The 115,343-nt window shown below is 42.1% G+C and carries 106 protein-coding genes, 1 pseudogene and 1 riboswitch (1 of these 108 running past the window's edge); of the genes and pseudogenes, 53 read left to right on the plus strand and 54 right to left on the minus strand.

All coding sequences use genetic code 11. The features are described from left to right. Positions 1 to 117: 117 nt before the first annotated feature. The 7 genes from BCU94_RS06665 (at position 118) to envZ (ending at position 8,070) form a co-directional block, all read left to right on the plus strand. Complete coding sequence (locus BCU94_RS06665) at positions 118 to 2,517, plus strand: DMSO/selenate family reductase complex A subunit (RefSeq protein WP_102475945.1); 2,400 nt, start codon at positions 118 to 120, stop codon at positions 2,515 to 2,517. 22 nt (positions 2,518 to 2,539) lie between these two features. Then, on the plus strand, positions 2,540 to 3,166 hold the full coding sequence (locus BCU94_RS06670; protein ID WP_102475946.1) for a DMSO/selenate family reductase complex B subunit: 627 nt from the start codon (positions 2,540 to 2,542) through the stop codon (positions 3,164 to 3,166). A 73-nt stretch (positions 3,167 to 3,239) separates the two neighbouring features. Beyond that, positions 3,240 to 3,830: a molecular chaperone TorD family protein gene (locus tag BCU94_RS06675; RefSeq protein WP_102475947.1), complete on the plus strand. Its 591-nt coding sequence runs from the start codon at positions 3,240 to 3,242 to the stop codon at positions 3,828 to 3,830. A 418-nt stretch (positions 3,831 to 4,248) separates the two neighbouring features. Further along, positions 4,249 to 4,725 (plus strand): transcription elongation factor GreB, encoded by a 477-nt coding sequence (gene greB / locus BCU94_RS06680; RefSeq protein WP_102475948.1) that lies wholly within the window; start codon positions 4,249 to 4,251, stop codon positions 4,723 to 4,725. A 301-nt stretch (positions 4,726 to 5,026) separates the two neighbouring features. After that, positions 5,027 to 5,803, plus strand: a complete 777-nt coding sequence (locus BCU94_RS06685) for a hypothetical protein (protein WP_102439413.1) — start codon at positions 5,027 to 5,029, stop codon at positions 5,801 to 5,803. A gap of 195 nt (positions 5,804 to 5,998) precedes the next feature. Continuing rightward, a complete protein-coding gene (ompR, locus tag BCU94_RS06690) occupies positions 5,999 to 6,724 on the plus strand; it encodes a two-component system response regulator OmpR (protein ID WP_102475949.1) in 726 nt (241 codons plus the stop codon). Between the two features lie 23 nt (positions 6,725 to 6,747). Beyond that, positions 6,748 to 8,070, plus strand: coding sequence for a two-component system sensor histidine kinase EnvZ (envZ, locus tag BCU94_RS06695; protein ID WP_102439411.1), 1,323 nt, complete (start codon positions 6,748 to 6,750; stop codon positions 8,068 to 8,070). A gap of 64 nt (positions 8,071 to 8,134) precedes the next feature. Here envZ and hmpA read toward each other — a convergent pair whose 3' ends face one another. From hmpA to BCU94_RS06710, 3 genes are all read right to left on the minus strand, one after another. After that, on the minus strand, positions 8,135 to 9,325 hold the full coding sequence (hmpA, locus tag BCU94_RS06700) for an NO-inducible flavohemoprotein (protein WP_102475950.1): 1,191 nt from the start codon (positions 9,323 to 9,325) through the stop codon (positions 8,135 to 8,137). Between the two features lie 236 nt (positions 9,326 to 9,561). Then, positions 9,562 to 10,035, minus strand: a complete 474-nt coding sequence (locus BCU94_RS06705) for a peroxiredoxin (protein WP_102439409.1) — start codon at positions 10,033 to 10,035, stop codon at positions 9,562 to 9,564. A gap of 104 nt (positions 10,036 to 10,139) precedes the next feature. Further along, positions 10,140 to 10,679, minus strand: coding sequence for a DUF2937 family protein (locus tag BCU94_RS06710; RefSeq protein ID WP_102439408.1), 540 nt, complete (start codon positions 10,677 to 10,679; stop codon positions 10,140 to 10,142). 501 nt (positions 10,680 to 11,180) lie between these two features. Here BCU94_RS06710 and BCU94_RS06715 point away from each other — a divergent pair. Continuing rightward, positions 11,181 to 11,705: a lactoylglutathione lyase family protein gene (locus BCU94_RS06715; protein WP_102476007.1), complete on the plus strand. Its 525-nt coding sequence runs from the start codon at positions 11,181 to 11,183 to the stop codon at positions 11,703 to 11,705. Positions 11,706 to 11,859: 154 nt separating this feature from the next. Here BCU94_RS06715 and BCU94_RS06720 read toward each other — a convergent pair whose 3' ends face one another. Continuing rightward, positions 11,860 to 12,786, minus strand: coding sequence for a permease (locus tag BCU94_RS06720; RefSeq protein ID WP_198590859.1), 927 nt, complete (start codon positions 12,784 to 12,786; stop codon positions 11,860 to 11,862). 109 nt (positions 12,787 to 12,895) lie between these two features. Here BCU94_RS06720 and BCU94_RS06725 point away from each other — a divergent pair, with 109 nt between their 5' ends. Continuing rightward, the gene (locus BCU94_RS06725; RefSeq protein WP_102475951.1) at positions 12,896 to 13,198 is read left to right on the plus strand and encodes a metalloregulator ArsR/SmtB family transcription factor; all 303 of its coding nucleotides are present in this window, start codon (positions 12,896 to 12,898) and stop codon (positions 13,196 to 13,198) included. 35 nt (positions 13,199 to 13,233) lie between these two features. On the opposite strand, the gene BCU94_RS06730 is transcribed toward BCU94_RS06725, so the two are convergent. Further along, positions 13,234 to 14,139, minus strand: a complete 906-nt coding sequence (locus BCU94_RS06730) for a LysR family transcriptional regulator (RefSeq protein WP_102475952.1) — start codon at positions 14,137 to 14,139, stop codon at positions 13,234 to 13,236. A gap of 245 nt (positions 14,140 to 14,384) precedes the next feature. Between BCU94_RS06730 and BCU94_RS06735 the strand changes: the two genes are divergently transcribed. After that, a complete protein-coding gene (locus tag BCU94_RS06735) occupies positions 14,385 to 14,924 on the plus strand; it encodes an NAD(P)H-dependent oxidoreductase (RefSeq protein ID WP_102475953.1) in 540 nt (179 codons plus the stop codon). Positions 14,925 to 14,931: 7 nt separating this feature from the next. Here the strand turns inward: BCU94_RS06735 and BCU94_RS06740 are convergent, their stop codons facing one another. From BCU94_RS06740 to BCU94_RS06750, 3 genes are all read right to left on the minus strand, one after another. Then, complete coding sequence (locus BCU94_RS06740; protein WP_198590860.1) at positions 14,932 to 15,399, minus strand: GNAT family N-acetyltransferase; 468 nt, start codon at positions 15,397 to 15,399, stop codon at positions 14,932 to 14,934. Positions 15,400 to 15,539: 140 nt separating this feature from the next. Next, a complete protein-coding gene (locus BCU94_RS06745; RefSeq protein ID WP_102439403.1) occupies positions 15,540 to 16,202 on the minus strand; it encodes a Bax inhibitor-1 family protein in 663 nt (220 codons plus the stop codon). 60 nt (positions 16,203 to 16,262) lie between these two features. Then, on the minus strand, positions 16,263 to 16,613 hold the full coding sequence (locus tag BCU94_RS06750) for a DUF4870 domain-containing protein (RefSeq protein ID WP_102439402.1): 351 nt from the start codon (positions 16,611 to 16,613) through the stop codon (positions 16,263 to 16,265). 624 nt (positions 16,614 to 17,237) lie between these two features. Here BCU94_RS06750 and BCU94_RS06755 point away from each other — a divergent pair. Both BCU94_RS06755 and BCU94_RS06760 read left to right on the plus strand, forming a co-directional pair. Continuing rightward, on the plus strand, positions 17,238 to 18,518 hold the full coding sequence (locus BCU94_RS06755) for an ATP-binding protein (RefSeq protein ID WP_347230803.1): 1,281 nt from the start codon (positions 17,238 to 17,240) through the stop codon (positions 18,516 to 18,518). Between the two features lie 11 nt (positions 18,519 to 18,529). Continuing rightward, positions 18,530 to 19,066, plus strand: a complete 537-nt coding sequence (locus BCU94_RS06760) for a response regulator (protein WP_102439401.1) — start codon at positions 18,530 to 18,532, stop codon at positions 19,064 to 19,066. A gap of 75 nt (positions 19,067 to 19,141) precedes the next feature. Here BCU94_RS06760 and BCU94_RS06765 read toward each other — a convergent pair whose 3' ends face one another. Then, positions 19,142 to 19,483: a DUF4870 domain-containing protein gene (locus tag BCU94_RS06765; RefSeq protein WP_102475954.1), complete on the minus strand. Its 342-nt coding sequence runs from the start codon at positions 19,481 to 19,483 to the stop codon at positions 19,142 to 19,144. A 584-nt stretch (positions 19,484 to 20,067) separates the two neighbouring features. Between BCU94_RS06765 and BCU94_RS06770 the strand changes: the two genes are divergently transcribed. Next, a complete protein-coding gene (locus BCU94_RS06770; RefSeq protein WP_102475955.1) occupies positions 20,068 to 21,519 on the plus strand; it encodes a methyl-accepting chemotaxis protein in 1,452 nt (483 codons plus the stop codon). 113 nt (positions 21,520 to 21,632) lie between these two features. On the opposite strand, the gene BCU94_RS06775 is transcribed toward BCU94_RS06770, so the two are convergent. From BCU94_RS06775 to BCU94_RS06805, 7 genes are all read right to left on the minus strand, one after another. After that, positions 21,633 to 23,375: a sugar phosphorylase gene (locus BCU94_RS06775; protein WP_102476009.1), complete on the minus strand. Its 1,743-nt coding sequence runs from the start codon at positions 23,373 to 23,375 to the stop codon at positions 21,633 to 21,635. Between the two features lie 62 nt (positions 23,376 to 23,437). After that, complete coding sequence (locus tag BCU94_RS06780) at positions 23,438 to 24,658, minus strand: glycosyl transferase (RefSeq protein ID WP_076538328.1); 1,221 nt, start codon at positions 24,656 to 24,658, stop codon at positions 23,438 to 23,440. Position 24,659: 1 nt separating this feature from the next. Further along, entirely contained in the window at positions 24,660 to 25,511 is an 852-nt protein-coding gene (locus BCU94_RS06785) for an HAD-IIB family hydrolase (protein WP_102475956.1), read from the minus strand. 296 nt (positions 25,512 to 25,807) lie between these two features. Beyond that, positions 25,808 to 27,643, minus strand: a complete 1,836-nt coding sequence (locus BCU94_RS06790) for a GGDEF domain-containing protein (protein ID WP_102475957.1) — start codon at positions 27,641 to 27,643, stop codon at positions 25,808 to 25,810. 383 nt (positions 27,644 to 28,026) lie between these two features. Further along, on the minus strand, positions 28,027 to 28,881 hold the full coding sequence (locus BCU94_RS06795; protein WP_347231949.1) for a hypothetical protein: 855 nt from the start codon (positions 28,879 to 28,881) through the stop codon (positions 28,027 to 28,029). A gap of 32 nt (positions 28,882 to 28,913) precedes the next feature. After that, positions 28,914 to 30,068 carry a BamA/TamA family outer membrane protein gene (locus tag BCU94_RS06800; protein WP_102475958.1) on the minus strand — a complete coding sequence of 385 codons (1,155 nt, stop codon included), beginning with the start codon at positions 30,066 to 30,068 and terminating at the stop codon, positions 28,914 to 28,916. 176 nt (positions 30,069 to 30,244) lie between these two features. Further along, positions 30,245 to 30,751: a VF530 family DNA-binding protein gene (locus BCU94_RS06805; RefSeq protein ID WP_102475959.1), complete on the minus strand. Its 507-nt coding sequence runs from the start codon at positions 30,749 to 30,751 to the stop codon at positions 30,245 to 30,247. A gap of 338 nt (positions 30,752 to 31,089) precedes the next feature. Here BCU94_RS06805 and BCU94_RS06810 point away from each other — a divergent pair, with 338 nt between their 5' ends. After that, complete coding sequence (locus tag BCU94_RS06810) at positions 31,090 to 33,528, plus strand: hypothetical protein (protein WP_102475960.1); 2,439 nt, start codon at positions 31,090 to 31,092, stop codon at positions 33,526 to 33,528. A gap of 38 nt (positions 33,529 to 33,566) precedes the next feature. On the opposite strand, the gene BCU94_RS06815 is transcribed toward BCU94_RS06810, so the two are convergent. After that, complete coding sequence (locus tag BCU94_RS06815) at positions 33,567 to 34,334, minus strand: class I SAM-dependent methyltransferase (RefSeq protein WP_198589950.1); 768 nt, start codon at positions 34,332 to 34,334, stop codon at positions 33,567 to 33,569. A gap of 134 nt (positions 34,335 to 34,468) precedes the next feature. Here BCU94_RS06815 and rlmJ point away from each other — a divergent pair, with 134 nt between their 5' ends. Continuing rightward, positions 34,469 to 35,311 (plus strand): 23S rRNA (adenine(2030)-N(6))-methyltransferase RlmJ, encoded by an 843-nt coding sequence (gene rlmJ, locus BCU94_RS06820; RefSeq protein ID WP_102475961.1) that lies wholly within the window; start codon positions 34,469 to 34,471, stop codon positions 35,309 to 35,311. A 126-nt stretch (positions 35,312 to 35,437) separates the two neighbouring features. Here the strand turns inward: rlmJ and BCU94_RS06825 are convergent, their stop codons facing one another. The 3 genes and pseudogenes from BCU94_RS06825 to BCU94_RS06835 all read right to left on the minus strand — a co-directional run. Then, a complete protein-coding gene (locus BCU94_RS06825; protein WP_102475962.1) occupies positions 35,438 to 35,698 on the minus strand; it encodes a hypothetical protein in 261 nt (86 codons plus the stop codon). A gap of 32 nt (positions 35,699 to 35,730) precedes the next feature. Continuing rightward, positions 35,731 to 37,140 (minus strand): M28 family metallopeptidase, encoded by a 1,410-nt coding sequence (locus BCU94_RS06830; RefSeq protein WP_102475963.1) that lies wholly within the window; start codon positions 37,138 to 37,140, stop codon positions 35,731 to 35,733. A 25-nt stretch (positions 37,141 to 37,165) separates the two neighbouring features. Next, positions 37,166 to 37,711: pseudogene (locus BCU94_RS06835) on the minus strand (lytic transglycosylase domain-containing protein); the annotation flags it as partial. 1,330 nt (positions 37,712 to 39,041) lie between these two features. On the opposite strand from BCU94_RS06835, the gene BCU94_RS06840 reads away from it, so the two are divergent. Further along, positions 39,042 to 40,652 (plus strand): AbgT family transporter, encoded by a 1,611-nt coding sequence (locus tag BCU94_RS06840; protein ID WP_102439386.1) that lies wholly within the window; start codon positions 39,042 to 39,044, stop codon positions 40,650 to 40,652. Positions 40,653 to 41,154: 502 nt separating this feature from the next. Here the strand turns inward: BCU94_RS06840 and BCU94_RS06845 are convergent. From BCU94_RS06845 to BCU94_RS06855, 3 genes are all read right to left on the minus strand, one after another. Continuing rightward, the gene (locus tag BCU94_RS06845) at positions 41,155 to 44,304 is read right to left on the minus strand and encodes an efflux RND transporter permease subunit (protein ID WP_102439385.1); all 3,150 of its coding nucleotides are present in this window, start codon (positions 44,302 to 44,304) and stop codon (positions 41,155 to 41,157) included. Between the two features lie 9 nt (positions 44,305 to 44,313). Beyond that, on the minus strand, positions 44,314 to 45,459 hold the full coding sequence (locus tag BCU94_RS06850; RefSeq protein WP_102439384.1) for an efflux RND transporter periplasmic adaptor subunit: 1,146 nt from the start codon (positions 45,457 to 45,459) through the stop codon (positions 44,314 to 44,316). 375 nt (positions 45,460 to 45,834) lie between these two features. After that, positions 45,835 to 46,935, minus strand: coding sequence for an MBL fold metallo-hydrolase (locus tag BCU94_RS06855; RefSeq protein WP_102475964.1), 1,101 nt, complete (start codon positions 46,933 to 46,935; stop codon positions 45,835 to 45,837). Positions 46,936 to 47,048: 113 nt separating this feature from the next. On the opposite strand from BCU94_RS06855, the gene BCU94_RS06860 reads away from it, so the two are divergent. Further along, on the plus strand, positions 47,049 to 47,666 hold the full coding sequence (locus tag BCU94_RS06860; protein WP_102475965.1) for a TetR/AcrR family transcriptional regulator: 618 nt from the start codon (positions 47,049 to 47,051) through the stop codon (positions 47,664 to 47,666). A gap of 91 nt (positions 47,667 to 47,757) precedes the next feature. Here the strand turns inward: BCU94_RS06860 and BCU94_RS06865 are convergent, their stop codons facing one another. Continuing rightward, the gene (locus tag BCU94_RS06865) at positions 47,758 to 48,447 is read right to left on the minus strand and encodes a DNA-3-methyladenine glycosylase I (protein ID WP_102475966.1); all 690 of its coding nucleotides are present in this window, start codon (positions 48,445 to 48,447) and stop codon (positions 47,758 to 47,760) included. A 34-nt stretch (positions 48,448 to 48,481) separates the two neighbouring features. Further along, positions 48,482 to 49,036 (minus strand): thioesterase family protein, encoded by a 555-nt coding sequence (locus BCU94_RS06870; protein ID WP_102439381.1) that lies wholly within the window; start codon positions 49,034 to 49,036, stop codon positions 48,482 to 48,484. Positions 49,037 to 49,237: 201 nt separating this feature from the next. After that, a riboswitch (FMN riboswitch) is annotated at positions 49,238 to 49,427 on the plus strand. A gap of 90 nt (positions 49,428 to 49,517) precedes the next feature. Here BCU94_RS06870 and ribB point away from each other — a divergent pair. Further along, positions 49,518 to 50,174: a 3,4-dihydroxy-2-butanone-4-phosphate synthase gene (ribB, locus tag BCU94_RS06875; protein ID WP_102439380.1), complete on the plus strand. Its 657-nt coding sequence runs from the start codon at positions 49,518 to 49,520 to the stop codon at positions 50,172 to 50,174. A gap of 91 nt (positions 50,175 to 50,265) precedes the next feature. On the opposite strand, the gene BCU94_RS06880 is transcribed toward ribB, so the two are convergent. The 5 genes from BCU94_RS06880 to prlC all read right to left on the minus strand — a co-directional run bounded on the left by BCU94_RS06880 (position 50,266) and on the right by prlC (position 54,985). Then, positions 50,266 to 51,126 (minus strand): alpha/beta fold hydrolase, encoded by an 861-nt coding sequence (locus BCU94_RS06880; protein WP_102475967.1) that lies wholly within the window; start codon positions 51,124 to 51,126, stop codon positions 50,266 to 50,268. A 25-nt stretch (positions 51,127 to 51,151) separates the two neighbouring features. Next, the gene (locus BCU94_RS06885) at positions 51,152 to 51,361 is read right to left on the minus strand and encodes a helix-turn-helix transcriptional regulator (RefSeq protein ID WP_102439378.1); all 210 of its coding nucleotides are present in this window, start codon (positions 51,359 to 51,361) and stop codon (positions 51,152 to 51,154) included. Further along, a complete protein-coding gene (locus BCU94_RS06890) occupies positions 51,361 to 51,936 on the minus strand; it encodes a DUF2975 domain-containing protein (RefSeq protein WP_102475968.1) in 576 nt (191 codons plus the stop codon). The genes BCU94_RS06885 and BCU94_RS06890 overlap by 1 nt, the downstream gene beginning before the upstream one ends. A 184-nt stretch (positions 51,937 to 52,120) precedes the next feature. Continuing rightward, positions 52,121 to 52,783 (minus strand): flagellar brake protein, encoded by a 663-nt coding sequence (locus tag BCU94_RS06895; protein WP_241904967.1) that lies wholly within the window; start codon positions 52,781 to 52,783, stop codon positions 52,121 to 52,123. Positions 52,784 to 52,945: 162 nt separating this feature from the next. Beyond that, positions 52,946 to 54,985: an oligopeptidase A gene (prlC, locus tag BCU94_RS06900; protein WP_102475969.1), complete on the minus strand. Its 2,040-nt coding sequence runs from the start codon at positions 54,983 to 54,985 to the stop codon at positions 52,946 to 52,948. A gap of 342 nt (positions 54,986 to 55,327) precedes the next feature. Here prlC and BCU94_RS06905 point away from each other — a divergent pair, with 342 nt between their 5' ends. The 3 genes from BCU94_RS06905 to gorA all read left to right on the plus strand — a co-directional run bounded on the left by BCU94_RS06905 (position 55,328) and on the right by gorA (position 58,273). Continuing rightward, positions 55,328 to 56,050, plus strand: coding sequence for a hypothetical protein (locus tag BCU94_RS06905; protein ID WP_102475970.1), 723 nt, complete (start codon positions 55,328 to 55,330; stop codon positions 56,048 to 56,050). 124 nt (positions 56,051 to 56,174) lie between these two features. After that, a complete protein-coding gene (locus tag BCU94_RS06910; RefSeq protein ID WP_102475971.1) occupies positions 56,175 to 56,729 on the plus strand; it encodes a hypothetical protein in 555 nt (184 codons plus the stop codon). A gap of 188 nt (positions 56,730 to 56,917) precedes the next feature. Then, complete coding sequence (gene gorA, locus BCU94_RS06915; RefSeq protein ID WP_102475972.1) at positions 56,918 to 58,273, plus strand: glutathione-disulfide reductase; 1,356 nt, start codon at positions 56,918 to 56,920, stop codon at positions 58,271 to 58,273. A 100-nt stretch (positions 58,274 to 58,373) separates the two neighbouring features. Here the strand turns inward: gorA and BCU94_RS06920 are convergent, their stop codons facing one another. Next, a complete protein-coding gene (locus BCU94_RS06920; protein ID WP_102439372.1) occupies positions 58,374 to 59,015 on the minus strand; it encodes a TetR/AcrR family transcriptional regulator in 642 nt (213 codons plus the stop codon). A gap of 121 nt (positions 59,016 to 59,136) precedes the next feature. On the opposite strand from BCU94_RS06920, the gene BCU94_RS06925 reads away from it, so the two are divergent. Continuing rightward, complete coding sequence (locus BCU94_RS06925; protein ID WP_102439371.1) at positions 59,137 to 60,003, plus strand: LysR family transcriptional regulator; 867 nt, start codon at positions 59,137 to 59,139, stop codon at positions 60,001 to 60,003. A gap of 103 nt (positions 60,004 to 60,106) precedes the next feature. Here the strand turns inward: BCU94_RS06925 and BCU94_RS06930 are convergent, their stop codons facing one another. Both BCU94_RS06930 and BCU94_RS06935 read right to left on the minus strand, forming a co-directional pair. Further along, entirely contained in the window at positions 60,107 to 60,460 is a 354-nt protein-coding gene (locus tag BCU94_RS06930) for a cytochrome c3 family protein (RefSeq protein WP_102476012.1), read from the minus strand. A gap of 28 nt (positions 60,461 to 60,488) precedes the next feature. Then, the gene (locus tag BCU94_RS06935) at positions 60,489 to 62,009 is read right to left on the minus strand and encodes a flavocytochrome c (RefSeq protein ID WP_102475973.1); all 1,521 of its coding nucleotides are present in this window, start codon (positions 62,007 to 62,009) and stop codon (positions 60,489 to 60,491) included. Positions 62,010 to 62,358: 349 nt separating this feature from the next. Here BCU94_RS06935 and BCU94_RS06940 point away from each other — a divergent pair, with 349 nt between their 5' ends. Both BCU94_RS06940 and BCU94_RS06945 read left to right on the plus strand, forming a co-directional pair. Beyond that, positions 62,359 to 63,096 (plus strand): hypothetical protein, encoded by a 738-nt coding sequence (locus tag BCU94_RS06940; protein WP_102475974.1) that lies wholly within the window; start codon positions 62,359 to 62,361, stop codon positions 63,094 to 63,096. Continuing rightward, entirely contained in the window at positions 63,096 to 63,776 is a 681-nt protein-coding gene (locus tag BCU94_RS06945) for a type 1 glutamine amidotransferase (protein ID WP_102475975.1), read from the plus strand. Before BCU94_RS06940 ends, BCU94_RS06945 begins: the two co-directional genes overlap by 1 nt. 31 nt (positions 63,777 to 63,807) lie before the next feature. Here the strand turns inward: BCU94_RS06945 and BCU94_RS06950 are convergent, their stop codons facing one another. After that, complete coding sequence (locus tag BCU94_RS06950) at positions 63,808 to 65,535, minus strand: diguanylate cyclase (protein ID WP_102439360.1); 1,728 nt, start codon at positions 65,533 to 65,535, stop codon at positions 63,808 to 63,810. Positions 65,536 to 65,908: 373 nt separating this feature from the next. Here BCU94_RS06950 and BCU94_RS06955 point away from each other — a divergent pair, with 373 nt between their 5' ends. After that, entirely contained in the window at positions 65,909 to 66,379 is a 471-nt protein-coding gene (locus BCU94_RS06955; protein WP_102475976.1) for a hypothetical protein, read from the plus strand. A 109-nt stretch (positions 66,380 to 66,488) separates the two neighbouring features. Here BCU94_RS06955 and BCU94_RS06960 read toward each other — a convergent pair whose 3' ends face one another. The 3 genes from BCU94_RS06960 to BCU94_RS06970 all read right to left on the minus strand — a co-directional run bounded on the left by BCU94_RS06960 (position 66,489) and on the right by BCU94_RS06970 (position 70,794). Next, positions 66,489 to 68,267, minus strand: coding sequence for a flotillin family protein (locus BCU94_RS06960; protein ID WP_102475977.1), 1,779 nt, complete (start codon positions 68,265 to 68,267; stop codon positions 66,489 to 66,491). Between the two features lie 88 nt (positions 68,268 to 68,355). Then, entirely contained in the window at positions 68,356 to 69,000 is a 645-nt protein-coding gene (locus tag BCU94_RS06965) for an OB-fold-containig protein (RefSeq protein WP_102475978.1), read from the minus strand. 261 nt (positions 69,001 to 69,261) lie between these two features. After that, the gene (locus BCU94_RS06970) at positions 69,262 to 70,794 is read right to left on the minus strand and encodes a DUF3612 domain-containing protein (RefSeq protein ID WP_102475979.1); all 1,533 of its coding nucleotides are present in this window, start codon (positions 70,792 to 70,794) and stop codon (positions 69,262 to 69,264) included. 202 nt (positions 70,795 to 70,996) lie between these two features. Between BCU94_RS06970 and BCU94_RS06975 the strand changes: the two genes are divergently transcribed. Continuing rightward, positions 70,997 to 71,509 (plus strand): malate synthase, encoded by a 513-nt coding sequence (locus BCU94_RS06975; RefSeq protein WP_241901072.1) that lies wholly within the window; start codon positions 70,997 to 70,999, stop codon positions 71,507 to 71,509. A gap of 173 nt (positions 71,510 to 71,682) precedes the next feature. Here BCU94_RS06975 and BCU94_RS06980 read toward each other — a convergent pair whose 3' ends face one another. Continuing rightward, positions 71,683 to 72,099: a MarR family transcriptional regulator gene (locus tag BCU94_RS06980; RefSeq protein ID WP_102439355.1), complete on the minus strand. Its 417-nt coding sequence runs from the start codon at positions 72,097 to 72,099 to the stop codon at positions 71,683 to 71,685. Beyond that, positions 72,099 to 73,097, minus strand: a complete 999-nt coding sequence (gene dmeF, locus BCU94_RS06985) for a CDF family Co(II)/Ni(II) efflux transporter DmeF (protein WP_102475980.1) — start codon at positions 73,095 to 73,097, stop codon at positions 72,099 to 72,101. Before dmeF ends, BCU94_RS06980 begins: the two co-directional genes overlap by 1 nt. Positions 73,098 to 73,383: 286 nt before the next feature. Between dmeF and BCU94_RS06990 the strand changes: the two genes are divergently transcribed. Next, positions 73,384 to 74,325, plus strand: coding sequence for a putative sulfate exporter family transporter (locus tag BCU94_RS06990; RefSeq protein WP_102475981.1), 942 nt, complete (start codon positions 73,384 to 73,386; stop codon positions 74,323 to 74,325). Between the two features lie 39 nt (positions 74,326 to 74,364). On the opposite strand, the gene BCU94_RS06995 is transcribed toward BCU94_RS06990, so the two are convergent. From BCU94_RS06995 to BCU94_RS07005, 3 genes are all read right to left on the minus strand, one after another. Continuing rightward, entirely contained in the window at positions 74,365 to 74,583 is a 219-nt protein-coding gene (locus BCU94_RS06995) for a hypothetical protein (protein ID WP_102439350.1), read from the minus strand. A gap of 92 nt (positions 74,584 to 74,675) precedes the next feature. Next, complete coding sequence (locus BCU94_RS07000) at positions 74,676 to 75,317, minus strand: paraquat-inducible protein A (protein ID WP_102475982.1); 642 nt, start codon at positions 75,315 to 75,317, stop codon at positions 74,676 to 74,678. Positions 75,318 to 75,349: 32 nt separating this feature from the next. Continuing rightward, positions 75,350 to 76,528 carry an HD-GYP domain-containing protein gene (locus tag BCU94_RS07005; RefSeq protein ID WP_102439348.1) on the minus strand — a complete coding sequence of 393 codons (1,179 nt, stop codon included), beginning with the start codon at positions 76,526 to 76,528 and terminating at the stop codon, positions 75,350 to 75,352. Positions 76,529 to 76,929: 401 nt separating this feature from the next. Between BCU94_RS07005 and BCU94_RS07010 the strand changes: the two genes are divergently transcribed. Continuing rightward, positions 76,930 to 78,231 (plus strand): isochorismate synthase, encoded by a 1,302-nt coding sequence (locus BCU94_RS07010; RefSeq protein ID WP_102439440.1) that lies wholly within the window; start codon positions 76,930 to 76,932, stop codon positions 78,229 to 78,231. A gap of 115 nt (positions 78,232 to 78,346) precedes the next feature. Here BCU94_RS07010 and BCU94_RS07015 read toward each other — a convergent pair whose 3' ends face one another. Next, positions 78,347 to 78,802, minus strand: coding sequence for a hypothetical protein (locus BCU94_RS07015; RefSeq protein WP_102439347.1), 456 nt, complete (start codon positions 78,800 to 78,802; stop codon positions 78,347 to 78,349). A gap of 437 nt (positions 78,803 to 79,239) precedes the next feature. On the opposite strand from BCU94_RS07015, the gene BCU94_RS07020 reads away from it, so the two are divergent. Together BCU94_RS07020 and BCU94_RS07025 are read left to right on the plus strand one after the other, a co-directional pair. Continuing rightward, positions 79,240 to 79,905, plus strand: coding sequence for a 7-cyano-7-deazaguanine/7-aminomethyl-7-deazaguanine transporter (locus BCU94_RS07020; RefSeq protein WP_102475983.1), 666 nt, complete (start codon positions 79,240 to 79,242; stop codon positions 79,903 to 79,905). A gap of 179 nt (positions 79,906 to 80,084) precedes the next feature. After that, the gene (locus BCU94_RS07025; protein WP_102475984.1) at positions 80,085 to 80,543 is read left to right on the plus strand and encodes a GNAT family N-acetyltransferase; all 459 of its coding nucleotides are present in this window, start codon (positions 80,085 to 80,087) and stop codon (positions 80,541 to 80,543) included. Between the two features lie 401 nt (positions 80,544 to 80,944). On the opposite strand, the gene BCU94_RS07030 is transcribed toward BCU94_RS07025, so the two are convergent. After that, the gene (locus tag BCU94_RS07030; RefSeq protein WP_102475985.1) at positions 80,945 to 83,086 is read right to left on the minus strand and encodes a cache domain-containing protein; all 2,142 of its coding nucleotides are present in this window, start codon (positions 83,084 to 83,086) and stop codon (positions 80,945 to 80,947) included. A 3-nt stretch (positions 83,087 to 83,089) separates the two neighbouring features. Next, on the minus strand, positions 83,090 to 84,472 hold the full coding sequence (locus tag BCU94_RS07035; RefSeq protein WP_102476013.1) for a sigma-54 dependent transcriptional regulator: 1,383 nt from the start codon (positions 84,470 to 84,472) through the stop codon (positions 83,090 to 83,092). A gap of 354 nt (positions 84,473 to 84,826) precedes the next feature. Between BCU94_RS07035 and BCU94_RS07040 the strand changes: the two genes are divergently transcribed. From BCU94_RS07040 to mutM, 8 genes are all read left to right on the plus strand, one after another. Next, positions 84,827 to 85,588, plus strand: a complete 762-nt coding sequence (locus BCU94_RS07040; RefSeq protein WP_241904970.1) for a substrate-binding domain-containing protein — start codon at positions 84,827 to 84,829, stop codon at positions 85,586 to 85,588. Then, a complete protein-coding gene (locus BCU94_RS07045) occupies positions 85,588 to 86,295 on the plus strand; it encodes an ABC transporter permease (RefSeq protein WP_076542090.1) in 708 nt (235 codons plus the stop codon). Before BCU94_RS07040 ends, BCU94_RS07045 begins: the two co-directional genes overlap by 1 nt. Before the next feature lie 2 nt (positions 86,296 to 86,297). Further along, positions 86,298 to 87,002, plus strand: coding sequence for an energy-coupling factor ABC transporter ATP-binding protein (locus BCU94_RS07050; protein ID WP_102475987.1), 705 nt, complete (start codon positions 86,298 to 86,300; stop codon positions 87,000 to 87,002). Next, positions 86,986 to 87,570: a molybdenum cofactor guanylyltransferase MobA gene (gene mobA / locus BCU94_RS07055; protein ID WP_102475988.1), complete on the plus strand. Its 585-nt coding sequence runs from the start codon at positions 86,986 to 86,988 to the stop codon at positions 87,568 to 87,570. Before BCU94_RS07050 ends, mobA begins: the two co-directional genes overlap by 17 nt. Before the next feature lie 39 nt (positions 87,571 to 87,609). Then, on the plus strand, positions 87,610 to 89,424 hold the full coding sequence (locus tag BCU94_RS07060) for a bifunctional molybdopterin-guanine dinucleotide biosynthesis adaptor protein MobB/molybdopterin molybdotransferase MoeA (RefSeq protein WP_102475989.1): 1,815 nt from the start codon (positions 87,610 to 87,612) through the stop codon (positions 89,422 to 89,424). A gap of 23 nt (positions 89,425 to 89,447) precedes the next feature. Continuing rightward, positions 89,448 to 90,434 (plus strand): GTP 3',8-cyclase MoaA, encoded by a 987-nt coding sequence (moaA, locus tag BCU94_RS07065; protein WP_102439337.1) that lies wholly within the window; start codon positions 89,448 to 89,450, stop codon positions 90,432 to 90,434. Between the two features lie 124 nt (positions 90,435 to 90,558). Further along, positions 90,559 to 91,023 carry a hypothetical protein gene (locus BCU94_RS07070; RefSeq protein ID WP_102475990.1) on the plus strand — a complete coding sequence of 155 codons (465 nt, stop codon included), beginning with the start codon at positions 90,559 to 90,561 and terminating at the stop codon, positions 91,021 to 91,023. Positions 91,024 to 91,034: 11 nt separating this feature from the next. Then, positions 91,035 to 91,847, plus strand: coding sequence for a bifunctional DNA-formamidopyrimidine glycosylase/DNA-(apurinic or apyrimidinic site) lyase (gene mutM, locus BCU94_RS07075; protein ID WP_102475991.1), 813 nt, complete (start codon positions 91,035 to 91,037; stop codon positions 91,845 to 91,847). 140 nt (positions 91,848 to 91,987) lie between these two features. On the opposite strand, the gene BCU94_RS07080 is transcribed toward mutM, so the two are convergent. Together BCU94_RS07080 and coaD are read right to left on the minus strand one after the other, a co-directional pair. After that, the gene (locus BCU94_RS07080; protein ID WP_102476014.1) at positions 91,988 to 93,457 is read right to left on the minus strand and encodes a capsule assembly Wzi family protein; all 1,470 of its coding nucleotides are present in this window, start codon (positions 93,455 to 93,457) and stop codon (positions 91,988 to 91,990) included. An 88-nt stretch (positions 93,458 to 93,545) separates the two neighbouring features. After that, entirely contained in the window at positions 93,546 to 94,049 is a 504-nt protein-coding gene (coaD, locus tag BCU94_RS07085; RefSeq protein ID WP_076542073.1) for a pantetheine-phosphate adenylyltransferase, read from the minus strand. A gap of 173 nt (positions 94,050 to 94,222) precedes the next feature. Here coaD and BCU94_RS07090 point away from each other — a divergent pair, with 173 nt between their 5' ends. Beyond that, on the plus strand, positions 94,223 to 95,029 hold the full coding sequence (locus tag BCU94_RS07090) for a glycosyltransferase family 2 protein (protein WP_102475992.1): 807 nt from the start codon (positions 94,223 to 94,225) through the stop codon (positions 95,027 to 95,029). A gap of 13 nt (positions 95,030 to 95,042) precedes the next feature. Here BCU94_RS07090 and BCU94_RS07095 read toward each other — a convergent pair whose 3' ends face one another. Further along, a complete protein-coding gene (locus BCU94_RS07095) occupies positions 95,043 to 95,792 on the minus strand; it encodes a glycosyltransferase family 25 protein (RefSeq protein ID WP_102475993.1) in 750 nt (249 codons plus the stop codon). A 93-nt stretch (positions 95,793 to 95,885) separates the two neighbouring features. Between BCU94_RS07095 and BCU94_RS07100 the strand changes: the two genes are divergently transcribed. After that, entirely contained in the window at positions 95,886 to 96,083 is a 198-nt protein-coding gene (locus BCU94_RS07100) for a GDP-mannose 4,6-dehydratase (RefSeq protein ID WP_102476015.1), read from the plus strand. A 164-nt stretch (positions 96,084 to 96,247) separates the two neighbouring features. Here the strand turns inward: BCU94_RS07100 and BCU94_RS07105 are convergent, their stop codons facing one another. After that, entirely contained in the window at positions 96,248 to 96,583 is a 336-nt protein-coding gene (locus BCU94_RS07105; protein WP_241901073.1) for a hypothetical protein, read from the minus strand. A gap of 71 nt (positions 96,584 to 96,654) precedes the next feature. Further along, positions 96,655 to 97,722, minus strand: coding sequence for a CDP-glycerol glycerophosphotransferase family protein (locus BCU94_RS07110; RefSeq protein WP_102475994.1), 1,068 nt, complete (start codon positions 97,720 to 97,722; stop codon positions 96,655 to 96,657). 151 nt (positions 97,723 to 97,873) lie between these two features. Between BCU94_RS07110 and BCU94_RS07115 the strand changes: the two genes are divergently transcribed. Continuing rightward, positions 97,874 to 98,641 carry a glycosyltransferase family 2 protein gene (locus BCU94_RS07115; RefSeq protein WP_241904968.1) on the plus strand — a complete coding sequence of 256 codons (768 nt, stop codon included), beginning with the start codon at positions 97,874 to 97,876 and terminating at the stop codon, positions 98,639 to 98,641. Positions 98,642 to 98,721: 80 nt separating this feature from the next. Here BCU94_RS07115 and BCU94_RS07120 read toward each other — a convergent pair whose 3' ends face one another. Further along, entirely contained in the window at positions 98,722 to 99,783 is a 1,062-nt protein-coding gene (locus BCU94_RS07120) for a glycosyltransferase family 9 protein (RefSeq protein ID WP_102475996.1), read from the minus strand. A 104-nt stretch (positions 99,784 to 99,887) separates the two neighbouring features. On the opposite strand from BCU94_RS07120, the gene BCU94_RS07125 reads away from it, so the two are divergent. Further along, complete coding sequence (locus BCU94_RS07125; RefSeq protein ID WP_102475997.1) at positions 99,888 to 100,601, plus strand: 3-deoxy-D-manno-octulosonic acid kinase; 714 nt, start codon at positions 99,888 to 99,890, stop codon at positions 100,599 to 100,601. Positions 100,602 to 100,614: 13 nt separating this feature from the next. On the opposite strand, the gene waaA is transcribed toward BCU94_RS07125, so the two are convergent. Further along, positions 100,615 to 101,895: a lipid IV(A) 3-deoxy-D-manno-octulosonic acid transferase gene (waaA, locus tag BCU94_RS07130; RefSeq protein ID WP_102475998.1), complete on the minus strand. Its 1,281-nt coding sequence runs from the start codon at positions 101,893 to 101,895 to the stop codon at positions 100,615 to 100,617. A 132-nt stretch (positions 101,896 to 102,027) separates the two neighbouring features. Here waaA and BCU94_RS07135 point away from each other — a divergent pair, with 132 nt between their 5' ends. From BCU94_RS07135 to glpG, 5 genes are all read left to right on the plus strand, one after another. Then, entirely contained in the window at positions 102,028 to 102,684 is a 657-nt protein-coding gene (locus BCU94_RS07135; protein WP_102435876.1) for a TetR/AcrR family transcriptional regulator, read from the plus strand. A 333-nt stretch (positions 102,685 to 103,017) separates the two neighbouring features. Further along, positions 103,018 to 104,211, plus strand: a complete 1,194-nt coding sequence (locus tag BCU94_RS07140; RefSeq protein ID WP_102475999.1) for a glycine C-acetyltransferase — start codon at positions 103,018 to 103,020, stop codon at positions 104,209 to 104,211. Positions 104,212 to 104,223: 12 nt separating this feature from the next. Then, the gene (gene tdh, locus BCU94_RS07145) at positions 104,224 to 105,249 is read left to right on the plus strand and encodes an L-threonine 3-dehydrogenase (protein ID WP_102435880.1); all 1,026 of its coding nucleotides are present in this window, start codon (positions 104,224 to 104,226) and stop codon (positions 105,247 to 105,249) included. 116 nt (positions 105,250 to 105,365) lie between these two features. Beyond that, entirely contained in the window at positions 105,366 to 105,674 is a 309-nt protein-coding gene (gene glpE / locus BCU94_RS07150) for a thiosulfate sulfurtransferase GlpE (protein WP_102435882.1), read from the plus strand. After that, positions 105,671 to 106,513 carry a rhomboid family intramembrane serine protease GlpG gene (glpG, locus tag BCU94_RS07155; RefSeq protein WP_102476000.1) on the plus strand — a complete coding sequence of 281 codons (843 nt, stop codon included), beginning with the start codon at positions 105,671 to 105,673 and terminating at the stop codon, positions 106,511 to 106,513. The genes glpE and glpG overlap by 4 nt, the downstream gene beginning before the upstream one ends. Positions 106,514 to 106,516: 3 nt before the next feature. On the opposite strand, the gene elbB is transcribed toward glpG, so the two are convergent. After that, complete coding sequence (elbB, locus tag BCU94_RS07160; RefSeq protein WP_102435885.1) at positions 106,517 to 107,170, minus strand: isoprenoid biosynthesis glyoxalase ElbB; 654 nt, start codon at positions 107,168 to 107,170, stop codon at positions 106,517 to 106,519. Positions 107,171 to 107,555: 385 nt separating this feature from the next. Between elbB and polA the strand changes: the two genes are divergently transcribed. After that, entirely contained in the window at positions 107,556 to 110,318 is a 2,763-nt protein-coding gene (polA, locus tag BCU94_RS07165; protein ID WP_102476001.1) for a DNA polymerase I, read from the plus strand. A gap of 628 nt (positions 110,319 to 110,946) precedes the next feature. Here polA and yihA read toward each other — a convergent pair. Beyond that, complete coding sequence (gene yihA, locus BCU94_RS07170) at positions 110,947 to 111,609, minus strand: ribosome biogenesis GTP-binding protein YihA/YsxC (RefSeq protein WP_102476002.1); 663 nt, start codon at positions 111,607 to 111,609, stop codon at positions 110,947 to 110,949. Between the two features lie 167 nt (positions 111,610 to 111,776). Between yihA and BCU94_RS07175 the strand changes: the two genes are divergently transcribed. The 5 genes from BCU94_RS07175 to hemN form a co-directional block, all read left to right on the plus strand. Next, complete coding sequence (locus tag BCU94_RS07175) at positions 111,777 to 112,397, plus strand: c-type cytochrome (RefSeq protein ID WP_102435891.1); 621 nt, start codon at positions 111,777 to 111,779, stop codon at positions 112,395 to 112,397. An 834-nt stretch (positions 112,398 to 113,231) separates the two neighbouring features. Further along, positions 113,232 to 113,894, plus strand: coding sequence for a methyltransferase domain-containing protein (locus BCU94_RS07180; RefSeq protein WP_102476003.1), 663 nt, complete (start codon positions 113,232 to 113,234; stop codon positions 113,892 to 113,894). 55 nt (positions 113,895 to 113,949) lie between these two features. After that, positions 113,950 to 114,507, plus strand: a complete 558-nt coding sequence (gene yihI, locus BCU94_RS07185; protein ID WP_102476004.1) for a Der GTPase-activating protein YihI — start codon at positions 113,950 to 113,952, stop codon at positions 114,505 to 114,507. Positions 114,508 to 114,609: 102 nt separating this feature from the next. Further along, positions 114,610 to 115,071, plus strand: a complete 462-nt coding sequence (locus BCU94_RS07190; protein ID WP_102436162.1) for a DUF2489 domain-containing protein — start codon at positions 114,610 to 114,612, stop codon at positions 115,069 to 115,071. A gap of 225 nt (positions 115,072 to 115,296) precedes the next feature. Then, positions 115,297 to 115,343, plus strand: the start of a protein-coding gene (hemN, locus tag BCU94_RS07195; protein WP_076542040.1) for an oxygen-independent coproporphyrinogen III oxidase. The gene runs 1,330 nt beyond the window's last position; only the first 47 of its 1,377 coding nucleotides appear in the window; its start codon is at positions 115,297 to 115,299; its stop codon lies off the right edge, out of view.

The following is a 115,343-nucleotide window of genomic DNA, read 5'->3' on the forward strand; positions in this document are numbered from 1 at the left end:
CCGGGGATGATTACTCTGGGTGATATCAACCATAACTACAACGCACACCAAGTGATGTTGTCGTTTACCTACCAATTGCGCTAAGCCGCATCGTTAATGCTACGAGAGGATATATCAATGGAACGTAGAAGTTTTTTAAAAGCCAGCGCCGCATTAAGCTGCGCAGCAACGGTAACTGGTTGTAAAACCAGTTCAGATGATGCCAATGTGACCCCAACACCGCCACCTGTTGATGAGAAAATAGATTGGTCTTGCTGCACTTGTAACTGTGGCCATAACTGTCCATTAAAAGTTATTACCGTTGACGGTAAAATTACTCGTGTTGAAACCGATGATGTCGGTGGTGATGAGTTTGGTACGCACCAAGTGAGAGCCTGTTTAAAAGGTCGCTCAAGCCGTAAAAAAGTTTACTCTCCAGACCGACTTAACGGTCCGATGAAACGTGTTGGCCCACGTGGTCATACGAGCAGTTTCGTTCCTTGTTCATGGGATGAAGCTTTCAGCACCATCGCTGAAAACCTTCAAAAAGTGTACAACGAAGCGGGCCCTTCAGCGGTATATCCTCATTACGGAACCGGCCGCCTATACGCTAATTATTCTGGCGGTGACTGGCGCTGGGCAGGTCAATGGGGCGCTAAATTATTATGTGAGATGGGCGGCTACTTAAGCCACTACGGTACTTATAGTTCATCACAACAATTAGCTGCTATGTCGCATACTTATGGTGGGAATGCTTCAAGTACTTACACTGAAATGTTCCACAGTGATTTAGTGGTCGCATTTGGTTTTAACCCTGCTGAAACTCGTATGAGTGGCGGTGGCGGTACTTATGATTGGAGTACTTGTACAAAGGGTAAAAAGGTCATCATGATCGACCCTCGCTACTCTGACTCATCTTTGGGAAAAGAAGACAAATGGCTGGCGATTCGTCCAGGTACTGATGCAGCGCTATGTGAAGCTGTTGCCTATGAGATTATTAACCAGGGCAAAGCTGATAAAGCCTTCTTAGACAAATACAGCATCGGTTTTGATAGCGATACCTTACCTGCAACTGCAAAAGCTGGGAGCGATTATAAGTCACATATCCTAGGTTTAGGTGAAGATGGTATTGCGAAAACCCCACTTTGGGCTGAAAAAATTACCGGTATTGCAGCTAGTGATATAAAAGATCTAGCACGAGATTTGATGAATGCATCAACCCCATTTATCTGCCAAGGCTTAGGTCCACAACGCCATGCTATTGGTGAGCAAAGCGTACGTTCAATTGTAATGCTACCTCTACTACTAGGTAAGGTGGGCATTCAAGGTACAAACTCTGGTACCTGGCCTGGTCACGGAAGAAGTTCAATTAGCCTTTCTCCTAAAGGTAATAATCCTTACCCTGGCAGCATTTCGTTCTTCACTTGGAGTGATGCTATTGAGCGTGGTACTGAGTTCACGCCTGAGAAAGATGGCTTAAAAGGCGTTGATAAACTTGATAGTAATATCAAATTCATTTGGAACTATGCAGGCAACGCACTGATAAATCAGCATTCAGATTCATTTGCAACACATGAGCTTTTAGCTAGCAGAGAAACGGATGAGCTATTTATTTTAGTACACGATGTCTTTATGACACCAAGTGCAAAATACGCCGATATCCTGTTACCTGATTTCACTGATTTAGAACATACCGATGTCAGTGCATTTGGTGGGACTAACCAAGAGACGGTTATTCCTATGACTACTTCTGTAGACAGCCCTGTAGATGCTAAAGGCTGCTTTGAAGTGACCTATGAAATAGCGAAACGCTTGGGTAAAGAAGGCGCTGTATTTGAGGGTAAAGATTACAACCAATGGTTAACTGAGCTTTATCAGCGCGATCAAGCTAACAATACCAAACTACCAGATTATAAAGATCTTGTAGAAGGCGGTTTATATAAAATAGCCAACCCTGAATTTAAAAACATCGCATTTAGTGCATTCTTCTCGGATCCAGATGCAAATAAATTAAACACGCCAAGCGGTAAAGTTGAAATTTACTCAGAAACATTAGCTGAAATGTCAACGAGTTGGGATCTACCTGAAGGTGACTCTATTCCAGCTATCCCTATGTATCATAAAACTTGGGAAAGCTACGAAGACACTGAAACACGTGAGCAATACCCGCTACAGCTAATTGGTCATCATACCAAAAGTCGCACTCATTCTAGTTTTCATAATATTAAATGGCTTCAAGAGTCCTATGAAGATGCCGTGTGGATCAACCCTAAAGATGCAGCTGAACGCGGTATCACTGATGGCGCTAAAGTTGAAATTAAAAATAGTCGAGGCAGTGTCATTATTGCCGCTAAAGTCACTCCATTGATCATGCCAGGTGTCACCTCGCTGGCTCAAGGTGCTTGGTTAAATAGCGATAACTTGACTGGCAAAGTCGACATTGGTGGCAACGTTAACTCATTAACCAAATATCACCCAACACCTATTGGTAAATGTAACCCACAACACACTAACTTAGTTGAAATCCGCCTAGCATAACTGACGGTAACGAGAAGATATTATGAATAATTCTACCCAATATGGTTTTCATATAGATACACAAAAATGTAGTGGTTGTAAGACATGTCAAATTAGCTGTAAAGATAAGAATGATATCGATATAGGGCCACTTTTACGCCGCACTTATAAGTATGGCGGCGGTAGCTTCCAAGAAGTCGCTGATGGCGTATACATTAATGACGTATTTGCTTACTACGTTTCTATTAGCTGTAACCATTGTAATACTCCTGTTTGCGTAAAAAGCTGCCCAACAGGTGCGATGCATAAGCGCCGTGAAGATGGTTTAGTCGACATTGCAACAGATCTTTGTATTGGTTGCTCTAGCTGTGCACGTGCTTGTCCATATGATGCACCACAGCTGGATACTCGACGTAAAGTAATGACTAAATGTGACGGCTGTAAAGACAGAATTGCACTTGGTAAAAAACCGTCTTGTGTTGAGTCATGCCCACAACGTGCGTTGGACTTCGACACTATTGACATCCTAGAGCAAAAATATCCAGAGGCTGTAAGAGGTGAAGCAAATCCACTACCAAGTAGTAGCATTACTGACCCTAACTTACTGATCACCGTTAATCGTTATAATGACCGCTCTGACGGTTCGATTCAAAACATAAACGAAGTGTAAGCCTTGTAAGTAATAAAGCATGGGTGGGTATCACCCATGCTTACTTTAAGTGAAAATAACTACAGAGATAGAAATGAACCAAGTCGACTTTGAAAATTCAGCTGCTATCTGTAATGTACTATCTTGTATGCTATTAAATACGCCTACTGAAAATATGTATCAACGCATTAACGATGAAATCATCTTAAACTGGCCTCAGCTGATCACGCCTACAGAAGATATTTGCGATGAAATGAAACGTTCGTTGAACAAACACAGTTTCACTGAATTGCGAAATGATTTTAACCAACTCTTTGTTGGTCCTGGCGTTAAATCGGCTTACCCATGGGGCTCTGTTTACACAGATAAAGATAACCTAGTTTGTGGGCAAAGTTGTGTTGAATTTGAACAGTTTTGCAAACGAAATAAAATCGACGTCACACCACCTCAAAAAGGGCCAAGTGATCATATTGGGTTAATACTTGCGGTACTTGCAAATTTGCTCAGTGAAAATAGATCCGATTTGGCATCTATGCTCATCTGCGATCACTTAAAGCCATGGTTACCTCAATTTATTCGATGTGTCGATACACATTCACAAACTGAGTTCTACCGCGGAGTCGGTCTGTTAATCGGTATCACTCTGAACGATTTACAAATAAAACTCCAAACAGAAAATTCATAAACCAGCGTCATAAATCAGAGTCATAAAACATTGGCTTAAAAAACAGCCAACAGATAGGACTACCATGAGAGCAATTAACCAAATTTGATTGCTCTTAATATTTTAAAAGCAAAGCTCACAGCATGCCATTCTGCGCAAATGTGGCCCAGACATAACCTAAAAGAAATGACTTGTAGCCATTATCAGCTAATGCATACTGTCCAATTTGGATCTGGATGCACAGCCAGTAAGCCCCCCCCTCTTTCATATCACAACTAAAAATGGCTATGTAACGTATAACTTCGTAAAAATGCGTTTGCTGTCGTAAAAATGTTCACCTGCTAAGCTATTTTCATAAACTCATCATTACGCCATTGGCGATCCTCTTAATACCCAGTATATTTACCATTCGTTGATTCATTTATTCAAGGCTAGCAACGTGAAAACCAATCTCATCACCCCTGAAGGGATGACCAAACTCAAAACTGAGCTGAACTATTTATGGCGTGAATATCGTCCTGAGATCACCAAAAAAGTGGCTTGGGCGGCGAGCCTTGGTGACCGCTCCGAAAACGCTGACTACAAAGAGAATAAACGTTTATTACGACAAATTGATGGCCGAGTGCGGTTTTTACGTAAGCGTATCGAAAACTTAAAAGTGGTTGAGTATGCTCCTGAGCAAGAAGGTAAAGTGTTCTTTGGCGCTTGGGTCGAAATTGAAAATGATGCTGGCGACACACTGGCATTTCGTATAGTTGGTCCCGATGAAATTTATGGCGATGCCAAAGGCTATATCTCCATTGATTCACCCATGGCGCGGGCATTATTGAAAAAAGAAATCGATGATGATGCCGTTGTTCCCACCCCCAATGGCCCCCAAGATTGGTATATCAATAAAATATCCTACACCGTTTAGCTAATAGAAAACCTCAAAGCCTCAAACAAAAGTAGAATTTTGCACTGCAAAGCATGCAGTTTAAGGCTGTTTTAGCGACTAACATTTGCCCTATCGATATATTTAACTAGACTTAAAGTTGTATTTATTTAGCTGGCCTTAACGATATATAGTGCTTTAGCGCTTAGTTTTTAATCTTGGTTCAAGCGCTGATAATAGTACTGTCTATAGCCAAATCGCTGAGCTTTCAAGCAAAAGTCCATTCTCCCCCTAATACCTGCATGGAAGCGAGCTTTGAATAAGATGAATAAAAGGATTTTTTATGTACAGTAAAATCTTTTGGGCTGTTGGACTGCTTGTTGTTAGCTTTAAGCTAATGGCGCTGAGCTATGTACCGCAAAATATTGTCGGTAACTGGCTCAATCAGCAAACAGATTACATTGAGCTATTACAAATCAATGAAGACGGCTCCTACCTGCAACTGGGGCTTGACCTACTCCAGCCTGAAAATAGCTTTGCCGAATGGGGCAGTTATACCTTATCTGAAAGCAGCAACTTTGCTGACTTACCGCTGATCATTAGTTTTAACCCTACCTTCAGTAATAATCCTGCAGAAGGCTTGATAACATTGCTCACTGACCGTAGTAAAAGCCATGTCTATATCAATGCCAGTGCCAGTGCCGAGCGCTTACAGCTCAATATGGACTCCCAAAGCGACAGCTCAATTGATGTCATTATTGAATATCATCAGCTGCAGGCTCAAAGTATTGAAGGTTATTGGTACAATCAGGAGTTCGATGATTTATTTGCGGTATTGATGCTCAATAATGGCTTGTATGTGCAATTACAAATCAACTTGGATCATGATGATGAAAATACCGGCATGGAGTGGGGTCAATATCAACACCAAATGGACTCAGGCGAAGTCTACTTTCAAGCTGAATACGATGATAACCAACAAATCGGCTTTAACCGCTTAAATGATATCGCCGCTGCCGCGTTTAATATTAAGCTGCACGATAACCAGCTTATTTTTTTATTGGACAGTAATGATGATGGCGTGATTGACTCCTGTTCAACCTTATTGCGTAAAAACTGATTTAGTTACAATTTCCCTTAATCAATTTAATGCCATTAAAATCACTTTTTTTCATAGACTTAATCCTTGTTATTGATCATATTACCCCTCACAATTAGCAAACAATTCATCCAGCGCTTGTTTGCACTCTTATAAAGTCGCTATATTTAGCTTAATAACTGTATTTAGTGCCGAAATTTAGCCAAAGGATATGTCATGGGCCAAGAAACATCTAAAATTCTCGTTGTCGATGATGACATGCGACTCAGATCATTATTGGAACGTTATCTGCTGGAGCAAGGTTACCAAGTTCGCAGTGCAGCAAATGCCGAGCAAATGGACCGCTTATTAGAGCGAGAAAACTTCCACCTGTTAGTGTTAGATTTAATGCTTCCCGGTGAAGATGGATTATCGATTTGTCGCCGCTTACGCCAACAAGAAAATCCCATTCCTATTATTATGCTGACCGCCAAAGGCGACGAAGTTGACCGTATTATTGGTCTAGAGCTTGGCGCTGATGATTACTTACCTAAGCCGTTTAATCCGCGGGAATTGCTCGCACGTATTAAAGCCGTTATGCGCCGTCAAACGGCTGAAGTACCAGGTGCGCCAGCGCAACAAGAAGAAGTCATTAGCTTTGGTGAGTTTTCCCTTAACCTCGCCACTCGTGAGATGTTTCATGAAGATAAAAGCATTGCCTTAACCAGTGGCGAGTTTGCGGTATTAAAAGTGTTGGTTTCACACCCTAGGGAGCCACTATCGCGGGACAAACTAATGAACCTTGCCCGTGGCCGTGACTACTCTGCACTTGAGCGCTCAATTGACGTACAAGTATCCCGTCTGCGCCGCTTAATTGAAGTCGATGCTGCTAATCCCCGCTATATCCAAACGGTTTGGGGTTTAGGTTATGTGTTCGTGCCTGACGGCACCGCTCGAGGTTAAGCCTTATTAGCCAAGCTCAAGCCATAAAACTGAAATGGTGGCAGCGTTTCCTGCCACGTAATTCATTCAGTCAAACCGTACTATTAATTGGTAGCTTGCTACTGATTAATCAGCTGGTGTCTTACTTATCGGTGACGGTTTATTTCATTAAACCCAGTTACGAACAAATCAATCAACTGATCGCACGGCAAATCAACTTATTATTTATTGATGGCGTAGAGATCAGCCGTGAACACCTCACCATTGTCGATGCCCTAAACGCCAAAGTGCGTGACGATGAGATGAAAGTCTATAACCAACAAGGCGCCATTGAAGCTGGGGTAGACAGTGCGACCTACTATGGATTTTTATCTGCACAAATGTCTGAGTATTTAGGCGGAGAAGCAGAAGTGCGCTTTTCCCAAGGGACTCAGTTAGAAGTGTGGATCCGTCCACCTCAAGCCACCTCGGTGTGGATTAAAGTACCGCTGACTGGCCTAAACGAAAATGATTTATCGCCACTGACCTTATATTTATTGGTTATTGGCGCCTTAAGTGTCGCTGGAGGCTGGTTATTTGCTCGGCGTCTTAATAAACCACTTAAACGCCTACAGCGAGCGGCCTTTACAGTATCAAAAGGGGAATTTCCTGCGCCATTGCCCTTAAGCGGCTCTTCTGAAATCGTTGAAGTGACTCACGCCTTTAATCAAATGTCTCACAGCATGAAGCAGTTGGAGCAAGATCGCGCGCTATTGATGGCGGGGATTTCCCACGATTTACGTACGCCACTGACACGTATTCGCCTAGCATCTGAAATGATGGTGGAAGAAGATCAATATCTAAAAGATGGCATCATCACCGATATTGAAGACATGGACGACATCATTAATCAGTTTATTGCCTATGTGCGCCATGACCAAGAAAGCGCCCGGGAACCCAATGATATCAACCGCCTTATTCGCGAAATCGCCCAACAAGAAATGCATCGACAAGGTGATATCGAGCTGCAATTGCAAGAAGGCCCTATGGTGTCCTTTCAAAGTGTGGCCATTAAACGGGTATTAAGTAATCTTGTTGAAAACGGCTTTCGCTACGGTGGCGGCTGGATAAAAATTAGCTCAATCCATAAAGCCAAATACGTCAGCTTTATTGTTGAAGATAATGGCCCTGGTATTAATGAAACTAAAATTGATGAACTATTCCAGCCATTTACCCAAGGCGATAGCGCTAGAGGCTCTGTGGGTTCAGGGTTAGGGTTAGCGATAGTTAAACGTATTATCGATAGGCATCACGGTAAGATCCTCCTTAAAAACCGCCCAGAAGGCGGGCTGCATGCCCAAGTGTGGCTGCCTATTAGCCGTCATTAATACCCAAAAATAAGCATAAAAAAAAGCGACTCATAGAGTCGCTTTTTTAGTTAAGCCTCAGCCATTATAAATCAGCATGAGGGCCAAATACTTCATAATGCAGTTGTGATTCTGGCACATTAAGCGCTAATAATTGCTGCTTAACGGCTTTCATAAAACCAATAGGACCACAGAAGTAATATTGCCCATTGGGTAACATATGCTCAGCGATTTTTTCGAGTTCTACAGTACCTTCAAAATCAAAATCTTCTGCTGGTAAATCCTGTGCTGCTGGCTCACGATACCAAACATAGCTTTGCAGCTGCTCATTAGCGATTGTCTTTGCCTTAATTACCTCTTTAAAGCCATGTACTGCGCCATTATCACAAGCATGTATCCAAGTGATGTTATTTGCGTATTTTTGAGCAATAAGCTGGTTTAACATGCTCATCATCGGCGTTTGACCCACACCTGCTGAAATCAAAATTACCGGGCTTTCATCTGCTATCAGCGAAAAATCGCCTGCTGGCGCAACCACATCAAGGACATCACCTTGCTGATAATGATCATGGAGCAGATTAGATACTTTACCGCCCGCTTCTCGCTTCACACTGATGCGATAAGTATTGCTGTTAGGCGCATCTGATAACGAATACTGACGAATTTCTTTAAATTCAAGTTCATCATGCTCAAGCGACACACTCAAGTATTGACCAGGAATAAAGTTGATCACTTCCTCACCATCTTCAGGCACTAACAAAAACGAAGTGATCAGCGTTGACTCTGGGGTTTTCGACTTTATGACAAAACGACGAGTCCCTTCCCAGCCGCCTTGAGCTGCTGCAGTTTGTTGGTAAAGCTGAGCTTCGCGGTTGATGAAGATGTCAGCCAGAAAACCATAAGCCTTGCCCCAGGCCGTGAGTACTTCTTCTGTAACCGCTTCACCACCTAGCTCTTCCAGGGTGGCTAACAGGTGACCACCAACAATGGCATATTGCTCAGGTTTAATTAAAAAACCCGTATGCTTATGGGCAATGCGCTCCACTGCTGAGCCTAGCACGGCAAGATTATCGATATTTTTTGCGTATGCGGCAACCGCACTGAATAAGGCAAGCGGTTGTCCGCCAGAATGCTGATGGGTCAAGTTAAATACATCTTTTAACTCGGGATTATGTTCAAACATACGTTGATAAAAATGCGTCGTCAGCGCAGGACCAGCTGACTCTAATAAGGGAATGGTGCTTTTAACAACGTCAATCGTATGTTGATCTAACATAAACAACCTCTAATATGTATTCATAATGCATGTTTTGATAGATATTAAACATGCATTTGATTTAGATCAATGTTTTTCGACTCTTTTATCCTTGAGTGATTAGAAAAATAGCAATTCAGTATAAGCCAAATAAAAAAACCAGCGACATCAGCGCTGGCTTCATTAATTGACGACTCATAGCTACAACTCAGGCATACAAATCAGCCAAGCTGATAGAAGCATTCTTACATGCAGTTTTACAGAGCGCTCAATATCGCTTCTGCAGTACTGACTTCAAAAGACTTTGGCGCTTCCACATTTAAGCTGGTTACCACACCATTATCGACAATCATCGCATAACGCTGGGAGCGAATACCGCCAAAGCCTGCGGTATCCATATCTAAACCTAATGCTTTGGTAAAACTTGCATCGCCATCTGCTAGCATCATGAGTTCACTGGCATTTTGCGCATCCCCCCAGGCTTTCATTACAAAGGCATCATTGACAGATACACAAGCAATGGCATCAACCCCTTTAGCTTTAAGTTGATCAGCAAGCACCACAAAACCCGGTAAATGCGCTTCTGAGCAAGTGGGTGTAAAAGCACCCGGTACAGCAAATAACACCACCTTTTTACCAGAAAATAACGTACTAACATCATGACTTACCATGCCTGTTGCGGTTAATTCGCCTAAGGTGCCTGCCGGTAACGTGTGTCCTTGTTCAATCATGGTAAATCCTTATTTATTGAATAATGTGCTCAACAGCATAGCGCTAAAGCGGCGTTACAAACACTGAGTAACTGTATGGGCTTTAGCTGTTGTTCGCCTTGAGCTTATTGTGAGCTCACTTTAACCGATATCGGTTTTAGTGCTCGATATGCATGTCGACAGCCTTTGCCACAACCCAGCAAACAAAGTTCACATATCAGTGATAATAAAAAACCGAGCACTAAACCTATGGTTATCGCCCGTGTATCGAGCATGATGGTATGGCTAAAGTTGTGCCATACCTCTTGGCGTATATCTTTCATTGGCTCAAATGCCACCTGTTCAAAACCACTAAAAGCCGTTTGATTGAACTGCATAAGTGCCCCATTTAGCAACTGATAACGTTGATAAATGGCTTGAATACTGTCGCCACCTGCACTAAAAACTTGGTCAGGGTTATGCTGATAATGGGCTATGAGCTGTTGAATATCACCAGCAAAAAATCGATCTGCATCTTGCTCAAACTCGGCTAAACTCAATTTTGCTTCTTGGGTATGAGCTTGCAATCGCTGACCATACTGATCAACAAAAGCAGGCACTTGCACGCCAAGTAATACCCCTGAGACAAATAGTATTAAGCGTAAATAATCGAATACAGATTTCATAATAGATCACGGCCTTTAAATGAGTATGACGGCTAAAACACTACAGTAAGCCGTTCGCGCTTCTATGTAGCAAACAGTAAGCTAAAAACTATATCTACCAGATTAGCCACAAATAGAAAGCGCTTTATCATTAAAAGCAGTTAACAGCCGCAAGCTTACCCATGAAGGCACCTGCTCATGAGCTTTATTTAACCCATAGGGTTAATACGTCACTCAAAGCAAACCAACATTACATAATTTTATTGTTTCTATAAATATTGATAATTTTTCATTAAAACCTTGTCTGTATACAATTCGCTCATCAAATTTACACCAGTTAATGAGGAATACACCATGAGCAACCACGATGACAGCAGCAATGCTAAAAATAACGACTTAAACCTAGGCCGCAGAAACATGCTAAAAACAATGGGCGTGGGCGTTGCAGCCGCTGTTGCCGCCACTACTGCCGCATCAGTTATGGCAGCCACAGGCACTGAGCCAACCAAGGTTGCTGGCGCAATGGGTAATGATAAATTCAACACCAACAATCCCTACCCGCGTACTTTTTCTCATATTGGGGTGTCAGTGCCTAATCTAGAAGAAGCGGTTAAGTTTTATAGTGAAGTCCTCGGCTGGTACGTGATCATGGAGCCTACCGAAGTAAAAGAAGATGACAGCGCAATCGGGGTGATGTGTACCGACGTATTTGGTCCCGGCTGGGAGCGCTTCAGAATTGCCCACATGTCTACGGGCGATCGCATTGGCCTTGAACTGTTTGAATTTAAAAATCAGCAACAACCTGAAGATAACTTTGAATATTGGAAAACCGGTATTTTCCACTTTTCGGTTCAAGATCCAAACGTTGAAGAATTAGCAGACAAAATTGTCGCTGCTGGCGGTAAAAAACGCATGAAAGCACCACGTTATTACTTCCCGGGTGAAAAGCCATACCGCATGATTTATATGGAAGATCCATTTGGAAATATCATCGAAATTTATAGCCACAGCTATGAACTACAATATTCTAGCGGTGCTTATAGCTAAATCGAGCTAAAAGCTAAAGCTCGGTAAAGGCTAAATCTAGGTAAAAGAAAAAGGAGGCATTATTATTTGCCTCCTTTTTTGATTGTTAGCTAAACGGCTAAAGCTTAGCCTCGACGCTTATCTTAGGCACTTATCTTGAGCGTTTAGCCATTTACTAAAAGATCCATTGGTAAGCAAAACCTGCCAACATCGCCATAGATAAAATTACCACTAAAAATGCGGCTATCATCTGATTTTTAAATATCGATTTCAGTAGAATAACCTCAGTTAAACTCGCCCCTGCGCTGCCGATAATTAACGCCATAACAGCACCTAAACCCATCCCTTTGGCTGCCAATGCGGCGCTTAATGGGATTACCGCTTCAGCGCGAATATACAGTGGAATGCCAACCACTGCCGCTATTGGAATCGCAAACCAGTTATCTTCGCTAGCCACACTAGCCACAAACTCCGTAGGCATAAATCCGTATATTATCGAGCCAATCGCAATACCACCGATTAAGTAAGGCAACACCGTTTTAAAGTCAGCCCAAGTGCTGTTCCAAATTTTGCGCCATTTGCTGACGGCTGGCGCTTTAGCGCCGCAACTGCTGCCACAACCTGTTGATTCAGGCGCAATATACGCTTCAGGTTTGACATACTTTTCAAAGCCCAGCTTTTCAAGCGTAATGCCCGCAATCACAGATACGCCCATAGCGATGACGAAGTAAAACAAGGTCACTTTAAGGCCGAAAGTCACCGCAAATAAACCAATAATAATCGGGTTTAACAGCGGGCTAGCAAATAGGAACACCATCATGGTGCCAAAACCTGCCTTGGCGCGTAATAACCCTTTTAAAAAAGGAATCGTTGAACAAGAACAAAATGGGGTTATTGCCCCAAGTAAACCTGCAATGAAGTAACCTCGACCATTTTTACCACTCAAAATACGTTGAATTTTTTCCGGTGGAATATAGTGCTGCAATACCCCCACAAAATAGCTAATCGCTAAGAATAAAATCGTTAGCTCAACTGCTAAGAACGCAAACATGTTGAGTGTTTCTTTGAGCATGTCCATATTGATGAAATTTAAATCAACCATATTACTACCTAAAACTGTATTTCTAGAATAGTCGAAATATAATACGTTGAACTGGATAGAACAAGATATTTCTAGTATTATCGAAATATAATTTACAAGAGGTATGGTTATGGAAATTGAAACTATCGCTAAAGCATTGAAAGAATTAGGCCATCCAACACGGCTTACCATTTATAATAAAGTGGTTCGCGCGGGTTATCAGGGCATTGCTGTCGGTGGGTTACAAGAAGCTTTAGCGATTCCAGGCTCGACGCTCTCTCATCACATATCTAGTTTAGCCTCTGCTGGCTTGATTTCGCAACGACGTGAAGGCCGTACTTTATTCTGCGTGGCAGAGTTTGAGCAGCTCGAATCTGTGATTGGTTTTTTACAAAATGAATGCTGTGCAGATGAAAAACTTCAAACTAAGTAGTCCACAACAGTTACACAAGCTAGCCAGTATTATATTTAGTAAACAGACATATGCTCCACCAGCAAGTCGATAAAGCTGCGAACTTTTGGGGATAAATGCTTACGGCTGGGATAAACCGCATATATGTCGATTTGAGGTTGAATGTAATCTTCAAACAGTATGCTGAGCTGCTCTTTTTCAAGCGCTGCTGTTAAGTAAAATGAGGGTAAGCGGCAAATACCGTGATGATCGAGCACCATCGCCAGTTCCATATCGGCATTATTACAACCAATCACTTGCGCCACAGTTACCGTTTCTGAGCGACCATCAGCATGTTCAAACAGCCAGCGATCTGGCTGCTTTAAATTGCTATAGCAAATACATTGGTGCTCAGTTAACTCGCTGGGTACTTGCGGGGTTCCGTGTGTGGCAAGGTATTGCGGCGTTGCCACAACATGCGCATGAAATTGACCAATACGTTTACAGATTAAACTCGAATCAGTTAATTGTCCGGTGGCTCGAATCGCTAAATCATAGCCCTCTTGCACTAAGTCCACATGGCGATCGCTAAAATCAATGTCTAGCTTTACCTCGGGATACATGCGCATATACAAAGACAAAATGGGTTGTAAATATTGCAAGCCAAAGGTCACTGGGCAGCTAATCTTTAGAGTGCCGTTGGGGGTCATTAAGCTGCTATCGATCATATTGATTGCCGCTTGGGCATCGGCGACCATTTGCTGACATTGCTGATAAAACAGCTTGCCCTCGGCGGTTAAACTCAGCGAACGCGTGCTGCGATGCAATAATCGAGTATTAAGCCGCTGCTCTAACTTTGTGACAGTTTTACTGACATAAGAAGTGGAATGGCCGGTTTTTTCTGCCGCTAACGAGAAGCTCCCAAGCTCGATCACTTGGGTAAAAATCACCACACCATCAAATAGCTTTGTACCTTGATCCATCACGCTCGCCATTGTTACTGTATTTGTGCCACTATAACGGCGTCATTCATTCCAATAAAGATTAAAATAGCTTAAAAAACCACTATTACGAGTCATTTGGAAACAATAAATATCCAACAACTAACTTAATCAATCCGCAAAAAAGCCGTACAGTAGCTGCATAAGTTAATAGCAAACACACTTTAGTCATCCATCGCTTTGGTTTTAGGTGTTTAAAATATCAGCGATTTAAATAAGGCAATAACATGAAAATATTAGCATTTGCAGCAAGCAGCAGTCGTCATTCAATCAACAAAACATTGGCAAATTATGCCGCTAACTTAGCCGCTAACTTAGTCGATGGCGCGGAAGTAGAATTGTTAGATATTAACGATTATGAAATAGCATTATTTAGCGAAGATAGAGAAAAAGAGTTAGGCAAGCCTGCATTGGCACAAGCCTTTTTTGATAAAATCACCCAGGCAGATGCTTTAGTGATTTCATTTGCAGAGCATAATGGCTCTTACACTGCAGCCTACAAAAACCTGTTTGACTGGACATCACGTATTGATCAAAAACTATTTCAATACAAACCAACGCTATTATTAGCCACTTCACCAGGCCCTGGCGGCGCTAACACGGTATTAACCGCCGCAACCACATCAGCGCCCTACTTTGCCGCTGATGTAAAAGGCACTTTGTCGGTACCCAGCTTTTATCAAAATTTTGATGTAGAAACAGGTACATTAACGAACCCAGAACTTGCCGAAAAACTCACTCAAGCCGTCAGCCAGCTCGCGAGTTAACTCTAATTCAAGATACTCGATAGCGCTGTATTATTGCCGCAGCGTTATCTTGCTGATTTTTCTCATTGCTTTGAGTATCTAATTCAATTTCAGAATCAAGCACCCCACCATTGGCGATGATCATTTTTGCCGAGGCAAGATTGTGCTTATAACAATGAATATGCAGCTCATTGATGCCTTTACCCTTTGCCAATGCGATAGTTTGCGCCAGCAATTCAACCCCTAAGCCTTTACCTCGAAAACACGGTCGAATACCGAGTCCAATATGGCCGCCACAATAACGAATATTATCATTGAGAGTTAAGCGTAAATTGGCGACACCTAAGAGCTCATCACCTTCCACTAACCAATAAGTTTCACTGGCCACATAACCTGCAGGTAAATTCTGCCCGCGGGCAAAGTCACTGATTTTTTTCGAGCATTGCGCCAAAATCACTGTGGTCAAAATCAAGCGGAAACGGGTAGCGCTCTTCATCCCCTAGCTCGGTAATATAATCAATATAGCTTTGCTGGTAGTAGCCACTTGGCTTTACGAGTTGCAACAGGCTTCTCCTTGGATGATCTGACTGACACCAACAGCGCCTTATGGCTCTGTTGGTGTCGCCTTACTCGATTTTACTTACGACCCAGAATACGCAAAATTCTAAGGAACAAGTTAATGATATCCATATACAGGGCTGCAGCACTATCAATAGCATTATCTACTGTTTTCGGAATTTGATTGGCACGGCCCCAGTCATAGCCTATGTAGCCACAAAAAATCAGCACCACAATCCAATCTAATATGCCGTGATGAATACCAAACACGTATATTTCAATCAGCTCAACGACAATCACTAACAATAAAGCAATGGTTAGCGCACCAGCGATTTTGCTAAAAAACGCCGGAAATAACGTTCCTAGACACATCATGCCGATAGTCACTAGCCCTGTAATCCGAATGGCTTCTGATACTAATGCGGCATCATATTGGCTCACCACTAAATTAATAATGAAGCCAAATGGCACCACCACAAAGTTGTAGCCAGCAAAACTAACAATGGGTTTATCAGATGAGGAAAATAGATAAACACCCAAAAAGCATGACGCAAAATACCCGATAAAAAACACCCACGAATTAATATCTGCAATTGCTTGCGGTGAAATATTTGTCACCATCCACCAATTAACGCCAAAGCCCCAGCAGAGTGTTAAGCCAATAACAAGATTATAAAAAGTGGGACTGATCAGGGTGTCGTCTGTATTGCGACGGTCAAAAACATTACTTTCCACAACAATATCCTTTCGTTGTTAATAGACGTTATTGAGCCATTAATGGCTCAATAACTGACAGCAGATTTACTTAATTAATCGCAAAGTATATGGCACGCGAAAGTTATCACCTTTTGATGTGGCAATCGCGCCCATAATGCAAAAGACCAAATGACAAACGCCCAATACCAAGGTAAATAACACCCCAATTAAAATGAAAGTAAGAATGAACGAAATGAAATAACCAATGGTGGCAGTAATTGACCAGTTCAGCGCCTCTTTAGACTGCTCTCTAAGGTATGCATCATCTTCTTTGACTAGATACAACACCAACGAGGGGATAAACCCAAAAAAGATGGTACCAATCCAGCACAACAGCGCCATATTTTTACTATCTTGTGAAATTTCATTTATCACTACGTCGGTATTTTCGCTCATTATTCATTCCTTTATAGACACCCAATGAACCCACTAAAACTGGGTGCAAGACTTTAGCGGTATTTAGTATTTAGTTCGTAGCAAATAGAAAAAGTAATAAACACTATCCAGCAGATCTGAAAGGATATGATTGATATCCATATCAGGGCTTAAAATAGTTGTCCTTTACTATCTATATTGATACTTAATGCCCAATAACAGCTTGATTAAAGCATCACAGTGGCACTCAAGGTTTAAAATATAACCACGATTGATATTAGCAAGTCAAATTAACCTTTTAAAACAGAACGATATAAACCATATTATCGCTTTATGAGTTAATAATTTCAGCCTAGGTCATCGATACTGGGTAATTGATACTGGGCATTTAATACTACTGGGCATTTAATACTACTGGGCATTGGATAACAGCATCATAGTTTGGCTTTTTACTATAAAAAGCTGGCGAAAAAGATAAATATATTTCATTGATGCAAAAGGGAATACCGCCTAAAACGCTTGCTTTGCTCCTCCGCACAAAATAAACAAGATGTGATGTTAAAGTCTGCATAATTCAATTAATGTATCATCACTTATACCAAGTTATTTACCCCACTAAAAATAAAAAAGGTAAACAATAACAACGTGACCAATAATCAAATCAATAATAATAAAATCCACAATAATAACGTCGCAAAATCAGCGGCTTTAATGGGCACGCCAACAGCACAACTATCCGCATTACGGCTCATTTATTGGCTATTAAAAATAGGCTTGATCTTATTTGCGACTCAGTTATTTGGCTTAACCGCCCCACCAATGGAACTCAACTTTATTCTTGCTGTTGAAGCTGTCTATGTCGCTATTGGCTTTCGCGTTCGTTACGCCATTAACCAAAACCAATTATTGTTTGCCACCTTATTGCTAGATACCCTATTTTGGATTATATGGCTGTATTGTACTGGTGGCTCAGCTAATGCCTTTATTTCATTGCTTTTATTGCCTATCGCCATCGCTGCTGTCATGTTGCCACAATGGGCCCCTTGGTGTTTGGCGCTTATTTCTACCGCCGCCTACAGTGCGATGATTTTTACTCAACCCGATCACAGCATGCACCATGGTATGGACATGAGTTCCCACTACTTAGGCATGTGGTTTAACTTTGTTATTTCAGCATTAGTACTCACCACCACGGTGGCGTTTATTGCTAAAAAAATTCGCCAAAAAAACGCCCAATTACATTACTTGCGCGAAGCGCAAATGCGCCAAGAAAAGCTATTGGCGCTGGGCACAGTATCAGCACAAATGGCTCACCAATTGGCTACGCCACTGGCCACTTTAAGGCTATTATTAGAAGAGCTTGGCGAAGATAATCAAGCGGGTCACTTACAGCTTGAAATGAATAAGGCGCTGAATCGCTGCGAGAAAAGCCTAACAGATTTAAGGCAGGCCACCGAGTCTATTCGATCGGAAAAAATGCACTCGCAAACCGTGAATAATTTAACCAGTAGCCTGCAAGAGCAAGTTAATTTACTCATGCCTGAAATTCAGCTGTCTTTAACCCTGGCTGACAACGCTGACCGAGTAGAAATTCTCACCGATATGAGTCTATTACCGGCATTATTGGCATTAATTGAAAATGCCGCCAGAGCCAGTCAGGAAAATATTCAAACCCAAAAAGTAGCGATAAAAATCACCTTAGATAAACAAGTTGGGCTAAGCATTGGCATTTACGATTTTGGTGAAGGTATGTCTGAAAGTTTGCTGGAAAAACTTGGCCATAAAATGATTGAAAGCCCCAAAGGCTTAGGGATTGCAGTGTTATTAAGCCATGCCAGTTTTGAGCGCTTAGGCGGCAAACTAACCCTACAACCCAACCCAGAGCAAGGCATGATTGCCACTGTAACCTTACCCATAGAAAAATAGGCTTATTAGGTATGAATAACTTACTCATTATTGAAGATGATAGCGCCTTAGCCGCCGTGCTCGCCAGCCGCTTAAGCCGTCATGGATTTAACTGCGTGCAATGTAACAGTGCGGAGCAAAGCTTATTAAAAGCCCGCCAGCATGCACCGAGTCATATTTTATTAGACATGAAATTGGCCGATAAGAATGGTTTAGCGTTAATCACCCCGCTGCGCCAATACCTGCCTAACGCATTAATCGTATTACTAACAGGCTACGCCAGTATTGCCACTGCAGTTGAAGCCATCAGATTAGGTGCCGACAATTACTTAGCCAAACCCGTTGATACCCAAACCTTATTAAACGCCCTCAATGTTAGCCCCAATGAGCAAAATGAGCCGTTATTGTCTGAGCAGCCGATTTCGCCCAAGCTACTAGAGTGGGAGCATATTCAACAGGTTCTGACCGCCAATAATGGCAACATTTCTGCCACGGCAAGGCTATTGGGGATGCACAGAAGAACGCTGCAACGTAAATTACTGAAAAAGCCCATTACTGACACGCGATAAAGGCCCTAGTGGCTGCTATATACATTTTTCAGCCCCTAAAACTGTCACCATGGGATTTGACTTCAGTTTACTTAATTAATCGCAGGCTAAGGGCACGCGGAAACTGTCGCCTTTGGAAGTGGCTAAAGCGCCTATGGTACAAAAGACCAAATGACTGATAGCCAATACTAAAGTAAGCATGACTCCCATTAAGCTAAAGAAAAGAATAAAACTAATACTATAACCAACGACACCAGTGAGAAACCAATTCAACGCCTCTTTTGATTGTGCTTGGATATAGTCATCATCTTGTTTCACAAACAACAATACCAGCGCCGGAATGAAGCCGAAAAACAAGGTGCCAACCCAACATAGTCGCGCCATATTTTTCGCATCTTGGGTAATTTCATTGATGACTAATTCCGTGTCTTGGCTCATGGATAATTCCTTTATACACATCCAATTCGCACTGTGAGTGCTAGGTACAGAACTGGTGTATGAGTTTAGTGGCGTTTATTAAAAACATTAAAAGTGAATACAAGAAAACAGCAATGAAGGTCTGATAGGAAGTCATCGATATCCATATCTGGCTTAAAATAGTTATCCTTCACTATTTGTACTTTTATTTGTATTTGTGTTTGTGGCCTAATTACCGCTAGCGACAAAGTAAACCAGTAAAATTAAGTTTAAAATATAAGCAGCGCCGCTGGCAATAAGTCAAACTAGCGACTTTAAAACCCCATGATAAAATAACCATAATAAATATAAGATCTTAATTCCCCCTTCACTACAGCTTATCGACCATTTCCCCCCTCTGTTTTCAATCAGCTATAAACAACATTTTGATTAAACTTTTGCCGCCAATTGCCGATATATTTGTATGGCGCTTTCTTTTGAGAATGAAGTCATAAACCTAATGGTTTAATGCTGGGATCAAACGCAATTTATTCACCTTCAAATAACGTTGCGATTCTTTTTTATTTGTAAGAAATCCAGAATATGGCTTGCGCCGAGGATGTAACATGAAACAAATTAGCTTTCGCAAAGTCGATGCAGTACTAATTAAACTCAGCCTAAATGGTAAATTTTGGCTGGTATGTTCGCTCGTCACCTTACTTACCACCGCCATTGCACTGACAAATTACTTTAATAATAAGGCCCACATAAATCAGGCATCGCAACAATTTGCCCAAACAACTATTGATGCCTATGCCCACAGTGCCAATGCCCAAAACTTATCAGGCGATGCACTGGCTGATTTTGCCCGACAAATAAATGCCTCTGTCGGTTATATGAGCGCCACCAAACGCAGCGGCGATAACATTACTGTTAGCGCAGCTGTAGGTAATCAAACCCTAATAACCACCCTTAATGTCGCCCAATTCGAAAGCACAGCCAAGTCAGATGCCAGCACTATGTTAATGATGGCCTTGTTGAGCTTATTGCCCTTTTATCTGGTTTGCTATTGGATTTCGACCTCCCTTGGTGGCGGCTTATGGGATATGTATATTGCCATTAAGCGCCTTGCAGATGGCGATTTAAGCCAGCGACTTAACTTTTTTGGCAGTGATGACTTTAGTTTAATCGCCCGTGAAATTGATCGCAGCGCCGATAATATGAGTGAAATGGTGTCAGCCATTGCAGTTAATGCTGAAACACTAGCTGGTGCTGCGGTTGAGTTTAATCAACAGGCGCAACAAAGTGAGCAGTTAACCCAGTACCAACATGATTTTTTAGATACGGTATCAGTTGCTATGGCGCAAATGACCGCAGCCATTGAGGAAGTATCCCACAATGCCTCGAATACCTCTGAGCAGACTCAGCTCAACTCAGCCCAAGCTAATAACAGCCAGGTGCAAATTACTGAAGCCGTTACCCGTATTAGCACCTTAACAGGCAGAATTTCAGAAGCCTCAAGCTCAGTGGCTGAGTTATCTACCGCCGCCGCTAATATCGGCGCTGTGGTCACCACCATTAACAGCATTTCAGAACAAACCAACCTGTTAGCCCTAAATGCTGCTATTGAAGCGGCTCGCGCCGGTGAGCAAGGTCGAGGCTTTGCCGTGGTTGCTGATGAAGTGCGCACCTTAGCCAGTCGCACCCAGCAAGCCACGGTTGAAATTCAAACCATGATTGAGGGACTGCAGCAAGACACTAATACTCTTTCGCACATCACCACCGATATTGTGGCGCAGGCAGATAAAGGCCGTAATGCCATTGAGTCTGTCGGTAACGATGTGGATCAAATGGTTGGCTCTATTAGCCATGTGTTTGATATGAGTAGCCAAATAGCAACCTCATCAGAGGAGCAAAGTGCGGCAGCGCGAGATATTGCTGGCCAGCTTAAAGATATTCGCGGTCAAGCAGAAAGCATCAAGGATAGTGCGCAGCGATCAGTTAATATCGCCACCAATTTAAATGACTCTTCGAATGGTTTAGAAGGTATTTTAAAGCAATATACTTTAGCTAAGTAACAGCACTTTAGCTAAAAAATAACGATATAAACAGCTAACCTAAAGCAAAGTTAGCCCTTTGCTTTAGGTTGCTGGTTTTAAGTTGTTTTATTTTTAAACTATTGTTTTTTTCACTAAGCCACGTTACTGATCCACACCGTTTGATAGGGCTCAAGTAACATCACTGCGTTAATGTCTGCAATCACCTCACCATCAATGAGATCAAACCAGGTTTCAGTGCCAATTAAATTCAGTTCAGCCAACGGCAGCTCCATCACTTGATCGGTAATATTACTGATACAAAAAATACTTTGTCGTCTATCACGGCTTTGACGCCAGAAACCAAATAACTGTAAACCTAAATGCAACGTAAACTGGGTCGCATTAGGGTTAAATGCTCGCTGCCGTGTACGAATACTAATTAGCTTAGTTAATGATGCCAGCACTTTACTGTGCTGATTATTATCATCGGCCAATAATCGACTTAGCTCTTCATAGTCCCAGCGATGACGGTTAATAGCCCGGTTATGGGAGGTATTGGCTAGCTTTTCATAATCATTGCCAGTGCCTAACAAGCTATGAATATAAATACCTGGTATGCCCTCAAGCCCCAGCATAATCGCGTGGGCGCAGCTAAAGCGAGCTAAACCAAACTCATCTTTACCTTTCACTGTGCCTTGTAAGGCGTCAATTAAAGCAATGTTCATTTCATAGGGCTTTTGCTCCCCCTCTTCAGAGGTGCGGCTAGATATTTTGCCGCCAAATGACACCATGGTTTCCACTAGGGTGTTAATTTCATCCTCATCTAATAAGCCTTCAGCAGGCCTTAGCCCTACACCATCGTGGGAGGCAATAAAGTTAAAGTAAGTGGTGCCGTCCTGCGCGGGCGGCATACTCATCTGCCAACGTTTAAGGTATAAACAACTGCCAGTGATCAAGGTATTAATCAATAACGGCGGCAATGAAAAGTTATAAATACAATGGGCTTCGTTAGCATTACCAAAATAGGTTAGGTTTTGGGTATTGGGTATGTTGGTTTCGGTGATCACCACCGCATTATGTTGCGCATGCTCAATAAGGGTGCGTAGTAATCTAATCACTTCATGGGTTTGCACTAGATTAATCGATTTAGTGCCGACGATTTTCCATAAAAACGCCACTGCATCTAAACGGAAAATATTCACGCCTGCATCAAGGTATTGTCTGATGATCTTCACAAACTCCAGCAGCACTTGCGGGTTTCTAAAGTCAAAATCCACTTGGTCATGACTAAAGGTGCACCACACATGCTGCAGACCTTTAGCGGTATCTGTGGGCCTTAGTAAATCAGATGTCCGTGGCCGCACTACCGCAGATAAATCATCCTCAGGCTTAGCGGTAAAAAAGTAATCATGACCTAGGCCCTCACCTTTAATGAAGTTTTGAAACCACGCGCTACGGCTAGAGCAGTGATTAATCACTAAATCAGACATTAATCTGCGTTTGTTGGCAATTAACTCAATATCCGACCAATCACCTAAGGCATCATTGACACTTGAGTAATCAATTACAGCAAAGCCATCATCCGAACTATAAGGAAAGAATGGCAAGATATGCACCCCATTGATGCACTCAAGGTAGTTATCCATAAATTCTGCAAGAATGGATAACGGCTTTTGCCCCTCTTGAATAATGCTATCACCATAGGTGATCATGATGACATCGTGCTGCGACCAATGATTGGCATAGGGATGTGGCTCATCACAATCGACACTAATATTCATGGTGTTAATCAATTGCTCAGCAAGATCATCCTCTGACACATCTAGTGTGATATCTTGATAAATACAACCTAACTGCTGAATTAGCTTTTGCTTAAGTGCATTAATGTCTGCCATTTTGACCTCTTCAAACCTGCGAGCTTGCCCTGCTCGCGGGTATCCTAAAATCTCACTCATAATTACATAAACTCTGCATTATCAGCCTCTACCGCTTCTTTGAGCTGCTCAAGCACATCAGGCATAGCGCTGATCACCCGGCTCCATGTTGGCATAAAAGGGGTTTCCATTGGGTTATCAAGAAAACGCTGCCCAGCGGTCACAATATTTTGGGCAAACATTTCTACGGCTTTTTCTTCAGTATGGATATCGGTGGTGAGCCCATTCATAAGCGCATCATTATGGTAAGTTTCCACATAATCGAGGGCGATACGATAATAGGTCGCTTTTAGGGTTCTAAAGGCTTCGGTACTAAAGGTTTCCCCTTGGGTAGCCAATTTACGATAAAACGCCTTGGTGATATCAATCGACATTTTTGATAAGCCCGCTTCCGCATTATCTAGGGATAAATCCTGATGTTTGTGATCGTAATTATCCGCAATGTCCACCTGACAAATACGGTTATGAGCATAGTTACGATGCATCTCACTCAGCACCCCAATCTCTAAGCCCCAATCACTGGGAATACGTAAATCGTTTAACACATCACGTCTAAATGAAAACTCACCGGCTAATGGATAACGAAAGCTGTCCATATATTCTAAATAATCATTATGACCCACCACTCTTTGTAAGGCTTTAATCAATGGCGTGACCAATAGTCGAGACACGCGGCCATTAATTTTGCCGTTGGACATGCGGGCATAAAAACCTTTACTGAACTCGTAATTAAACTGTGGATTGGCCACCGGATATAACAATCTTGCCAGCAGGGATTTTTCATAGGTGACAATATCGCAATCATGCAGTGCCACTGATTCCGTTTTGCCGGACGCCAAAATATAACCCATGCAGTACCAAACGTTACGGCCTTTACCGAGCTCTTTCGGCGCAAGGCCCAACTCACTTAATTTAGCATCAAGGGCTTGCAGTCTGGGGCCGTCATTCCAAAGTACTCTATGGTGTTGTGGCAGCTGATTAAAAAAACCCAGCGCCTGTTTATATTGCTCTTTATCGGCCCTATCAAGCCCAATCACAATTTCATTTAAGTAAGGCACGTCTTTTAATTTACTAATAATTGCAGGTAAGGCTTCACCCTCTAGCTCTGAATACAGCGAAGGTAAAATCAGCCCTAACGGCCGCGTTTTAGCAAATTTAAGTAAGTCCTGCTCCATCTCTTCATGGGTACGCTGGGTCAGATTATGTAGGGTAGTCACTATGCCATTTTGGTAAAAATCAGCCATGTTATGCCTCCTCAAGCTTCAATGATGTTGAAGAATTTGGGTTTAAAAACAAAGCTTCTAGGCATTCTGCCCAGCCTTTAGGGCCGTATTGGCTACTTTGAATCGGTGTTGATGTGGTATCGATTTTTGGAAAAGTATGAGTGGGAGATTTAATTTGAATGGCAATATCAGCCGCCTCTAGCATGGCGCTGTCGTTACCACTGTCACCGAGGGCAATGGTTTGCACGCTGGTTTGATAAGCATTGGCATATTGCTGGGCTAACCAGTCCATGGCGCGGCCTTTATCTGTATGGCCGCCAACATGTAAGAAACGCCCGCCTTGGAGCATATTCGCGCCTAGGCTATTCATATGGGCCATAAAGGCTTGCTTTCGAGTGTCATCACCGGTCCACAATAACGGCTCAGAGTAATGCCTTACCAAGGCCAGAGTGGCTTTTTCTGGGGTTAAATCCGTTAGCTCACAAAGCTCTTCGGCTGTCAGAGATGAAAAACCAAGGTAATCTTCTGTAAATGCTTTGGCCTCGGTTTCCAGTAAGGTTAACCAATGGCTTCTTGGCTCACAAAATTCTTTTACCCAATAATACCCTTGGGTAAAGGTGTCTTGAGGCTGAGTGTCAAAGTAACCAATGGGAATGTAGATCACTGCGCCATTTTCTGAAATAAACGGTGAGTTAAAACCAATGGTTTGCTGAAACTTTTCCATTTCGGCAAACGTTTTACTGGTATTAGGGATAATAGGAATTTGCTTTTCATTTAATCCTTCAATTACCGCTATTGCGCTGGAGAAACTGTAATCAAAGTGATCAAGTAAAGTACCGTCCATGTCTGTAAATATTAGCGGTCTTGTGGTCATATTTATTCCCTTCCATTACCTAAACAATTATTCAACTGCCTAAAAATGTTTCAGGTTACATGCCAGCTTTTGGCGCTTTGCACTAAAATGGTTAGAAACTAAACATTAGACACTGAATTTATTGATTAAATAATTTATCCGAAGGGAAAGAACACATTAAAAAAAACACAGAAATGGATCATAAATGCAGGATTTTGAAACAAACTTTGCACCATTACGGTGCAAAGAGAGCGTTAAAGGTTAGCTAATTACACTTGCTAATAGGACTGCATTAGCCAAGCTGTTTTTGGTAAGGGTTATGCGCACTCAGCAGCAAGGTGCACTTTATTTTTACCTGCATATTTAGCTCGGTACAGTGCTTCATCTGCTATTTTTGCTAAATCAAATAATGACTTAGTGCTATCAATATTATTTACCACTCCCATGCTCACCGTTAAATCAAGACTAATATCGTCAAAGTGAAACGCTCGAGATGCTATGCCGTGACGCAAACGCTCTGATATCGCAAAGGCTTGATCCATATTAGTATTGGGTAACACTATCAAAAACTCTTCACCGCCGATCCTACCTATCAAGTCACTGTTTTTTAATAAGGCTTTTGCTCTTTTTGACAGCGATTTTAGCGCAAGATCGCCCACATGATGCCCATAAGTGTCATTAATGGTTTTGAAGTTATCAATATCAAACAGGATCACTGCCAAAGGTTGCTGTTTTTTTGCCGCTTTTTCAACGAGGCTCTGACCTTGGGTAAAGGTTTGGCCACGATTATAAAGCCCGGTAAGAAAGTCGATTTCTGCACGAAATTTTAACGATCGCCGCGAGAGCAATAGGAAAATAATCAAGGTTAATAACACCACAGCAGAAACAAAAAGTAGCATCAGATTAAGCTGATAAATACGCTCTTTATCTTCAACTGCTACCAAGTTTAATTCATTAATAGCAAGCCTATTCGCCAGTAATTGATTTTCAAAATTGACCAATTGGTCATTATGACCAAGCGCAGAAATGATAACTTGGTTGCTAATGACGCTTTGGTTCGCTTCCCTTTCTAAATCAATGACATCAAGCAGCGTATTAACGGCCTCAATGGGCTTAGCCTCATCCATCGCAATTATGGCATCGGCCTGTAAAATCATGCTTTGCTGGTTTTGACTAAAGTGTTTATCTTGTTTGAATGCGCGCGCCATTTCAGCCGCTTTTACTGCATCACCAATTCTTAAATAAGCTAACGCCAGATATAAGTAATTGCTGGTTTTAAAATAACTTTCTTTGGAAGTGTGGTGTAATGCAACCGCTTTTTCTAAATGCTCAATAGCAAGGGGAAAATCATTCATTCTTAGCGCCACGCGGCCGCTATTTAGATGCGCGAAAAATAATAAATCTTTGTAATCTTTAGCTTCATTGGCCAAAGTGAACTGCACCGTCAGGCTTTTCTGAGCTTTATCCCAATCCCCTAGCTTTAATGCCTCGCTAAGCATATTGTGTTGCATATTGAACATGTCTTCTTTGTCATTAATACGCTGCCAAGTCAGGTAGGCTTTTTCAAAGTTTTCATACCCTTGTTGATGTAATCCCACACGCCGATAAAGATTACCTGTCGCATTATAAATCAAAGCTTTACGGTTCAAGTTTAGCGCACTACTTTTATCAACGACTGTCAGCGCTTCGCTTAATAAATCAATGCCCTGTTGAACCGTAGTAGGCTCTGTATAACAAAAAGCATTTTGAGTTAATGTCTTAGCGAGTAATTCTGAGTTGTTATGCTGACGAGCATAATGGAGCGCGAGTGTTCTATCTTCACAGTAAACCGCAGGATCGTTAGTTTGGAGATATTTAGCAAAGGAGCGCTCTAAGTAGCTATCAATTAAGATATCAGTCACCGCCAAAGAGCTAACCAGCGCGATACCTTTATCATAACTGGCTATAGCTAATTCCAACTGGCGAGTTTTTTCGTACTGCTGGCCATAAACAAAATAATACTTTGCTTGAGATTCAGCATCAAAGTTGCTGCCTGTAAGATCAAATTGGTCTAATAACGCAATCGATTCTGCAGCAGAAAGCCCTTTAATTGATTGTTCTAATTTGAGGAAAGCATCATTGGCAACAGCACTCAAGCTTGCTAAAAAAAGCATACTGCACAGCCATGGGATAAATCTTCTCATCTACAAACAATCCATTTTTCGTTAGCTAAATAGCACTTTTGTAGTATATCGACTTAGGCGTAATATGGAATGGCTTCGCAACAAAACTCACAACCACCTACAAATTGATACAAATAGACTGACAGAACTGATACACAAGTAACTTAAACCCGATAAGCCCTTAAAAAATGCACTAGGCATAACAGCAAGAGTTAACGATGAATAGAGTCTGGGTTTACTTAGCATTGGCTAATGCTTGAGATGAATTATCTGAGTTTGCGAGAATCGTTTTGTGAGGCCGATAACAGCCATCACAAATTATTTTTTGCCATAAAAATAGTCAAAAATAACGATTTTAATGCTGTAAATTGGCGTTATTTAACAGAGCTTGGTTCGCACGATGAAGAGTAGCTGTCGAGTTCAATTAACCCTTTGAGGATAATGCCGTGATAGCGCGCTTTAATCAGTTGATAATCCATATCTGCAGCAAAATAGTAGGTGACATCTTCATCGCCAGTTTGCTCCACGGGGATCAAGGTTAACTCCCCCCAAGGTGCAAGTGTAACCGTTTGCTTTTGCTGCACATAAAACTGGTAGGGCTCGATGCCATCAGAGGCTTGCCTTACTAAGGCGAATTGCTGCCGACCTTGTAATAAATGCTCCCGAATTTGAATCGCCAAGGTATCCACATCGCGCAAAGGGAGTTCTTTTGACACATAGGTATCCACATCGCCATCAATATCGACCCGCGACTGTCGCCCTGCGTCATCAAAAGTGACTTGCATATCCCGTGAGCGAAATCCTGACACTTGTTGATGAAACTCATCCGTTAACCATTCATTAGTTGCATCAGACCAAGACAGTTCTGCCCGCTGCTGATATTGGGTGCCAATGCCTAAAATACTGGCTTCACTGTTTGACGTTACTACCGCTGATTTGCCTTGCCAATGCTCAGTTCTGGTCATTTCGCCAGTGTGTATCCCATTAAGATAAATGCTGTAATGAGCATTACGGCTGCATTGCTGGTCTGTTTCATTAGCAAGAGATTCACTAGCAAGGGCATCTTTGACGATGGCTTCATTGGCCAATGCATCACTAGCAGCTGCCGCATACAGTATGGCGAGCATCACCAATGACATAGCCACTGACTTAGATGACAGCGCCAATGAGTAAGCCAAAGTTCGCCATCTTGTGGTGCTTATATGCAATTCAGAAATTGTGTTATTCATGCTCGCCTGTTATTGATACGTCAAACAGTAAATTAAAAAACTTCATTCACATTAAGATAGAAGTTAGTTTCATTTTCACCCACACCGACATCAAAACGCAGATTAATATTGTCTTTTATATTGAAGCGAAAACCGGTGCCATAGGATGTCATTAACTCATCAGATAATTGGCTCACTTTAGGCGCAACGCTGCCCACCGCGCCCCAAAAAACCATGCCATAACGCTGAAAAATCGGTAATCGATACTCAACTTGGCCCATCATCATTTGCTCGTCACGGTAACGCCCTTTGATATAACCGCGCATGGCGTTAGAGCCACCTAGATCTGGCAGTAAATTCCAAGGTACATCGCCATCAGTAAAGTGCCCTTGCAGTTGCCAAGCGATTAATCCTGGCGCAGACATAGAGCTTAAATCAATGTAATTGGCTAACTCGACATTGTAAGTTGAAAATGACGATGATTGATCGTTTTGATACAGGCCGGCATCCACTTGAAACAACCAACCTTTAGTGGCATTTAAACGGTAATCTCGGGTGTCGTAACTACTACTCACTACCACGCCAGAACTAAAATTATTCGGCAATGTTTCAGTCGCATCTACGGCCATTTCAGGCTCAACTAAGGCTAAGTTTTCAGCACTGGCATAAATAAAATCTGCGCCAACACCAATAAAATAGTTGCTGGCAACTTCGGTCATCCACCGTGGCTTAAAACTATAAAGCTGCTCTTCAAACTCATGGTGATTTGCATCGATATTACCTTGCTCGATACCTTGGCCATAATAAACCGCCGCTTCGTTATGCAATTCTAATTGCAGCAATAAGCGCTGCTTTCCTTGATTGAAAAACGTCATGTTTTCCACTTCAACGCCGTAAGAATTATTCATCGATACAAATGAGTTCAGTACTAACGATGACGGCTGCTCCTCTGCCGCTGCGCCATCAGTTTTATATAACCCCACCATTAACAAACCTAAGCCAAACTTTTTCTCGGGGGTGTAATAAGCGGTGGGTAAATAGCTCATATCGATGGCTTTAGTGTCATCAAACTCACCATCGGCGCCAAAGACTGACAAAATATCATCAACCCATGTCGGCTGCATATCTTCTGGCGTTTCAAATAAAGGTTCTACTGCGACGCTTGCGTTAGAAAACGCCATAAATACTAGGAATAAAATCCGTTTCATAACAACTCTAATTAATGATGGGAATGGGGAGTTAATAAACACCTTGTATGCAGCCAATTGACTTGCCGAGTGCATTTTAACAGAGTTTGAGCAATAAAAAATGCCGCTATCGTTGCAATAATAGCGGCATTTATTATCAATGATGGGTTTTATCTCAAACCCATTAACTCAGAGAGTTACTTACCCCAAGGGTTAGTTGGGTCTTGTGATGGCGCAGGTCTTTTGGCGCCCGACTTATCTGAGCTACGATTTTGCGCATAAGCATCTTGTTGTCTTGGCTTATCGCTACCATAACGAGGACGCTGATTTTTAGCCTTCATCGCTTCGTAATTCTCAGTCGCTTTAGCGCGCTGTTCATCTAACAACTCAACCGTTAACTCTTGTGGCTTACGTGGCACGATACCATCAGCAAACCCGCGAGCTCTTGGCTTTAGTTCAAACTGTTCAGCAGTACCTTTTGGCATTTGCTTAAAACGATAAAGATAGAAAGACTCAACTCGCTCTCTAGCCCATTCGGTTTTTTTAAGAAACTTGATACTCGCTTCCATACTTGGATTAAGGTTAAAGCACTCCAACCTCATTGCAGCATAAAGTACTTTCCAATCATAAAAATCAACAAGCTCAGTCATCATGATGTCTAAACTCAGGCCGTGAAGTGGATTATTCTGTTGCTTTTCAGTCATGTAAGGCTCTGTAAAAAATAGTCATTAAAGGAATGCAGCTACATTTACACTGCTGTGCACATTATAGCGTTTTTAACTGCCTATATTGAGATATTTTCATAACCAATACGAAAAATATTTGAGTAGCATTATCCGTTACCCTCGCAAACTCAACACCAGTACTTTAGTAAGCAAACAATTAACCATTTGCAGCAATATAACCTTAAAACAATAACATAACAAACATAACAGTGCGGAGTGCGCAAACAAATTGTCACATTATTTATCATCTTTTACGAACGAATTGATCATATATTAACATTGAAAAATTTCGTGATTATTAACTTAAAGGAAAAATAATGTATAACAAAAAGCTACTTTCCGTCTTAGTCTCTTGTGCAATTTTGGGAGGATGTGGAAGCTCTTCAGATGATAAAGCAGAAAACAAGGCCCCTACAATTCAAGTTAATGATGTGACATTAACTGAAAAAGCCAATTCAACACTTTCTGTCATAGCAACGGATGAAGATGGCACTATTGTTAGCTATAAATGGGTTCAAACTGCAGGGCCGAGTTTAGATATCTCAGGCGAAAATACCGATACAATTACTTTTGTAACACCTGCAATTGACGTAGACACCGCTCTCAGTTTTAACATCACTGTTGTAGACAATGATGGCGCTGAAACAGCCATAGATTATAACCTTGTAATAAATCGCATTGAAACCGTTTACCAATTAACAGGTAAAGTAGCTGCAAATGGTTTTAACAATTCAAGTATTACTGCAAGTGTCGCCGCGGAATCAGAAACCACACAAACTAATGATGCTGGAGAGTTTAGCTTCACTCTGGCAATTGATGATGATGAGGACATAAATAAATCAGTCACCATTATGGTAGGTGAAACCAATGAAAAACAATTAGCCATTTTATACCCTTCCATAGAGTCAATGACCATAGCAGAACAATCTGATTCTTCAGCTATGTCGACGCTCAATCAAAACGTTCATACTCAAACAAACATAGATTCAACCAAGTTATCAATATCTGCAATTTCAACAGCGCAATATAGTTTATTAATAGCCAACAATAATGGTGAAATTCCAACTTACAAAGAAGAAGTTCAGCGACTTGAAAGCCAGTTAAACCCTGACTTGGTGCTTGAAGCCGCCGCAGTAATTAATATTATGGTTGAAAGTGAAGACGATATTTTAGAAGAAGGTATCGGCCTTATTAGTAGTATTACTAATCCCGAAAATTACAACACATTACTCGATAACATCGAAACATCGCTTCCAGGCGCTATAGAGAAAAACATTGAAGAGATAACTGAAAATCCTGAATTAACGGATCTATTAACACCAGAAAAAGTTGCCCCGATTTATTATCAAACTGATGCGGCAGCGCAAAGCTTCGTAGCACGCAGCGGTGAACGCTATGAATTTAACCAAACTGGAATCGGTAGCGTTACCAATTTTAACGGTTTATCAGAATTTGATTGGTCTGTGAATAACAACACCATCGAAATAGACTTTTCAAGAAACGCACATGGTTTGATAATCAATCAATATGTTGATTCTATCGAATCTTTAACCAATGAAGAAAAGGCACTTCTACGCTCTCATGGTTATGAACTTGTCCCTGTTGAATATAAAAATGTTAGCTCAAGCCTGACCCGCATTTTATCTGGATCTGTCATTGACACATTCCGTGAATCTTCCTTGCAAAGAGAAACTGTTCTAGCTATCAACGATGCTGATTTTCAATTCGAAGCCAAATCTTATGACTTTGAAATGGAAGATAGAAACATTTTAATGCGTAAAAGTGTCACCAGTGATAAAGCTTTTGACGCAGAGAGCATGGTTGGCCTATGGGGCTTCGAAGTATTTCGCAATAATGATCCATATAGCCCGAGTGAATTTGAAATTCTTGATTTCAACGTAAATGGCACGGGAGTCAGCTTAGATTCGGAAGATAGCTTCTCTTGGACTGTCACAGATGAGGGTTTATCGTTAAATTTTAGCGAATTTCAGCACAATATCAATTTGATTGATTACCTCGATGGGCAGTATGCAGTACTTAATGAAGTTGTAGATGTCAAAAGTGGCGATCAGATTGCTGTTGAGTTTGGTTTGGGCTTTCAAATTGAAGATGAAGTGACATTTACCGAAAACAGTGCCCTTACAGGGGAAAAGCATTATTTTCAAACCATGGTAAACCAATGGACAGCTGCATCATGGGATAACGATACATTAAAATATTGTGATAGCTACTCAACTGAAGCGCAATGTTATGCATATGGCGGCATCATGTTTGGCTTTCAAACACAGAGTGATAATATAGGAACAAAATACGCTTCACCAGTTGACCAATTCCCTCCAAATTTAACCGATTATTATAAAGAACCCCTAAATTGGGAAATTACCGAAAATGGTAATCTGCGATTCAATCATACTGGTTTGGGTTGCTATGATGATTACAGTCAAAATTGTCGCTACCGAGAATGGAACTTACTTAGCATTGTCGACGGAAAAATAGGTCAACGAATCTATGTTCAAGAAGTCGACATGAGACGCGAAGATAATCAGTCAACTGGTGAGTGGCAACCACTAATCTATCCTCGCTGGAACATGTATGAACTCATTGAAATTGAATATTTCAATAAAACTGCCGCGACTGTTGAGATGGTCGATATTGGCCAATTAGCTGTTGATTCAATTTACCAACCAGTAGCTAAAGCAACAAAAACAAACCATACGGTGTTATTTCCTTCAAAGTCTATCAATATAGAGAAATAACAGTTTGTCTCAAAAGGTGGCATTAGCCTGCCACCTTTTTATTTCATTGCCGCTTTCACATAGACATCAAAGCGGTTTTTCTTAGTCGCAATAACCATACTCGGTTTTACTCCATCAAGATCTTCAGCGTAATCAGGGCGTTTTACTGCCACTCGCTTAGTGGCTAATGCCATTGCTGGCGCCAATAGGCCATCGGCATCAAGGTCTGCGCCCACTAATGTTTGGAATACGCGCATTTCTTTTTTTACCAAGGCTGACTTTTCGCGGTGGGGATACATGGGGTCTAAATACACCACATCAATTTCTGTCGCGGTCGTTTTAGCAGCATCAGCTAAGGCACTAAGGCTCGATCCATGAAATAAACTCATGCGCTCACGCATCCACTCACCAATTTCAGCGTCTTCATAAGCACGGCGCAGTCCATCTTCAAGTAACGCTGCTACTACAGGATGGCGCTCAACCATAATCACTTTGCAACCTAGGCTAGCCAACACAAAAGCATCTCGGCCTAAACCTGCGGTGCCATCAACCACTGTTGGGGTTACTCCTTGTTTAAGGCCTACCGCTTTGGCGATTGATTGGCCGCGGCCGCCACCAAATTTACGACGGTGAGCAACAGCACCTGAAACAAAATCGACACTTATACCATCTAATTTAGGTTCATCACGTTTGTGCAGGCTTAAGGTGTTGTGCTCAAAACGCAATTCAAACTGCGCCTCTTTGCTCCACTCAAAACCCCAACGCTCACTGATATCAACCAGTGACGGATATTGCTGATTAAAAAAAATCGGTATTTGCAAAAGTATTTCCAGATATTTAGTAGACTCAAGGCTATTATGCCAAAAGCCCGCCAGAGTGAATACCTATACCTGCTTAGACTTAGCCCCTATAATGTAGCTATCTTGCAGCTTAGACTGCTTATTAATTTTCGGACACTCTCATGTTAAGTTACCGCCACGGTTTTCATGCTGGCAATTATGCCGATGTACTTAAGCACACAATATTGCTGCAAGTGCTTAAATTGATGCACAAAAAAGATAAGCCAATGGCCTATATCGATAGCCATGCTGGTGCAGGCGGTTATTCGCTAACTGATGAGTTTTCAAAGAAAACTGGTGAATATTTAGATGGCGTAGCTAAGCTTTGGGGTAAAGATGATTTACCAGAATCATTGCAGCTGTATATTGACGATGTAAAACACTTCAACCAAGGTGAGGAAGAACTGTCTTTTTACCCGGGTTCACCTGCTTTTGTTGATATGAACATGCGTGAAAAAGATCGCATGGTTTTACATGAGTTACACGGTACTGATTTTGCTTCACTTGATGAACAGTTTGCTGATGACAGACATGTTCGTGTCGTTAAAGGTGACGGCTTAAAAGGTTTGATAGCTGCAGTGCCACCACTTGAGCGCCGCGGCGTTGCTTTAATTGATCCTAGTTACGAAATGAAAACCGATTACCAAGATGTTGCCCACGCCATTATTAAAGCGCACAAACGCTTTTCTACTGGTGTTTATATGTTGTGGTATCCAGTGGTTGATAGAGCCCAGACTGAGTCAATGTTAAAAATACTGGCTGATAGTGGCATTAAAAATCAGCTGCGTATTGAGCAATCAATTACCCCTGACAACAATGTATTTGGTATGACTGCTGCTGGCTTATGGGTGATTAACCCGCCGTGGCAGCTCGATACCCGCGCCAAAGAAACCTTAAACTACCTAGAGCGCTGTCTTGGTCAAAGCGGTGGTAAAACTGTAGTTAAACTGGAAGTGGCTGAATAATTTATTTCTCGCGGTACTTTTAGCAGGTATCTTTAGCGATAATTTTAGTAAAGAAATGCCACAAAAAAGCCCATGTAATGCAGATTACATGGGCCTTTTATCATACGAGTTTTTATATTAGCTAGACTATATGCACTCATCGCCATCGTCAGTAAAAGGTCGTACAACCAGTCCAATTAGCGCGGTAAAAATACCAACGAAAATATCACCATCATGTGAATCACTGGTAGTTGCTCCCGGGCTAGAGTCACGTTCACGTCTATCTGAATTACTTTCTGCCGTGCCGCGAACAAAATCACAGCCTGCATTGGTGGCGCTTGATGATGAGCAAGCCGTGTTCAACATCATTGGCAGCAATAGACTTGCCAGTAAAATCCTTTTCTTCATCCTAATCCTTTTTTTTACATCATATTAATCTATTAAAAAAACGCCCCTGCCGCGCCCGGAAATACCACCGGACTCGCATTACCATTATCACCAACACTGGCAACGCCGAAGACATAATTATCTATGACCATGTTTTTTAATATAAATTCATTCACGTTACCAACATAACGACTATGACTCCATTCAGATTCCGTCGTTGAGCGCCAATAGACCCGATAACCTGATATATTCTTATTCGGTTGAGGCTGCCATTGCAGTTTGGTATCGGGCTGCATAATGCCTTCGATTTTCAATCCTTTTGGCGGCTCTGGTGCCCACGCCATTGAAGCCAAACTAATGGCATTAAGTGCGGTGAGTTTGGCATTAAAATCAAAATCCACACCTGCAAGCACATCACCATATTCAATACCATTTTCAGTGCGAATATCTTGATGCTGACGATCATAATGCTCATTAGCTTCCATCACTCTAACGGCAGGCATACCTGCTTTATTAAACGGTAGATGGTGCCCGCCACGACCAAAGCGATCTAAACGATATACCAACATCACATCAAGATTGGTCATGTATTGATCAACCAAGCTTTTGATTTTTCGTGCCAGATTACGTGAAGCAGAATCATTTTCGCCGCCGCTAAAATAGCGCTGTTTAGCTTCTTCTGTGGTTTCTGCAATTCTGACCCCTTCAGAAAATACCCTTACAGTAGAATTGTTAATAACCCCGTTAATGCCAGCAATATTGCCAATCATGTCGTTGTTCAATACCGCTTGGATTTGCCAGTCATGCTTTTTAGCATAATTGATCAGCACATCACCGCCATATAGCCCTTGTTCTTCACCTGATAGCGCGGCATAAACAATGGTGCCGTTGAACTGATATTTCGACAGCACTCGCGCTGCTTCAAGCGCGCCAGCAACGCCAGACGCATTATCATTTGCTCCAGGGGAAACTGACGTCAAGTCCATCGGATCGGTTACCCGAGAATCAATGTCACCACTCATCATCACCACACGATTAGGATCTGTTGTGCCTCGTTGAATCGCAAATACGTTAACCACTTCAGTGGGATCTGGAATGCGCTTGCCACTGACTGTCTCGCCTACCATGACCACTTCTAAACAGCCACCACAATCAGCAGATATCCGTTCAAATTCAGCTTTAATCCAGCGCCTTGCTGCGCCAATACCTTGGGTATCAGATTGTGTTTCAGATAAGGTATGACGAGTGCCAAAGCTCACCAGCGTTTCTACATCTGTGCGTAAACGCTTAGCCTGCGGCGCTGTGGCAATATCATATAAACGCATATCTTCTTCTGATGGCGCGAGATGACTTTGCTGGGCAGCAATCGCATTAAATCCAACAAGATTAACGCTTAATAGCGATAGTACGCCAATAACTTGATAGCACTTTTTTATGGTTATTGTGTGTGTATCCCTGTTCATATCATCCTCTTAAATCTTTAGATTATTAGCTCGCTAATGCTGCTTGATAGCGTTTTAGCAAGATTTTTACCCGCTCAACATAGGCTTGAGTCTCTGGGTATGGCGGGATTCCTTGGTACTTAGTCACGGTTGTTGGGCCAGCATTATAGGCGGCGCAGGCAAGCTCAATATCATTATCAAATCGTTCAAGTAAGTACGCTAAATATTGGCTACCACCCAGAATATTCTGCCGCACGTTATAAGCATCGGTCACGCCCAACTCTTTGGCTGTGGCAGGCATTAATTGCATTAATCCAATTGCCCCCACCTTTGAGTGCGCTTTGGCATTAAATGCTGATTCCGCATGGATCACCGCCCGAATTAACGCAGGATCTAACTGAAATTGTTTGGCAGCATCCTCGACTAACTGTTTATGCTTAGAGACAAATATGGGAATACGCTGCCAATCAAGCTGCGAGTCTACTTGGCAGGCAAAGCAGTCATACAATAAAACGTCAAAGTCCTCAGTGGTGGGCACGACATTTGAAAAAGTGGTCACGCCATTTTGTTGATACTGATAGATTTTACGTTTTGGTTTTTTAGTCTGACTACCTGCGGTCAAGGTACTTTTTGCGGTTAATGCGCTTGAAACCATTGTTGGTGCTGCATTATCCGCTGACGGCTGGCGCGAAAAATACTTCTTCTTTGCAGGAGGCTGATAACGCTCTACAACAGCCGCAGATTTTATCGCAGTTTGTTCAACAATCACTTTGGGCTTTAACACCATAGCAGGTTTTGCTGGCTGCTTAAGCGCCACGACCGGGGGGTGTAATACCTGTTGTTTCTTTGGTTTAACTTGAGAGCGGGGTTTAACTTGAGAGCCAGACTCAGCATCACCCGTGTCACTTGCTAAAGGTAATACCACAATAGGCGCATGCAAGACTTGTTGACGCTTGGGCGCTTGGGCTAGGGGCGTCGGCATAGTCGCCACTTTAATCACTTTAGGCTGCACGTTAGTGCTGGTTGCAAGCTGCTTTTGAGGTTTTATGCGCTCACTTTGCGACGCAGTAATTTTATCCGCTTGCGGCGATTTTTCAGTTAATCCTAACGACGCTGCTGTGGGAGTAAGTTTCTGATTCGGTTTGCTTTGCTCAATCTGCGTTTGTGCTTTGGCAATTATTTGCGGTTTAACTGGCGCAGTCATTGTCAGTTGAATTTTAGCTTTCTGCTGTGCCTGTATTTCAAACCCAGCTCCGGTATTGGCTTGGGTAACAGTTACGGAAGCGCTGAATAAGATCAGTAAACTTACACCGCAACCGCTTATTAAGGCGTTTGCGCAACTCTGCCTGAGTAATCGCTTTATGTATGTGTTGACCGTAAAAGCCAAGTTTGAAGCTAAAATATGTAAAGGTATTTTTATCATTATTATTATCACGTTTATATTGAGCACTGACTAGCTTGCCTCATCATAGCGAAGAATCAACACCCTGTTCACTAAACATACACTCAATGCAGATGTTGTTTTTTGCACGATTTTTTACAACTCATATAGAAACCCGACAAATACCATGGTTAAAACCATTAAAAAGCTTAACTTAACAGCAAGCTTTGACGCTACCATTCAAAAAGGTAAAAAATATAGAACAAAATGATTAAAAATATTTTTTAATTCTTTCAAAACAGCATTTTAAGCAAAAACAAGAATGAGTGTTTTTTATACCAACTTACAACATCAGTACAACTAAATAGCGCTATTTTTCGATAATTAGTTGTTATTGAGTTAGACTCAATGAAAATTTGATGTTAACTGATATTTATCAGCTTTTTCCGCCTAGATTTAAGCTTATTTTAAAATAGGTCATATAGTCTGTAGATTGGCAAAATCTCAAACTCTAATAATTAAGCCTATTTAAGGGATATTCATGAACCTTGATCCATCTAAAGCTGTGCCTAATAAGGGTACGCCTCAGGACCTCGCCTCAAGTGGCACCTTTGTCCGTTTTCTTAACATTGTCGAAAGATTAGGCAATTTATTACCTCACCCAATTACCTTATTTGCCATGTTCTGCTTAGCTGTCATTGCCATTAGTGGTATTGCGGGTTATTTCGAAATGACAGTTGCAGACCCTCGCCCTATGGGCAGCTCAGGTCGCAGTGAGGATGGCTTAATCCATGTGGTCAGCTTGATGAATGCTGAAGGTTTGCGGATGATCGTATCCAACTTAGTGACTAACTTTACCGGCTTCACCCCATTGGGCACTGTATTAGTGGCCTTACTGGGTGTCGGTATTGCTGAGCGCTCAGGGTTATTATCTGCCGCTATGCGTTTATTGGTCATGGGCACTTCAAAGCGCCTTGTTACACTAACGATTGTGTTTGCAGGTATTGTGTCCAATACCGCATCAGAGCTAGGTTATGTGGTGCTGATCCCAATGGCGGCAATGATATTTCACTCCCTTGGGCGTCATCCTTTAGCCGGATTAGCAGCCGCTTTTGCTGGGGTATCCGGTGGCTACAGCGCTAACTTACTATTAGGCACGGTCGACCCTTTACTATCAGGTATCACTGAAGCTGCGGCGCAAATGATTGACCCAGATTATATTGTTGGCCCAGAGGTCAACTGGTACTTCATGTTTGTGTCGACCTTTTTAATCACTATATTAGGCGCACTGGTTACCGAAAAAATCGTTGAACCCAAACTAGGAAAATACGATGTATCTGAAGCGGCTGATGACTTATCTGAACAGAAAATGGATATTGTCACTACAGAAGAAAAACATGCCTTAAAGGTGGCGGGTTTCTCTGTATTGGTCTTATCAAGCTTATTGGCATTGACCATTATTCCTGAAGGCGCCCCACTACGAAATCCTGAAACCGGCTTAGTTTCAGGCTCACCATTTTTAAAAGGCATTGTGGCGTTTATCTTTATCGGCTTTGCTATCCCGGGCTTGGTGTACGGTAAAGTGGTCGGCAGCATGAAAAAAGACACCGACATCATTAATGCCATGTCTCACAGTATGAGTACCATGGGTATGTATATTGTGTTGGTATTTTTTGCCTCGCAGTTTGTGGCTTTCTTTAAATGGACCAATTTAGGCGCGGTATTAGCGGTAACTGGCGCGGATGCCTTGAGCAGTATTGGTTTAACTGGGCCATTAGTATTTGTACTGTTTATTATGTTGTGTGGTTTTATCAACTTAATGCTCGGTAGTGCTTCGGCGCAATGGGCAGTTACTGCGCCGATATTTGTACCTATGTTAATGCTAGTAGGCTATGCCCCTGAAACCATTCAGGCAGCGTATCGAATAGGTGATTCGGTCACTAACTTGATAACGCCAATGATGAGCTATTTCGGTCTAATTCTGGCGGTTGCAAGCCGTTATAAGAAGAATCTAGGTATCGGTACCTTGATTGCCACCATGCTGCCTTACTCAATCGTGTTCTTTATCGGTTGGACGCTGTTCTTCTTCCTATGGGTATTTGTTTTAGGCTTCCCTGTAGGTCCTGGCGCTGCAACTTATTACACGCCATAACGAATGTCGTTGTCATACCATAATGACTGAAACTGATTAGCTTATTAGCCCTGTATTTACAGGGCTTTTTATTGCGTTTTTGACAGTGACTCTTTCATGGAGGGGTATTCATTGATAGGTATTCATTGATAGGTATTTATTGATAGGAGTATTTCATTGATGGCACTATTTCATTAATAACAGGAATTGGGTTAGTTGCATTTGCTAGCTATAACCGAGGTTCTGCAACCAAAGCATCGAACTCAACTTAACTGACTCGAGTTATTGCAATACAAGGTGCTCCCACTGATCCGGTCGTTCTTGTCATAGCGCCGTTAACCTGCGCCCATGCCATTAAGCATATCTCACTATGTTAGGTCACAGTAACAGCGCACTTCTCCCTGAGTCAGCTCATCAACTTAAGCGATAGCATGGCTGATTAAAGGCAATAAGCCTTAAATAACGAGCAACAAAAAGCCCAGCATCTGCTGGGCTTTTTAAGGATAACTACAGTGATTAGCGCTTATTCAGCTGAATCACTTTTCGTTTCAGGTGGTACATAACCTTTACGCTCTTTCTTATTGAAGATTTTCTCAACCACCACGAAGAACAGTGGGATTAAGAAGATACCAATAAAGGTAGAACTCATCATGCCACCAAGTACGCCTGTACCTAGTGCATTCTTACTACCAGAACCAACACCGGTACTAATTGCTAGCGGTACAACACCTAAACCAAAGGCTAGAGATGTCATCAAGATTGGACGTAAACGTACTCGCACTGCGTGCAAAGTCGCTTCAACCAGTCCTGCACCCTTGTCATAGAAGTCTTTGGCGAATTCTACAATCAAGATGGCATTCTTGGTTGCCAGCCCTACCGTCGTCAGTAGACCTACTTGGAAAAATACATCGTTAGGTAAACCACGACCATTCATCGCCAGCAGTGCCCCGATAACCCCTAATGGCACAACTAGGATTACCGCAAATGGTACCGTCCAACTTTCATAAAGTGCTGCTAGTACAAGGAATACCACTAAAATAGATAGTGCGTATAACGCTGGCGCCTGGTTACCTGATAATCTCTCTTCATAAGATAAGCCATTCCACTCGATACCAAACCCTGGTGGTAAATCTTGCACCATTCTCTCGAAATCAAGCATTGCATCACCAGAGCTATATCCGGGCATAGTTGCACCTTGAATATTGACCGCTGGTAAACCGTTAAAGCGTTGTAATTGTGGCGAACCAAATTCCCATGAACCAGTAGTAAAGGCCGAGAAAGGTACCATTTCACCTTTTGAGTTACGCACAAACCAGGTTTCTAAATCACTTGGTTGCATACGGTATTCAGCATCACCTTGTACGTATACTTTCTTAACGCGACCACGGTCGATAAAGTCATTCACATACGAACCACCATAAGCGGTTGCTAGTACACTGTTTACATCATCGATATCCACACCTAAGGCGCGAATTTTAGCTTGATCAACATGGATTTGGTACATAGGTGCATCTTCTTGCCCATTAGGACGTACGCCCACAAGGTTCGGATTCTGCGCTGCCATACCTAATAACTGATTACGGGCTGCAATTAACGCCTCATGACCTTGACCACTACGATCTTGCAGGTACATATCAAAACCATTGGCCGTGCCTAATTCAATTACCGCTGGCGGTACAAAGGCAAACACTAAGGCGTCTTTCATCTGCATGAAACGACCCATTGCACGGTTAGACAAGGATTGAACATCTTGCCCTTCACCACCACGTTCAGCCCAGTCTTCAAGACCGACGAAAGCAATACCCATGTTTTGACCAGAGCCAGCGAAACTGAAACCTGCAACACTAAATACAGATTTAACGATATCGCCTTCTTCTTCCAAGTAATAGTCACTCACATCCTCAAGCACTTTCATGGTGCTTTCTTGAGTCGAGTTAGTTGGCAAAATTGCTTGGGTAAACAAGATGCCTTGGTCTTCATCTGGCAAGAATGCTGTTGGCATGCGCATGAAAATCCAACCAGTCGCGATAACCAGTACAAGATAGACACCCATCATGCGCACAGTACGCTTAAGGATTTTTGCTACACCCGCTTCATAGCGCGAGGTTAACTTATCAAAGTTACGGTTAAACCAGCCAAAGAACCCAGTATTAATATGGGTATGGCCTTTTGGAATTGGTTTAAGCATGGTGGCACATAATGCCGGGGTTAAAATCATCGCGATTAAAACAGACAGCGCCATTGCAGACACAATCGTAATCGAGAACTGACGATAAATAACACCAGTTGAACCTGACATAAATGCCATAGGTACGAATACTGCTGACAGGGTTAAACCAATACCCACAAGTGCGCCAGTAATTTGATCCATCGATTTGCGGGTGGCTTCAAGTGGGCTTAAGCCCTCTTCAGACATAACACGCTCGACGTTTTCCACCACAACAATCGCATCATCTACTAACAGACCAATAGCCAGTACCATAGCGAACATGGTTAAGGTGTTAATAGAGAAACCAGTCGCTGATAAAATGGCGAATGTACCAAGTAATACCACGGGTACCGCAATCGTTGGAATTAGTGTTGCTCTGAAGTTCTGCAAGAACAGATACATGATCAGGAACACTAAAATCACTGCTTCGATAAGGGTATGCACAACACCTTCAATTGATTTCTCAACAAATGGCGTAGTGTCATATGGGTAATAAATCTCTAAGCTGTCAGGGAAATAAGTTTGCAAGTCAGCAAGCATTTCACGAACATTTTTTGCGGTATCAAGCGCGTTAGCACCTGTGGCTAACTGCACACCAATACCAGCAGCGGGTTTACCGTTAAAGAATGATTCCACTGAGTAGCTTTCAGAACCCAGTGCAACGCGAGCTACGTCGCTCAGGTAAACGTTAGCACCAGAGGTGTCAGATTTGAGAATAATCCCTTTAAATTGCTCAGGAGTTTGCAAACGGCTTTGGGCAGTAATGGTCGCATTTAATTCTTGGCCAGCAATTGATGGCGCACCACCTAATTGACCCGCTGAAATCTGCGCATTTTGCTCACGAATCGCGGCCATAACATCAATACTAGTTAAGTTGTATTGCGTCAGCTTTAACGGATCAAGCCAAATACGCATTGCATATTGGGCTCCGAATAATTGCAATTCACCTACACCAGCAACACGGCTTAACGGATCTTGAATATTGGCAGCAACATAATCGGCAATATCGGTTTTATCCAGCGAACCATCTTCAGATACAAACGCTGCAACCATCAAGAAACCAGCACTTGATTTAACCACGTTAACACCCTGAGATTGCACCTCTTGCGGTAACAAGGTCATCGCAGCTTGCAGCTTATTTTGCACTTGTACTTGAGCAATATCCGGATCGGCTTCAGCATTAAAGGTTAAGGTGATTTTTGCATTACCAAAACTATCACTGCTTGAGGCAATATAACGCAGATGGTCAATACCCGTCATACGTTGTTCAATAACCTGAGTTACTGTATCTTCCATGGTCTTTGCAGACGCGCCAGGATAAAACGCGGTTATTTCAACTGTTGGCGGTGCAATACTCGGGTACTGCGCCACAGGAAGATCTTTAATTGCTAAGACCCCTGCCAACATGATTAGAATTGAGATCACCCATGCAAAAATAGGGCGATCGATAAAGAAACGAGCCATAACGTTACCCTATTTAGTTGGAGTGTTTTCGGTTAAAACTTGTGGAGCAACTTCAGCGCCAGGACGAACTTTTTGCAGACCTTCGACAATCAATTTGTCGCCAGCCTTTAAGCCTTCAGTAATACGCCATTGGTGATTAATCACCTCTGCTGTTTTCACCACGCGCGCTTCAGCTTGATTATCAGCATTAACAATCATAGCTACCGCTTCACCTTTTGTGTTACGGGTAATGGCTTTTTGCGGCACTAAAATGGCTGATGGATCTTGTCCGGCATTTAAAATCGCGCGCACATACATACCAGGCAACAACACCCCATCAGGGTTAGGGAATTCAGCACGGATAATCACCGAACCTGTTGCTTCATTGACGCTCACTTCAGAGAACTGCAATGTACCTACGTTCTCGTAAGTGCTACCGTCTTCAAGAATAAGGGTCACTTCAGCATTTTCGCTTTGCTGTAACTTGCCTTGTCTAAGTTTTGACTTAAGACGTAATAGTTGTGCACTTGATTGAGCAATATCGATATTGATTGGATCAAGTTGCTGAATTTTCGCCAGTGTGTTTGATTGATTAGCAGTAACTAGTGCACCAGGAGTGACACTTGATGTGCCAATACGACCAGAGATTGGTGCACGTACTTCTGTGTATTCAAGGTTGATTTTAGCAGTATTAATTGCTGCCTCAGCAACAGTCACCTTAGCGATTGCTTCTTTGTAGGCTGCATCAGCTTCATCAAAGTCTTGGGCACTAATAGCATTAGTTTTAACCAAGGCTGCATAACGGTCTGCTGTAGCTTTCGCAGAAGCCAAGGCTGCATTCGCGCTGGCTAAATCTGCTTCTGCGCTAACTAAAGCAGCTTTGTAAGTTGCAGAGTCAATTTGATACAGTGACTGACCCGCTTCGACATCTTTACCTTCAACAAAACCACGGTTGGTGATGATGCCTGATACCTGTGGGCGTACTTCCGCTTCTAAAAAAGCACGACTACGACCTGGTAATTCAACATAAATGGCTTGAGACTGCTCAGTCACACTCATCACCCCTACTGGTGCGGGTGGTGCTTTTTGTTGGCCTTGGCCTTGTTCGGCTTGACCACAAGCGGTAATCCATAAAGCCGCAGTGATAACTGAGGCTATTTTCAGTGCTTTGCGCATGACTGCTCCTACTCCTAATGACATCATCAGTAAATTTCACCTTGTTTGAAGGGTAAATATTTGCTGGATATATATTTCAACGTTTTTCAACGTTTTAAGCTTGAAATTTTAATGGACGTTGTTATCCCATACACTTGCGAGCTCAACAACCATTACAACCAATTAAAAAATTATAAATTGTAAACAAATAATAAACTTAGATACTTTGTATACGCTTTGTTGACTTAGCTGTAGCAACAACAAAAAATACACACGAAAGTGTTACAAAAAGGTTAACTGGCTCACTTTTAAAAGTGCGTAAATATACACCATTCTCATTAAAAAAGGTGTGCGCCTAGTATTAAATTCTAAAAAAATATCCTCATACGATATTAATTATTGCGCTTGCATTGCGACAGTAGGCTCTGTCAGCATATCACGCCACCAGTAGGCTGCCTGAGTAGGGAAATCAACTGAAACCGCCTCACCAAATATCGGTGTTAGCACTGGTATATTCGCTTGCTCGGCTAAGGTCGTAATACGCTCTAATGGCTCAAACCAGTCATGTAATGATAAATCGAAAGTACCATTATGGATTGGTAACATGGCGCTTTGCTGAAAATCTGCGCCGTTTAAATCAATATGCGCCTGTAAGCTCTGTTCAGGCATCATATGAATGTCACTCCATAATTCATTATAGGCGCCAGTTTCAATCATGGTGATATCAAATGGCCCATAACGCTCACCAATGTCTTTAAAACCTGAGAAGTAACCGCCATCACCACTAAAGAATAGTTTGTTTTTCTCGCCTTGGATCACCCAACTTGCCCATAACGTAGTATCACGATCGAATAGCCCACGCCCAGAAAAGTGCTGTGCAGGGGTAGCGACTAACGTCAGCCCCGCCAAATTCAGTTCTTGCCACCAAGCCAATTGCGACACTTTACTTGCGCTAATCCCCCAATCAATAAGGTGATCGCCCACTTTTGATGGCGTCACAAAATGCTCAACTTTCTTATTTAAGGCCATAACGGCCGCTTTATCAAGATGATCATAATGATCATGACTAATAATGACCGTCTTAATAGCAGGTAATTGTTCAATACTTATTGGCGATTGATGAAATCGTTTTGGCCCAGCCCATTGAACTGGAGATGCACGTTCGCTAAAGACAGGATCTAACAAGATATATTCACCGTCCAAGCGGATGAGTAATGTTGAATGACCTAATCTAAATATTTGATCTTCAGTACTGAAGCTTAAGCTCAATGTCGTCAGTGGCAAAACAGGCACCGGCTTTACAGGTGTTGGGTGTGCTCTTTTGACGGTAAAATAACTTTTTACTATTTGCCAAATATCACTTAAACCTGATTGATAGTTAATCTCGGTATTTTGAAATTTCTCGTGAGTTTCTTGCGCATTTTTATCATAGCTGCACCATGCTTTTAAGCTAAACGACACCATCAACACTCCAACAATAAATAACCAATATTTCATATTAACGCCAAAAAAAGTAAACTACACGGTGCAGTTTATGGATTTATTGTTGAAAAGTAAACTACTCAGTGTAATATACTTGCACGACTCCCAGCGAAGATTTGTAAACAAGTATGACAATAACCAAGAAAACCCTCAGCCAACAAAAGCATGAAGCCATCGTTGACGCAGCCAAGCGGATGTTCAAAAAACTGGGGGTTGCGGCGACCAGCATGGATAAACTGGCAGAAGAGGCGCAAGTGTCTAAGCGCACTGTTTACAACCACTTCGCCACTAAAGAAGCCTTAGTCATGCACCTAGTTAGTGAGTTATGGTTTGAAGCCATGGCCAGCAATCAAGAGCAATATCAACCTCAACAGGCACTGCTTTCGCAATTGTCAGCCATCATTTTGACCGAAATTCAATTCATCAACTCTCAAGAGCATATTGATATGGCCCGCGTCGCTATTGGGCATTTGTTTTACAATAGTGAAGAGATGTGCCGTGAAATAGAAAAAATGAAACTGCATGAAACGGCATTATTACGCTGGATAAAAGCCGCTGCAATTGATGGAAGGATTGAGGTTGAAGATGCTACTTTTGCCAATGAGCAACTATTGCATTTGATCAAAGGCCAGTGTTTTTGGCCGCACATTTTAACCTGTTGCGCACTGTTAAATGATCAACAAAGACAGCATTTAGCCGATGAAACGGCAACAATGTTTTTAGCCCGTTATGAGCTTAAAGCCTAAACTGTAATCAAGGGTGCGGGCTTAACGTTAAGCAGGCTTAAGCCTTAAACAGCGCTAAGCCATTAACACCACCAGCAAATAACAGGTGGTTTTATAGTCGATTATCGCCAACACTTAGTGAAATAATGCGGCTAATTTCAGCCAAGGTGAGTCCTGACTCTTGTTGCCAGTGGTTAAAAGCCGCTTGGGATTGGCGCAATGCCGTTTGCGAGGTAAATCCGGCATCAACCACCTTAGTGGCTTTGAGATATGACTGCACATCAGTGGTTAATAAAAACGTATCCTTACCCACATTACGTAAAAAATACGGCCCAGTATTGCCACCTAAACGACTGCCTTTCTTTTTTAATACTTGCCAAAGTCCTGTGATATCTTCCGATGGCCAATTAGCAATAAACTCAGCAAAGCTGCCATGCTCAGCCGCAATTTGCTGCACCATATAGGCATTATCAACAATAGATTGGGTTTTCTTTTGATGGCGAATAAGCGTTGCGTCAGTGGCGCGCTGCTGAATTTGATCCGGTGACAGCATTAATACTTTAAACGGTTCAAAATCAAAGAAGGCTTTTTCATACGCAGGCCATTTATTCTCCACCACCCGCCACACAAAGCCACTTTGAAACACTTGCTTGCTCATGGCAGACAAAAGTTGTCCATCAGAAAATTGACCAATCTCATCCGCTTCAAGGGTCAGAGGCAATAAATGAGCTAACGCCTTACTGCCACCTTTTCGCTCACTGGCGCGGTAAAAAATATCGCTGAATTTTTCTAATTTGGCCACAAGCTAACCCCGTTAAATAAATGACTAGCGCTTATTATGCTACCTGACTCAGCTTAGGGGCAATATTCTGATCTTTTTTTACTTGCAGAAATTGTTTCCACTTAACCACTTCAGCAGTCATTACTGGCATAGCGCCGTCGTAGCCCGCTTCGGCAATTAACTTACTGATAGGCACTTGCTTACCTTTGCAAACAAACACACCACGCACATGGGCAATACAATGAACCCCACGATTAGATACAAAGCGCTGCTCAATATAGAAATATTTCTCATCCCAACCAACTATCTTGGTTTCAATGTCAAATTTCTCCAGCGGCTTAATATCTTTAATAAAGGTAAACTCAGATGCGTTTACAATGGGCAGCCATTTAAGTTTTAAAAATCGCTTCATTAAACCCATTTCAGCAATCATATAAGTACGAGCTAAATCTAAAAAGGCAGGATAGCGAGAATTAGTAAGATGCATATTGATATCGCAATCGAGCGGTAATGCGCGATATGAAATACGACTGGTACCTAAAAAATCGATGTGATTACAGTGACGAATACGCCAGACAAACAACCAAAACAGACGAAAATATAAATTCATGGGGCTACAACTCCTTTGTCAGCGGCAAAGGCTATCAGAGGTCATACCAGCGAGCAAGTTTGTTCACAAAATTATCCAGTCACCCCCTAAAACGCCCCACTCTTGATGACATTTTATATCTAAGACTGTGAGCATAAGCCCTTTTTTTATAGTCATTTTTGCCATAAAATGGCCGCGCTTAACTTTATTAAGCATCACAATTTAAATTCTCAGGGCGGGGCGCAATTCCCCACCGGCGGTAAATCGAGGCGACTAAATGCGCCAAGATGAGCCCGCGAGCGCTCGATATTTTTCGAGGTCAGCAGATCTGGTGACTTAGGCCATGTTTTCACATGAAGTACGCCTAACAGTCCAGAGCCGACGGTTATAGTCCGGATGAAAGAGAATAGAAAACACCACTACTTAGGTATGCTGGTGCATTTCGTTTGGCGTAAAGCCACTCTTCAAAGCCCTGATTCTGGTATTTTTTTAGGAGTAAACCATGAATCAGCTAACACTACTTTCGCCATTTGGTGATCCAATCGAACGTGTTGAAAAAGCCTTAGCCGCCTTACGATTAGGTAACGGTGTGTTATTACTCGATGATGAAGATCGTGAAAACGAAGGTGACATCATTTATTCAGCCGAGCACTTAACCGCAAAACAAATGGCATTAATGATCCGCGAATGCAGCGGCATTGTGTGTTTATGTTTAACGGACGAGCAAGCCAACAAACTTGAACTGCCGCCAATGGTGCAAGACAATAACAGTGCTAACCAAACTGCTTTTACGGTTTCAATTGAAGCTAAAGAAGGAGTGACTACAGGCGTTTCAGCTCAAGATCGAGTAACGACAGTAAAAACGGCTACAGCAGTAAATGCGAAAGCCAGCGACCTCGCTCGTCCGGGACATGTATTTCCACTGCGCGCGCGTGCAGGTGGCGTTATGGCTCGCCGTGGTCACACTGAAGGCACGGTTGATTTAATGCAAATGGCCGGTTTATCTCCTGCAGGTGTTTTGTGTGAAGTAACGAACGAAGACGGCACTATGGCCAAAGCGCCTGAAATTGTCGCCTTTGGTTTAAAGCACAATATGCCAGTATTGACCATTGAAGATATGGTGATGTATCGCTTGCAGCATGATTTGAAATTAGCCTAAGGCTTGTTTATAAAGAGCATCTATTTCAAAGCTCTGTTATAAATAAAATGGTAAAAAGAGACGAATATACGTCTCTTTTTAATTTTCAGCTTTATAAGTTATTCACAAACGCTTTATAGCGGCTCATCGCGTGAGCGTTAACTAGCATTCCTTGGTGACCAGTATTTGGCACCATGATTAACGCTTTAACCTCTGACTGACTCGCATCAAATAATTTTTCAGACAACTCTGCTGGTACTTGATCATCATTCTCCGCGCCAATGACCAGTAATGGGCCTTGGTAGTATTGCGCTACCACTTGCTCATTATCTGCTTTACGGAAATCTTCAGGCATTTCGATACGGGTAAATAATAGATACCAAGGTGTTTTCTCATCAATCCAATCATCAACATTGGTGGCAGAGCCTTGTAATACTAATGCGTCGACACTATTGGTTTTTACTAATTGCGCAGCAATGAAACTGCCTAGAGAATAGCCATGCACAATGACTTTATTTGTTGGGTAATGCTGGTGTAAATAGTCAAGTTGCAACTGTGCATCGGCGATTAAATTTTCAATTCGAGGCTGACCTTCACTGGCCCCTAATCCACGACGATCAACAATGAAAATGTCGGTATTGAGTTCTGATAGTCTGGTTAATATTGATAAACTGTCAGGCTCAATTTTCATGCCGTTACCTTGAAAAAACATCAAGGTCGTATCACTTGTAGGGTTATCGATGTAAAAGCCTTTCAACCTGACTTGTTCGCTGGCATCAATACTCACTGGCGTAATGATATTGTTAGGCATGACTTGTTGTAATTGATCAACAAAATCAGTTTGATAGGCGGCTGGTTGCTCATCACTAACAATAAACGTATCTTCACTGATCCTTATGGTACAAGCGGTTGTCATCAATATCATGCAGCCAACTACGGCCCCAGAGAATATATTTTTAATCAAACTTTTCATCTCATCTTCCTTTATAAAAAACGGTCTAGGTTTCATCCTGATACAGTAAAATATCACCCGGTGAACACGCTAAATGCTGGCAAATCGCATCTAACGTCGAAAACCGGATAGCTTTAGCGCGGCCACTTCTCAGCACCGATAGATTTTGTGGCGTAATCCCAACGAGTTCAGCCAGTTCAGTTGACTTCATTTTCCGTTTTGCCAACATCACATCGAGTTCAATAATTATGGCCATTAAATTGTCAGATCTGCCTCTTGTTGTAATTCAGTCGCATGCTTCATCACCCATGCGATGCAATAAAAAACTAGCCCGAACAAGGCAAACTTAAGTTCATAACTACCAAGGCTAAAGTAAATCGGCACTGCACTACTGAGACCGCTAAAGTGCAGTACAGAAGCCACAATCATCGGGTAAAACAGGCTCAATACAATCCACCAAACAAATACCAGCGCGATATGACGTAAGCAACGGAAGTTGTTTTTTGTGAACACTAAGCCTTGCTGATAAAGGTCAAATAACTGATATAGAAAAGTATAAATAAGTAAGTAGGGTAAAATTTCGACGCTACCTAATATCACTCCAGCATGAAAACCTTCAGCATAAAGTGTCTCGGCTAGGATTTTCCACGGCGCACCAAAGTCGACAGCCAGGTAACTGTTAAACCAGCCCCACCAGTCGATCGTCATTACGTATTCGCCTTCTCGAAACTCACCAAATACCATAGTGGCGCCATAACTACTGATTTGTAGCAAGGCTAAAAATATAATAAGTAATTTAATCCATTTACTAAGTAAAACTATTCTATCCATGATTAATTTAGGGTCGGCTAAAGTTAATTAAACGTTAACAGAATTAATAATTAACAGCAACTAATTACCGTTAAACGATAATTACCTCTGTTGATTAGATAATGATAAAAATTGATTTATAAGCTGCAGTCATAAAAAAACCGACAGTAATATGTCGGCCAATTAGATGAACTCTAAATCATGCTTACAAGTCGATAAATAACTGGTTTAAAAGCTGTTTAATTTTCGGATCATTATCTTCAAACTTAATACCTACATTGACTTTGCCATTTTCAAAACGGCTATTACATACTTTGGCTGGTATGGTGATATTCGTGTCATTGGCGTTGCGAATATTGACGAAGATCTCCTTCTCATTCACTTTTAGGTTTTCATTGTCGGTCTTAAACAAGAAGCCACATCCCTTGGCAGAAATATCAGCAATAATCCCTTTGAGTTCAGAGCCGAGCTTACCTTCACTGTCTTCTCTTGCCTGTATTGAAGACGGTAAATGGGTCGCAAAGCGTTGATGAGTGCGTAATTGACGGTTCTCAATTTCTTTGGGATAGGTGAGAAATATGAATTTTTCAGGAAATTTAGTGACGTTTCTAATGGTGGTTTTAAATGCAAAACACTCACCTTGCTGGCCTTCCAACAAATAACGCACGACCACACCATTACCATGAGCAAAAACATCTTGATGATTATTCATCTGAAGCGGAGCTGGATGTTTGAGAATAATATACTTACCAATCTCGTAGCCCACTAACGTGGCTTTAGTTCTAAATTTAACCGGGGAGTTTATTTGTAGATCAACCAAATTACCTGGCATTAAACTAAAAAATATTTGTTCAACTTGTGCGGTCAAAATACGATCCCATTCTAATTTTTATCAGCAACATTCTAGTGCATTCACAACAATAAATTAAGCATATTTAGTGACTTAAAATGAAACTGTGTGATCTTTAAATAATAAAAAGGTGCCCTAAGACACCCTTGAAATAGTCATAACTCTCGCAAGCTTAACTCACTAGGCGTTTATACCTGAATGACGCAATAGTGCATCGGTATTAGGTTCACGACCCATAAAGCGTACAAATAAGGTCATTGGCTCTTCACTGCCACCCATTTCTAAGATGTTATTTAAGAAGCTTTTACCGGTTTCAGGGTTAAAAATACCTTCGTCTTCAAAACGAGAAAACGCATCTGCCGATAATACTTCAGCCCATTTATAGCTGTAGTAACCCGCGGCATAACCACCAGCAAAAATGTGCGCAAAACCATGTTGAAAACGATTAAATGCAGGTGGAACATTCACTGCAACTTGGCTACGAACTTCATCTAAAATCCCCTGAATGTCAGCGCCTTTAGCTGCATCAAACTCATGGTGCATTCTAAAATCAAACAATGAGAACTCAAGTTGGCGTAACATCATCATCCCAGATTGAAAGTTCTTTGCTGCCAGCATTTTATCCAATAAAGCTTTTGGTAATGGCTCGCCGGTTTCAAAATGACCTGAAATTTTCGCTAATGCCTCTTCTTGCCAGCACCAGTTTTCCATAAACTGACTTGGCAGCTCTACCGCATCCCAAGGCACACCATCGATACCCGATACGCCGCCCACTTCAATTTGAGTCAGCATATGGTGAATACCATGACCAAATTCATGGAATAAGGTGGTCACTTCATCATGGGTGAATAAAGCAGGTTTACCGTCTACTGGGCCATTAAAGTTACAGGTTAAATAGGCCACAGGCTTTTGCAAACCTGTGGATGTAACGCGGCGACCACGACAGTCATCCATCCAAGCGCCGCCGCGTTTGCCGCTGCGAGCGTATAAATCTAGGTAGAAACTGCCACGATGGACTTTATCAGCATCATAAATGTGGAAGAAACGCACATCATCATGCCACTTATCAAACTCATGTTGCTCTTCAATGGTTAAGCCAAACAGGCGTGACACTGTGTAGAACAAGCCTGATAGCACTGTGTTTTCAGGAAAATATGGACGTAGTAGTTCTTGAGAAACTTCGTACTTGTGGTGCTGTAATTTTTCTGCGTAGAAACTTAAATCCCACGATGCCATTTCAGTCACATCATAATGCTCTTTAGCGAAAGCTTTTAACTCAGCAAGTTCAGCTTTGGCTTGATCTTTTGAGCGTAGGGCTAATTCATTTAAAAATGACAATACTTGACTAGGATCATTGGCCATTTTAGTTGCTAAAGATTTATCAGCATAGCTGTCAAAACCCAATAGCTGGGCTAACTCATGACGCAACGCCAAGATTTCGTCCATATTGGCAATGTTATCAAATTCGCCTGCATTGGGCCCTTGATCCGATGCTCGAGTCACAAATGCGCGATAGCATTCTTCACGTAATTGACGATTTTCGCTGTAGGTCATTACCGGTAAATATGAAGGGAAGTCTAGCGTAAATAACCAGCCTTGTAGCTCTTTGGCCTCTGCCATAGCTTTAGCTGCCGCAATAGCTGAATCAGGTAAACCCGCTAATTCAGTGTCATCGGTAATCAGCTTAGTCCATGCTTGGGTTGCATCAAGCAGTTGATTTGAAAAATTACTGGTAAGCTCTGATAGGCGTTTTACTATTTCGCCATAGCGCAGTTTTTGCTCATCATTTAAGCCAATACCCGATAACTCAAAGTCACGTAAACTATGGGTCAGTAAGGTTTGCTGCGGGGTAGTAAGCTTTGCAAAACCGTCAGATTGTTGCAATGATTTATAAGCTTGGTATAACCCTTGGTGCTGACCCACAAAAGTGCCATATTCAGATAATAACGGTAAGCATGCATCGTGCGCTTCGCGCCATTCATCAGTGCTAACCACTGAGTTCATGTGTGATACTGGCGACCAAATTTTGCTTAATTGATCGTCCACTTCTTCAAGGGGGGCAATTAAGTTTTCCCAAGTGTAAACAGAGTTATTGCTTAGCACTTGTTCAATTTTACTTCGACAAGTTGCAATAGCCTGCTCAACTGCTGGCTGGATATGCTCCGCTTTGATTTTCGAAAACTGCGGCAGTTCAGTGTCACTTAGCAATGGGTTGCTCATCTTTGATTCCTCGGGAAGTCGATTCAATATCACCTTCATTGTTAATAGGGGTTAAAGTGGCGAATTTCAAGGGTAAGCAATCATCATAAGCAGGATAAAAGCATCATAGTGACCAACCATTGTTAACCCCTAAGTGCATTAACTAAATGCCAGCAGCGCAATTATCACTCACTAACTGAAAGCCAACACAATAACTGTGAATAAGATCTCAACCTCAGTCAGCCACTTTTTATAAACAAATATTCGACAAGTTGATCACAAATCGTACTCGTTATCATTTTTATTTGAGAAAGTTAATGTATTCTCATTAAAAATTAATTCCTTTTGAGTCTGATACTAAATATGAAACCAACATTGTCATTGTTAGCTGTATCCCTATTGAGTATTTCCCCTTTTATGTCAGCAGCGAATGCCAGTGATGTTGCTGTCGCAGTTGATTTAGGTTGGGACTCAAAATACATCTCAGAAGGGCGTAATAACCTTGAAGATGGCGGCATCTATTGGGCTGGCGCAGCCATAGAAACGGGCAATCTAACCACTTATGCAGTTGTTGGCCGTGGTGACAGTGTTCATTACACTGAATGGAACTTTGGTGTTGAATATAGTTTGCAGCTCCATGATGACTTAGAAACCTTAATCGGCTACCAACGGCTTGAGTTTTATGGTGATGAGCGCGCAAACGATAATGAATTATTTGCTGAAATTGCCTATATCGGCGTGCCTTGGCTAATTCCTTCACTGGCTTATACCTTTGCCACCGAGGCCAGTGGTTATTTTGTTGAACTGAGTTTACATAGCCCCTGGCAAATCAGTGAACGTTTCTCTGTTACACCCTATGTGACTCAAGGATTTGATTTTCGCTATGCCAGCCAAGACAACGATGGTGCCAATCATTTTCAGTTCGGAGTTGAAGCGGGTTATGAAATCAGCTCAGAAATTGCTATTAGCGCCCATGTTGGTCACTCGATTGCAATGGAAGATATTAAGCAGCAAGCCCGCAATGAAGGCGTCACGGGCAGTTTAGATCAAACTTATGCAGGGGTTAATTTAAGCTTTAGTTTCTAAACCTTTAGTTTCTAAAGCTTTATAAAAATAGCGTAAAAAACGCCCATAGATTTATGGCGAAAGTCTACCGCATATTCTAAGCTAAGCGGGTGAACCATGACTCACTTGAAGCAAAGGAATGCTTATGACCATATTGAAAGGGATTTTTCCGCTTATTTTTGTGTTTATAATTAGCCAAATAGCGCCATTATTTATGACCATTGACTCACCTCAGGCCAACGAATTTGAGCAATTAATCAGTAAACCGGCCAGCGAGAACAAGCAACCCAACCAAGCATCACTATCAATGAAGTCATTGCCGATGAATGTGGTACTTGATCATCAAGGTCAAGCAATCGAGCTACCCGCCACACAATCAGCGCTGGACTATTCTGCTGATGAGATGCTGCTAGAACCGTCGTCTACTCAGCAAGCAGTAAAGCGTGATACAAGCACCGCAAACAATAAAAAAGCCACCAGCAAAAATAAACCGCTCAAACTAGCAAAAAAGACCGCTAACGACCCCAGTTGTCGCTGGCTAGGTAATCGGATTAAACAACTGAGGGTGCAATTAAAAAGGCACTACTCAGAACATGTTGAAACTGAGCTATCTCATCGACAAACTGAGTGGGATTGCTTGCAATGCTCAACCTCAGGCCCAAGCCAAGAGCAATACTCCCAATGTCAGTATCGGCGCTAAACAAACCATAAAAACTTTTTAGCCACAGTAAAACCAATTCCCGACTTAAGCGGCCTAGGAGACTAGCTTGTGGCTGAATTCCGCCCTACAATGGCTGCAAATGAAATATTCTTATCCTAAGAAACCACTTGTTCGAGGTAAAAACCTCCAAATAACAAGCTGTAAAAATACAATTAGAGAGGGTTAACATGGCTCAACATTTTGACTATATCTGCCTAGGCGCAGGTAGTGGCGGTATCGCTTCAGCAAACCGTGCCGCACAGCGCGGCGCCAAGGTATTAGTAATTGAAGCCAAGCATGTTGGCGGTACCTGTGTAAATGTGGGTTGTGTACCTAAAAAAGTCATGTGGTACGGTGCTCATGTCGCTGAAGCCATGAACCTATATGCAAAAGATTATGGTTTTGATGTTACGGTAAATAAGTTTGACTGGAATACCTTAGTTGATAATCGCGAAGCCTATATCGGCCGAATTCACGATGCCTATGGGCGCGGCTTTGCTAACAATAAAGTCACCTTAGTAAATGGTTACGGTCGCTTCATTAACAGTAACACTATTGAAGTGAACGGCGAGCAATACACCGCTGACCATATTACTATTGCCACTGGCGGCGCGCCGACTATTCCTAACATTCCTGGTGCTGAATACGGTATTGACTCTGACGGTTTCTTTGCTTTACGTGAACAACCTAAACGCGTTGCTGTTGTTGGTGCTGGTTACATTGCGGTAGAAGTTGCCGGTGTATTACACGCCCTTGGCAGCGAAACCCATTTATTAGTGCGCAAACACGCCCCGCTACGTAATTTCGACCCTATTTTAATTGAAACCTTAGTTGAAGCAATGGCAACTGATGGCCCTAAACTTCACACTCATAGTATTCCAAAATCAGTGACTAAAAATACTGATGGCAGCTTAACGTTAGAGCTTGAAAACGGTGAGTCACTCACGATTGATTGCTTAATTTGGGCCATTGGTCGCAGCCCATCAACTGGCAACATTGGTCTAGAAAATACTGATGTCACCCTAAATCCTAAAGGTTACGTGGTTACCGATGCACAGCAGAATACCACCGCAAAAGGTATTTATTGTGTTGGTGACATCATGGAAGGCGGTGTTGAACTGACGCCAGTTGCAGTTAAAGCTGGGCGCTTATTATCAGAGCGTCTATTTAACGGCATGACAGATGCCAAAATGGATTACTCGGTTATTCCTACCGTGGTATTCAGCCACCCGCCAATTGGCACTATGGGCTTAACTGAACCAGAAGCTATTGAGCAATATGGTGAAGCCAACGTTAAGGTATACAGCTCAGGCTTTACCTCTATGTACACAGCGGTAACGGCACATCGTCAAGCCTGTAAAATGAAGCTGATTTGCGCTGGCGACACCGAAGTGGTTGTGGGGATTCACGGTATCGGTTTCGGTATGGATGAAATCTTACAAGGTTTCGGCGTAGCCATGAAAATGGGCGCAACTAAAGCTGACTTTGACGCCGTGGTAGCGATTCATCCAACTGGTGCTGAAGAGTTTGTTACCATGAGATAAGTCATCGTTAAATAATGATTTAAAGCAAAGCGAGAAGTCATTTCTCGCTTTTTTATCGCTTTTTTTAACTACAAAATCAAAATCGCTTATTTTTGACAGCTTAATGTGCAGTATGCACTTTGGTTTTCAGCCAGCTTTTAAAATCTTTTTCTGTGGGGATACGTTTTGCTGAGTGACCTAGCAATTGCGTTAACGCATAACTAAATTGATGATATAACTTAGGATCGTCATGCTGCTTATGGCCATCATCGATATTAATTACTGCGCCGCGTAAGTAATTCATCACCAACTCAACCCGGTCAAAGCCTGCCACTTCACCTATTTCACGTATGGTATTTTCATTCCAGCGATAAGACTCAGCGGTCAATTTCTCATAACGTTGACGATAATAATCGCTGCAATTATTCAGTAGAGTTTCATTGGGCAGAACCCGCTCAATGACAAAATGTTGCTCAGATAAAATACTAAACAAACGCTGGCAGTGATGGAAAATAAAACGTTGATAGGGATCGGGGTACATTGCTGTATCTGACTCAATTTGCGCTAACCACTGCTCGAACTGGGCACAGCCAACTGCCACTATCAAATCAGCCTCAGTGGTGAAGTGATTGTAGATTGTCCCTTTGGATATTTGACTTGCTTTCACCAAGTGAGAACGGCATAAATCAAAGATTTTATGTCCTTTTAAGCACCTTTGAGAAACCTCAACTAAATAGTCTCCCCGCTGATCCCAACTGCTCATCCTGACCTCGGTATACTTTATGTAAATTTATTGTTTCAACTTCACATTCAAACAATAACAAGCTTTAAGGAAACCCTATACTGAGTAATACTAATACCACTATGAACAATTGTAATAGCCAATGTTAAAAGTTGAATTGTTAGAAAGTTTTATTGCGGTTGCCGAGTGTGGCAATTTATCTAAAGCTGCAGAAAAAATTTGCCGCACCCAATCAGCTTTAAGCCTACAAATCAAAAAGCTTGAAGAAAGTGTCGGTCAAACTTTGCTACTTAGAGATAACAAAGGGGTGTCACTGACTGAATCCGGTGAAACCCTACTTAATTACGCCTATAAGATGATCCAACTCAATTCACAAATATTGGATGAACTTAAAGATAATTCCAACAAACAAACTATTCGCTTTGGCGTCCCAACTGATTACATTAAACGTTATTTAAATAGTTGTTTATTAGAATTTATTCGTGAATTTACCCGCATTGAATTAGTGATCGATACCGATGTTAGCGGCAACTTATATAAGCGGCTGCAACAGGGTGAATTTGATGTGATTGTGGCCACCCACTGGCAGGCTCCCGTTAATGGTGAGTTGTTATTTGAACGCCAATTTCATTGGGTCGCAGCTAAAAATGGCAATGCCCATTTGCACAGTACCATTCCAATGGCGCTGTATCCTGAAAACTGCCCAATTCGAGCGCAAGTTTTTGCTAATCATCAATTATCGATGCGACCAATCAATGTATTGCTGTCTTCACCCTCACCTAATGCGCTGTGCATGGCGGTGGAAAATGACTTAGCCATTGCCCCTATTGCTGAATTTCGCATTAACGATAAGATGCAAATATTGGATCCTATTGAGCATGGTTTGCCGCCATTGCCGGTATTTAATGAGTCGGTGTACGTTAATCCAGAAACTCAAAGCCCTGTCACGGAGCAATTAGTCAACTTGATCAAAGCCAATGTGGTATCACTGGCATCTGCAAAGGTTTAACCCTCTCTTAAAACGTCTTTTTAAACACCTGCTACCGAAATAAAAACATAAAAAAGGAGCGATAAACGCTCCTTTTGTTTGGGGATAACACTAAGCTGTAAGCTTATTCTTTATGCTTGCCGTACTCAAAGGTGTGACAATTACTGCACAGTGGCTTTTTCGCTTTATGCTCGCTGTGACACTCTTGGCAAGGTAGCTCTTTACCATAGTGCAGATTGTTATGCGGGTTTTGCCACTTATCTTCTTCACTGCGAGCAGTTTGTTCAGCTAAATCATCTACATTGTGGCACGCTAAACACGATTCATCAGATGGATATTGCTTCATGCCTTGGTCATGGCACGCTTTACAATCTTTACCGATAACGTCTTTATGGTAGTCACGTATTTCTACTGCTTGAGCTGATAAGCTGGCGAAACTAAGCATAGTCAGTGCAAGCATAATCTTTAATGTTTTCATCAATAATTCCTCTTGTTTACTTGCTATGTTAAGCATTCATCATGCTACGAGCGGCAGTCATACCCATCACCATACATTCAGGTATCGAACAACTTCCTAAACGGCTGACCCCATGGATCCCACCACACACTTCACCTGCAGCAAATAAACCTGTTATCGCTTGTCCTGTGAAACTGTCTTTCACTTCAGCTTTAGTAGTAATTTGCACTCCACCTTGGCAGTAATGCACTTTTGGCCATAAACGCACCACGGTAAATGGTGCTTCAATGTACTTACCAGCAGCCTTGGTCATGTTCTTACCAAACTGCTTATCCTCACCAGATTTAACATATTGATTATATTCTTTAATCTGCGCTTTGAGTGCTTTAAGTGGCACATTAAAATGGCTCGCTAATTCATCAACCGACTCAAACTTCCAACCGACGTTATACTTAATCACCTTCTTGGTATTTGGATGCTTTTTAGAATCCTTATAGCTGGTAATAAGCAGTGGCGGATAAGCATTACCTTGCTCGTCACGACAACTTAACTCAGCATCGGCGCGTGTTTTACGGTCCGCAATTTCATTCATGAAACGCTTACCGGTTAAGCGGTTTACCGCCATTGAATGTGGGAAATTATAAATTGAGTAGTTAGACACATAGCCAAAACCCCCTTCATCAGGAGATGCCCATGGGCCAGATTGAATATGAGCTAAATGAACTGGCACCGCGCCTAAGCGGAACATTTCGTACATGCCTTCACCTGTTGCGCCGGGTGCGTTGGTACAACCCACTTCAGCAGTAAGTGTTGGATCTTGCGCCATACGTAAATTAACATTTTGAGCAAAACCACCAGTGGCCATGATCACCCCACGTTTCGCTCTCACATTAATCACTTTGCCTGGTTGGTCTTCTTCAAAGTGATAGTTTTGACGCATTTTAACGCCTAATACTTCACCTTTTTCACCGACTAAGAAGCCTTCAAACTTCGAACGGTTGTGGGTGTTAACACCTAACTCACGGCATTTTTTAAGTAATGGCTGAGTGATCCCCGCGCCGCAACTTACGGTTGTTTGATAAGTACGAGCTACTGAGTGACCACCAAGTTGTTGTAAATACGGATGATATTCAGAACCTGCATCTAAGGTCATTTGCAGTGCTTCAACAGCATGCTCTGCTACATGACGTAATAAGGCTTCATCTGCAATACCACGACCTGCTTTCATTTGATCGGCCACCATGCGCTCAACTGAATCGTCAACGCCTTCTTGTTGCTGCATTGGCGTTCCCGGCGCAGCAAACAGACCGCCATTAATGGCGGAGTTACCACCAAAGTAGGACATCTTTTCAAAAATATGCACATCTTTGGCGCCAAGCTTTTTCGCTTCGATTGCTGCTGCTAATCCGGCAAAGCCCGAACCAATAATCACAATTTCAAATTCTTCATCCCACTTAACACCTGCAGCTTTTTCTGATACTGCCATCGCAGGAGCAACCATTGCCGCGCCAGCTGCTACGCCTAAACCCGTGATAAATTTACGGCGTCCCAATAAGTCTATTTTAGTCATCGGTCATCACCCTTTTGTTTTGATTGACACCGATATAGTAGAACTGGAATCGATTCCAAAATGGGAACCAATGTTAAATTATGTCGAAAGTGGTTATTTTTATGTCACTAATCAATTGTAGGTAGAGTTTTCAATAAAAATGTAACAGGTGAAGTGTTTTGGAATGAGTTCCAAAAAACATAACCTTTATTTCACAGCGTACTGAACTGGGCAGCTTGTAACCAAGCTGTTAATACTAATTGTTTTTAGGTAACATTGTCTTTGAGGACGACCTCAGCAATTGCGCACAAGCCACAATTGATACCATAAGGGGACGGCCCCATCTGATAAACACAGATAGGAGCCCAAGATGTTCAAACCTCATTTTATTCTCGCCATCATTACGCTATTAGTCAGTCTATTCAATCCAGCACAAGCTACTGAGCAACCATCATCCCTTTATGGCATCCACGGTATGACGTTATTTGGCGGTGAAGATGGCCTGTTTGCCTCACACTTACCCATGTACCACCAACCCCACAACGTGCAGATGATCATGCAGTTTCACTTTGTCGACATTCAAGTTGATAACGCAGTAAAAAAACGGCTGCAACAGCAGGCAACCCAGCCGCAACAACTATGGACTATTGTGCCGCAGCCATTTGATTTGATGACGCTAAAACCCACCATCGATAATGCGTTACCTCAGTTAACCATTGACGTGGTTGAAGGCCACTTTGAACGTGGTGGTGTCAGTCAATTCTTCGAGCAAGCCATTATGATTGATAAAATCATGTTGTTTTCGACCTTAGATATGCAACAAGGCCAACCAAAATCCAGCATTACTGATTATCTTAATATTGCTGCAAGCCCCACTAGCCCCAACCAGTTTTTAATTAAACGCTTAGAAAGTAGGCCTGAAGCCGACCATTTATTGCGGGTAACCAGCCATGACTTATCTGATATATCTAAAATAGCGGTAACAACAGCATCAATACATCCGTCAGTCACTGAGATCACAGCCTCGCTAAATGCACAAACTAATCGGCAAGAATTACATCAAGATGATGTTATTGAGGTCTATCTTGAAACTGATGAATTACAGTAATGGCCGCATTATCACTAGCGGCGATCAAACACCACAGCGCTGAAGGCCCGGGGCGTATTCAAGACTGGTGTAACAGTCACGGCCATCAGCTCACCTGTTTTATGGCGCCTTTAGGCGCGCTGCCTAAGTTAACTAATTTTGATGGGCTAATTATTTTAGGTGGGCCTACGGATGTGGCAGACAACCCGGCGTGGATGCAGGCCGAGCTTGAATTAATAAAGGATGCTATCGACATTGATATGCCGATTTTAGCCATTTGCTTAGGGGCGCAACTATTAGCCACAGCCCTGGGAGCCAGCCTGTATAAATTAGAACAGCCCGAACTCGGCTGGCATGAGGTTAAGCTGTTATCAAACGGATTAGTCGCTGAAACACTAATGGTGCCTCAATGGCATTTTTATGGGTTTGATTTTAATCAGCAAGCCCAAGAAAACAAGCCTATGAAACAAGTCAGTATTGAAGCCAGTTCAGTACTATGTCACCAGCAAGCCTTTCGCCACCAGCGTCAATTAGGGCTGCAGTTTCATCCCGAGTGGCATGAGCTACAAATACACGCCTTAATTGAACACTTTAAAGATGATTGCCCATTCGATACAGAAACTAAGCCGCTATTGCAGCAGCAATTAGCGCTGTGGTTTATGTCATTATTGGACTCAATGTTTAAGCCTAATGACCACTAAGATTTTGTCGCTAGATTCTGCATTAACGATACTAGCACTGGCTAATAGTAATGTTGGGTATTAGTGGCTTATCTTTTTTCTTTTCCTGTTTGTGTTTATACATTCGTTGATCCGCTAGTGATAAGCACTCTGATTGATTTGCTGTTTCAAAGCTTGTGGCAATACCAAAACTTAAACCTATATTCTTCCACCTAGTTCGCTGTAATTCCTGCTCTGTTTTGAGCAGTGCTACTGACAATTGCGAAATCACTGAAGCTGTTTGTTGAAGATTTGTAATTTCAGCCACCAAAATAAACTCATCACCTCCAGATCTGAAAATAGTTCCCAAACCTTGAAGTTTTTGTTGAATAAGATCGACTGTGGAAATTAATAATTTATCGCCTTCATCATGGCCAAATGTATCGTTAATCTCTTTAAAACCATCAAGATCAATAAATGTTAGACAATAGCCCCCAGTTAGCTTGGCGAGCTTTTCATTTTGAGCATAGCGATTGCCTATTTTTGTTAATGGGTCTATCCGAGAAATAGTATAACTGCGATGATAGTCCTTCTGTTTTATTTGCAACCATTCAGTCAATGATAACAAAATACAAATACAATCAATTGTTAATGCAACTTGCACAATCAATTCTGTAGAGATATTCCAATCAAGTTTTAGGGCATGAGATAAAACATAAGCAAACAGAGACAAGCCATATAACAGGTTACCTATTAAATAATATTTGGCTTTAAAATCCAAAGTGGTGAGCATAAAGATGCCTGTCCCGATACTTATTGGGATCCATACAGCTGCAATAATATGGGATATTAAGAAGCTGTTATTAAAGGATAGAAAAGGCATCAATAAGCCAAGAGTAACGCTGACTATTGATAATAAATTAAATAGCTTTGCGAATTTACTATGCTCCTGAGGGCAATTAAACAGTAGCTTAGTAAATTGACTTGCAGAAGCGATAGCAAACGGAAATATCATGATGCCAATATAAACAGGGTTAAAAGCGCTGACACTAAACAGCTGCCCGAAACTTCCAGAGGCAACAAGCCAACCTAAACCATGAAAACCAACATATCCGGCGCAGGCTAAGGTCACTAAATATCGGGTTCTGAAATAGATAAAACATGCAATTAAAGCGAGTGTAATCATCACCGAGAAAGCCATAGTATTAATGCTATTGGTAATAAATTGTTTGTTATAGAAAGCCGCTTTACTATAAATATTAACGTCTACCGGTGTGGCGAATTTTTTGGCTTGTATAAAAATCCACAGTACACCACGCTCTTGTTGACTCAACATCAGTGAGAAGGTTTGTGAATGAGCTAATTTAGGGTTTGTACCAGTTATTTGCCCAAAGCTTGCTAAAGCAACAACTTCACCTTGCTCTGACTGCCAATATGCAGTCCCTATGTCTAAGTAATTTGTATATAAATTCACAAACCGAGTGTGCTGAATATCACGACTATTGGCTAGTGGTATCCTTGCCACAAAAGCCCCGTTTCCTCCCAAGGTAGAAGTCACTTGCTTGGCATCGGCATATAAGAGCACTAGATCGGTAAATCGAGGATCTGAAATCAGGGGCGAAGTTTTATACCAGAGATTTTCCTCAACAATTTCAATTTTATCGCGTTCATCTAACGTAACATAAGGGCTAGCACTTACCGTACCAACGGCAAGTGAGATAAGAAAACAAACAAAAAGTGCGGTAATTCTTGCTATATTATTGATAAAATTTAGTCCTTTAAATTTATTTTTATTCCGCATAACATACGTGTTATTAAATTTAATTGTAGCTGCTAATTATATATTTCGTAGCGGAAACCTTTTACTTTGTTAAGCTCTAATAATGGTTTTATTCCTAATCAGTTAACTCTACGCTCTATGCCACCATGAAACGTTAGCCAGCTCAAAAATTAACAGTTAAATAAAACGCTCACAAACCAGACTATTACAACAAGCTCATCCCAAACAAAATTTGCGGTAGATCTTCACTTTCTATTATCTATTACGCTAAGCTAACTACCAACAAAATACTGAATTATAATGGAATAATATAAAAAGCTATTTTAGATGAGTACGGCTCAGTTGCCAGTTGATTACTCTTCATAACAATAATAAAAGTAAGGACACATAGAACATGTACCAGAATAAACAAGCTATCGCATTAGGAACTCTAGTATTTATGACCTTCACAGGGGTCATCATATTGATCTTAGCCTTGTGGGCTTGGCCAAAATACAACGTCTACAAAATGGAACTCAATGGACAGGCAGCGTTAAAAGAAGCCCAATGGTCAAAACAGATCCTTATTGAAGAATCCAAAGCCAGAGAACAAGCAGCTTTAATGCAAGCTAAAGCGAGAGTCACACTTGCCGAAGCAGAAGGTAAGGCGCTAATTGTTCGAGCAAAATCTGAGGGCGCAGCTGATATCGAACTTGCCAAGGCTGCAGCAGAAGCCAACAAGATCATTGGTGAATCATTAAAAGATAATGAAGCTTACTTACGTTATATCTGGATAAAAGGCTTACAAGACGGCAGTGGCGAGCGGATTTATATTCCTACCGAAGCGGGAATGCCAATTTTAGAAGCTGGCAAAGCTGGAAGCTAAATAATTTGCTGTAATTTCAGTGTTCAATATACTCAAGAGAAAACAAAAAAGAGGATTATTAATCCTCTTTTTTAGGTTTAGATGCTAGCCCAAGTCTGAGCTAGTACAGTTAATTAGCCTTCGGCGCTAAAGCCTCTGAATTTTTACTACCATTTGCTGTTACTGGAGGCATATTACTTTGCTTAATTGCGCTGCGAGTTGCATCAGTTAAGAAGTTTTCACCACTCACTAAGTCATTTAACGTGCCAGATTTTGAGTCTACCAACCCAAGCTCTTGCAGCATTGAGTCTACCAGTGGTGCATTGGCACGATAATTAAGCGCTGCCGAGGTAATTTGCTCCGCCATACCTGACGTTCCTGTTGCTACGCTAGCATCGTTACCAGGCCCAGCACCATGGTAGCCTTGAAGAATCTTAATACCATCTATATTTTCTAAAGGTTTAACGGCATTAGCCACGATTTCAGGCAGCACTTTTAATATCGCGAGGGCTTTTTGCAGCTCAATTTGCTCATCTTTCAAGGTGTTTTCAGCTTCATACAAAGCTTGTTTACCAGCAGCTTCTACAGCAAACACTTTTTCATCTGCTTCTGCTCGCAGTTTCTTTGAATCTGAATCTGCCCTTGCATCAGTTAATATCGCAATGGCTCTATCTTCAGCAGCTTGTTTCTCTGCCGCAGCTTGAACTGTCACCCCGACAGCTTCTCGCTCAGCTTCTTTCTTAGCGTCAATCACTTCAATTTCTTTACGACGGTTTGCTTCAGCAACCTGTCTTGCAGTAATAACCGCTTCTTCTTTTTCCACTTTGTCTTTTTCAGCACCTGCAGCTTTGGCTCTTGCTGCCGACTCTTCTTCTGACTTCACTGCGACTGCAATTTGTTTTTCTTGTTCAGACACTTCAATGTCGCGTTGTTGTTGAATTTGTGCCTGAGCAAGCGTCCTTTTCTTATCAATCTGACGAGTTTCAATGTCTTTTGATTTCTCAATTTCAGCGGCTTCAATGGCTTGTTCTTTTGCAATTTCAGCTTCACGCTCTTCACGCTCATTACTCTCACGGGTTTTGGCAATTTCAGCTTTTTGATCCGCACGTTTAAAAGCAATTATTTGCTCTTGGTTTAGGCGTGCTTCCTCTTCTTCTTTTTTTATTTCTAGAGATTGGCGCTCAGCTTCTAAGTTTCTGCGCTGGATTTTTACGCGGTTTTCTTGTTCAATATCATTGGTTTCTTTACGTTTTTCTTCAATAATTTTAGCCAGTCTTGCGCGGCCTTCAGCATCAAAGGCATTATTTTCATTAAAGAATTGCAGGTCAGTTTGGTCAAATCCTGTTAGTGATACTGACTCCAGTTCTAAACCATTTTTCTCTAGATCATTAGCAACACTTTGTTGTACTTTTTGCACAAAATCAGTTCGTTGTTCATGCATTTCGGTCATGGTCATTTCAGCAGCAACGGCGCGTAGTACATCAACGAATTTGGACTCCATTAGCTTCTTAAGCTCTTCCACACGCATGGTTCTTGTACCCAGCGTTTGCGCTGCCATAGAAATGCCTTCTTGGCTTGGGGCCACACGCAAATAAAAATCTGCTTTAACGTCCACTCGCATTCTGTCTTTGGTGATCAACGCATCTTTTTGGGTTTTCTCGACTTCAATACGTAAGGTATTCATATTGACTGGAATGGTTTCATGCAACACAGGTAGGCAAATAGTACCGCCGTCTTTTACGACTTTTTCGCCACCAAAACCGGTACGTACAAAGGCAATTTCTTTTGAGGCGCGAATGTATAATTTAGCGAAGATTAATCCGATGGTGATAAAAGCAAGGACTGCTATACCGGCCATGATTAAGATAAACATGGTATTTGAACTTGAAGATATTTCTAGGGCGTCCATTTCTATTCCTTTAATAATTACAAATGATGGTTCTATCCGTGATTTAATTTTTGAAGCTTATTGATATTTCAGTGTTGAAACTTATTACTTAAAACGGCTCAAGCCTAGCGACTAGCCAAATACTGCCAGACTTACGTAGCAATACGACCTGTTCATTTTGACTAAAGCTTTCTTCTGCGAATTCTGGCGCCACCATCACATAATGTTTCTGAGAATGTTGATCTACCAGTACCGCTTCTGCAGGACTATTTAGTTTGGCGGTGCCGACTGTAATTTTGGCTGACAGACCACTAAAACTGTCTGTAGATACCGCTAGTGACTCATTTTTAGGGAGAATTCTTGCCAAAGGTCGCCCAAGTATTGAGGTACTAAAAAGACTCGCGATCAGCACTATAGGCGTACTGATTATTGGGGAGGTTAAGTGGCCAGCATAAACGTAGCTCAAGAAATTTAAACTGTAGCCTAGGAGCGTAAAGCTGGTTAACAACAGCACTAACCAAATAAGTAATGGCAACTTATTAAGGCAAAGCCAACCCAGTAACGGCGTTAACCCTGTTTGAGCAACATCAATGCCTGCATCAAAATCTAAATCGATTGGGGATATGTGATCTAACAGGCTGGAAATACTGAAACCAATGACTAAGCCAACTCCCTCTAAAACAGCTAGGGTCAGCACTAAAGTCAATGCTATCGCATAGGGTGTATTGGCATTGATTAATAAAAATTCGAGCATAACTGTATTCCTTTACAGCAAACACCAAGCATCTAAATAGCGAATAGATGGTGTTAAATGAGGGTTTAAAGTCGTTTTGCATTAAAACGCTATTAACTCTCCAAAATTCAAGGTTAACAACAATATCAGAACAAAAGTATCAGAACAAAAGTATTTGTAAACAGTCACCTAATTGATTTATCACTCAAGTGAATCTGCAAGTGCTAGCTAAAGCGGTCAAATTGCCCTTTGCAGAGAATTTGACGCCTATTAACAACAGCGCTAGCTTTCTTCACACAAGGCTTTACCCGCAGCGTAGCAGCTTGGCTGGCGTGGACACACGGCGCCGCGAGAGCAAATCACCCGAGCATCATTGTCTATGCCGCGCTCAATCCAATTGATATTCAGAATTTTAGCCACACTGGTTAAATCAGCTTTGATGTGTTTTGGAATGGCCACCAAACCGCCATTATCAACACAGGCTTTCTTTAAATCGGCGGTAATGGATTTTGCATCCTTGCCTTGGGCTTCAATGGCAGGGTTGAGATCAATGCCCGCACATAGCACATGTGGATTGCCTGCAGAATCATCAACTTTAATGGATTCACAGCAATAAATTCGCGGCTCGTTACCGACATTTAAAATCGAGATCTGCGCCGAGGTGCCATCAGTGCTAGGTTCATTAATTTTTCTAAACACTGCCCAGTGATGACATGGATCTTCAACAATGCGCATATTGCCCCACGGCAGTGGAATACCATTGCCACGATAAACCGCTTTTAGCTTTCCTGGCGCATAGGCATCAAAGTAATGCCAGTGTGGATAAGGTGACACTACCGTCATGCGGCGCATTGCCACTGATGCTGACACTTGCAGTTGTTTATGTACCGCAATTTCATAGCCATGACGGTCGAGTAATTGTCTAAATGGCACCTTGGGACATAATAAAGCGCCAGCAAAAAAGCTCGATTCAAAATCACGCCATGCATGCAAAATATCTTGAGCATTAAGGGTATTTGATTGCATTGAGCTGTCATCATCAATTTCTACCCGACGCCCTGAGGTCATCACACTTTTAAGGCCATCTTTATTGTGTAAAACACAATGGCCAATATGCACCGCCAAGTCATATTTTAATCGCGGTACATTGGCTTTCAGGGCTTTATTAATATAAATCGTCGCTGGCGGCTCAAAAAATGAGGTGGTTAATCGGGCTGAACTTGCGCCAGTTTCATCGATCACTTCTGTGGGGATTTCATCAATCCACTTGATTTTAAGCCCCATACTTTTAGCGATATTAAGCATTTCTTCAGCCGCTAGAGGCAGTTGTTTTTTACCAATATCTTCAGCGGCTCGTTCTAAATCTGGGAAGTGATTTTGATGATGCTCTTGATGGGCGCGAATAAGTAACTGGGCAAATTGCCTGCCTGATGTACCTGTTTGCGATAACATTTCTGGAATGGCAATTTGCAATATATCATTTGAAAATAAGAAACTAGGCTCAAGCGGCATGCCGCTAACACCGCCATGACGGCCTTTTTCAGGGGTGATTGACTGCTCTTCTGGCATGTCATCTAAAAACCATTCCACATCTTTTTGAAACACGGTTGCGATCACGGCCAGCATTCCTGCACTGGGGACACGTTTACCGCGCTCTATCATCGAAAGGTACGACACTGACGGCGCCGAACTGGAATCCACTCGAATACATCGAGCGGATAAATCTTCCATGGTCAGGTGATTGCGTTTACGTAAATTACGAATCTTAGTGCCAAGGAAATGTGACTTTCTCATCAAGCTTTGATCATTGCGCATTTTGTAAAATTCACAGTGTAAAATTTTTATTGTGAAATTGTAGTGAAAAATACACTAGACTACAAATTAAGCAATCGGGAAACAGTGTTTGTTTTAACAAAACCCGTTTAAGCCAGTAAATGTTAAACCAGTACGCAGGGCATTAATTGCTGAAAACAACCAGCAAGTGCCGACATCAAACGAAGAGGATAAGGTTATGATTATGACTACTATGAACCACAACACAGCCGCTCACGACCTTAACAGCTTCATTGAAGAACAAATTGTGGCCACCAGCACTAATGCAGATAAAATCACCAACGCGAAAATATTTTTAGATAATAACTTTCCATTGGCTAGCGGGACTCATGCCGATGTAAGTAGCTACGTGATTTACTACACTCATCTGCTAGCATTTATGAAAGATGGCAGCCAATGTGGATTGCAAAATCCTTGTCAATTTGTGGCGTTAACTGGTCATAAAAGCGACCCAACATCTATCGTGTTAAAAAATAACGATACCCATGTTGAAGTGAGCTTTGACCGAAACGGTGAACTGGGTGCTAACGACCCAGCGCATATTGAAGATATTCAAGTGGCACTGCCGATTAAGAATTTACCGACACCTTACAAGCAATGGGTAAGCATGCTGCATTCACGTTGTTTACCAACTGAAGGTAACTGCAAAGTGTTTACCGCCAAAGATGGCAGTGACTACGCTATGCATCAGCGTTAATTGTTACTCTCTATATCGCTTAAGATAGCAAAAATAGCCCATTAAAAAAGTCCAAGCTGTATTCATACAGCTTGGACTTTTTTATTGCTGGCATTTGTACTAAAACTAAACTCAAGCTTTAAGCCAGATTCAAGCCACACCGAGTTTAGAGCTATGCCAGAGTTAAGTAAACCCTAAAACTCTTGGTTCATCTTTGCTAAGCAGCTTTGTAAAACCTGTAGATGTTCTGGGTCGATATTGCGGCTCAAGTCAGCCACTAAATCTAAATGTAATTGATTATGCTGGCGATGAATCACTTGCCCGGCTTCTGTTAACACCACCACTATCGAACGTCTATCATCGGGGTGAGCGCAGCGTTCAATTAGCTGAGCTTGGACTAATTTATCCACCTGAACAGTTAAGGTGCCAGTGGTTATCGCCAGCTTTTGCGCCAACTCCTTCATGCGTAAAGGACCATGATTGCCCAACACTTCAATGGTATGGGTTTGCGCCAGTGAATAGCCGGTTTCTTTTACCACCGATTGCTCCCAAGAAGCCATCTTGTCGTAAAATTCAGTTAGTAAGTGATTTAGGTTTTGTAGATTTTTCATTATTTAACAGGATGAACCTCAAGGGTGAGATGATTAATTTTATCAAAATTCGCCAATAATTGTTTGTATTCAGCAATGCTTTTATCAACATGAGACTCAAGAATGATAGCCGCCGAGTAATGATCGCCACTGATTTTCCATATATGCATATCTTTGATGCTGGCAAAGGGCTGTAATGCTTGTGTTATCGCCTGACGATAATGCTGATCAATATTTTCATCCAGTAACACTGGGCTAGTTTGCTTTAATAGCCCTAAGGTCCACTTACAAATCACCACAGCGCCCACCATACCCATTACCGCATCAAGCCAGTTCCAGCCATAAAACTTACCAAAAATAAGCGCCACAATAGCCAGTACTGAGGTCAATGCATCGGCTAACACATGTAAATATGCCGCCCTTAAGTTGTGATCGTGATGCGGCTTATGTTGGTGATCATGCTGATGTTCTGCTTGCGCGGTTTCATCGCGGGAATGGTTATGTGAGTGCTGATGTGAATGATGATGTGAGTGGCTATCGGAATGAGCATGCCCGTGGGAATGATCATGGCCATGATGATGATCGCCAAGCAAGAACATGCTGACAACATTTACCGCCAAACCAATAAAGGCCACCATAATCGCTTCATTAAATTGAATATTTTGCGGGTTAAACAGACGGTGAATCGACTCTGCCATCATCAATAACGCCACTACCCCAAGCACTATCGCACTGGTGTAACCACCTAATACACTGACCTTGCCAGTACCAAAGGAAAATTTATCACTGCCAGCATGTTTTCTAGCATAGCGATAAGTAAATAAGGTGATACAAAACGCCGCAGCATGTGTGCCCATGTGCCAACCATCGGCTAGTAATGCCATTGAACCGTACATCGTACCGGCGACAATTTCTACCACCATAGCGGTAACGGTTAAGATCAACACATACAAGGTGCGCTTCTCACCTGTATTGTGCAACGAACTAAATTGATGATGATGTTGATTTAAAAATTTCAAAAGCCACCTTTGTTTGAGAATCAAACTATTTGTCATAAATAGTATTTTGACCATCAAGCAATGTCAATATACTCGTGAACAATAAAGCTGTGATTTTAGCGGCGATTAACAACAGGTAGCCGTTGAAATGCAGCATAATTAAAAACTTTCAGTTCAATTTAATCGTGCCATGGCAATCTAGTTGTTACACTCAAGCATCGACGCTGCGGGCAGACTTGGTGACGGCTGTCACAAGAGTTCGCCATAAACCGCTGCAACATTTAATTTCAGAGATCATCAAAGCCTCATGACAACTGCTTTTTCTTCGCGCTTTAAACTGTGGCTATTTATTGTTGTTGGCTTAGTTTGCTTAACGCCTGTTATCTCTTCTCCTGTTGCCTTGCTAATGGGTTTCACCCTTGCCAGTATTGGCATGGTGCCAAGCCATATTGACTTAAATAAGCTCACTAAAAAGTTATTAGCCTATTCAATTGTTGGTTTAGGTTTTGGAATTAATTTACCTGAAGCGCTTGCTGCCAGTAGTCATAATCTTGGCTTAATCGTCGGCTCTATTTTTTTTACACTCATGCTCGGCATTGGTTTAACCCGATTAATGAAATTAGAAGTTAAGACGGGCCATTTAATCAGTTGCGGCACAGCGATTTGTGGCGGTAGCGCGATAGCCGCAGTCGCGCCTGCTATTAATGCTAAGAACGATCAAATTGCGGTTTCACTGGCATGTATTTTCCTACTCAACTCTGCTGCATTATTTTTATTTCCCACCATTGGCCATGCGTTATCACTTAGCCAATATGATTTTGGTGTTTGGAGTGCGATTGCCATTCACGATACTTCATCTGTGGTTGGCGCCGCCTCTGCTTATGGTGATGAAGCCCTTAAAACCGCCACCACCATTAAACTGGCTAGAGCGCTTTGGATCATTCCTATCGCGTTATTGAGTGCAATAATTTTTGACGGTGATAAATCAAAAATATCTATCCCGTATTTTATTGGCTTTTATTGCTTAGCCATTCTTATTGCTTACTTTATTCCACAAGGCCAGCCCGTTTATAACGTGCTGTTTAGCGTATCCAAGCAGTTGCTTATTGTGTGTTTGTTTTTAATTGGCGCTGGTATCACGGTCAGTAAAATGCGCGCTAATGGGCCAAAACCGTTAATGTTGGGGATCATATTATGGCTGGCGATTGGCAGTACATCACTTGGGTATATTTTATTGACGGGAGATTAACTTGAGTAGCTGTTGCGGCAATGTCTGCGCGAAATGCTGTTAAAGGTCTTGTTGGTTATTCTGCTGCTTAATAACCTCTGACTGTTCTTGCTGAATATCAGGTTTAGCTAACGCCAGTGCAATCAGGCCACTAAATGCTAGTAGCTCAATCACAGCGCGGGTTAAACCCGTTGTTTGCACCGAGGCAACAATGGCAATAATGCACAGGCAAACTATCGCGCAGGCTTTAATGATTTTTGAATTTAGCAGCCGAAACATAATAATGAGATAACAACCTTTCTGAATATGAAAGGTTATTATCGGAACTGTCCGTTTAAGCCGCCAATATCTATTTTTACTATGTTATACAATTAACGCGACGGTTTACTGGTATGACGCTTGTTAACGCTACTGGCCATTAACCAATGACTGGCAATTGAAAACACACAATAAGCACTAAAATAATAAAAGCCTATTTCAAAGTGGGCAGTGGTTGTCAATAGTTCGCCCATACCGGCAGAAGCATTGCCCGCAATATAAACTATGATTAGCGCCACCACAAATACATCTGCCATTGACCACTTTCCAATCGCACCAATGAATCTCATTAATCCATATTGCAACGGCTTAAATATTGGCAGATTGACCATCAACATAGTCAGTAACTTAATCGCCGGAAAAACGATACTGAATAAACCCACTAATGCTGCAACTAAAATATTATTGGATTGATATAACTCATTGACGGTATCAACAATACTGCGGGTTTTATAAAAAACCTCTACCTCTCCTTCAATATTATCAAAGCCGAGCATACTCACCGCCATATCCAGCATACTGCGGGCATTACTGCGGTTATCTTCAGATAAGCTTTCGGTAAACATGGTCACGCCGGCTTCAACTAACTCCGACTTTTCGATGGAGCCTTGGATGGTCAAAATGGGTTGAGTCACCCCGGGAATTAATAGCGCCAGCGACAGGATTATCACAACAATGCTCAGTAGCGACTTCATCTACAACTCCATGGTATTGAGATTGGTATTGGCTAATAAAAAGGGCTTGGGTCCACAGCTAATGACCGTGGCGATACACCGCGGTCAATATTGAGGTTACATTTGCGTAAATCAACTAAGGTGACTTCGGTATAGCGCTGATGCTTTTGTGAATAAAAGCATTTTACCACTGGATGTAACGCATCTCTGCCTGTTGACTCCCATACAATGCCCACACGTTCATCAGACAATTGCACCAACGAGCCCACAGGGTAAATGCCCACACAGCGGATAAATTCGTACACCAAAGTTTGATCAAGATGGAACGGGGTCAAACTCATTAAAATTTTAAATGCAGCAGCTGGGCTCATGGCTTCTTTGTAGCAGCGGGTCGCGGTAAGTGCATCATAAATATCCACAATACAACTCATACGCCCATGTTGCGGGATCTCGTCGCCTTTAAGGCCTTTGGGGTAACCTTTGCCATCAAGCTTTTCATGGTGCATCAAACACACATCTTTACTCACCTGAGATATCTCTTGGGTATCACTCATGATGTCGATGGCATACACCTGATGCATCTTAATCAGTTCAAACTCTTCTGCCGTTAATTTTCCTGGCTTGTTGAGTATTTTGTTATCCACTTGCACCTTGCCAATATCATGCAAGATCCCACCCACAGCAAGCTCTTTAAGCAGTGAGGCATCAAGACCTAGGTGCTTACCAAAGGTCACTAGCAAAAATGCCACGTTAACTGAATGCTCAAGCAAATAAGCGTCTTTGGTTCTTAATGCTGATACACACCTAAGTGCATCGGCATCATCCATCACCGACTCGAGCATTTTGTCGGCAACATCTTCAAAAGGAGCCACCTCGACAGCCTTGCCTTGATAGGTTTCAGACAAGACTTTACGCACTAATGTTTTTGCTTCAGTGAGGATTTTTTTAGCTTGAGTTTGTTTATATTCTCGGGTGTTGGTTATCTTTTTTACCAGTGGGGAATTGGGCTTTTTCTTTAAACCGCAGCCATCAGCTGAACGCTCAACATCAACCCATACGGTTTTAATACCGGCTTTGGCAAGCTTTACCATGGCGTCTTTATGCTTGATCTGCCCAGCATTACTAATCGCCACTTTGCTATCATTGCGATCAATCGCCACCACAAACATCCCCAGACTTAAGCGCTCTACCGGAATACGGATAATGTCTTGGGACTCAGGTAATACCGTCATTGATGGGGACCTCTCCTAAAAACCTTAATATCATGTAAATAATTGCTAACATGTTGAGTTTTATGTGCCCGACATGTAATTATTTAAAATGCATTTTATCCTTTTTAAGCAAAATTAACTAAAATAAATATAGCAAAGTGTAAGCTCATGTAAAAATAACGCAGCCAATGATAAGTAAGTTTAAAAACAGCCTAGTAACTGATGATATAAGCCATTATGATCACAGCATCGATGCCTGAAGATTGACAGTTTTTGAACCCTTAACTAACTTAAGGCATAATTCATATAAATCCTTTTACGCTTTTTCATTTCAATTATTTGAGATATTGACTCTGGAGTCTGCATTGGCTGGTCATATTTTTTTTGAGCACTTTAACGAGTTAATCAAAAAGTTACACGCTATGAAGTTGGCTCACGTCAAAGAGCCGATTGTGCAGGTCTCAGTAGAAGCTAAATCCTTGCCGTTATTATCTTGGTTAGGGGCGCAAACTCAATATCCACGCATATATTGGCATGCCCGTGACAAACAAGAAGAAGTGGCCGCTGTAGGCGCCTGCAAAGACTTCAAGCAAGAACAAGAAATTAATGACGAGCTACTGGCATCGATTTACCAATCCCAGCGTGGAAAAAGCAGTAATCAAGATATTCGCTACTACGGCGGCGTCGCCTTTGACCGCACCGTAGAATGCTGGCCTGAATTTGGCCGCACTCGCTTTGTACTGCCTCGCATAGAACTGCGCCGTCATGACAACATCATCAAAATTTTAGTAAATTTAAATTTTGAAGATAATAGTCAAGATGATGAGTGTAATGCGGCCATTGAAGCCATCAATCAGCTCAAACCAGCCAAACCATTGTCACCACCTAATAAACTGCCTTTAATGGGCCGCAGTGACTTGCCAAATTACCCACGCTGGAAAGAATTGGTTGAGCAAGTGACTAACCCTAAATTTAATGCCACCACCCCTAAAGTGGTGCTATCGCGCCAAACTCAGTTAGAAATTAATGATGTGGTCGATCCTTGGATGGTATTAGCCTGCTGGCAAGGGCGCAATCCCAACAGCTTTCAATTTGGGTTTCAATTTAGCCCTGAGCGCACCTTTATTTCATGCTCGCCTGAGCGTTTATACTTACGCCGCCAAAAAGAGTTATTTACCGAAGCCCTTGCCGGAACGACTGTGCGTGGTTTAAACCAAGAAGAAGATGATTTTCTTGCCAATCAGCTACTAGAAGACAGTAAAAACAGCAATGAAAACCAACTGGTTAGGCAGCAAATTGTTGATGTACTCACGCCATTAAGCCATTACGTTGGTGCGGATGAGTCTGCCAAAATTTTTAAATTAACTCATATTCAGCACTTACACCGCTCTATTCGCGCTGAATTAAAAGCCGGTGTTAATGACTTTCAATTACTTCAAGGTTTACACCCAACCCCTGCCGTGGGCGGGTTACCGCGAGAATCAGCATTAAACTTTATCCGTCAACGTGAAGGCTATAATCGCGGCTGGTATGCGGGCGCATGTGGTTATTTAAATAAGTACGAGAGTGAGTTTTCTGTGGCCATTCGCTGCGCCTTAATTGAACCAGGGCGAATTAATCTGTTTGCTGGCGCGGGGATTGTTGCCGGTTCAGATCCACTGGCTGAATGGCAAGAATTAGAAAATAAACTCACCACTATTTTATCCATTTTGGTTGAGTTATAAGCTTTAACATTACCAAAATAGACAAAACCCCAGTGCGTCACTGGAATTTTTACTATTAAGGTAATCATTTCAACACTTTGTTTTCGCTATAAAAATAACGCTAAAACATGAATGATTAAAATTTATAGCCCACTGATATCATAGCGGCAGGATCTGTTTTTGTATCGCCATGATCTCCAAAAGAGCCACCTTCATCTTCACGGCGTAGACCTGCGCTAACACCGAATTGCCAACCACTTTGAGCAAAGCCACTGGGATAATACTCATAGTTGATGACTGCGAAACCATCTTCACTGGTTAGCGCTTCGCTTCCTAAACTTAATCCAAATGAGTGTGACTGACTCTCATCAACAAAATACTGATAGCCCAAAGCACCACCGACTAATCCTAATGCCGCCGAGAAAACATGACTGTCATGTTGAAAATGATACCGAGCCCCTAAAACGCCACCATATTGGTATCCAGCCCCCACAGTAAAACTCGAGGGCGAAGCAACGTCTTCCGCCTGGACTGTACTACTAGTGAGTAATGCAAAGCTGCTAGTGAGTAATACAAATAAAATTTTTACCATTCAAAGTTCCCTTTATAATTAATAAGCACTTCATGTACTTACGCTGGATAGTATCTCTGTTTGTCACTAAAAATCAATGTCAAATTAACGCTTCGCTAATTTAGCTGAAACGCAAACCGATAGCCGTACAACAAAAGTGCTTTTTCGCTTTTATGAATAATCATAAAATACCGCGTTACGAGCATCAATATTGGCCATTAAATTGATTATTGATAGAACTAACCAGAGTATTATTATCAAAATCGGTCGAAAAATGTCGCGCGATGGTTGCATCTTATTTTTTGCTCACTATAATGCGTCCTCCTTGGCGAAAATGACACCACTCAATAAACTCTTTGAGCAAGTGAAAGTCAGCTAAAATATTATAATCAGCAACGCCAAGTACATGCATATACGGGTTCCCTCACCCCGTCTAACCCAATAAAAAAGGCCATAACATGTTAATGCTCTCTCAGGCGCAATGTCGCCGTGCACTGATGTTTCTTGTCAGTTTTCATATCATCATTATTTGCGCAAGCAACTATTTGGTACAACTCCCGTTTCAGATTTTTGGTTACCACACCACTTGGGGTGCGTTTAGCTTTCCCTTTGTCTATTTAGCCACAGATTTAACCGTCAGAATATTTGGCCAACAAGCGGCTCGCAGTATTATTTTCAAAGCCATGTTACCTGCATTGGTGATCTCCTATGTCATGGGAGTGATTTTCCATCAAGGGGTTTTCCAAGGCGCTGATTCATTAGCCCAGTGGAATCAATTTGTGTTCCGTATCGCACTTGCCAGCTTTGTGGCTTACTTAGTCGGACAGTTAATGGATATCACTGTATTTGCTAAATTGCGTAAAGCTAAAGCCTGGTGGGTAGCCCCTGCCGCATCGACTCTATTTGGTAACTTGGTTGATACTGTCGTGTTTTTCAGTATTGCATTTTACGCCTCTTCAGACCCATTTATGGCAAATCACTGGCCTGAAATAGCCACTGTCGATTACGCCTTTAAACTTATGGTTAGCTTAGGGTTATTTTTACCTGCATATGGGGTATTACTGAAAGTGCTCACCGATAGGTTGGTTTTATCTGATACAACCCGCACCTCGACTGCGCTCTAATGTTACTAAATCACCGCGAGTCACTGCTGACAAAGCACACTTTCTAGTGAGTTTTTAAGCTATGCCGCATTATTAACTGGTACGATGAGTTAATATGCGGCCATATTTTTGCTGTTGTCAGCTCAATATCAGCCGTTCTGATATTGAGGCGGCATGGCCCAACCAAAAGTAAACCTTACATGCTAACTATCCAAATTGAAGCTCATACTGAGCTAAGTGCTGAGGTGGCTATTCATATTGCCGCTATCAGTGCCCGCATTAACGAACTCGATCGCGCTCAAACTGTCGAATCATTACATAGCAAATTAGACAATCAAGCTTGTTTGATTTTATTAGCTTATGTTGAAGGTGAACTTGCTGGGTTTAAAATAGGATATCAGCTCGATAATCAGCGTTTTTACAGCTGGCTTGGCGGAGTTGATGCTGATTTCAGGCAACTTGGTTTAGCAAAATCTATGCTCGAGTACCAAGAAAAGTGGGCGACAGAGCAAGGTTATCAACGCCTTGAAGTTAAAACTCGCAACCAATTTAACGCCATGCTGACGATGTTGGTTACTAACCAATACCACATTACGCAGGTTGAATCAGCCACTGACTCGGCAGATAACAAGTTGTTTTTGCATAAAGAATTAGCTTAACAACCAAGATAGACAGTGTCGATTTGAACGATAAAAGTTAGTCGACTACCCCAAAGAGCTTGCAGAGCATTTGTAAAGGGTTTGTAAAGTTGAAAATAATTTCACCAACAAGTTGCAAATCTAAATGATAATGATTACTATTTATCTGCGTTCCAAAACTCAGTTCTTATTAATAGCTTCATCTCCTATTAATACCCTCTGAGTCTGCAAGCACGACATTGCTCATACACTCTTAGTGGCCAGGCTCATCACCTGGCTTTTTTTTATCTGCGATTGACTCAATTACACTATTAATCCCAAACCAAGAAACTAACGCAGACTATCTAGTCGTCACTGCTTATAACAATCCATATTCAATGTCATATGCAACTAACGCTATAAGCAGCTAATACGATAAACAGCTAAGCGTCAGTATCTACGCGGCTATTATCTTCAAAATGCAGTCCATCATAGGGATTATTTTCCTGTTCTTCTTTCGCCTTATGATAAAGCCCGATAGTAAATACCGTACCTTTACCTAAGGTCGACTTCACCTCAATGGTGCCACCAATGCGCTTAATAATGCCGTAACTGAGCGATAAGCCTAAGCCTGTACCGTCTTTACGGGTAGTGTAAAAAGGGTCGAAGATACGGCTTAAGCGCTCAGGTTTAATCCCCATGCCTTCGTCTTCCACTTCAATTTTTACCCCGACAACCTCGTCATTTTCAAGCCAATCATTGGCTCTGACCCAAATTCGGCCTTTATTTTCAATGGCGTGGGCAGCGTTAACCACTAGGTTAATGAGCACTTGTAAGATTTGCGGCTGATTCACTTGTACCGTGCATTGGGTATTAATATCTTTGATGAGTTCGACTTCTTGCTTTTCAATCGAGTGCCTAACCAGTACTAACATTTCTTCGATCATCGGTTGCACTGGGTGCATTTCAAGCGGCGCATTAAACTCACCGGGGCGACTGTACTGCAACAAGCTGCGAATAATGGTGCTTATTCTACCTACCTGCTGAATAACCAGTTCAATTTCTTCTTCAACAGCAACAGCCTTACTGCCAAGCTCATACTTCATTAGTTCCATATTGCCTAAAATTACCGCGGTAGGATTATTAATTTCATGGGCAATACCGGCTGTAAGCTCCCCTAAGGCGGTTAACTTTTCATTGGTGACCAGTTGATGTCTTGTTTCATTTAGCAAGGCCACGTTACGTTGCAGCTCTTCGGTTTTATCTTGCAAGCTACGGGTACGTTGCTCCACTTTCACTTCAAGCTGCTCTGCCGCTAGCTGAATTTGGTTATTACGCCGCTGCAGTAAGTCCAGCATGTGGTCAAATTGCTCAGCCAAATTAGATAGCTCATTATCATGCTCTAATCCCAGCTCGCCGATACGTAAGTCTCGGCCTGACTGCACCGCTTTTACCACATGATGAATGCGCTCAATGGGCTCAAGTAAGCTATTAGCCCCTCGATAAACCAAGAAACCAGACACCAACAACACCAGCATTAAAATGGTGCCAAGCTCGAGGATATTGAGAATATAGGTGTGTATAAAAGGCGACTCAGAAAAACCTGAATAAATCATCCCAATACGTTTACCACGAATATCTTTAAGGGGTGAGTAGCCTGAAATAAACCAGTCATTTAATACAAAGGCACGGTCAACCCACGACTCCCCTTCAACCAAGACTCTCTGGCGCACATCTTCTGACACTAAGGTGCCTAATGCCCTCGATTGGCTCGCTGTTTCATGGGTCGAAAATAGATCCATAGGCACATTGGTACTAATGCGGGCATTATCAAGAAAAATAGTCACAGTACCAATTGAGCGCTCAGGCAAGGTGCCCTCGTCGTACACCAAGTCTCGAATATGATCGACTATAACCGTGTTGCGATTAAATAAAATCCCACCATCGAGATACCAATTCACTTGGCCATTTTCATTTAATATGGGCAATAAACTCCGGCTTAACATGCCACGTGTTTCTTCACTTTTGGTGGGCTCTTGCGCCCTTAAAGTAGCCGATATAGGAATGCGGGCGATACTGGCTAAATCGGGGTCGAGACGAGCCAAACGCTTGGCTGATAACACCATCAAACCAGACAAGGGTTGTTGCTGTTGGATTTTGGGTAACATTATCCGCAAATCGGGATCGGCCGCGGCTTGCTCAACTTTGATTAGCCTTAATATATCAAGTTGTAAAAACTGCTTTTGTTGTTCCAGGTATTGATTAATTTTGTCTATCTGGGATGAGTCGCCCTGCTTGATTTGCTGGAAGGCATTCTGAAAGTCCCATGATTGACTCACATTGAGCAATTGAATTTCTTGTTGTCGCTGAACCTCTTCAAGGGTATTGGTGGCCACAGTCAAATCAGCCTTAACCTTCATAAACAACTGTTTACCGGTATAACTGATATTCCAGTAAATGGTAATGAACACTAGGCTTATCAGGGTCAGTAAGATGGGCAGCAATGTCAGGATTAAAATCCGATAACGCACTTTGGCCTGCATTTGCTGCCAGCTGACTCCAAATATTTGACTAAATACCGACACGATTTACGCTTCCTTATCCGGTTCAGCATCAAACCATTCTTTATATTTTCGATCTAAGGTTTTTCGAGACACCCCTAAATCGCGGGCAGCCGCCGATTTATTGCCATTATTGGCATCGACAACACTCATGACGTGTTGTTTTTCCACTTCTTTTAGTGGCCAACTTAGTGGGTAACCGACTTGAGTCATCGCTTCTGTTTCTGGCGCTTTTTTCCAATACTCTGCAGGCGGCTTACCCAATAAAATACAGCGCTCAATCATATTACGCAGTTCACGAATATTCCCTGGCCACTCATGTTGTTGCAGTACCTGTATATCTTCATGGCTCCAAATCACCTCTTTAACCCCTAACTCGCGGGCTAGTTGCCAAGTAAAATGATGGGTTAATTCAATCACATCCTCAGGACGTGTGCGTAAAGGAGGGATCAAGATATTGAGTACATTGAGTCGATAATATAAATCACTTCTGAAGTTACCAGCAGCTACCTCTTCTGATAACAAGCGGTTTGTTGCCGCCACCACTCTGACATCAATGGCGACTTCTTTTTCACTGCCCACGGGCCTGATAGATTTTTGCTCTAAAACCCTCAATAGTGCCGTTTGCATTTTCATTGGCATTTCACCAATTTCATCTAAGAAAATCGTTCCGCCTGACGCAAAACTAAATAAGCCTTCACGGGCGCCTTTCGCGCCAGTAAAGGCACCTGCGGTATGGCCAAAAAGTTCACTACTCAGCAACTCGGGGGCAATGGCGCCACAGTTAACTGGGACAAATGCGCCAGTACGGCCACTTAGCTGGTGTAATTGCCTTGCCACCAGCTCTTTACCAGTACCTGACTCACCTTCGATGAGCACCACGGCATTTGTTGGCGCAACGCGTTCAATGACTTGTTTCACTTCCATCATGGCATCGCTGTTGCCAATCATGGTGGTTGAGTGGCCAGTTGAAAGCTCACGACGAAGCATGAAGTTTTCACGCTTTAATAACCTTCGTTCAATACAACGGTCAACCGAAGTCATCATTTGCTCGAGATGAAACGGCTTCATAATGAAGTCTGAAGCGCCCGCTCTTAAGGCTTTAATCGCCACATCCATATCGGCATAGCCAGTCATAAAGATAATGTCCGATTGGCGGTCAGGTTCATTTAGCGCCTCATGCCAATCGATACCAGAGCGATCAGGCAAGCGAATATCGACAATTAATAAATCAAAATGGCCACGGCTACGCAGCTTTTCTGCCTCGCCAATGGTGGAGGCAGTTTCTACTAAAGCGAATTTTTTTGACAACGCCTTTTTAAGAAAGCTACGCATTCCAGGCTCATCATCCACAATCAATACCGAAACAGCAGTTGGTAACGATTTTTCGTTTGAGTCATTGGTGTTCATATGAGGGCCTACTTTGGACATTTTGACTATATTTAAGCTTATCGTATCACTAAAAATCTGTTGCTGGGTCAGTTTGCCCACCAGAATTAGCTTACTGGGACAATATGTCTGTAAAAACATAATTCGCACGCGATCTAGATCACAATTTTAAATTTAGTCGTGATCCAAATTTTCAGAAACGCCCTTGGCATATTATTTGCTGTATCTATTTGTAACTAAGATAAGTTAATGTAAATGTTGTTTTTTTAACCATAAATATGATGTTTTAATGATTATCTCTTCAAGGAATTAAAAATGTTTAGTCTAAAATCAGCTTTAACGGCAACATTCAGTGTCGCATTATTAACTAGCACCATGATGAGCGCGACAGTAAATGCTGAAGAAATTATTAAGCTTGCGACCACCACCAGCACTGATAATTCAGGTCTTTTACGCGCTATTTTGCCGACATTTGAAGCTGAATCTGGTTATAAGGTACAGGTTATCGCCACAGGTACTGGTAAAGCACTAAAACTGGCCAGTCAAGGTGATGTAGACGTGGTAATGACCCATGCACCTGCTGCTGAAGCTAAGTTTGTTAAAGACGGTTATGGCACTAATCCTCGCGGGATCATGGAAAACGATTTTGTGGTTTTAGGCCCAATTGCTGATCCCGCTAAACTAGCAACAAGCGATGATGTCGTTGAAGCGTTTCAAAAAATCGCAGCATCGGGCAACAGTTTTATCTCACGCGGTGATAATTCTGGCACCAATATGAAAGAGCTCGCAATTTGGAAACAAGCTTCAGTATCACCGGAATTTTCAGGCTATACTTCAATTGGCCAAGGTATGGGTAAAACGTTACTGATGGCCAATGAGAAACAAGCCTATACACTGACAGATCGTGGAACGTTTGTTGCTTACAAAGCTAAATTAGATTTGGCAATTACATTCGAAGGCGGCGCCGATTTAGCAAACCCTTATCAAATTATCCTAATTAACGAAGAAAAATACCCTGAATTGAATCATCAAGGTGCTAAGGCATTAAGCGATTGGTTTATTAGCCCAGCGGCTCAGCAGATGATTAATGACTTTAAAGTTCAGGGAGAGCAATTATTTAAGGCAACATATAAGTAATGAATGAAGGCTGGTTAGCCCTACTGCAGCAAGCATTTAGCTTGCTGCTTTCGTTAGACCCTGATGTATGGTCTATCATAAGTGTATCTTTTTCCGTCTCTTTTGCGGCGCTGCTCATCACCTTGATCCCATCAATTGTGTTGGGCTTTTTGCTGGCATCTTACCAATTTCCTGGTCGCTGGTTTGTCACCAATATTGTGCAAACCTTACAATCAATCCCCACAGTTGTGATCGGCTTACTGGCTTATTTGCTGCTCACCAGAAATGGGCCAATGGGCGACTTACGCTGGTTGTTTACCCAACAAGGAATGATCTTAGGACAAATGATGATTTGTGCCCCGGTACTTATCGCATTATCCCAAGCGGCATTTAGTAGTGTAGACCGCCGTGCATGGGAAACCTCCCGCACCCTTGGCGCATCGTGGCAGCGTGCTATTTGGACCGTATGTCGCGAACTTCGCGTACCGTTATTATTGGCCATTATTGCTGCTTTTAGCCGAATTTTGACTGAAGTGGGTTGCTCAATGATGGTGGGGGGCAATATTTTACACCACACCCGTAATATTCCCACCGCCATTGCCTTAGAAACCAGTAAAGGCGACTTTGCCCAAGCTATCGCACTAGGATTAGTGCTGCTGATTTTAGCGATTGTGATTAATTTTGCCATCGGCTCACTGCGTGGCAAGGCCATGCCAAGGAGTCAGTAATCATGGTTAAAGTGACCGCGAAAAACATTCAGGTGCAATTTAAAGCAAGAAAGTTGTTTGCTTTTGACAGCCTAAGTTTTTGTGAAGGCGATGTCATATACCTGCAAGGGGACAATGGCAGTGGTAAATCCACCCTTATGAAACTATTAGCGGGGATCGTAAAACCGTCATTAGGTAAGGTAACAGCTGAAGGATTTGCCGCGCCAAAATGGTGGCAACCAAGTACCTTACTAGGCAAAGCGGTTTATCTTCACCAACATGCCTACCTGTTTGATGGTAATGTGGACTACAACTTGCGCTACGCCTTACCAAAGGACAAGTTTAGCGCCGAGCAGCTTCAACAGCGTATTCGTCAAGCTATTGATATGGCGCAGCTGGGGGCATTATTACACAGTAATGCCACTGATTTATCTGGCGGTGAACGCCAACGATTAGCGCTAGCCAGAGCTTGGATAAGCCAACCCAAACTGTTAATGCTAGACGAGCCAATATCTAATATGGATAAGCAATCGCAAAAACTGGTTTTAGCGATGATTAACCAATTAAAACAAGAAGGCACAGGTCTAATTATTAGTAGTCATCAAACCTGCGGCTTAACAGCCTTGTGCAAAAAGCATTGGCATATTGCTGACAACAACGTTGTGGCCAGCAATCATATCCCTAGCGTTGAACAATCACAGGAGTTTCAATATGTCAGTGCAAATTGATGCCGTTATTTTAGCCGGCGGCATGGCCAGAAGAATGGGCGGCATAGATAAAGGCTTAGTTGAGCTCAATAATAAGCCAATGATCAGCCACACCATTGAGCGAGTTCAGCCACAAGTGAATCGCATCATCATTAATGCCAATAGAAGCCAGCAACAATATGCTGAGCTAGGTTTTGAGGTTATCAGTGACAATGACAGTGGTTATTTAGGCCCACTCGCAGGCATGGTCACCGCGATGGCGCACACTGATGCCGAGTTATTATTAGTGGTGCCTTGTGATAGCCCAATGCTACCAACAGATTTATGTGAGCGCATGTATGCCTCGTTAAAAGAAGCCGATGCTGATATCGCGGTAGCCAGCGATGGCGAACATCACCAACCTGTGGTGATGTTATTAAAACCTGAATTAAAACAATCGATGCAGGCCTTTTTAGATGCCGGCGATCGAAAAATATTTTTATGGTATGAAAAGCAAAAACACGTTGTAACCAGCTTTGCCGATCAACCTAATGCATTTGTTAATGTGAACACACTTGAACAAAAACTTGTCATCGAGAATGCCAAGTAAGCTGTGGCAACACAGTAACAAGCCAACAATGAGGTCTTTATGAGTATACCGTTTTCCAATCCGCTGAGTATTCCTGTTCTTGGATTCTGTGCCTATAGCGGCACCGGTAAAACCACCTTGTTAAAACAACTTATTCCCGAATTAAATCGTCGTGGGTTACGTTTAGCAGTAATTAAACACGCACACCATAATTTTGATGTGGATATTCCGGGAAAAGACAGTTACGAAATGCGTAAAGCAGGTGCTAAGCAAATGCTGGTTGCCTCCCATATTCGCTGGGCATTAATGACTGAAGATGCGGTTGATGGTGACCCACAATTACCGCACTTACTAAAGCAAATTGAAACGGACAAAGTGGATATCGTGCTTGTTGAGGGCTTTAAAAAGCTGCAACTGCCTAAAATTGAGCTGCACCGCGCCGCCCACGGCAAGCCACTGATCCATACCCATGATGAAAACATTGTCGCTATCGCGTGTTGTGACGACACCGAAACACCGGCCGAGTTAACCCGACTCGATTTAAATAACGTCGGCCAAATTGCCGACTTTGTGATTGAATACAGCCAAAAGTGGCAAACGCCTGAAGTGGCTTTACCGATCCCAACCGTTGCAACACCTGTAAGCGATGAGCAGAAATTTTTATCAGTTGCCCAAGGCTTAGAGCAACTCATGACCATGGTGACGCCGCTTACCGCTAGTGAGCAAGTCACCATCGATGACGCAGCAAATCGAGTACTTGCTAGCGATGCGATTTCACCTGTTAACGTGCCCCAGCAAACCAATTCAGCAATGGATGGTTATGCTTTTGCTTATAGTACTGATAACAGCCCAAGCAACCCAGTTGCGCCATTAAAATTGATGGGTGAAGTGCTTGCTGGGCACCAATATCCAGGCACATTAAACCCCGGTGAAGCCGTACGCATTATGACAGGCGCAACCGTGCCAACTGGCGCTGACACTGTCGAAGCACGTGAATTGGTGGTTGAACAAGATGGCCAAGTGCAATTACAAGGCAAAGTGGATGCGGGTCAGCATGTCAGACTTGCAGGTGAAGATATTGCCAAAGATGCCTTAGCATTAGCAAAAGGTCATCGCTTACAAGCCGCTGAACAAGGCTTATTAGCCTCATTGGGTTTAGCCTCTGCAGATGTTGTTAAACAACCGGTTGTGGCGGTGTTTTCCACTGGCGATGAAGTGAGTCAACCGGGCGAGCCGTTAAAAGCCAACTGTATTTACGACTCTAATCGCTACACCATTAAATCAATGGCGCAAAAGTTAGGCTGTAAAGTCATTGACTTAGGCATTATTGAAGATAGCGAAGCATCATTAACGGCTGCGCTACAACAAGCCAGTGTTGATGCCGATATTGTGATCAGCTCCGGTGGAGTTTCTGTCGGAAATGCTGACTACATCAAAACAGTATTGGCTAAAATTGGTAAAATAAACTTCTGGCGCATTAATATGCGTCCAGGTCGACCATTAGCCTTTGGCCAAGTCAACGACAGTTTGTTCTTTGGCTTACCGGGTAATCCCGTGGCGGTAATGGTGTCGTTTTTACAATTTGTGCAACCTGCAATTCGTAAACTGGCTGGCGAAAGTAATTGGCAGCCACAATATTTACCAGCAATAACAGATAGCATCTTAAAAAGCCGCACAGGTCGAACAGAGTTTGTGCGCGGTGTTTACTCGTTAAGCAATGATGGACGGTTACATGTGACCTCAACAGGGGCACAGGGTTCAGGGATGTTGAACTCCATGGTTAAGGCAAATTGTCTGGTTATTATCGGTGAAGCCGAAGATGCCGTCATGCCTGGCCAGCAAGTCTTCATTCAGCCTTTTGCTGAACTGTTATAACTAACCATAAGATGTACTAATTCATGAGTTTGATCGTCGACAGTTTTAATCGAAAAGTAGAGTACTTACGTTTATCGGTCACTGACCGCTGTGATTTTCGCTGTGTATATTGCATGAGCGAAGATCCAAGCTTTCTGCCTAGAGAGCAAGTACTCACCTTAGAAGAACTCGCATGGATTGCACAAGCCTTTACCGAACTCGGAGTAAAGAAAATCCGCTTAACTGGCGGCGAACCTTTAGTAAGAACCGATTGCGATAAGCTTATTGAGTTATTAGGTAAATTGCCTGGTTTAGATGATTTATCGATGACCACCAATGGCTCACGCTTAAGTAAACTTGCTCAGCCCATGCATGATGCTGGTTTAAAGCGCTTGAACATCAGCTTAGATACCCTCAACCCTGAGCTATTCACTGAAATGACTCGCAACGGTAAAGTTGAACGAGTCATTGCAGGTATTGATGCCGCTAAAGCCGCAGGCTTTAAGCATATCAAAATCAATGCCGTGATTTTACGTGGCAAAAACGATCATGAAATCTTAGATTTAATCGACTTTTGCCGTGATCGTGAACTAGACATCACCTTTATTGAAGAGATGCCACTAGGGGTTATTGATGAGCGTAAACGCAGTCGTCATTGTTCTAGCGAAGAAGTCAGAGCCCTTATTGAAGCCCGCTATCCATTAGTGCCGTCAAGCAAACGCACTGGTGGGCCAGCACGTTATTTCAAAATGGCAGATCACAGTATTCATATTGGCTTTATCTCGCCCCACAGTAATAGCTTTTGCCATGAATGTAACCGCGTCAGAGTGACAGTCGAAGGCCGTTTATTGCTGTGTTTAGGTAATGAAAACTCGGTTGATTTAAAAGCGATTGTTAGAGCGCATCCAGGTAATATTGATAAGCTAAAACAAGCGATTTTGGATGGCATTCAACAAAAACCCAAAGAGCACTACTTTGGCACCGATGATGACGTGCAAATTCTGCGATTTATGAACACCACTGGCGGTTAAGCCATTTTTACTTACGCAAATCAACCGCCTTCATTAACTAGCCTTAGCAGATAACCACCAAGGGTTACCCACTAAGGCTAGCTTTGATATACACTAAGACTAACAACCACTAGCACGTTAGTTTATGGCCTTATCTCGAAAAAAATGGAATAACATCCTGATCATTGCCTGCGTTTTCATGGTGGCAGTGCTAACCTTTATCGACTCAAAAACCAATCAAATGCCCGATGATGCCCAAGCATTATTTGATGAAACTAACCAGTTAACCCAATTGCAATTCGATGATATTTGGCTTAATAAAGGCGCTAACGGCTGGGTCTGCTCTGCAAGTGTTTTAAACTGTAGAACTTTAGCCGAGGCTTGGAGCCAATTAGCAATCTCCCCCACCAGCATAAGTGATGCAGAGCGCCAACAGTTACCGGCAGCGCAATCGTTAGTGATTGCGATAAATCACACCCCACAAGGACAACTTTGGCAATATTACCCCCAGTATGGGTTATTGCAGTCAGCCGCCGATAATTGGTACCAAATCCCGCCAAGCTTACGTACTGAACTCATCCCTATCATTGCCAGCCAAACACAAGAATAATAGAGAGCCCTATGCCTGAATTACCGGAAGTTGAAGTCACTCGCCAAGGAATATCACCCTACCTCGTCGATCAAACCGTTCGCGACCTTATTATTCGTAATGGTTCGTTACGTTGGCCTGTGCCTGACATTTGCCGCAATATTATCGGCCAAACTATCCGAAATGTACGTCGCCGCGCTAAGTACTTACTGATAGATACTGACGCGGGGATCACCATAGTCCATCTAGGTATGTCTGGGAGTCTGCGAATTTTACCAGCCAACACCCCAGCAGAAAAACATGACCACATTGATTTGGCGTTAGAAAATGGCCGCATTCTGAGGTTCAATGACCCAAGGCGCTTTGGTGCATGGCTATGGTATGAATTACCTGAAGAAGCACATCCATTACTATCAAAATTAGGCCCAGAGCCACTGTGTGAAGACTTTAATCCAGTGCAACTACACAATGCCCTCGCCAATAAGAAAAAGGCCATCAAACTGTGTTTAATGGACAATAACATTGTGGTCGGTGTGGGGAACATTTATGCCAATGAAGCCTTGTTTGCCGCAGGTATTCATCCTCAAGCAGCTGCTGGCTCAATTGATATTGAACGCTTAACAATTCTGGTTGCTGAAGTGAAACAGATTTTAGCCCAAGCCATTAAACAAGGCGGCACCACCTTAAAAGATTTTACCAATGCCGATGGTAAACCCGGTTACTTCGCCCAAAAGTTACATGTTTATGGCCGTGGCGGCGAAAACTGCACTAAATGCGGCAATCTATTAAGTGAAATACGTTTAGGTCAACGCACCACGGTATTTTGTGGGCTATGTCAGACATAAGATTGTTGAGGGTAAAATAGGGCAGAACAAGCCTTACTCCAGGTTGAAAGTATTTAGCGGCAATAAATCAAAAAGCCTCGATAGCATAGCTATTGAGGCTTTTTATTGAAAAAATTATAACAATAAATTTAATAACTTAATTAAAATTTATACTGGTAACGAGTATATAAAGTGCCATCTACTTCACTGTCTTCCACTTCAAACTCTGATTGCGATACGCTACCACCAAAGGTCATCATGCCGCTTAATAATGGCATACGATAAGACAGCTCTAGCATGAGTAAATCTTCTTTCGGTGGCTGCGGCGCCCAGCCATGACTTGGACTTTCGCCATCTTTATTTAATTGGGCATAACGTAAAATAGTGGTAAATGCATGGCTATTTGAAAACTGGCCAATTAACCCCAGTGCATACACCTGAGCATCACTGTCGTAGGTGCTGCCAATAGCGCGACCATAATTTCGAGATCCACTTTTATAGGTGCTGTGCTCATAGAAGCAATTAAAGGCATTCGGGTCTTCACCGCAAAACACCATAGTATCTGTATATTCAAAAAATAGCTTATATTGCTGCGAGGCAAAACTAAAGCGGGTGTCTACACCATACATTTTAGCGCAGTCGACTATTTGCCACGGTTCACCTTTTGAGTCTTCGCAGGTGCGCTCAAGAAAAAGTCCCACAGGCACATCCCAAAAAGTATCTGAATAGCGTACATCAAAGCCCGCCATTTGATTGCCGTAATTTGAGCAACCACTACCCGTATCATTGCGACAATCACGCTGACCAGTAATCGACTTCCAGGCGGAGTCCCAATCGCACTCTTGACCTTCACCACAAAACTGCGCCGTCCAAGAAAGGCCGATTTCTAATTGCCTTAATGGCTTTATTGAGCCGCGCACATTCCACAATAACGCATTGGGGGCATAACGATCTTCATCCATCATGCTTACTCCACCAGTGAGGTTCCACGCGCCCAGCCACGAAAGCCATGGGGTTTCAAACGCCTCAGCATTGTTGCGACTCACCATCAGTGATGGCATAGGTCGGGCATTATTGGATTTGTGTAATCCCGAATCAAAACCAGGCCCCCACCACTGCTCAAAGCTGCCTGCAGTGACAATCCAGTTACCCAATACTACCGCCATATAAGAGTCGTCTAAGCGAAATTCTTTATCATCTTGGGGATCGTAGTTAGCTGAAGCAGACACTTTATAAGCGAAGCGCTCGCCCATATATTCATAAGAGGCTTTGAGTTCAGCTTTTTCACGATAATCAGAGCCAAAGTGTTGAAACCTTGCTTCATCGGTCGCAGCAGTTGCTGTAATACTGGTGTTCCCTTTATTGCCAACAGCATTTTGATAATAAAAGTTCACTCGAGCAAACGCATCGACTAATGCGGGCTTCATTAATGAAGGTTCTGCTGAAGATAAATCCTTTCCAATACCCGACCACATCAGTGGAAATGTATTGATAGGTACCGTGATCACACCAGCATCTGCCAGCGCCTGAATATCTGCCCGTAGGTAAATATCTGAGGTATCAACCCAAGGCGCAGCCGAAAGTGCCGAACTTAAGCATAAACTGCCAAAGCCAAGCCCTAAAAAGCGCATTGTGAATGAACGGTGTTTAAATAGCGACTGCGATGATTTCATTTTAGGCTTATGTTTTGATGTGATGAATAACGGCATTAGCAGGCGATTACTTCGTCTGCTGTAATTTAATTGAAGCAATTTTTTGCAGCAAAGAAGCGGCGACATCCTGATGGACAAATTGACTAACGTCACCGCCATGCAGGGCAACTTCTTTTACCAAGGTAGAAGAGATAAATGAGTTTTCTTCCGCTGGGGTCAAAAAGACACTTTCTAAATCTGGACTTAAACGACGATTCATATTGGCTAATTGAAATTCATATTCAAAATCTGACACAGCTCGCAGACCACGCACTAACACACTCGCCTGTTGCTCTTTAGCAAAATCAACTAATAAGCCAGTAAAGCCAACCACTTCCACATTGTCTAAATGGGCGGTCACTAAATTAACTTGCTCTACACGCTCTTCAAGGGTAAACATCGGCTGTTTTGACGGATTTGAGGCAATGCCGATAATGACGTGACCAAATAATTTTGCCGCACGCTCAATTAAATCAGCATGGCCATTAGTAACGGGATCAAAAGTACCTGGGTAAATTGCGCGTCTATGCATTTGAATATTCACTGTGTAAAGTATTGCCAGCTAGTTTATCAGTATCAAATACTCGCATCAAAGTTTGATTTGATACAGGCTGTGATTTTGCACCTTTCCCACTAAAATTCCATTCGCTTCGTGCTTTATAATGCTAAAATAGACCTAACTCAAATTTATATAACCAGCCGAATATGTCTATTAGTTGTTCACTTATCATCACCACCTATAATTGGCCTGAAGCACTGAACAAGTCGTTAGACAGCTGCTTATTACAAACCGTAAAACCCATTGAAGTCATTATTGCTGATGATGGTTCTAAACAAGAAACCAAAGCTTTAATCGCGTTTTACCAAGCCAAGCAACTGCCCTTTAATTTAATCCATTGTTGGCAAGAAGATTTAGGCTTTCGAGCGGCCCAGAGTCGTAATAATGCCATCCAAGCGTCATCGGCAGACTATATCATTTGCATCGATGGCGATATTATTTTGCATCCTCGCTTTATTGAAGATCACCTGCATAATGCGAAAAAGAACCAAGTCATCGCCGGTAAGCGAGTCAGACTATCTCAAAAATTTAGTCAAAAGATAATGACGTCTAACGACCCCATCTCGCCGGTATCAGCTTTATTTGCTTCTGAAAGTGGTCATAAAAATGCCCTCCGCTCTAACGTGTTAAGTCACTACTTAAGCAAAACAAATCAAAATGCAGACAGCGTGTTTAGTTGTAACTTTAGCTTTTGGCGTCAAGATGCGATAAACGTCAATGGCTTTAATTGTGACTTTGTTGGTTGGGGCGCTGAAGATAAGGAATTTTGTATCCGGCTGATCAATGACGGAGCATCAAAAAAGCAATTGAAGCATTTAGCAGTATGTTATCACCTGTACCACCCAGAATTGTCTCGAAAAATGGCACAAGTAAATCAACAGATTTATGATGACGCCATTTCAAAAAAATTAACTTATTGTCAAAATGGCATCAAAAAATACATTCCAAGCTAAAATTTACTCAAAGCTAAAGCTGGCTTGGCAATTTGGGGAGCTTACTTCGATTAACTCTTACCTTTACCTCAAAGCATAACTTTTGCCAAATGCGTTTTAGGGGATGTTTTTTAGTGGTATTTCGGTTACCCAAAGTACATATTTCACTTTCAAAGTCAGCTTCCTGAACAGGAAAAGGTCTGACGACAAAACAATTTAGGCCCTTTTCAAACCAAAACTGAATATCGATATCCACAGGTCTTGCAATAGGCATTGCCGTTGCAAGTAGCTTTTTAGCCCCAGATAACGACACAAACTGACCACGGGTAGAAGAAGGCAGTTTTAAGCAGGTCGATAATGAAAAGCCATCATCAAGCTCAAGGGTATCAATAACCGCTTTTTGTTTACTGCCGTGACATAATTTAATGTAGTCCCACTGAGCGGATAAATGACTCACGCTTTTTAATAATGATACTAAGTCAGGGCTTAAAATTGAGTCATCTTCTAAAATAAGCGCAAAGTCCAATTGCTGATCTAGCATCATATTCCAGCAATTTACATGGCTCAAATAGCAGCCAATTTCCCCTACATTCAGCACTTTGTCATATTTTGCTAAATTACTTGGCTCATCAAAAACCGTAGCAATTTCAGTTTGAGTCAGTTCTTTACCATATACCGCAGGCACTCGCTCAAACTCAATATTGAGTTGCTCAAGCTGTTGTTGCATAAAAGCCATTCTTTCAGTGCTTTTATCGAGATTGATTACAAATACTTTAAACTTCATAATACTTCTTAATTCAGCCTTTTATGCAGATTGATTTTATTAGCCATTTTAACAGTTTTCCCAATAATAAAGCGTTAGACGACGGTCAACTTTATCGCCATTGACCTCGTTGATACAACGGGCATAGCGAACCTACTTTCCGAGCATAAACTCAACCAAATAAGCCACTTACCAGCACTGGCCAGGGTTCGTTATTATGTTGATAACCCACTAGCATACGCAGACAGTAACTTAGTGGGCCACTTGACCATTCAGAGAGGGGGTCGTCACGTAAACACCATAAATCTTTAATTAAGTCATCACCAGATAAACAGTTCCCGTTTTGAGGTTAATGCGTAGCATCATAAACCATTAAGTGTCAACAACGGGCTAATATGATTGAAACTATTTATTAAAAGCAAACGCGCTTAAAGGTGCAGATTGCGCTTTAGGAGCTAGCATAGACTTAATTAATATTAGCGATTGTTTTCTAGCAACCACAAACCTACGTATTTGTTAAAGCTCACCTGCGCATAGGTCATAGCAATAATAAAACCAACACTACCATCGAGAAAACCACGCCGTAAAAAGTAAATATGAAAAAATGTCCACATCCCCCTTAGTAAGGCTAAGGTTAGTCCATGGGATTTTTTTCCTTTACGAAAATATTTCTTCCAACCAAGCCAAGCATATTGCGCGGCTTTATTCAGCCCATGACCGTAATCACGATGGGTATAATGTGATAGCAGTCCTTTTAGCTTACCGATATTGCCAACCTTTAACCCTAGCTCATTAGAGTGCTTTCCCGACAATTGGCCTACTGACTTTACAGATTATAATATTTTAATAAAGCCGCACTCATTGACCCAAATGAGAGGCAAATTTAAAAAAACTTCCAATAGCCAAGCTTTCTGCGCATTTTAAAGTTGCGTAAAATATTCAGAGGTTTAGGCTTTAAATCCTCAATGCCACTCTCAATCAAGTTATCCGTGGCAGCGAGAACTCGCTCACTAGAGCAACCATCTCGATTTGGATGGATGTTATTACAATATCTATCAATCTCAGCCATCAACTCTGGTGGCCTTGCAAGTACTCTAGTTAAAGCAGGCTGAATATCCTCCAGTTGGGTGACATTGACTAAATGAGTTCGCTGTGTATGATTATTAAAGGTAACAACGGGCTTCCTTTGCAGCAAAAACATAATCATTATTGAAGAGGTATCGCACAGCATCACATCAGCAGCATTTAGCAGAGGCAATACATTATCTGTTTCAACGAAGGTTAGATTTTCATTTTCTAACGTTTTATAGCGATCAACTACCTCTTTATTCATTTTAGGATGAAACTGCACTAACAATCGCCACCTTCCCTGTAAAGATATAGCCTTTATTTCCTCAAATATAATTGGCGCACAAGAGAGGTTGCGAGAAAAAGTTGAGCAAAATAGAATGGTTGGGCGATCATCACCTTCGATGCGATATGGGTTAACAAGAGCATTGGTAAACATTGGATCTAAAGTTGGCCAACCTGTTTCAGCAACTCTAAATGTGCCAAATTTTTCAGCTAATTGAATAAATGGCAACGTTGTTTCCGGACCTTGAGTACAATAAAGATCAAAGCAATCACGGATCTCAAAATGATTTAAACGCCCTTTACGGTTTATTTTACCTGCCGCAAAACCATGAAATACTCCAACTTTGATACCAGGAATAAAACTGGGTACGACATTTCCAGGAACAAATACTGCGCCTGGCCGCCAAGCTTTCACATCATCAATAGACAGTAATCGCGTTTCAGTAGGTTTTAAGAATGTAGCATCGACTTCTTTCCCTTCTAAAAACCAACATACTTCATCGCCACGAGCTAGAATAACCTGTTGCAACGGCCTTAAAATAGCATATGAATAATTTTGCGATATATAAAATAAATAACGCTTATTAACTCGACCCACAACTACGCTCCTCACAAAAACGCTTAATTATCATCCAACAATACAAATAGTAAGCACCTATTAAAAATTATAACATGGAGGTTCCATTCCCAAAAAATAATCTCCCCGTGTTATTATTGCTTAACTATATTTACTTTAATACGATTGAATTATGATGAAACTCCCTATCAGTGTCTTTATTATTACCAAGAATGAAGAGAAACATATCGAGAAAACGCTTCAGAGTGTTGCCTCTTTAGATGAGGTTATTTTAGTAGATTCTGGCAGCACTGATTCTACTCTCGATATAGCGAAACGTTACGGAGCAAAAGTCTATTCCCATCCATGGCTTGGCTACGCAAAACAAAAACAATACGCCATGTCATTATGTTCCCATGAGTGGGTTCTTAATTTGGATGGTGATGAAGCCATAAACTCTAGTTTAATCGACGCGCTCAAAGCAATTATGGAGCATGATAAAGCAGATAGTGTACGTTTTTGGCGTAATGACATTTTTATAGACAAACCACTATCATCCTGGACAAAAAAACCCAACAATCATCGATTTTATAAACGCTCAAAGTCTTTCTTTGACGACTCACGTTTAGTACATGAAAGTGCTACTGTTAACGGTAAAGAGATTTTTATTAATGAAACCTTTGATCACTTTGGTTACAGCACCATTGCAGCCATTACCAATAAACATAACACCTACTCAAGCTTAAAAGCCGATGAAAAATTCGCTAAGGGCAAGAAGTTTTCAAATTTAAAGTTAATTACCATTATTCCTCTCGTATTTATAAAAGAGTACTTTTTTAGGCGAAAAATATTTTCTGGGAAACGTGGTTTTATTCTTGCTGTGATGAAGGCTTATTATGCCTTTTCAAAAGAGGCCAAATTATATGAAAATTACCAAACAAAACAAAAAACTAACCTGTAAACTTATGTAAATTAAGCAGACTTAGTATTTAAAAGCCAATTAGATACCTTTTAACTAATTGGCTTTTAGTATTAAAATTTTTAACGAAGGCATTTCGACCCATCGACCGAGTGAACTAACCTATCAAATGTCTTAATAACGCGCTCTACCCCAATAAGAACCATCAAATCTGACCCCTTTGCCCTTTTCCCCCAAGCAATGCTGCTATCAGGAAATTGCTGCTTAATCACTTGATCATACACGCTGACGACCGAGTCTAAACTGCTATAAGGCCCTGTTCGGCCTGGATTTGAATGGGCGTATAAGCCAATCACTGGCGTACCTTGAGTCACCGCCATATGGGCGGGGCCGGTATCTGGCGCAATAACCAGACTGGCTCTTTTCAATAATGCTAATAATTGCGTTAGGCTGGTTTTTCCAATCATATTATCGATATGGCTGTGGCTGTGCTTAATGATATTAGCCGCTAAATCGACCTCAAGCTGGCTTGGGCCGCCACAAAGTATCACTCGATAACCTTTTTCGACCGCATGATCTGCCACTGCAGCGTAACGCTCTGGCAGCCAATTACGCTCAGCTTTACTGGCTGCGGGGCAAATCACTAATACTTTTTCATCATCTGTGATGACTTGTTTGGCGAACTCGGTATCGGTTTCAGGTACCGGAATATTCCAGCTTGGGGTTAAATCTGTAACGCCAATGGCTTTGGCAAAGCCCATAAACCCTTCTAACACATGGGGCGTTGCCAATGGCTCCACCCTATGATTAGTCACCAACCACTGACCTTCTTTAGCTCTGGCTTTATCAAAGCCCACTCTAACTTTTGCTGAAATCATCAATGATGCGATGGTCGCTCTCAGCGCCACTTGCATGTGTAGTAAAACATCAAAGCGTTGACCAGCGAGGGCTTTTCTCAATTGGCCATAACTGCGCCAACCTTGGGATTTATCAAAGATCACAAACTGAATACCGGGCATATGTTTAACCAATTGATATTCAACTTTACCAATCACCCAAGTAATGGCTAAATCAGGGTATTGACGCTGAATAGCTTGCACCATGGCCACCGCATGACACACATCACCAATCGCGGATAAACGAAGTAAACATAAGGATTTCATCGATGAAAAGTCTGCTTTCATGGGTTACCACTAACGATATAAAGGGAATTAAGTACAAGTATTCGATCTTAATGTAGAATATTGTTTTTAGCCACCGACAAATCGACGCTTTTACTCATTGGCCTATGCAACTTGAATCAACAGAGACTGGGATCATTGCTTGGTGCGAGCCACTCGCGCAGCAATTAACTCCCGCACAATTCCAAGCTGACTACTGGCAGCAACACAATGCCATTATAGGCCAGTCAAAAGGTCGCTATACCACCTGGTTTGTTGAACATGACCACCAGCGCTGGGTATTACGCCATTATTGGCGTGGTGGCTTTATGGCAAAATTAAGCCGTGATGCTTATGTTTTTACTGGTATGTCTCGCACTCGAGCCATCGCTGAACTGGCGTTATTAGAAAAGTTGTTTGATGAAGGTTTTCCGGTACCCAGACCCATTGCCGCCAATGTTGAACGCTTTGGTATTTGGTACCGTGCAGATTTGATTATTGAGCTGATTGATGGTGCGAAAGATTTAGTAGCCTATTTATCCAAAACAGCCATGAGTGATAGCCAATGGCAGCAGCTCGGCGCCCTCATTGCTAAATTTCATAATCGTGGCGTATATCATGCCGACCTTAACGCAAAAAATATCTTACTGGCCGAGGCGCAATTTTACCTTATCGATTTTGACCGTGGCGTAATAAAAACACCCGCTAAGCAATGGCAGCAAGCAAATTTAAACCGATTACTGCGCTCGTTTAATAAAGAGCAAGCGAAACTGCCAACGTTAAATTTCAATGAATCAAATTGGCAGCAGTTACTTTACGGTTACCAACAAGCCATTAATTAACTGAATTTAGCGATTAGCTGATTAACTGAGTAAAGCGCAATTGCTGCTCAACTATTTCAAACTGCTTTTGCAATGCGCCGCGATTTTGAGACACCACCGCTAAGCTCGCTTTGGCGGCGCTATTGTGCAATTCGACGTTAGCAAATAGCTTTAATAGCATGTCAGCCAGCTCATCGGCATTATTCACCACAGTTAAGCCACCAGCTTGCTCAAGTAAATGGGTGATTTCAGCAAAATTCCAATGGTGCGGGCCAACACTTACTGGCAAGCCCATTGCTGCAGGCTCTAAAGGGTTATGCCCGCCACTTTCAATCAGTGTGCCGCCAATAAAGGCAACATCTGCAGCCCCATACAACATCAACAGTTCACCCATGGTATCGCCCAGCAGCACTTGGGTGTGCTGATCGACCGCCTCATTCATACTGCGCCTTGCTAAATTTAACCCTTGTTGAGTGGTCGTCACAGCGGCAACATTAAATTGTTCAGGGTGTCTTGGCGCCATAATCAGCAGCGCATCAGGATATTGCTCCAACACTTTTTTATGGGCTTGCAACATCATATCAAACTCACCAGGATGAACACTGCCAGCAGCCCATACAGGGGCTTGGCTTCGGTTCCAATCAGCTCTTAAGGTTTTAGCTTGTTGGTATTTGCTGTCATCAATCTGTATGTCAAACTTTAAACTGCCGCAAACATGCAATGACTGAGTGTTGGCCCCTAACGCCGCAAAGCGGGCAGATTCAGCCTCGGTTTGCACCGCAATCGCATCAAGCGCCGTTAACATGGGTAAACTTAGCCCCATTTGCTTATGGTATTTATCGGCAGATTTTTGCGATAAGCGCGCATTAGCTAACACCAAGCGAGTATTATTCTTCTTGGCAAAATGAAGCAGGTTTGGCCACAATTCAGTTTCCATAATCACGCAAAGTTGCGGATTAACCTGCTTAATAAAGCGACTAATACAAAGGTTAATATCAAACGGAAGGTAACAATGCTGCACACTATCGCCAAAAGCCTTTTTAACCTCAGCAGATCCCGTAGGGCTTGTGGTGGTAACCGTAAATGACAGTTGTGGGTACTGTTTCATTAAGCGTTTTATTAACGGTATTGCTGCTAAGGTTTCCCCCATCGACACACTATGAATAAGTACATCAGTTTGCTTTAAGCGCATTAATCCAAAACGCTCGCCCCAGCGGCCGCGATAATCAGGGCTTTTAAACGCACGAAAAGCCAAATATGCCACGATGAGAGGGGATAACAGCAAGAGTAAAACAGAATATACGCCACGAGTCATGAAAACTACTTGATCAATTTTGCTTGTCAGATATCCACAATGTTAACATAATCTAAATTCATAGGGATATGAGCTTAGTCGTACCTAGTTAAGAAATGATTTCTTCATGAGCCTCTTATAATTGGAACTGATATGAAAACCCGCGATAAGATAGTTTTTGCCAGCCTTGAACTTTTTAACGAACATGGTGAACGTAATATCACCACCAATCACATTGCGGCTCATTTAAATATCAGTCCTGGAAACCTGTATTACCATTTCCGCAATAAAGAAGACATTATCAATTCTATCTTCACCATGTATGAATCTAATCTTGAAAATGGTTCAAAGCCTTATGAAGACGTATCAATTGACGTTGAATTATTATTGGGCTATTTCGATGCGATGTTTTATACCATGTGGCAATACCGATTTATGTACGCCAACCTAGCCGATATTTTAAGTCGAGATGAAGCCTTAAAGCAGCGCTATACTCTGGCACAAAAAAGCGTATTAGCACGCTCAAGTAACGTCCTTAAACAACTTAAACAAGATGGTTTTTTAAACGTTGAAGACGATAACATCGTCGAACTTGCAGATACCATGAAGATGATCGTTAGCTATTGGATTAGCTATCAACTGACCCAATCGGGTGCATCAAAAATCACCAAACCTGCAATTTACAAAGGTTTATTACGGGTGGTTATGCTGTTTAAAGCGTATTCAACGCCAATTTCTCAACCTACCTTTGCACGACTTGAGCAGCACTACCGCGAGTTAGTCTCTCAAGACGCCTGCCCAGAGCTTTAATTCAGGTAAATTAAACCGCCCTTACAATCCCATTGCTGGCAACTATAATAATAGCGTTGGCAAAAGGGATTGGCAGTATTTTAATCATAAAATACCGTTTTACTGCCACTTATTAATACTTCCCCAGTTAATGAAAGTTGATTAGTTTTATTTATCCGAAATCACCCCAAGCCCTAATCAATTTTATGTAACCACTGCGCTTAAAAAAAACGCTGTGGCCTTATAAAAATTAAGGGTAGAATGCCGACAACTCCCGATCAGAAATCAGCGCATGTTTTACTTAAACAGCCAAAGGTTGCGATTAACATAATAACCATTATTAGGAGAAATCAGGTGGCCTCTACCTCATTTTACGACCGCATAAATCAACAACTTGTCGATGTTAAAGCTGAAGGCTTATACAAGAGTGAACGTGTCATTGCGTCTGCCCAGCAAACCTCTATCAATGTAAATAGCGAAGAAGTGATTAACTTCTGTGCTAATAACTACTTAGGCTTGGCAAATCATCCTGAATTAATTAATGCTGCTAAGAATGGTTTATCAAGCCATGGCTTTGGTATGGCATCGGTGCGTTTTATTTGTGGCACCCAAGATATTCATAAGCAATTAGAAAATAGCTTAAGTGAATTTTTAGGTATGGAAGATACCATTCTTTACTCTTCATGTTTTGATGCCAATGCGGGTTTATTTGAAACTCTGCTAGATGCGAACGACGCTATCGTCTCTGATGCGCTAAACCATGCCTCTATTATTGATGGTGTGCGTTTATGTAAAGCTAAGCGTTTCCGTTATGCCAACAACGATATGGCCGATCTTGAAACCCAGCTGATTGCCGCGCAAGCTGCGGGCGCACGAAACATTCTTATCGCCACTGATGGCGTGTTCTCAATGGATGGTGTGATTGCCAACTTACAAGGTGTGTGTGATTTAGCCGATAAATACGATGCACTCGTCATGGTTGATGACTCTCACGCTGTGGGTTTTGTTGGTGAAAATGGCCGTGGCACCCACGAGTTTTGCCAAGTAATGGATCGCGTCGATATTATTACCGGTACTTTAGGTAAAGCCTTAGGCGGCGCTTCAGGTGGTTTCACTTCTGCTAAAAAAGAAGTGGTTGACTGGTTACGTCAGCGCTCTCGCCCTTACTTATTTTCAAACTCTTTAGCGCCTTCAATCGTGAGTGCATCAATCCATGTGTTAGAAATGCTAAAAACGGGTCACGATTTACGTGAAGCCGTATGGGAAAACAGCCGTTACTTCCGTGAAAAAATGACAGCAGCAGGCTTTACTTTAGCAGGTGCTGATCACGCCATTATCCCGGTAATGATTGGTGATGCTAAATTGGCAGGTGATTTTTCAAACCGCCTACTCGCTGAAAACATCTACGTGGTTGGTTTCTCATTCCCGGTGGTGCCAAAAGGCCAAGCCCGCATTCGCACCCAAATGTCAGCGGCGCACACTAAAGCGCAAATTGATAAAGCAATCGAAGCCTTTACCCGTATTGGTAAAGAAATGGGCATTATTTAGGACTCACTACACATGAAAGCACTAAGTAAATTAAAGCCTGAACAAGGCATTTGGATGGTTGATGCGCCTAAGCCAACAATGGGCCATAACGATCTATTAATTAAAATCCGTAAAACCGCCATTTGTGGTACCGATGTACATATCTACAACTGGGACGAATGGTCACAAAATACCATTCCTGTGCCTATGGTTGTTGGACACGAATATGTCGGTGAAGTGGTCGATATGGGTCAAGAAGTTCGCGGCTTTACTGTTGGCGATCGCGTTTCTGGTGAAGGCCATATTACCTGTGGCCATTGCCGCAACTGTCGCGGTGGTCGCACGCATTTATGCCGTAACACTTCAGGTGTCGGGGTAAACCGTGAAGGTGCCTTTGCTGAGTACTTAGTGATCCCTGCATTTAATGCCTTTAAAATCCCTAACGATATTTCAGATGACCTCGCATCTATCTTTGATCCATTTGGTAATGCAGTACACACCGCATTATCGTTTGATGTGGTCGGTGAAGATGTGCTAATTACCGGTGCAGGCCCTATCGGGATTATGGCAGCGGCAGTATGTAAGCACGTTGGCGCCCGCCATGTGGTTATCACTGATGTTAATGAGTACCGCCTTGATCTTGCTCGTAAAATGGGCGCGACTCGCGCAGTAAACGTTGCGAAAGAAGACTTAAAAGATGTAATGATTGAGTTAGGCATGACTGAAGGTTTTGATGTTGGCTTGGAAATGTCAGGCGTACCATCGGCATTTCATTCAATGCTCGATACCATGAATCACGGCGGCAAAATTGCCATGCTAGGTATTCCTGGCGGTGAAATGGCCATTGATTGGAGTAAAGTCATCTTTAAAGGCTTAATCTTAAAAGGCATTTATGGACGCGAAATGTTTGAAACTTGGTATAAAATGGCCAGTTTGATTCAATCAGGGTTAGATTTGTCTCCAATTATCACCCATCATTTCAGTGTTGATGACTTCCAACAAGGCTTTGATGCAATGCGCTCTGGTCAATCAGGCAAAGTGATATTGAATTGGGATTAATCGCCATATAGCGGATTTATTCTCATCTAAAAAGGGGTTGTATACGTACAATCCCTTGTCACATACTAAAGGCTCTATTGTCGTTTTTACTATCGTCATTTTTTAAAGGATTAACCATGTCAGCGTTTAAGCATTTATCGATTAACGAACTCATTCACATGCAAGAAGATGCCAGTGATGTGCAAATCGTCGATATACGCGATGCCGCCAGCTTTGCCGCAGGTAACATTAAAAATTCAGTGCATCTTACTAATGAAAACATCGCCCACTTTATGGCCGATGCCGATATGGATAAGCCATTAGTCGTGGTGTGCTATCACGGCGTGAGCAGTCAAGGCGCTGCGGGTTACCTTATTGAACAAGGTTTCGATGATGTTTATAGTCTTGATGGTGGATACACAGCTTGGAGTTTAGCTCACGTATGATAGAAATCGGCCAATTACCTAACGCTCGCGCAGCACAGGCATTCATAGACTATTTAAAAGGTCTTGATATTGAATGCCATCCCGTTGTGATTGAAACCGGGGTATCTTTGGTCGTTGAGCAACCATCTCAGGCACAACAAGCCAAATACGAGTTTGAACAGTTTAGACAAAAACCATACCAGAAGAAGTATTTACAAGCCTCTTGGGATAATGGCACCACCCAAACCAAATTAGATTATGGCTCCTCCAGTTTAGGGCTTATCCAGCAGTTTATTACTGGCGCAGGGCCACTAACCCTGATTACCTTCTTTGTTTGTGTGCTGGTATACGCCGGCATGAACCTTGGCTTTGCCAATGGCATTTTTAGCCAGTTATCCTTTTTTGGCGCTGTGCCCCAAAGTGACATTAGCCAAATATGGCGAGTGTTTACCCCCAGCTTGATGCATTTTTCATTAATGCATATCGCCTTTAACTTATTATGGTGGTGGTATCTAGGTGGCAAGATTGAAACCAAACTCGGTAGCAAGCCACTGATCATATTACTTGTCATTGCAGGTAGTTTACCCAGTATTGTGCAATACATGATGACAGGGCCTAACTTTGGCGGCTTATCAGGCGTGGTATACGCCGTTGTTGGCTACACCTGGATAATGGGGCAACGCCAACCCCAATCAGGTATTGGCATTCCCAACAGTTACATGGGCTTTATGCTTGTTTGGCTGGTACTGGGCTTTACCGATTTACTCGGTATGCCCATCGCCAATGGTGCTCATATCGGCGGATTATTGATTGGTTTGGCTCAAGGCGCTTTTGATAGCCGTAAATCAGCCGCTAAATAACCACTAACACATCCCCAGCACTTCTGTGACCAGCTTTTTAATACCCACATTAGCCTCAGCTATGGACGTCGCCAACATATAGGCTGGGGTGGTTACCAGCCGATTTTGCTTATCAATAACGATATCAGCGCAAGTACTCTCTAAATGCTCACCACCCATTTCATTAAACGCCTGTGCGGTACCACTGTCATTACCAATGGTGCCTTGGGGGGCGTTATTAAAAATTCGCGGCAACATAATGGGTGCGATACACATAAAGCCCATTGGTTTGTTGGCGAGCACAAACTCTTGAATAAAACTTTCCACCTGTGGCTGCAGCACGCAATCACTACCTGCAACGGCAAAATCACACAAGTTTTTAGCAGCGCCAAAACCACCCGGGACAATTAAGCCATCAAATTGATCAATATTTAGCGCATTAATATCACTGATTTCACCACGGGCAATGCGCGCCGACTCCTCTAATACATTTCGCTGCGCATCCACATCAACTTCACCGGTTAAATGATTGACTACATGCAATTGATTAATATTTGGCGCAAAACAATGATAGCTCGCCCCTGCCTGAGATAAAGCTAATAAGGTTAAAACCGACTCTTGAATTTCTGCGCCGTCGAACACCCCATTTCCACTGAGTAAAACCGCAATATTTTTCATTACTGATCCCTTGCCATTGTATTAATTTAACCTTTTTTCAACAAATCTATTGATCTGTTCAAAAAACATGCTAACTTAGATTTCCTCAAATCTCCTCATGGTTTAAAACTGAACTAAGAATTCAGTTAATTCAAGGAAGAATATTAAAAAGTCCACAAATTGGGAATATATTTTAAAACTATAATTCAACTCACAAAAATTATATTTACTACAACAAATCAAAGGCTTAACTGTTTTACTTCCTGTCGTAGTTAAAACACACCTAAATGATTAATTAATTCACTCACAGACTTATCCACAGCCTGGGATAAAATTTGCCGTGGCCGAAAAGCCCTGTATGTGGCATTCTAGAGCCATCTCAGAATACTGAATATGAAGCCAAACTATGCCAACAATCCCCAATAACCCACTCGTCCTTGTGGATGGTTCCTCTTACCTTTACCGTGCTTATTATGCCCCACCTCATTTAACTAATTCTAAAGGTGAAGCTACGGGTGCTGTTTATGGTGTAGTCAACATGCTACGCAGCTTAATGAGCCGCTATAATCCAAGTCATATTGCGGTAATTTTCGACGCTAAAGGCAAAACTTTCCGTAATGATATGTATAGCGAATACAAAGCTCAGCGCCCACCAATGCCTGATGATTTACGTACCCAAATTGCCCCATTGCATGCCATTATTAAAGCATTAGGCTTACCATTAATCAGTATTGAAGGTGTTGAAGCCGATGACGTTATTGGCACCATCGCGCTCAAAGCTAGTCAAGAAGGTCGAGCAACCTTAATCAGCACTGGTGATAAAGACATGGCGCAACTTGTAGATGAACATGTCACCTTAATTAACACCATGACCGATACCATTATGGGCCCAGAAGAAGTCACCGCTAAGTTTGGTGTCGGCCCAGAGTTGATCATCGACTTGCTCGCCATGATGGGCGATAAAGCCGATAACATTCCAGGTCTGCCCGGTGTTGGTGAAAAAACCGCATTAGCAATGCTAACGGGGGTTGGCGGCGTCGATAAACTTATCGCCAATCCTGAGAGCGTGTTAGATGTGACTTTCCGCGGCTCTAAAACCATGCCAAAGAAAATTGCCGAAAATAAAGACATGCTGCAGCTGTCATACGATCTTGCCACCATCAAAACCGATGTGGAGTGGGATAATGACTGGGATAAATTAGCCACCAAACCACAAAACCGCGATGAATTAGTTAAGCTTTATGGTGAAATGGAATTCAAGCGCTGGTTAGCAGAAGTATTGGATAATAAATCAGGCTTTAATACATCAAGCAAGTCTAACACCACAGAGGAAATCACGCCTGTCGCTGCGGCCATTGAAGTTGAATATGACACCATATTAACCGAAGCGCAGTTAACCCTTTGGATTGAAAAGCTATCAAAAGCTAAATTAATTGCCATCGACACCGAAACCACCAGCCTAAACTACATGGAAGCAAAGCTGGTCGGTATTTCATTTGCAATAGAAGCAGGTAAAGCGGCTTATTTGCCGTTAGCCCATGATTACTTAGACGCACCACAGCAACTTGCTATGGAGTACGCACTTGAGCAATTAAGACCGATTTTAGAAAATGACCAACTTGAAAAAGTCGGCCAAAACCTAAAATACGATATCAGTATCTTTGCCAATGCAGGCATCAGCCTTAAAGGTGTTCGCTTTGATACCATGCTTGAGTCCTACGTGTTTAACTCTGTCGCCTCTCGTCATGATATGGACGGATTAGCCCTTAAGTATCTTGGTCATAAAAATATTAGCTTTGAAGAAATTGCCGGCAAAGGCGCAAAACAGTTAACCTTCAACCAAATTAATTTGGATGTAGCTGCGCCCTATGCAGCAGAAGATGCCGACATCACCCTGCGTTTACATCAGCACCTATGGCCAAGAATAGAGAAAGAGCCAACACTCAGCTCAGTATTTAATGAACTTGAATTACCGCTAATCCAAGTATTATCAAATATCGAACGTCAAGGCGTACTCATTGACAGCATGCTGCTCAGTCAACAAAGTGATGAACTTGCACAGAAGATTGACGATCTTGAAACTAAGGCTTATGACATCGCCGGTGAGAAGTTTAACCTCGGCTCTCCAAAGCAATTACAGGCATTATTTTTTGATAAACTTGGCTATCCGGTCATCAAAAAGACCCCAAAAGGTGCCCCGTCAACCGCAGAAGATGTACTGGTTGAATTAGCCCTAGATTACCCGCTTCCTAAAATTATTTTGCAGCACCGCAGTCTGTCAAAATTAAAGAGCACCTATACCGACAAATTGCCATTAATGGTTAATCCTGTTACCGGGCGCGTGCATACCAGCTATCATCAAGCCAATGCCGCCACAGGACGTTTATCATCAAGCGAGCCAAACCTGCAAAATATCCCTATCAGAACCGAAGAAGGTCGCCGCATTAGGCAAGCTTTTATCGCCGCTGAAGGCCGTAAAGTATTGGCTGCCGATTACTCGCAAATTGAATTACGCATCATGGCGCATCTTTCACAAGATAAAGGCTTATTGACAGCATTTGCTGAAAATAAAGATATTCATAAAGCCACCGCAGCAGAAGTATTTGGGGTGCATTTTGAAGAAGTGACTACCGAGCAACGCCGCCGAGCTAAAGCGGTTAACTTCGGTTTAATCTATGGCATGTCAGCGTTTGGCTTGGCCAAGCAGCTAGATATCCCACGTAAAGAAGCTCAAACCTACATTGATACTTACTTCGCCCGCTATCCTGGCGTATTGAAGTACATGGAAGACACCCGCGCGTTAGCCGCTGATGTTGGCTATGTCGAAACCCTTTACGGCAGACGACTGTACTTACCTGATATTAAAGACAGAAACGCCATGCGCCGTCAGGCGGCTGAGCGCGCAGCGATTAATGCGCCAATGCAAGGCACTGCCGCTGATATCATCAAAAAAGCGATGATAAAGATCGCCGCTTGGATTGAGAACGACACTCAAGGTGAGATCACCATGATGATGCAGGTGCACGATGAATTGGTTTTCGAAGTGGATGCAGATAAAGCAGAAGCCTTGAAGAGCAAGGTCTGTGAACTGATGGCCGAAGCGGCCTCCATTGATGTGAAGCTATTAGCTGAAGCAGGACTTGGAAACAATTGGGATGAGGCGCATTAGGGTTTAACGACTCACATATACACCTAAACAGATGATGAAACGGATGCGGCTAAACAGATAGTCATTGCCGAATACAAAATACCTGTAATGAAAAATTTACAGGTATTTTTTTTACCTGCTTGTTTACCACTTAGTCTTTTGCACAAAAAACGCTGATAAACCCAGCATAAATTGTGTTGCTGCTCACAATATTGTTCATTTTAACGAAAAACAGTTTTTCATTTAAAGGCTAATACCGTATTATCTTCGCTGTAGGGTACAGAGGTTAAGATGTTCCATCTTTCAGACCTTTTTATTTCACTAGAAATAGTGACAAGCCGAATTATGGCGCTCCAGCATCTATATATGCTGGAGCTTTTTTTTGCCCAAAATAAATTTTAGAGCAAATACTTTAACTACATTTAAGAAACAGGTATTATGAGCTTATTGAGCGTCATCAATGAGTAGATGGCACTTGAGTCTTGTTGAATTTAGCTTCTCCCCAAAAGAGCTAATTTTTTTAACCGATAGCTATTTAGTTATCGGTTTTTTTTTGCCATTATTCGAAACTCGACTTTTAAATGCAAAAAAGGCTACTAAGTACAAAGTCTTAATAGCCTTTTTAAACTGAAGCAAGAATTAGTTATTCTTATTCAGCCTGCTCTTGCGATGCTTGCTCCGCTTCAGTGAGCCAGCTTGGGTTACACCACTCATTTAAAATGCCTAGCACTTTAGGTTTACCAGTCCCTTTAGTAGAAGAGAAAGGTTCAACTTTAACCCAATCCCCATACTCAGCTAACTCTTTACGCACCGCATTAACTGTCTTCATTTTGACGTTTTGCGCGAGCTTATCAGACTTAGTAAGCAAAGCTAACACTGGGATTTCACTCAGCACAGCCCACTCAATCATTTGCAAATCGAGATCTTTAAGCGGATGGCGAATATCCATTAACACCACAACACCGCTTAAACAGGCGCGCTCTTGTAAATATTCACCTAAAGCTTTTTGCCATTTATTTTTTAATGCTAAAGGCACCTTAGCAAAACCATAGCCAGGCAAATCAACTAGACGACGGTTTTCTTCAAGTTCAAAAACATTAATAAGTTGAGTACGACCGGGGGTTTTACTGGTTCTTGCTAAGCCTTTTTGATCCGTTAATGCATTCAAGGCGCTTGACTTACCTGCATTAGAGCGGCCAGCAAACGCTATTTCTACTCCGGCATCACCAGGTAAGTACTCATTTAAGTGTGCAATGTCTGGCGCACTAATTAAAAACTTGGTTTTTCGAAAATCTATACGCGTTTCTGACACGATTTACTCCAATAATTTTTAGGTAATACCTTAATTATGTAAGATTTGCTTACTTTTCCACATTTTCGTGTAAAATATTACCCGGATCACAGTTTGTAGATTTTACCACGCTTGCAGGTCACCCTAGTAAGCTCAGGACAATAAATTAAACAAGAAGTTGGAACGCCATGAAAAAGTTAGCTCTTGCGCTGTCTGTATTTGCCGCTATATCAACCCCTGCAATCGCTGAAGGTAATGTGGAAGCGGGTAAAACTAAATCAGTTATGTGTTCAGCCTGTCACGGTGTTGACGGTAACAGCATTGCTCCTATTTGGCCTAAACTGGCCGGACAGCACGCATCTTATCTAGAAAAGCAATTACATGATTTCCAAGCGGCGGCTAAAAGCGGCGGCAAAGAAGGTCGTAATGATCCTACCATGATAGGCATGTCAATATCCTTATCTGAACAAGATATTAAGGATGTTTCTGCATATTATGCTAGCCAAACATTAAATGTAGCCGATGTGGCGAGTATTCCTGCTGAAGGCGAAGCCCTTTATAAAGGCGGCGATATGGATCGTGGTATCACTTCATGCATGGCATGTCATGGACCAGATGGTAAAGGCGCAGAGCTTGCAGGCTTCCCATCAATTGGTGGTCAACATGCTGATTATGTCAAAATCCAGCTAAATAAATTCCGCGATACAAATCGTAACAACGATCTCAATGGCATGATGCAAGATGTTGCTAAAAAGCTAACTGACAGTGATATCCAAGCATTATCTCAATATATTTCAAGCCTTAAGTAAATTTTACTGCTCGCGCTGACAACGACAAAAAGGGTGACAATTCACCCTTTTTTACAACCTCAAGTTTACGTTTACGTAAACTTGAGGTTATTGAGGCTTGACAGAGATCACTCTTTTAGGGTTAAATAGCCCCGTACCGAAATGAACCCAACTGTCAGAACAAAAATATCAATTCTATCTCACAGATTTCGGCTACGTTTACATTTAAGATATAAGAATAATATTTACCAATAACAATAATATAAATAAGACCACTCACTAAAAATAATAAGAGTAGTGATTTCAGCTTGAAGTCCAGGTCATATAGAATTTGTAAGGATTAGACCGAATGGTCGACACGCTTAAATAGCACTCCCTTACGCAACAGAGATAAAACCCCATAAGGACACTACTTTAAGGATTAAAGTAGCGGCAAAGGAAGCTAATTGCTTAGGATGCACTTGCGGAGGCTTGATATCACTGGACGGTACTTTAAACATGGATTGTTTACTAATGTCATTGAAGACAACTAGGAAATTGATGTGTCATTGAAGACCATCTACGGAAGCTGTGGTCAGGACGGCAACAGGATTTAAATAAAGTGTCATTGAAGACCGATAACAACTAAAAAAGCATGGAAAGCGCTAAAAACAAGAAGGATACTGACCGGGATAGTCACATAGCAAGTACGGATACTTGGAATCAGAATATAGTGTGATAAGCACTGTTTTACGAGGTGGCAGTTTACTGCCACCTTTTTTTATTTCCGCTTTTTGTAATCACTTTCATAATCAACCTAAATCTGCTATTGATTGATATATATCTTTGTTTTTGTTCAGGTGCCTGCTTACTTCAATGATAAAATGTCCCTTGTGCCGTTATCGTGCTGAATTTTTTCTACAAGATAAAAAAAGAGCCTTTTACCGCTGCGATCAATGCGGCCTTGTTTTCGCTAACCCCCAATCCCACCTTATGCCGGCAGCGCAATTACAGCGTTATGGCCGAGCCAATAAAGCCAGCAAGCAAAAGCAACTAATTCAATTTATCAAACCCTTGCTGTCACAGATAAGCGCCCAGCAAAGTGGTTCATTGACAGGGCTCAATTTTGGCAGGGTGCTAGACAAAGCCAGCCTCAACAAAATTGAACACGCGGGTCACCGCCTTTATCAGTACGACCCATTTGTTAAAGCCGATCAACAACTTTTCAATCAGCAATACGATTTCATTTGCTGCTATCGGGTACTAGAGCATTTCCAGCAACCAGGTAAAGAATGGCAATTACTGTCAAAATTGCTAAAACCTGGTGGATGGTTAGCAATAAGTACGTCTTTAATGACTGATTTAAATCACTTTTCTAAATGGCATTTCAAGAATAACCCCACTCACGTTAGCTTTTATCAGCAACAAACTTTCGAGTATTTGGCACAACACAGCGAATTTACGCTATTATTTGCAGCAAAAGAGCTCGTATTGATGCAAAAAACATCAAAGTCTGATATAAAGCGCATCCTTATTTAGTGCAAGGTGGATATGAATCCGTCTAGCCAAATTTTACAACCTAATGAGATCACCAATGGCTCGTAGTAAAAAATCGCGCAAGGGCGGCGAAAATGGCCCTAAACAAGCACCAAGAGTCAAAAAGTCTGAGCGCAAAGTCATCGGCGGCAAGAAGAATGATTCTGGTCGTAAATCAGGTAGCCGTCATAACGAAGCCCTGATTGAAAAAGAATCACCACATGTGAAAACGCAAAAAAATAATGACCCTCGTCATGGTAGCAAGAAGCCTGTTGCGTTATCGATTGCACCAGCTAAAAAAGCAACTGTTGCTGCTAGTGCAAAAGTGAAACAGCCTAAACTGACTGACGAGCAAAAATTATTAAAGCTTGAAGAAGATCCAAGGTTTAATGACTTGCTTGATTTGCTAGAAGAAGGCAAAGACTTAGCCGCTGACGATCAGAAATGGTTAGATAGCCAATTATCTAAAATTGAATCGCTGATGGAAAAATTAGGCATTTCGGATGCTGAAGAATTACCAGCACCAGCCGCTCCGAGTAAAAAAGCCGCTTCAGATGATGATTTATATGAGCGCTTTGAAACAGGCGCGGATGTATTAAAAGACTACCAGTCTTAATCATTACTACTTTTAAATGGCATATCTATTTCAGATATGCCATTTTTCTATTTATTCTAAACTAAGCCTTATTCAAGCCTAACATCACTTTAAGGATAAACTGTGTCTAGCATTGTTATTGTTGTCGCTGTCATCATTGTATTACTTTTAGCTTCTTACGCCGGATACTTGCTATTACAAGTCAAGAAACAACAACAGGCATCACTAGCAGCCAGTAAGCAGCGCACAATAGAAGCCAGAGCCAAAAAACAACAAGTATTAGATGATATCAAGTATATCGCAGCAGCCATGTTAGAAGAGCGCTGTGAGCCTTCTGAAGGGGTAATGCGAATCGCTAAGTTATTTGATACCTTATCCATGTCTGAAGCAATGGCCGTTGAATTCCCGCATATCTTCGAGCATTACGCCTGTATTAAAGATCATCCCATAAAAGATGCACGCAGCGCTTTACCTAAACAGCAGCGAATGAAATTGGACTTAGCCAGAATGAAATCTGAAGCAAAGTTAGAACAAAGCTTGCTTGAAGACGCTAAGAAGTTGAAACAGTTTCATTTCATGCATTAATAACCGACAGTTTTTAACAAATCCCTTAGTTATAAGACAGATAACAGCCTCAACATGGATATTGAGGCTGTGAGCTATGCCACAAATCTACCTAAATGCTAACTTTTCCTGCAAAAATGCACCTAATTGCTAATGAGAAATTTCAAATTTACAACGTAGATCAAGGTTATTTGTTAAAGATACTTGCATACTTCGTACATTGCTAATTTACCCGGAGGACACGCCTTGAAGCAGCCCACACAAATAAGTTGGGATCAGTCAATGATCGAAAA

The sequence above is a fragment of the Shewanella sp. 10N.286.52.C2 genome (assembly GCF_002874545.1).
GTDB lineage: Bacteria > Pseudomonadota > Gammaproteobacteria > Enterobacterales > Shewanellaceae > Shewanella.

What these genes read in the sequence shown, in the direction of transcription:
- BCU94_RS06880 (WP_102475967.1), bottom strand. Translation starts at nt 51,126, where the DNA reads ATGAAAAGTTTGATTAAAAATATATTCTCTGGGGCCGTAGTTGGCTGC.
- BCU94_RS06795 (WP_347231949.1), bottom strand. Translation starts at nt 28,881, where the DNA reads ATGAATAACACAATTTCTGAATTGCATATAAGCACCACAAGATGGCGA.
- BCU94_RS07125 (WP_102475997.1), top strand. Translation starts at nt 99,888, where the DNA reads ATGCAACTTGAATCAACAGAGACTGGGATCATTGCTTGGTGCGAGCCA.
- BCU94_RS07015 (WP_102439347.1), bottom strand. Translation starts at nt 78,802, where the DNA reads ATGGTAAAAATTTTATTTGTATTACTCACTAGCAGCTTTGCATTACTC.
- BCU94_RS06665 (WP_102475945.1), top strand. Translation starts at nt 118, where the DNA reads ATGGAACGTAGAAGTTTTTTAAAAGCCAGCGCCGCATTAAGCTGCGCA.
- BCU94_RS06810 (WP_102475960.1), top strand. Translation starts at nt 31,090, where the DNA reads ATGTATAACAAAAAGCTACTTTCCGTCTTAGTCTCTTGTGCAATTTTG.
- BCU94_RS07000 (WP_102475982.1), bottom strand. Translation starts at nt 75,317, where the DNA reads ATGAAGTCGCTACTGAGCATTGTTGTGATAATCCTGTCGCTGGCGCTA.
- BCU94_RS06970 (WP_102475979.1), bottom strand. Translation starts at nt 70,794, where the DNA reads ATGCGCAATGATCAAAGCTTGATGAGAAAGTCACATTTCCTTGGCACT.
- BCU94_RS06930 (WP_102476012.1), bottom strand. Translation starts at nt 60,460, where the DNA reads ATGAAAACATTAAAGATTATGCTTGCACTGACTATGCTTAGTTTCGCC.
- BCU94_RS06845 (WP_102439385.1), bottom strand. Translation starts at nt 44,304, where the DNA reads ATGGCTCGTTTCTTTATCGATCGCCCTATTTTTGCATGGGTGATCTCA.
- BCU94_RS07080 (WP_102476014.1), bottom strand. Translation starts at nt 93,457, where the DNA reads ATGCGCTTTTTAGGGCTTGGCTTTGGCAGTTTATGCTTAAGTTCGGCA.
- BCU94_RS07005 (WP_102439348.1), bottom strand. Translation starts at nt 76,528, where the DNA reads ATGACGGTATTACCTGAGTCCCAAGACATTATCCGTATTCCGGTAGAG.
- mutM (WP_102475991.1), top strand. Translation starts at nt 91,035, where the DNA reads ATGCCTGAATTACCGGAAGTTGAAGTCACTCGCCAAGGAATATCACCC.
- BCU94_RS06995 (WP_102439350.1), bottom strand. Translation starts at nt 74,583, where the DNA reads ATGTTTCGGCTGCTAAATTCAAAAATCATTAAAGCCTGCGCGATAGTT.
- BCU94_RS06675 (WP_102475947.1), top strand. Translation starts at nt 3,240, where the DNA reads ATGAACCAAGTCGACTTTGAAAATTCAGCTGCTATCTGTAATGTACTA.
- BCU94_RS07090 (WP_102475992.1), top strand. Translation starts at nt 94,223, where the DNA reads ATGTCTATTAGTTGTTCACTTATCATCACCACCTATAATTGGCCTGAA.
- polA (WP_102476001.1), top strand. Translation starts at nt 107,556, where the DNA reads ATGCCAACAATCCCCAATAACCCACTCGTCCTTGTGGATGGTTCCTCT.
- prlC (WP_102475969.1), bottom strand. Translation starts at nt 54,985, where the DNA reads ATGAGCAACCCATTGCTAAGTGACACTGAACTGCCGCAGTTTTCGAAA.
- BCU94_RS06735 (WP_102475953.1), top strand. Translation starts at nt 14,385, where the DNA reads ATGAAAATATTAGCATTTGCAGCAAGCAGCAGTCGTCATTCAATCAAC.
- BCU94_RS06990 (WP_102475981.1), top strand. Translation starts at nt 73,384, where the DNA reads ATGACAACTGCTTTTTCTTCGCGCTTTAAACTGTGGCTATTTATTGTT.
- tdh (WP_102435880.1), top strand. Translation starts at nt 104,224, where the DNA reads ATGAAAGCACTAAGTAAATTAAAGCCTGAACAAGGCATTTGGATGGTT.
- BCU94_RS06685 (WP_102439413.1), top strand. Translation starts at nt 5,027, where the DNA reads ATGTACAGTAAAATCTTTTGGGCTGTTGGACTGCTTGTTGTTAGCTTT.
- BCU94_RS07060 (WP_102475989.1), top strand. Translation starts at nt 87,610, where the DNA reads ATGAGTATACCGTTTTCCAATCCGCTGAGTATTCCTGTTCTTGGATTC.
- BCU94_RS06940 (WP_102475974.1), top strand. Translation starts at nt 62,359, where the DNA reads ATGTTCAAACCTCATTTTATTCTCGCCATCATTACGCTATTAGTCAGT.
- BCU94_RS06830 (WP_102475963.1), bottom strand. Translation starts at nt 37,140, where the DNA reads ATGAACAGGGATACACACACAATAACCATAAAAAAGTGCTATCAAGTT.
- BCU94_RS06965 (WP_102475978.1), bottom strand. Translation starts at nt 69,000, where the DNA reads ATGCTCGAATTTTTATTAATCAATGCCAATACACCCTATGCGATAGCA.
- gorA (WP_102475972.1), top strand. Translation starts at nt 56,918, where the DNA reads ATGGCTCAACATTTTGACTATATCTGCCTAGGCGCAGGTAGTGGCGGT.
- BCU94_RS06670 (WP_102475946.1), top strand. Translation starts at nt 2,540, where the DNA reads ATGAATAATTCTACCCAATATGGTTTTCATATAGATACACAAAAATGT.
- yihI (WP_102476004.1), top strand. Translation starts at nt 113,950, where the DNA reads ATGGCTCGTAGTAAAAAATCGCGCAAGGGCGGCGAAAATGGCCCTAAA.
- BCU94_RS07175 (WP_102435891.1), top strand. Translation starts at nt 111,777, where the DNA reads ATGAAAAAGTTAGCTCTTGCGCTGTCTGTATTTGCCGCTATATCAACC.
- BCU94_RS07115 (WP_241904968.1), top strand. Translation starts at nt 97,874, where the DNA reads ATGATGAAACTCCCTATCAGTGTCTTTATTATTACCAAGAATGAAGAG.
- waaA (WP_102475998.1), bottom strand. Translation starts at nt 101,895, where the DNA reads ATGACTCGTGGCGTATATTCTGTTTTACTCTTGCTGTTATCCCCTCTC.
- BCU94_RS06950 (WP_102439360.1), bottom strand. Translation starts at nt 65,535, where the DNA reads ATGCGGAATAAAAATAAATTTAAAGGACTAAATTTTATCAATAATATA.
- BCU94_RS06860 (WP_102475965.1), top strand. Translation starts at nt 47,049, where the DNA reads ATGACAATAACCAAGAAAACCCTCAGCCAACAAAAGCATGAAGCCATC.
- BCU94_RS06730 (WP_102475952.1), bottom strand. Translation starts at nt 14,139, where the DNA reads ATGGATCAAGGTACAAAGCTATTTGATGGTGTGGTGATTTTTACCCAA.
- BCU94_RS06905 (WP_102475970.1), top strand. Translation starts at nt 55,328, where the DNA reads ATGAAACCAACATTGTCATTGTTAGCTGTATCCCTATTGAGTATTTCC.
- rlmJ (WP_102475961.1), top strand. Translation starts at nt 34,469, where the DNA reads ATGTTAAGTTACCGCCACGGTTTTCATGCTGGCAATTATGCCGATGTA.
- ompR (WP_102475949.1), top strand. Translation starts at nt 5,999, where the DNA reads ATGGGCCAAGAAACATCTAAAATTCTCGTTGTCGATGATGACATGCGA.
- BCU94_RS07135 (WP_102435876.1), top strand. Translation starts at nt 102,028, where the DNA reads ATGAAAACCCGCGATAAGATAGTTTTTGCCAGCCTTGAACTTTTTAAC.
- BCU94_RS07035 (WP_102476013.1), bottom strand. Translation starts at nt 84,472, where the DNA reads ATGAACACCAATGACTCAAACGAAAAATCGTTACCAACTGCTGTTTCG.
- BCU94_RS06740 (WP_198590860.1), bottom strand. Translation starts at nt 15,399, where the DNA reads ATGAAGAGCGCTACCCGTTTCCGCTTGATTTTGACCACAGTGATTTTG.
- BCU94_RS06925 (WP_102439371.1), top strand. Translation starts at nt 59,137, where the DNA reads ATGTTAAAAGTTGAATTGTTAGAAAGTTTTATTGCGGTTGCCGAGTGT.
- coaD (WP_076542073.1), bottom strand. Translation starts at nt 94,049, where the DNA reads ATGCATAGACGCGCAATTTACCCAGGTACTTTTGATCCCGTTACTAAT.
- BCU94_RS06920 (WP_102439372.1), bottom strand. Translation starts at nt 59,015, where the DNA reads ATGAGCAGTTGGGATCAGCGGGGAGACTATTTAGTTGAGGTTTCTCAA.
- BCU94_RS06720 (WP_198590859.1), bottom strand. Translation starts at nt 12,786, where the DNA reads ATGGTTGATTTAAATTTCATCAATATGGACATGCTCAAAGAAACACTC.
- BCU94_RS07020 (WP_102475983.1), top strand. Translation starts at nt 79,240, where the DNA reads ATGTTAATGCTCTCTCAGGCGCAATGTCGCCGTGCACTGATGTTTCTT.
- BCU94_RS06800 (WP_102475958.1), bottom strand. Translation starts at nt 30,068, where the DNA reads ATGAAACGGATTTTATTCCTAGTATTTATGGCGTTTTCTAACGCAAGC.
- BCU94_RS06960 (WP_102475977.1), bottom strand. Translation starts at nt 68,267, where the DNA reads ATGGACGCCCTAGAAATATCTTCAAGTTCAAATACCATGTTTATCTTA.
- moaA (WP_102439337.1), top strand. Translation starts at nt 89,448, where the DNA reads ATGAGTTTGATCGTCGACAGTTTTAATCGAAAAGTAGAGTACTTACGT.
- BCU94_RS06750 (WP_102439402.1), bottom strand. Translation starts at nt 16,613, where the DNA reads ATGAGCGAAAATACCGACGTAGTGATAAATGAAATTTCACAAGATAGT.
- BCU94_RS06945 (WP_102475975.1), top strand. Translation starts at nt 63,096, where the DNA reads ATGGCCGCATTATCACTAGCGGCGATCAAACACCACAGCGCTGAAGGC.
- BCU94_RS07120 (WP_102475996.1), bottom strand. Translation starts at nt 99,783, where the DNA reads ATGAAAGCAGACTTTTCATCGATGAAATCCTTATGTTTACTTCGTTTA.
- mobA (WP_102475988.1), top strand. Translation starts at nt 86,986, where the DNA reads ATGTCAGTGCAAATTGATGCCGTTATTTTAGCCGGCGGCATGGCCAGA.
- BCU94_RS06770 (WP_102475955.1), top strand. Translation starts at nt 20,068, where the DNA reads ATGAAACAAATTAGCTTTCGCAAAGTCGATGCAGTACTAATTAAACTC.
- BCU94_RS07025 (WP_102475984.1), top strand. Translation starts at nt 80,085, where the DNA reads ATGCTAACTATCCAAATTGAAGCTCATACTGAGCTAAGTGCTGAGGTG.
- BCU94_RS06870 (WP_102439381.1), bottom strand. Translation starts at nt 49,036, where the DNA reads ATGAATTTATATTTTCGTCTGTTTTGGTTGTTTGTCTGGCGTATTCGT.
- BCU94_RS06790 (WP_102475957.1), bottom strand. Translation starts at nt 27,643, where the DNA reads ATGCTTTTTTTAGCAAGCTTGAGTGCTGTTGCCAATGATGCTTTCCTC.
- BCU94_RS06785 (WP_102475956.1), bottom strand. Translation starts at nt 25,511, where the DNA reads ATGACCACAAGACCGCTAATATTTACAGACATGGACGGTACTTTACTT.
- BCU94_RS06840 (WP_102439386.1), top strand. Translation starts at nt 39,042, where the DNA reads ATGAACCTTGATCCATCTAAAGCTGTGCCTAATAAGGGTACGCCTCAG.
- BCU94_RS06890 (WP_102475968.1), bottom strand. Translation starts at nt 51,936, where the DNA reads ATGGATAGAATAGTTTTACTTAGTAAATGGATTAAATTACTTATTATA.
- BCU94_RS06775 (WP_102476009.1), bottom strand. Translation starts at nt 23,375, where the DNA reads ATGGCAGACATTAATGCACTTAAGCAAAAGCTAATTCAGCAGTTAGGT.
- BCU94_RS06980 (WP_102439355.1), bottom strand. Translation starts at nt 72,099, where the DNA reads ATGAAAAATCTACAAAACCTAAATCACTTACTAACTGAATTTTACGAC.
- BCU94_RS06805 (WP_102475959.1), bottom strand. Translation starts at nt 30,751, where the DNA reads ATGACTGAAAAGCAACAGAATAATCCACTTCACGGCCTGAGTTTAGAC.
- BCU94_RS06955 (WP_102475976.1), top strand. Translation starts at nt 65,909, where the DNA reads ATGTACCAGAATAAACAAGCTATCGCATTAGGAACTCTAGTATTTATG.
- glpE (WP_102435882.1), top strand. Translation starts at nt 105,366, where the DNA reads ATGTCAGCGTTTAAGCATTTATCGATTAACGAACTCATTCACATGCAA.
- BCU94_RS06710 (WP_102439408.1), bottom strand. Translation starts at nt 10,679, where the DNA reads ATGAAATCTGTATTCGATTATTTACGCTTAATACTATTTGTCTCAGGG.
- BCU94_RS06760 (WP_102439401.1), top strand. Translation starts at nt 18,530, where the DNA reads ATGAATAACTTACTCATTATTGAAGATGATAGCGCCTTAGCCGCCGTG.
- elbB (WP_102435885.1), bottom strand. Translation starts at nt 107,170, where the DNA reads ATGAAAAATATTGCGGTTTTACTCAGTGGAAATGGGGTGTTCGACGGC.
- BCU94_RS07180 (WP_102476003.1), top strand. Translation starts at nt 113,232, where the DNA reads ATGATAAAATGTCCCTTGTGCCGTTATCGTGCTGAATTTTTTCTACAA.
- BCU94_RS07095 (WP_102475993.1), bottom strand. Translation starts at nt 95,792, where the DNA reads ATGAAGTTTAAAGTATTTGTAATCAATCTCGATAAAAGCACTGAAAGA.
- BCU94_RS06975 (WP_241901072.1), top strand. Translation starts at nt 70,997, where the DNA reads ATGACTACTATGAACCACAACACAGCCGCTCACGACCTTAACAGCTTC.
- BCU94_RS06850 (WP_102439384.1), bottom strand. Translation starts at nt 45,459, where the DNA reads ATGCGCAAAGCACTGAAAATAGCCTCAGTTATCACTGCGGCTTTATGG.
- BCU94_RS07045 (WP_076542090.1), top strand. Translation starts at nt 85,588, where the DNA reads ATGAATGAAGGCTGGTTAGCCCTACTGCAGCAAGCATTTAGCTTGCTG.
- BCU94_RS06715 (WP_102476007.1), top strand. Translation starts at nt 11,181, where the DNA reads ATGGGTAATGATAAATTCAACACCAACAATCCCTACCCGCGTACTTTT.
- BCU94_RS07040 (WP_241904970.1), top strand. Translation starts at nt 84,827, where the DNA reads ATGATGAGCGCGACAGTAAATGCTGAAGAAATTATTAAGCTTGCGACC.
- BCU94_RS06705 (WP_102439409.1), bottom strand. Translation starts at nt 10,035, where the DNA reads ATGATTGAACAAGGACACACGTTACCGGCAGGCACCTTAGGCGAATTA.
- ribB (WP_102439380.1), top strand. Translation starts at nt 49,518, where the DNA reads ATGAATCAGCTAACACTACTTTCGCCATTTGGTGATCCAATCGAACGT.
- BCU94_RS06855 (WP_102475964.1), bottom strand. Translation starts at nt 46,935, where the DNA reads ATGAAATATTGGTTATTTATTGTTGGAGTGTTGATGGTGTCGTTTAGC.
- BCU94_RS07010 (WP_102439440.1), top strand. Translation starts at nt 76,930, where the DNA reads ATGAAGTTGGCTCACGTCAAAGAGCCGATTGTGCAGGTCTCAGTAGAA.
- hmpA (WP_102475950.1), bottom strand. Translation starts at nt 9,325, where the DNA reads ATGTTAGATCAACATACGATTGACGTTGTTAAAAGCACCATTCCCTTA.
- BCU94_RS06825 (WP_102475962.1), bottom strand. Translation starts at nt 35,698, where the DNA reads ATGAAGAAAAGGATTTTACTGGCAAGTCTATTGCTGCCAATGATGTTG.
- BCU94_RS06780 (WP_076538328.1), bottom strand. Translation starts at nt 24,658, where the DNA reads ATGGCTGATTTTTACCAAAATGGCATAGTGACTACCCTACATAATCTG.
- BCU94_RS06885 (WP_102439378.1), bottom strand. Translation starts at nt 51,361, where the DNA reads ATGGCCATAATTATTGAACTCGATGTGATGTTGGCAAAACGGAAAATG.
- glpG (WP_102476000.1), top strand. Translation starts at nt 105,671, where the DNA reads ATGATAGAAATCGGCCAATTACCTAACGCTCGCGCAGCACAGGCATTC.
- BCU94_RS06765 (WP_102475954.1), bottom strand. Translation starts at nt 19,483, where the DNA reads ATGAGCCAAGACACGGAATTAGTCATCAATGAAATTACCCAAGATGCG.
- BCU94_RS06935 (WP_102475973.1), bottom strand. Translation starts at nt 62,009, where the DNA reads ATGACTAAAATAGACTTATTGGGACGCCGTAAATTTATCACGGGTTTA.
- BCU94_RS07070 (WP_102475990.1), top strand. Translation starts at nt 90,559, where the DNA reads ATGGCCTTATCTCGAAAAAAATGGAATAACATCCTGATCATTGCCTGC.
- BCU94_RS07050 (WP_102475987.1), top strand. Translation starts at nt 86,298, where the DNA reads ATGGTTAAAGTGACCGCGAAAAACATTCAGGTGCAATTTAAAGCAAGA.
- BCU94_RS06910 (WP_102475971.1), top strand. Translation starts at nt 56,175, where the DNA reads ATGACCATATTGAAAGGGATTTTTCCGCTTATTTTTGTGTTTATAATT.
- BCU94_RS06725 (WP_102475951.1), top strand. Translation starts at nt 12,896, where the DNA reads ATGGAAATTGAAACTATCGCTAAAGCATTGAAAGAATTAGGCCATCCA.